At 70.9% G+C, this 111182-nt stretch carries 112 protein-coding genes and 3 tRNA genes (2 of these 115 cut by a window edge); 77 read left to right on the forward strand and 38 right to left on the reverse strand.

The window, feature by feature from the left end; translation table 11 throughout:
• From dnaA to O9K63_RS12415, 5 genes are all read left to right on the forward strand, one after another.
• Positions 1-1108: the 3' portion of a chromosomal replication initiator protein DnaA gene (dnaA, locus tag O9K63_RS12395; protein ID WP_277238273.1), read on the forward strand. It extends 386 nt beyond the left edge of the window; 1108 of the gene's 1494 nt are visible here — the last part of the coding sequence; its start codon lies beyond the left edge, outside the window; the stop codon is at positions 1106-1108.
• A gap of 744 nt (positions 1109-1852) precedes the next feature.
• Complete coding sequence (dnaN, locus tag O9K63_RS12400; protein ID WP_277238275.1) at positions 1853-2992, forward strand: DNA polymerase III subunit beta; 1140 nt, start codon at positions 1853-1855, stop codon at positions 2990-2992.
• A gap of 47 nt (positions 2993-3039) precedes the next feature.
• The gene (gene gnd / locus O9K63_RS12405) at positions 3040-4125 is read left to right on the forward strand and encodes a phosphogluconate dehydrogenase (NAD(+)-dependent, decarboxylating) (protein WP_277238276.1); all 1086 of its coding nucleotides are present in this window, start codon (positions 3040-3042) and stop codon (positions 4123-4125) included.
• Position 4126: 1 nt separating this feature from the next.
• The gene (recF, locus tag O9K63_RS12410) at positions 4127-5335 is read left to right on the forward strand and encodes a DNA replication/repair protein RecF (protein WP_277238277.1); all 1209 of its coding nucleotides are present in this window, start codon (positions 4127-4129) and stop codon (positions 5333-5335) included.
• Positions 5332-5934, forward strand: coding sequence for a DUF721 domain-containing protein (locus tag O9K63_RS12415; RefSeq protein ID WP_277238279.1), 603 nt, complete (start codon positions 5332-5334; stop codon positions 5932-5934). Before recF ends, O9K63_RS12415 begins: the two co-directional genes overlap by 4 nt.
• Positions 5935-5999: 65 nt before the next feature.
• Here O9K63_RS12415 and O9K63_RS12420 read toward each other — a convergent pair whose 3' ends face one another.
• A complete protein-coding gene (locus O9K63_RS12420; protein WP_277238281.1) occupies positions 6000-6860 on the reverse strand; it encodes an alpha/beta fold hydrolase in 861 nt (286 codons plus the stop codon).
• A gap of 249 nt (positions 6861-7109) precedes the next feature.
• On the opposite strand from O9K63_RS12420, the gene O9K63_RS12425 reads away from it, so the two are divergent.
• From O9K63_RS12425 to O9K63_RS12495, 15 genes are all read left to right on the forward strand, one after another.
• On the forward strand, positions 7110-7904 hold the full coding sequence (locus tag O9K63_RS12425; protein WP_277238282.1) for a fumarylacetoacetate hydrolase family protein: 795 nt from the start codon (positions 7110-7112) through the stop codon (positions 7902-7904).
• A 207-nt stretch (positions 7905-8111) separates the two neighbouring features.
• Positions 8112-9284: a sugar ABC transporter substrate-binding protein gene (locus tag O9K63_RS12430; protein ID WP_277238284.1), complete on the forward strand. Its 1173-nt coding sequence runs from the start codon at positions 8112-8114 to the stop codon at positions 9282-9284.
• Positions 9285-9299: 15 nt separating this feature from the next.
• Complete coding sequence (locus O9K63_RS12435; protein ID WP_277238286.1) at positions 9300-10847, forward strand: sugar ABC transporter ATP-binding protein; 1548 nt, start codon at positions 9300-9302, stop codon at positions 10845-10847.
• Positions 10840-11934 carry an ABC transporter permease gene (locus O9K63_RS12440; RefSeq protein ID WP_277238288.1) on the forward strand — a complete coding sequence of 365 codons (1095 nt, stop codon included), beginning with the start codon at positions 10840-10842 and terminating at the stop codon, positions 11932-11934. Before O9K63_RS12435 ends, O9K63_RS12440 begins: the two co-directional genes overlap by 8 nt.
• A gap of 39 nt (positions 11935-11973) precedes the next feature.
• On the forward strand, positions 11974-13155 hold the full coding sequence (locus O9K63_RS12445) for an acyl-CoA dehydrogenase (protein WP_277238290.1): 1182 nt from the start codon (positions 11974-11976) through the stop codon (positions 13153-13155).
• A 148-nt stretch (positions 13156-13303) separates the two neighbouring features.
• A complete protein-coding gene (locus tag O9K63_RS12450) occupies positions 13304-14161 on the forward strand; it encodes an alpha/beta fold hydrolase (RefSeq protein WP_277238292.1) in 858 nt (285 codons plus the stop codon).
• A 40-nt stretch (positions 14162-14201) separates the two neighbouring features.
• Positions 14202-15374: an acyl-CoA dehydrogenase family protein gene (locus tag O9K63_RS12455; protein ID WP_277238293.1), complete on the forward strand. Its 1173-nt coding sequence runs from the start codon at positions 14202-14204 to the stop codon at positions 15372-15374.
• Positions 15375-15415: 41 nt separating this feature from the next.
• The gene (locus O9K63_RS12460; RefSeq protein ID WP_277238294.1) at positions 15416-16351 is read left to right on the forward strand and encodes a VOC family protein; all 936 of its coding nucleotides are present in this window, start codon (positions 15416-15418) and stop codon (positions 16349-16351) included.
• Between the two features lie 5 nt (positions 16352-16356).
• Complete coding sequence (locus O9K63_RS12465; RefSeq protein WP_277238296.1) at positions 16357-17301, forward strand: isocitrate lyase/PEP mutase family protein; 945 nt, start codon at positions 16357-16359, stop codon at positions 17299-17301.
• Entirely contained in the window at positions 17298-18743 is a 1446-nt protein-coding gene (locus tag O9K63_RS12470; RefSeq protein ID WP_277238297.1) for an FAD-dependent oxidoreductase, read from the forward strand. The genes O9K63_RS12465 and O9K63_RS12470 overlap by 4 nt, the downstream gene beginning before the upstream one ends.
• Positions 18740-19540: an SDR family NAD(P)-dependent oxidoreductase gene (locus tag O9K63_RS12475; RefSeq protein ID WP_277238299.1), complete on the forward strand. Its 801-nt coding sequence runs from the start codon at positions 18740-18742 to the stop codon at positions 19538-19540. Before O9K63_RS12470 ends, O9K63_RS12475 begins: the two co-directional genes overlap by 4 nt.
• A 57-nt stretch (positions 19541-19597) precedes the next feature.
• Positions 19598-20194: a cysteine hydrolase family protein gene (locus O9K63_RS12480; protein WP_277238300.1), complete on the forward strand. Its 597-nt coding sequence runs from the start codon at positions 19598-19600 to the stop codon at positions 20192-20194.
• Positions 20191-21648: an FAD-dependent tricarballylate dehydrogenase TcuA gene (gene tcuA, locus O9K63_RS12485; RefSeq protein WP_277238302.1), complete on the forward strand. Its 1458-nt coding sequence runs from the start codon at positions 20191-20193 to the stop codon at positions 21646-21648. Before O9K63_RS12480 ends, tcuA begins: the two co-directional genes overlap by 4 nt.
• Positions 21645-22451 (forward strand): aspartate/glutamate racemase family protein, encoded by an 807-nt coding sequence (locus O9K63_RS12490; protein WP_277238303.1) that lies wholly within the window; start codon positions 21645-21647, stop codon positions 22449-22451. Before tcuA ends, O9K63_RS12490 begins: the two co-directional genes overlap by 4 nt.
• A complete protein-coding gene (locus tag O9K63_RS12495; RefSeq protein ID WP_277238304.1) occupies positions 22451-23800 on the forward strand; it encodes an FAD-dependent oxidoreductase in 1350 nt (449 codons plus the stop codon). Before O9K63_RS12490 ends, O9K63_RS12495 begins: the two co-directional genes overlap by 1 nt.
• Here O9K63_RS12495 and O9K63_RS12500 read toward each other — a convergent pair.
• Positions 23790-25025, reverse strand: a complete 1236-nt coding sequence (locus O9K63_RS12500; protein WP_277238306.1) for a flavin reductase — start codon at positions 25023-25025, stop codon at positions 23790-23792. The genes O9K63_RS12495 and O9K63_RS12500 overlap by 11 nt on opposite strands.
• A 200-nt stretch (positions 25026-25225) precedes the next feature.
• On the opposite strand from O9K63_RS12500, the gene O9K63_RS12505 reads away from it, so the two are divergent.
• The 6 genes from O9K63_RS12505 to O9K63_RS12530 all read left to right on the forward strand — a co-directional run bounded on the left by O9K63_RS12505 (position 25226) and on the right by O9K63_RS12530 (position 29623).
• On the forward strand, positions 25226-25870 hold the full coding sequence (locus O9K63_RS12505) for a TetR/AcrR family transcriptional regulator (protein ID WP_277238307.1): 645 nt from the start codon (positions 25226-25228) through the stop codon (positions 25868-25870).
• Positions 25867-26508, forward strand: coding sequence for a TetR/AcrR family transcriptional regulator (locus O9K63_RS12510; RefSeq protein ID WP_277242320.1), 642 nt, complete (start codon positions 25867-25869; stop codon positions 26506-26508). Before O9K63_RS12505 ends, O9K63_RS12510 begins: the two co-directional genes overlap by 4 nt.
• A gap of 136 nt (positions 26509-26644) precedes the next feature.
• A complete protein-coding gene (locus O9K63_RS12515; protein ID WP_277238309.1) occupies positions 26645-27760 on the forward strand; it encodes a hypothetical protein in 1116 nt (371 codons plus the stop codon).
• A gap of 137 nt (positions 27761-27897) precedes the next feature.
• Positions 27898-28266 (forward strand): 2Fe-2S iron-sulfur cluster-binding protein, encoded by a 369-nt coding sequence (locus O9K63_RS12520; RefSeq protein WP_277238311.1) that lies wholly within the window; start codon positions 27898-27900, stop codon positions 28264-28266.
• Positions 28267-28268: 2 nt separating this feature from the next.
• Positions 28269-29198 carry a catechol 2,3-dioxygenase gene (locus O9K63_RS12525; protein WP_277238313.1) on the forward strand — a complete coding sequence of 310 codons (930 nt, stop codon included), beginning with the start codon at positions 28269-28271 and terminating at the stop codon, positions 29196-29198.
• Positions 29198-29623 carry a GlcG/HbpS family heme-binding protein gene (locus O9K63_RS12530; protein WP_277238315.1) on the forward strand — a complete coding sequence of 142 codons (426 nt, stop codon included), beginning with the start codon at positions 29198-29200 and terminating at the stop codon, positions 29621-29623. Before O9K63_RS12525 ends, O9K63_RS12530 begins: the two co-directional genes overlap by 1 nt.
• 114 nt (positions 29624-29737) lie before the next feature.
• Here O9K63_RS12530 and O9K63_RS12535 read toward each other — a convergent pair whose 3' ends face one another.
• Positions 29738-30691 (reverse strand): AraC family transcriptional regulator, encoded by a 954-nt coding sequence (locus O9K63_RS12535; protein ID WP_277238316.1) that lies wholly within the window; start codon positions 30689-30691, stop codon positions 29738-29740.
• A 291-nt stretch (positions 30692-30982) separates the two neighbouring features.
• On the opposite strand from O9K63_RS12535, the gene O9K63_RS12540 reads away from it, so the two are divergent.
• From O9K63_RS12540 to O9K63_RS12565, 6 genes are all read left to right on the forward strand, one after another.
• A complete protein-coding gene (locus tag O9K63_RS12540) occupies positions 30983-31429 on the forward strand; it encodes a hypothetical protein (protein ID WP_277238318.1) in 447 nt (148 codons plus the stop codon).
• Positions 31430-31465: 36 nt separating this feature from the next.
• Positions 31466-32470: a hypothetical protein gene (locus O9K63_RS12545; RefSeq protein WP_277238320.1), complete on the forward strand. Its 1005-nt coding sequence runs from the start codon at positions 31466-31468 to the stop codon at positions 32468-32470.
• Positions 32471-32483: 13 nt separating this feature from the next.
• Complete coding sequence (locus tag O9K63_RS12550) at positions 32484-32786, forward strand: MmoB/DmpM family protein (RefSeq protein ID WP_277238322.1); 303 nt, start codon at positions 32484-32486, stop codon at positions 32784-32786.
• 142 nt (positions 32787-32928) lie between these two features.
• A complete protein-coding gene (locus tag O9K63_RS12555) occupies positions 32929-34500 on the forward strand; it encodes a YHS domain-containing protein (protein WP_277238323.1) in 1572 nt (523 codons plus the stop codon).
• 1 nt (position 34501) lies between these two features.
• Positions 34502-34828, forward strand: a complete 327-nt coding sequence (locus O9K63_RS12560; protein ID WP_277238325.1) for a phenol hydroxylase subunit P4 — start codon at positions 34502-34504, stop codon at positions 34826-34828.
• 37 nt (positions 34829-34865) lie between these two features.
• On the forward strand, positions 34866-35975 hold the full coding sequence (locus O9K63_RS12565) for an NADH:ubiquinone reductase (Na(+)-transporting) subunit F (protein ID WP_277238327.1): 1110 nt from the start codon (positions 34866-34868) through the stop codon (positions 35973-35975).
• 1 nt (position 35976) lies between these two features.
• Here O9K63_RS12565 and O9K63_RS12570 read toward each other — a convergent pair whose 3' ends face one another.
• Complete coding sequence (locus tag O9K63_RS12570) at positions 35977-36738, reverse strand: IclR family transcriptional regulator (protein ID WP_277238329.1); 762 nt, start codon at positions 36736-36738, stop codon at positions 35977-35979.
• A 65-nt stretch (positions 36739-36803) separates the two neighbouring features.
• Here O9K63_RS12570 and O9K63_RS12575 point away from each other — a divergent pair, with 65 nt between their 5' ends.
• From O9K63_RS12575 to O9K63_RS12650, 16 genes are all read left to right on the forward strand, one after another.
• Positions 36804-37619 (forward strand): IclR family transcriptional regulator, encoded by an 816-nt coding sequence (locus O9K63_RS12575; protein WP_277238331.1) that lies wholly within the window; start codon positions 36804-36806, stop codon positions 37617-37619.
• Between the two features lie 137 nt (positions 37620-37756).
• A complete protein-coding gene (locus O9K63_RS12580; RefSeq protein ID WP_277238332.1) occupies positions 37757-38551 on the forward strand; it encodes a 2-keto-4-pentenoate hydratase in 795 nt (264 codons plus the stop codon).
• A gap of 11 nt (positions 38552-38562) precedes the next feature.
• Complete coding sequence (locus O9K63_RS12585; protein WP_277238333.1) at positions 38563-39540, forward strand: acetaldehyde dehydrogenase (acetylating); 978 nt, start codon at positions 38563-38565, stop codon at positions 39538-39540.
• Positions 39537-40604, forward strand: a complete 1068-nt coding sequence (gene dmpG, locus O9K63_RS12590) for a 4-hydroxy-2-oxovalerate aldolase (RefSeq protein WP_277238334.1) — start codon at positions 39537-39539, stop codon at positions 40602-40604. Before O9K63_RS12585 ends, dmpG begins: the two co-directional genes overlap by 4 nt.
• On the forward strand, positions 40601-41386 hold the full coding sequence (locus tag O9K63_RS12595) for a 2-keto-4-pentenoate hydratase (protein WP_277238335.1): 786 nt from the start codon (positions 40601-40603) through the stop codon (positions 41384-41386). The genes dmpG and O9K63_RS12595 overlap by 4 nt, the downstream gene beginning before the upstream one ends.
• A gap of 1 nt (position 41387) precedes the next feature.
• A complete protein-coding gene (locus O9K63_RS12600; protein ID WP_277238336.1) occupies positions 41388-41615 on the forward strand; it encodes a tautomerase family protein in 228 nt (75 codons plus the stop codon).
• Positions 41612-43066, forward strand: coding sequence for an aldehyde dehydrogenase (locus tag O9K63_RS12605; protein ID WP_277238337.1), 1455 nt, complete (start codon positions 41612-41614; stop codon positions 43064-43066). The genes O9K63_RS12600 and O9K63_RS12605 overlap by 4 nt, the downstream gene beginning before the upstream one ends.
• 134 nt (positions 43067-43200) lie before the next feature.
• The gene (locus tag O9K63_RS12610; RefSeq protein ID WP_277238338.1) at positions 43201-44064 is read left to right on the forward strand and encodes a hypothetical protein; all 864 of its coding nucleotides are present in this window, start codon (positions 43201-43203) and stop codon (positions 44062-44064) included.
• A 2-nt stretch (positions 44065-44066) separates the two neighbouring features.
• Positions 44067-44954 carry a hypothetical protein gene (locus O9K63_RS12615; RefSeq protein ID WP_277238339.1) on the forward strand — a complete coding sequence of 296 codons (888 nt, stop codon included), beginning with the start codon at positions 44067-44069 and terminating at the stop codon, positions 44952-44954.
• 227 nt (positions 44955-45181) lie between these two features.
• Positions 45182-47263 carry a DNA topoisomerase (ATP-hydrolyzing) subunit B gene (gene gyrB / locus O9K63_RS12620; RefSeq protein ID WP_277238340.1) on the forward strand — a complete coding sequence of 694 codons (2082 nt, stop codon included), beginning with the start codon at positions 45182-45184 and terminating at the stop codon, positions 47261-47263.
• Positions 47264-47329: 66 nt separating this feature from the next.
• Positions 47330-49909 carry a DNA gyrase subunit A gene (gene gyrA / locus O9K63_RS12625; protein ID WP_277238341.1) on the forward strand — a complete coding sequence of 860 codons (2580 nt, stop codon included), beginning with the start codon at positions 47330-47332 and terminating at the stop codon, positions 49907-49909.
• Positions 49906-50367, forward strand: coding sequence for a DUF3566 domain-containing protein (locus tag O9K63_RS12630; RefSeq protein WP_277238343.1), 462 nt, complete (start codon positions 49906-49908; stop codon positions 50365-50367). Before gyrA ends, O9K63_RS12630 begins: the two co-directional genes overlap by 4 nt.
• A 73-nt stretch (positions 50368-50440) precedes the next feature.
• Positions 50441-50518, forward strand: a tRNA-Ile gene (locus O9K63_RS12635).
• Between the two features lie 20 nt (positions 50519-50538).
• The gene (locus tag O9K63_RS12640) at positions 50539-50712 is read left to right on the forward strand and encodes a DLW-39 family protein (RefSeq protein WP_277238344.1); all 174 of its coding nucleotides are present in this window, start codon (positions 50539-50541) and stop codon (positions 50710-50712) included.
• Between the two features lie 13 nt (positions 50713-50725).
• Positions 50726-50798, forward strand: a tRNA-Ala gene (locus tag O9K63_RS12645).
• 152 nt (positions 50799-50950) lie between these two features.
• On the forward strand, positions 50951-51784 hold the full coding sequence (locus tag O9K63_RS12650; RefSeq protein WP_277238345.1) for an alpha/beta fold hydrolase: 834 nt from the start codon (positions 50951-50953) through the stop codon (positions 51782-51784).
• A gap of 45 nt (positions 51785-51829) precedes the next feature.
• On the opposite strand, the gene O9K63_RS12655 is transcribed toward O9K63_RS12650, so the two are convergent.
• Both O9K63_RS12655 and O9K63_RS12660 read right to left on the reverse strand, forming a co-directional pair.
• Positions 51830-52186 carry an MmcQ/YjbR family DNA-binding protein gene (locus tag O9K63_RS12655; protein ID WP_277238346.1) on the reverse strand — a complete coding sequence of 119 codons (357 nt, stop codon included), beginning with the start codon at positions 52184-52186 and terminating at the stop codon, positions 51830-51832.
• A gap of 78 nt (positions 52187-52264) precedes the next feature.
• A complete protein-coding gene (locus O9K63_RS12660; protein ID WP_277238348.1) occupies positions 52265-53194 on the reverse strand; it encodes a hypothetical protein in 930 nt (309 codons plus the stop codon).
• Positions 53195-53314: 120 nt separating this feature from the next.
• Here O9K63_RS12660 and O9K63_RS12665 point away from each other — a divergent pair, with 120 nt between their 5' ends.
• Both O9K63_RS12665 and O9K63_RS12670 read left to right on the forward strand, forming a co-directional pair.
• Entirely contained in the window at positions 53315-53836 is a 522-nt protein-coding gene (locus O9K63_RS12665) for a peptidylprolyl isomerase (RefSeq protein ID WP_277238350.1), read from the forward strand.
• A gap of 4 nt (positions 53837-53840) precedes the next feature.
• On the forward strand, positions 53841-54752 hold the full coding sequence (locus tag O9K63_RS12670; RefSeq protein ID WP_277238352.1) for a rhomboid family intramembrane serine protease: 912 nt from the start codon (positions 53841-53843) through the stop codon (positions 54750-54752).
• Positions 54753-54891: 139 nt separating this feature from the next.
• Here O9K63_RS12670 and O9K63_RS12675 read toward each other — a convergent pair whose 3' ends face one another.
• On the reverse strand, positions 54892-55248 hold the full coding sequence (locus tag O9K63_RS12675) for a cell division protein CrgA (protein WP_277238354.1): 357 nt from the start codon (positions 55246-55248) through the stop codon (positions 54892-54894).
• 84 nt (positions 55249-55332) lie between these two features.
• Here O9K63_RS12675 and O9K63_RS12680 point away from each other — a divergent pair, with 84 nt between their 5' ends.
• Both O9K63_RS12680 and O9K63_RS12685 read left to right on the forward strand, forming a co-directional pair.
• Positions 55333-56169: a DUF881 domain-containing protein gene (locus O9K63_RS12680; RefSeq protein ID WP_277238356.1), complete on the forward strand. Its 837-nt coding sequence runs from the start codon at positions 55333-55335 to the stop codon at positions 56167-56169.
• Between the two features lie 16 nt (positions 56170-56185).
• Positions 56186-56842, forward strand: coding sequence for an aminodeoxychorismate/anthranilate synthase component II (locus O9K63_RS12685; RefSeq protein ID WP_277238358.1), 657 nt, complete (start codon positions 56186-56188; stop codon positions 56840-56842).
• 70 nt (positions 56843-56912) lie between these two features.
• Here the strand turns inward: O9K63_RS12685 and pknB are convergent, their stop codons facing one another.
• The 7 genes from pknB to O9K63_RS12720 form a co-directional block, all read right to left on the reverse strand.
• Positions 56913-58805 carry a Stk1 family PASTA domain-containing Ser/Thr kinase gene (gene pknB, locus O9K63_RS12690; RefSeq protein WP_277238360.1) on the reverse strand — a complete coding sequence of 631 codons (1893 nt, stop codon included), beginning with the start codon at positions 58803-58805 and terminating at the stop codon, positions 56913-56915.
• Between the two features lie 46 nt (positions 58806-58851).
• Positions 58852-60306: a peptidoglycan D,D-transpeptidase FtsI family protein gene (locus O9K63_RS12695; RefSeq protein WP_277238362.1), complete on the reverse strand. Its 1455-nt coding sequence runs from the start codon at positions 60304-60306 to the stop codon at positions 58852-58854.
• Positions 60303-61679 carry an FtsW/RodA/SpoVE family cell cycle protein gene (locus tag O9K63_RS12700; protein WP_277238364.1) on the reverse strand — a complete coding sequence of 459 codons (1377 nt, stop codon included), beginning with the start codon at positions 61677-61679 and terminating at the stop codon, positions 60303-60305. The genes O9K63_RS12695 and O9K63_RS12700 overlap by 4 nt, the downstream gene beginning before the upstream one ends.
• A complete protein-coding gene (locus tag O9K63_RS12705) occupies positions 61676-62902 on the reverse strand; it encodes a Stp1/IreP family PP2C-type Ser/Thr phosphatase (RefSeq protein WP_277238366.1) in 1227 nt (408 codons plus the stop codon). Before O9K63_RS12705 ends, O9K63_RS12700 begins: the two co-directional genes overlap by 4 nt.
• Position 62903: 1 nt before the next feature.
• On the reverse strand, positions 62904-63401 hold the full coding sequence (locus O9K63_RS12710; RefSeq protein WP_277238368.1) for an FHA domain-containing protein FhaB/FipA: 498 nt from the start codon (positions 63399-63401) through the stop codon (positions 62904-62906).
• Between the two features lie 27 nt (positions 63402-63428).
• The gene (locus O9K63_RS12715; RefSeq protein WP_277238371.1) at positions 63429-64388 is read right to left on the reverse strand and encodes an FhaA domain-containing protein; all 960 of its coding nucleotides are present in this window, start codon (positions 64386-64388) and stop codon (positions 63429-63431) included.
• Positions 64389-64468: 80 nt separating this feature from the next.
• Positions 64469-64735 carry a monooxygenase family protein gene (locus O9K63_RS12720; RefSeq protein ID WP_277238372.1) on the reverse strand — a complete coding sequence of 89 codons (267 nt, stop codon included), beginning with the start codon at positions 64733-64735 and terminating at the stop codon, positions 64469-64471.
• A gap of 64 nt (positions 64736-64799) precedes the next feature.
• Between O9K63_RS12720 and O9K63_RS12725 the strand changes: the two genes are divergently transcribed.
• The 4 genes from O9K63_RS12725 to O9K63_RS12740 all read left to right on the forward strand — a co-directional run bounded on the left by O9K63_RS12725 (position 64800) and on the right by O9K63_RS12740 (position 68228).
• Complete coding sequence (locus O9K63_RS12725; protein WP_277238374.1) at positions 64800-65018, forward strand: MerR family transcriptional regulator; 219 nt, start codon at positions 64800-64802, stop codon at positions 65016-65018.
• Between the two features lie 146 nt (positions 65019-65164).
• A tRNA-Leu gene (locus O9K63_RS12730) sits at positions 65165-65247 on the forward strand.
• Positions 65248-65562: 315 nt separating this feature from the next.
• Positions 65563-66831 carry a YeeE/YedE family protein gene (locus O9K63_RS12735; protein ID WP_277238376.1) on the forward strand — a complete coding sequence of 423 codons (1269 nt, stop codon included), beginning with the start codon at positions 65563-65565 and terminating at the stop codon, positions 66829-66831.
• Positions 66832-66995: 164 nt separating this feature from the next.
• Positions 66996-68228: a globin domain-containing protein gene (locus tag O9K63_RS12740; protein WP_277238378.1), complete on the forward strand. Its 1233-nt coding sequence runs from the start codon at positions 66996-66998 to the stop codon at positions 68226-68228.
• A 31-nt stretch (positions 68229-68259) separates the two neighbouring features.
• On the opposite strand, the gene O9K63_RS12745 is transcribed toward O9K63_RS12740, so the two are convergent.
• Positions 68260-68691, reverse strand: coding sequence for a DoxX family protein (locus O9K63_RS12745; protein WP_277238380.1), 432 nt, complete (start codon positions 68689-68691; stop codon positions 68260-68262).
• 36 nt (positions 68692-68727) lie between these two features.
• Between O9K63_RS12745 and O9K63_RS12750 the strand changes: the two genes are divergently transcribed.
• Positions 68728-69615 (forward strand): crotonase/enoyl-CoA hydratase family protein, encoded by an 888-nt coding sequence (locus O9K63_RS12750; protein ID WP_277238381.1) that lies wholly within the window; start codon positions 68728-68730, stop codon positions 69613-69615.
• Positions 69616-69646: 31 nt separating this feature from the next.
• On the opposite strand, the gene O9K63_RS12755 is transcribed toward O9K63_RS12750, so the two are convergent.
• A complete protein-coding gene (locus O9K63_RS12755) occupies positions 69647-70195 on the reverse strand; it encodes an NYN domain-containing protein (protein WP_277238382.1) in 549 nt (182 codons plus the stop codon).
• Between the two features lie 28 nt (positions 70196-70223).
• The gene (locus O9K63_RS12760) at positions 70224-70517 is read right to left on the reverse strand and encodes a YrhK family protein (RefSeq protein ID WP_277238383.1); all 294 of its coding nucleotides are present in this window, start codon (positions 70515-70517) and stop codon (positions 70224-70226) included.
• An 83-nt stretch (positions 70518-70600) separates the two neighbouring features.
• Between O9K63_RS12760 and O9K63_RS12765 the strand changes: the two genes are divergently transcribed.
• A complete protein-coding gene (locus O9K63_RS12765; protein WP_277238384.1) occupies positions 70601-70732 on the forward strand; it encodes a hypothetical protein in 132 nt (43 codons plus the stop codon).
• Between the two features lie 9 nt (positions 70733-70741).
• On the opposite strand, the gene O9K63_RS12770 is transcribed toward O9K63_RS12765, so the two are convergent.
• Positions 70742-71329 (reverse strand): TetR/AcrR family transcriptional regulator, encoded by a 588-nt coding sequence (locus tag O9K63_RS12770; RefSeq protein WP_277238385.1) that lies wholly within the window; start codon positions 71327-71329, stop codon positions 70742-70744.
• A gap of 113 nt (positions 71330-71442) precedes the next feature.
• Here O9K63_RS12770 and O9K63_RS12775 point away from each other — a divergent pair, with 113 nt between their 5' ends.
• Genes O9K63_RS12775 through O9K63_RS12790 form a run of 4 tightly spaced genes read left to right on the forward strand, consistent with a single transcriptional unit; the run spans position 71443 to position 76901 of the window.
• Positions 71443-72663: an acetyl-CoA C-acetyltransferase gene (locus tag O9K63_RS12775; protein ID WP_277238386.1), complete on the forward strand. Its 1221-nt coding sequence runs from the start codon at positions 71443-71445 to the stop codon at positions 72661-72663.
• Positions 72664-72702: 39 nt separating this feature from the next.
• Positions 72703-74865, forward strand: coding sequence for a 3-hydroxyacyl-CoA dehydrogenase NAD-binding domain-containing protein (locus O9K63_RS12780; RefSeq protein ID WP_346771027.1), 2163 nt, complete (start codon positions 72703-72705; stop codon positions 74863-74865).
• A gap of 5 nt (positions 74866-74870) precedes the next feature.
• Positions 74871-75710, forward strand: a complete 840-nt coding sequence (locus O9K63_RS12785; RefSeq protein ID WP_277238388.1) for a CoA transferase — start codon at positions 74871-74873, stop codon at positions 75708-75710.
• A 24-nt stretch (positions 75711-75734) separates the two neighbouring features.
• Complete coding sequence (locus O9K63_RS12790) at positions 75735-76901, forward strand: acyl-CoA dehydrogenase family protein (RefSeq protein WP_277238389.1); 1167 nt, start codon at positions 75735-75737, stop codon at positions 76899-76901.
• On the opposite strand, the gene O9K63_RS12795 is transcribed toward O9K63_RS12790, so the two are convergent.
• Both O9K63_RS12795 and O9K63_RS12800 read right to left on the reverse strand, forming a co-directional pair.
• Positions 76870-78174, reverse strand: a complete 1305-nt coding sequence (locus O9K63_RS12795) for an MFS transporter (protein WP_277238390.1) — start codon at positions 78172-78174, stop codon at positions 76870-76872. The genes O9K63_RS12790 and O9K63_RS12795 overlap by 32 nt on opposite strands.
• 1 nt (position 78175) lies before the next feature.
• Complete coding sequence (locus tag O9K63_RS12800; RefSeq protein ID WP_277238391.1) at positions 78176-78769, reverse strand: ArsR/SmtB family transcription factor; 594 nt, start codon at positions 78767-78769, stop codon at positions 78176-78178.
• A gap of 187 nt (positions 78770-78956) precedes the next feature.
• On the opposite strand from O9K63_RS12800, the gene O9K63_RS12805 reads away from it, so the two are divergent.
• From O9K63_RS12805 to O9K63_RS12825, 5 genes are read left to right on the forward strand one after another with little or no spacing between them, the layout of a single operon-like run.
• Positions 78957-81551 (forward strand): circularly permuted type 2 ATP-grasp protein, encoded by a 2595-nt coding sequence (locus tag O9K63_RS12805; RefSeq protein ID WP_277238393.1) that lies wholly within the window; start codon positions 78957-78959, stop codon positions 81549-81551.
• Positions 81548-82564: a transglutaminase family protein gene (locus O9K63_RS12810; protein WP_277238395.1), complete on the forward strand. Its 1017-nt coding sequence runs from the start codon at positions 81548-81550 to the stop codon at positions 82562-82564. Before O9K63_RS12805 ends, O9K63_RS12810 begins: the two co-directional genes overlap by 4 nt.
• Positions 82565-82574: 10 nt before the next feature.
• Positions 82575-83399 (forward strand): patatin-like phospholipase family protein, encoded by an 825-nt coding sequence (locus O9K63_RS12815; RefSeq protein ID WP_277238397.1) that lies wholly within the window; start codon positions 82575-82577, stop codon positions 83397-83399.
• A complete protein-coding gene (locus tag O9K63_RS12820) occupies positions 83396-84424 on the forward strand; it encodes a 1-acyl-sn-glycerol-3-phosphate acyltransferase (RefSeq protein ID WP_277238398.1) in 1029 nt (342 codons plus the stop codon). The genes O9K63_RS12815 and O9K63_RS12820 overlap by 4 nt, the downstream gene beginning before the upstream one ends.
• On the forward strand, positions 84421-85365 hold the full coding sequence (locus tag O9K63_RS12825) for an alpha/beta hydrolase (RefSeq protein ID WP_277238399.1): 945 nt from the start codon (positions 84421-84423) through the stop codon (positions 85363-85365). Before O9K63_RS12820 ends, O9K63_RS12825 begins: the two co-directional genes overlap by 4 nt.
• On the opposite strand, the gene O9K63_RS12830 is transcribed toward O9K63_RS12825, so the two are convergent.
• The 4 genes from O9K63_RS12830 to O9K63_RS12845 form a co-directional block, all read right to left on the reverse strand.
• On the reverse strand, positions 85355-85894 hold the full coding sequence (locus tag O9K63_RS12830; protein ID WP_277238401.1) for a YceI family protein: 540 nt from the start codon (positions 85892-85894) through the stop codon (positions 85355-85357). The two genes, O9K63_RS12825 and O9K63_RS12830, sit on opposite strands and share 11 nt — an antisense overlap.
• Positions 85895-86037: 143 nt before the next feature.
• Positions 86038-86970 (reverse strand): prephenate dehydratase, encoded by a 933-nt coding sequence (pheA, locus tag O9K63_RS12835; RefSeq protein ID WP_277238402.1) that lies wholly within the window; start codon positions 86968-86970, stop codon positions 86038-86040.
• A gap of 25 nt (positions 86971-86995) precedes the next feature.
• Positions 86996-87403, reverse strand: coding sequence for a DUF4446 family protein (locus O9K63_RS12840; RefSeq protein ID WP_277238404.1), 408 nt, complete (start codon positions 87401-87403; stop codon positions 86996-86998).
• 62 nt (positions 87404-87465) lie between these two features.
• A complete protein-coding gene (locus tag O9K63_RS12845) occupies positions 87466-88347 on the reverse strand; it encodes a DUF5926 family protein (RefSeq protein WP_277238406.1) in 882 nt (293 codons plus the stop codon).
• Positions 88348-88429: 82 nt separating this feature from the next.
• On the opposite strand from O9K63_RS12845, the gene O9K63_RS12850 reads away from it, so the two are divergent.
• The 3 genes from O9K63_RS12850 (at position 88430) to O9K63_RS12860 (ending at position 90744) form a co-directional block, all read left to right on the forward strand.
• A complete protein-coding gene (locus O9K63_RS12850) occupies positions 88430-88936 on the forward strand; it encodes an ATP-binding protein (RefSeq protein WP_277238408.1) in 507 nt (168 codons plus the stop codon).
• A gap of 52 nt (positions 88937-88988) precedes the next feature.
• On the forward strand, positions 88989-90071 hold the full coding sequence (rsgA, locus tag O9K63_RS12855) for a ribosome small subunit-dependent GTPase A (protein ID WP_277238409.1): 1083 nt from the start codon (positions 88989-88991) through the stop codon (positions 90069-90071).
• A gap of 73 nt (positions 90072-90144) precedes the next feature.
• Positions 90145-90744, forward strand: a complete 600-nt coding sequence (locus O9K63_RS12860) for a DUF421 domain-containing protein (protein ID WP_277238410.1) — start codon at positions 90145-90147, stop codon at positions 90742-90744.
• A 7-nt stretch (positions 90745-90751) separates the two neighbouring features.
• On the opposite strand, the gene O9K63_RS12865 is transcribed toward O9K63_RS12860, so the two are convergent.
• Positions 90752-91774, reverse strand: a complete 1023-nt coding sequence (locus O9K63_RS12865; protein ID WP_277238412.1) for a pirin family protein — start codon at positions 91772-91774, stop codon at positions 90752-90754.
• A gap of 117 nt (positions 91775-91891) precedes the next feature.
• Between O9K63_RS12865 and O9K63_RS12870 the strand changes: the two genes are divergently transcribed.
• Positions 91892-92806 carry a pseudouridine synthase gene (locus tag O9K63_RS12870; protein ID WP_277238415.1) on the forward strand — a complete coding sequence of 305 codons (915 nt, stop codon included), beginning with the start codon at positions 91892-91894 and terminating at the stop codon, positions 92804-92806.
• 102 nt (positions 92807-92908) lie between these two features.
• Here the strand turns inward: O9K63_RS12870 and O9K63_RS12875 are convergent, their stop codons facing one another.
• The 4 genes from O9K63_RS12875 to O9K63_RS12890 all read right to left on the reverse strand — a co-directional run bounded on the left by O9K63_RS12875 (position 92909) and on the right by O9K63_RS12890 (position 96644).
• Entirely contained in the window at positions 92909-94552 is a 1644-nt protein-coding gene (locus tag O9K63_RS12875) for an MDR family MFS transporter (protein ID WP_346771028.1), read from the reverse strand.
• Positions 94549-95058: a MarR family winged helix-turn-helix transcriptional regulator gene (locus O9K63_RS12880; protein WP_277238417.1), complete on the reverse strand. Its 510-nt coding sequence runs from the start codon at positions 95056-95058 to the stop codon at positions 94549-94551. Before O9K63_RS12880 ends, O9K63_RS12875 begins: the two co-directional genes overlap by 4 nt.
• A gap of 48 nt (positions 95059-95106) precedes the next feature.
• Positions 95107-95790 carry a VOC family protein gene (locus O9K63_RS12885; protein ID WP_277238419.1) on the reverse strand — a complete coding sequence of 228 codons (684 nt, stop codon included), beginning with the start codon at positions 95788-95790 and terminating at the stop codon, positions 95107-95109.
• Between the two features lie 95 nt (positions 95791-95885).
• Positions 95886-96644, reverse strand: coding sequence for an SDR family oxidoreductase (locus O9K63_RS12890; protein WP_277238421.1), 759 nt, complete (start codon positions 96642-96644; stop codon positions 95886-95888).
• 149 nt (positions 96645-96793) lie between these two features.
• Here O9K63_RS12890 and O9K63_RS12895 point away from each other — a divergent pair, with 149 nt between their 5' ends.
• Positions 96794-97261 (forward strand): pyridoxamine 5'-phosphate oxidase family protein, encoded by a 468-nt coding sequence (locus O9K63_RS12895; protein WP_277238424.1) that lies wholly within the window; start codon positions 96794-96796, stop codon positions 97259-97261.
• Entirely contained in the window at positions 97258-97533 is a 276-nt protein-coding gene (locus O9K63_RS12900) for a WhiB family transcriptional regulator (protein ID WP_277238426.1), read from the forward strand. Before O9K63_RS12895 ends, O9K63_RS12900 begins: the two co-directional genes overlap by 4 nt.
• Here the strand turns inward: O9K63_RS12900 and O9K63_RS12905 are convergent.
• The 5 genes from O9K63_RS12905 to O9K63_RS12925 all read right to left on the reverse strand — a co-directional run bounded on the left by O9K63_RS12905 (position 97530) and on the right by O9K63_RS12925 (position 103072).
• Positions 97530-98435: a diacylglycerol/lipid kinase family protein gene (locus tag O9K63_RS12905; protein WP_277238427.1), complete on the reverse strand. Its 906-nt coding sequence runs from the start codon at positions 98433-98435 to the stop codon at positions 97530-97532. The genes O9K63_RS12900 and O9K63_RS12905 overlap by 4 nt on opposite strands.
• On the reverse strand, positions 98436-99695 hold the full coding sequence (locus O9K63_RS12910) for a beta-propeller fold lactonase family protein (RefSeq protein ID WP_277238429.1): 1260 nt from the start codon (positions 99693-99695) through the stop codon (positions 98436-98438).
• A 136-nt stretch (positions 99696-99831) separates the two neighbouring features.
• Entirely contained in the window at positions 99832-101430 is a 1599-nt protein-coding gene (locus O9K63_RS12915) for an ABC transporter permease (RefSeq protein WP_277238431.1), read from the reverse strand.
• The gene (locus O9K63_RS12920; protein ID WP_277238433.1) at positions 101427-102422 is read right to left on the reverse strand and encodes an ABC transporter ATP-binding protein; all 996 of its coding nucleotides are present in this window, start codon (positions 102420-102422) and stop codon (positions 101427-101429) included. The genes O9K63_RS12915 and O9K63_RS12920 overlap by 4 nt, the downstream gene beginning before the upstream one ends.
• Entirely contained in the window at positions 102419-103072 is a 654-nt protein-coding gene (locus O9K63_RS12925) for a TetR/AcrR family transcriptional regulator (protein WP_277238434.1), read from the reverse strand. The genes O9K63_RS12920 and O9K63_RS12925 overlap by 4 nt, the downstream gene beginning before the upstream one ends.
• A 156-nt stretch (positions 103073-103228) precedes the next feature.
• Between O9K63_RS12925 and O9K63_RS12930 the strand changes: the two genes are divergently transcribed.
• Positions 103229-103831, forward strand: a complete 603-nt coding sequence (locus O9K63_RS12930; RefSeq protein ID WP_277238436.1) for a nucleotidyltransferase family protein — start codon at positions 103229-103231, stop codon at positions 103829-103831.
• A 46-nt stretch (positions 103832-103877) separates the two neighbouring features.
• Positions 103878-105383 (forward strand): DHA2 family efflux MFS transporter permease subunit, encoded by a 1506-nt coding sequence (locus O9K63_RS12935; RefSeq protein WP_277238438.1) that lies wholly within the window; start codon positions 103878-103880, stop codon positions 105381-105383.
• Between the two features lie 138 nt (positions 105384-105521).
• Here O9K63_RS12935 and O9K63_RS12940 read toward each other — a convergent pair whose 3' ends face one another.
• Positions 105522-105857, reverse strand: coding sequence for an MGMT family protein (locus tag O9K63_RS12940; RefSeq protein ID WP_277238440.1), 336 nt, complete (start codon positions 105855-105857; stop codon positions 105522-105524).
• Positions 105858-105860: 3 nt separating this feature from the next.
• On the reverse strand, positions 105861-106532 hold the full coding sequence (locus O9K63_RS12945; RefSeq protein WP_277238441.1) for a peptidylprolyl isomerase: 672 nt from the start codon (positions 106530-106532) through the stop codon (positions 105861-105863).
• Between the two features lie 40 nt (positions 106533-106572).
• On the opposite strand from O9K63_RS12945, the gene O9K63_RS12950 reads away from it, so the two are divergent.
• Together O9K63_RS12950 and O9K63_RS12955 are read left to right on the forward strand one after the other, a co-directional pair.
• Complete coding sequence (locus O9K63_RS12950) at positions 106573-107493, forward strand: NAD(P)H-dependent flavin oxidoreductase (RefSeq protein WP_277238443.1); 921 nt, start codon at positions 106573-106575, stop codon at positions 107491-107493.
• A 125-nt stretch (positions 107494-107618) separates the two neighbouring features.
• Positions 107619-109103: a hypothetical protein gene (locus O9K63_RS12955; RefSeq protein ID WP_277238444.1), complete on the forward strand. Its 1485-nt coding sequence runs from the start codon at positions 107619-107621 to the stop codon at positions 109101-109103.
• A 342-nt stretch (positions 109104-109445) separates the two neighbouring features.
• Here the strand turns inward: O9K63_RS12955 and O9K63_RS12960 are convergent, their stop codons facing one another.
• Both O9K63_RS12960 and O9K63_RS12965 read right to left on the reverse strand, forming a co-directional pair.
• On the reverse strand, positions 109446-110087 hold the full coding sequence (locus O9K63_RS12960; protein ID WP_277238446.1) for an FMN reductase: 642 nt from the start codon (positions 110085-110087) through the stop codon (positions 109446-109448).
• Positions 110084-111182, reverse strand: the 3' portion of a protein-coding gene (locus tag O9K63_RS12965) for an LLM class flavin-dependent oxidoreductase (protein WP_277238448.1). The gene runs 71 nt beyond the window's last position; 1099 of the gene's 1170 nt are visible here — the last part of the coding sequence; its start codon lies off the right edge, out of view — the gene reads right to left on this strand; it ends in the stop codon at positions 110084-110086. The genes O9K63_RS12960 and O9K63_RS12965 overlap by 4 nt, the downstream gene beginning before the upstream one ends.

Here is a 111182-nt window from a genome sequence, read left to right on the forward strand (position 1 = left end):
CCTCGTCGACGAGGACCCGGAGCCGCCGACCCCCGTGCGCCCACGGCGCGGCCGGCCCGAGCCGGAGCAGGTCGAGCTGACGCGGTTGAACCCGAAGTACACCTTCGACACCTTCGTCATCGGTGCGAGCAACCGCTTCGCCAACGCCGCCGCCGTCGCCGTCGCCGAGGCGCCCGCCAAGGCGTACAACCCGCTCTTCATCTACGGCGAGTCCGGACTGGGCAAGACGCACCTGCTCCACGCGATCGGGCACTACGCCCGCAGCCTCTACCCGCACGTGAAGGTGCGCTACGTGAACTCCGAGGAGTTCACCAACGACTTCATCAACAGCATCCGCGACGACAAGGCCGCGAACTTCCAGCGGCGCTACCGCGACGTGGACGTCCTGCTCATCGACGACATCCAGTTCCTCCAGGGCAAGATGCAGACGCAGGAGGAGTTCTTCCACACCTTCAACACCCTGCACAACGCCAACAAGCAGGTGGTCATCACCTCCGACGTCGCGCCCAAGCTCCTCTCCGGCTTCGAGGAGCGCATGCGCAGCCGCTTCGAGTGGGGCCTGCTGACGGACGTGCAGCCGCCCGACCTCGAGACGCGGATCGCGATCCTGCGCAAGAAGGCCATCCAGGAGAAGCTCTCCGTCCCCGCCGACGTGCTCGAGTTCATCGCCAGCCGCATCAGCACGAACATCCGCGAGCTCGAGGGCGCCCTCATCCGCGTCACCGCATTCGCCAGCCTGAACCGGCAGCCGGTCGACATCGGCCTGGCCCAGATCGTGCTCAAGGACCTCATCCCCAACGAGCAGTCGAGCGAGATCTCCAGCGCGACGATCATGGCGCAGACGGCCGACTACTTCGGTCTGAACATCGAGGACCTGCAGAGCCCCTCCCGGACCCGCCTGCTCGTCACCGCGCGCCAGATCGCGATGTACCTGTGTCGCGAGCTCACCGACATGTCCCTCCCGCGCATCGGCGAGCAGTTCGGCGGGCGCGACCACACCACCGTCATGCACGCGGAGCGCAAGATCCGTGAGCTGATGGGGGAACGGCGCGCCATCTACAACCAGGTCACCGAGCTGACGAACCGCATCAAGCAGCAGGCCGGCTGAGCGCCCGGGCCATCGCGCCATATACGCGACTCTGTCCTCTGCGCAAGACATGGGGATAGATCCTCATCCGGCGATATCCACAGGCTTCTCCCCACCTGTGTGCGCGTGCCGGACGATCGTGACCTCATCGGGACCCACCGCGTCCGACCCCGGGGCCTCCCCAGCTTGTCCACAGATCCACAGCCTGTGGACAAGCTTGTGGGTACCTGTTCGCTGCCCCGCAGCCGCCAACACGCCCGACGTCGTCCACAACCACTGCCGTCACGACGCGCTGTGTGCGCCATCCGGTCACTTTGGCACCCCGAGCGACGACGCGAAGCCCGCAGATCGACGCTCAGCACGGGATTTCCTGCGGACGGACGTGTGCACAGGGTGTGCAGAACCTGTGTACAACGCGAGCAACCTGGTGATGCGTGGTGTTCGCCCACACCCCGTCGATGGTTGTGCACCTCCCGTCCACAGACCGTCCACATCCGGGATCAGCGCCATCAGCGCGCCGGAGCCGGTTGTCCACGGTGTCCACACCGCCTAAGACAACGATGAGTCCTCTCTCCATCCATTCCCTCCCCCACGCATTGCTGGGACCCCGGCTGTGGACGAGAGCGTCCCGACGAATCACAAGAAGGCCCTCGGTTGCCCCCGAGGCGACCCGACCGCGTAATGTCAGGGAACCCACGTGTTGCGACGTGGTTCCATGTCATCCCGTGACCTCGCGCTCCCGGCGCGTCGAAGGGTAGGTCTGTCGTGAAGTTCCGCGTCGAGCGCGATGTGCTGGCCGAAGCGGTCACCTGGGTGGCCCGAAGCCTGCCGAACCGTCCGCCCGTTCCCGTCCTGGCCGGTGTCCTCATGGAGGCCACCGATGACGGGTCGCTGACCCTGTCCACCTTCGACTACGAGGTCTCCGCGCGGATCACCGTCGCAGCCGAGGTCAGCGAGTCCGGAACCTCCCTCGTGCTCGGCCGACTCCTCGCCGACATCTCCCGCAACCTGCCCGGCAAGCCCGTCGACATCGCCACCGACGGAGCCAAGGTCCAGGTGACCTGCGGCAGCTCGCGCTTCACCCTGCTGCAGATGCCCGCGGACGAGTACCCCACCCTGCCGACCTCCCCGGAGGGCAGCGGCACCGTCGACGGCACGCTCTTCACCCAGGCGGTCCAGCAGGTGCAGATCGCCGCCGACCGCGGTGACACCCTCCCGATCCTCACCGGTGTCCGGGTCGAGATCGAGGGCGAGAGGATGACCCTGCTGGCCACGGACCGGTACCGGCTGGCGATGCGCGAGCTCGTCTGGCAGCCCCGCGCCTCCGACGCCGACCACGTCGCCCTCATCCCGGCACGCACCCTCGCCGAGACCGCCAAGGCCCTCGGCGCGGCCGGGTCGATCGAGGTCTCGCTCGGGGCCGCCACGGCTGGTGGCTCCGCCGGTCTCGTCGGTTTCGAGGCCGGCCAGCGCCACACCACCAGCCGCCTGCTCGACGGCGAGTACCCGAAGGTCTCCAAGATCTTCCCGACGACGAGCGAGACCGAGGCCGTCGTCGGCACCGAGCTGCTCACCGAGGCCGTCAAGCGCGTCGCCCTGGTCACCGAGCGCAACACCCCCGTGCGGCTGCGCTTCGCCGACGGCCAGGTCACCATCGAGGCCGGCACCGGTGACGACGCCCAGGCGTCCGAGGCCATCGAGGCCAGCGTCGAGGGCCCGGAGATCGAGGTCGCCTTCAACCCCGGCTACCTCCTCGACGGCCTCGGCGTGCTCGGCACGACCTTCACCCGCCTGTCCTTCACGGCTCCGCTGAAGCCTGCGATGATGACCGGCCAGGAGTCGCTCGAGGCAGAGATCGACACCACCTACCGCTACGTCCTGCAGCCGGTGCGACTCGCCGGCTGACCCCCTTCGTCCACTGCTCGCCCACCGTCGAAGAAGGAAGGTCCGACATGCAGCTCGGTCTCATCGGTCTCGGCAAGATGGGCGGCAACATGCGAGAGCGTGTGCGCCGCGCCGGTCACGAGGTCATCGGCTACGACACCGATCCCGACGTCAGTGACGTCGAGAGCGTCCAGGCGATGGTCGACAGGCTCGACGCGCCGCGCGTCGTGTGGGTCATGGTGCCGGCGGGCGAGGTGACCCAGGCCGTCGTCTCGGATCTCGCCACCCGCCTCTCCCCCGGTGACCTCGTGATCGACGGCGGCAACTCGCGCTACTCCGACGACGTCCCCAACGCCCAGGAGCTCGCCCGCAACGGCATCGGCTACGTCGACTGCGGAGTCTCCGGCGGCATCTGGGGCCTGGAGAACGGCTACGGGCTGATGTGCGGCGGGGCGAAGGAGGACGTCGAGAAGGCGATGCCGATCTTCGACGCGCTGCGGCCCGAGGGCCCGCGGGACGAGGGCTTCGTCCACGCCGGCGACGTCGGGGCCGGGCACTACGTGAAGATGGTGCACAACGGTATCGAGTACGGCCTGATGCAGGCCTACGCCGAGGGTTACGAGCTGCTGGAGAAGAAGGGCATCGTCACCGACGTCCCGGGTTCCTTCAAGGCGTGGAGCCGTGGCACGGTCGTGCGCTCGTGGCTGCTCGACCTCATGGTCAAGGCGCTCGAGGAGAACCCCGAGATGACCGACGTCAGCGACTTCACCGCCGACTCCGGCGAGGGGCGCTGGACCGTGGAGGAGGGCATCGACAACGCCGTGCCCATGCCGGTCATCTCGGCCGCGCTCTTCGCCCGCTTCGTCTCCCGCCAGCAGGTCAGCCCGGCCATGCAGGCCGTGGCCGCGCTGCGCGGCCAGTTCGGTGGGCACCAGGTCATGACCGTCGCCGAGGGCGAGGCACTGCGGGCCGAGGCGGCGAAGGGGGTCGCCTCCCCCGAGGCCAGCGAGGCCCAGGAGGAGAAGAAGGTCAGCCCGGCGGCCGCACCCACCGAGTCGTCGAAGGGCGACGCCGCGGCGGCCGGCCCCACCTCCGGGACGGAGAGCACCGGTGGAGCGCCCGGACCGACGAGCGGGTCCGGGTCGACCGAGTGACGTGTACGTCCGCCACCTGAGCATCGGCGACTTCCGCAGCTACCCCGCCGCCGAGCTCGCCCTGGAGCCGGGGGTGACCACCCTCGTCGGCCTCAACGGGCAGGGCAAGACCAACCTCGTCGAGGCGATCGGCTACGTGGCCTCGCTCTCCAGCCACCGGGTCGCGACCGACCAGCCGCTCGTGCGCTTCGGCACCGACCGGGCGATCGTGCGGGCCGCCGTCGTGCGGGACGAGCGGGAGAGCCTCGTCGAGCTGGAGATCACGCCCGGCAAGGCCAACCGCGCCAAGCTGAACCGATCCCACCTTCCCCGCACCCGCGACGTCCTCGGCACCCTGCGGACGGTGCTCTTCGCCCCCGAGGACCTCGCCCTGGTCAAGGGCGACCCCGGGGAGCGGCGGCGCTTCCTCGACGATCTGCTCGTCCAGCGCCAGCCCCGCTGGGCCGGAGTGCGCTCGGACTACGACAAGATCGTGCGCCAGCGCGGGGCGCTGCTGAAGTCCGCCGCTTCGCTCCTGGGCTCCAGGCGAGGTCGACGGCGTCGCAGCTCCGCGGCTCCCGAGGGCGTCGACCCCGCGGCCGCGGCCGAGGACGCGCTGCGCACCCTCGAGATCTGGGACGACCACCTGGCCACGGTCGGTGCCCAGCTGCTCTACGCCCGGCTGCGTCTCCTGCGCGACCTCGTGCCGCACCTCCAGGAGGCCTATCGAGAGGTCAGCGCCAACCAGTCCGAGGCCACTGCGGTCTACCGCTCGTCCCTGCACGACGAGGCAGCCGAGGCGATCGCGGCCGGGGAGGTTCCCGAGGTCGACGAGCTGCGCTCGATGATCCTGGAGTCGCTCGCCCGGGTACGCGAGCAGGAGGTCGAGCGGGGGGTCAACCTCGTCGGTCCCCACCGCGACGACCTCGTGCTGGGCCTCGGGCCGATGCCGGCGAAGGGGTACGCCTCCCACGGTGAGTCGTGGTCCTTCGCGCTCGGGTTGCGGCTGGCGGCCTACCACCTGCTGCGCCGGGACCTCGGTGACGACCCGGTGCTGGTCCTCGACGACGTCTTCGCCGAGCTCGACAGCGGCCGGCGCGAGCGCCTGGCCGCGCTCGTCAGCGACTGCGAGCAGGTGCTCATCACCGCCGCGGTCCCCGCGGACGTGCCCGAGTCCCTGGCGGGACGGCGCTACACCGTCTCGCTCGGTGAGGTCGGCGAGGCGACATGAGCGAGGGTGAGGGCGTCCCGTCGGGTGCCGGCGGTGAGCCGAACCCGGACGACGTCCCGGAACCTGTCACGGGGCCCGTCCCGGCCGAGGACGACGAGGTCGAGCCGAGCGTCGAGGACGCCGCCTTGACCGCGCTCGCCCGGGCGCGCGCCATGGCCGCGAAGAAGGGGCTGCGCCCGGGGATGAAGCCCCGGCCCAAGCGGCGCCGGCAGCACCCACAGGCGCCGAAGGGTACCCGTGGGCGTGACCCGATGACCATCGGTGACCAGGTCGACCGCCTCGTCGACAACCGCGGCTGGCAGGTCGACGTCGCGGCCGGCTCGGTCATGGGCCGGTGGGACGAGATCGTCGGGCGGGAGGTGGCCGAGCACTGCCAGCCGGTCAGCTTCGAGGACGGGGTGCTGTCCGTGCGCGCCGACTCGACGGCCTGGGCCACGCAGATCCGCCTGCTGTCCAGCTCCCTGCTCGGGCGCATCACTGACGCCGCCGGCCCCGACGTCGTCCACGAGCTGCGGGTGCACGGGCCGAGCGCGCCCTCCTGGTCCCGTGGCCCCCGTCGCTCCAGCGACGGTCGCGGTCCCCGCGACACCTACGGGTGAGTGGGTGCACGACGACGCCCCCTCCCCACCGGCAGGACCGGAGCGAAGGGGGCGGTCGCTGTCTCTCAGAGCTTGCCCGCGACGAGGCTCTCCAGAAGGAAGATGAAGGTGTCGTGCGCCTCGATCTGCGTCCAGTGACCCGTCCTCGGGATGATGTGCAGTGAGGCGTCCGGGAGGTTCTTTGCCAGCCAGGTGCTGGACTCCACCGGGACGATGATGTCGTCTCGGCCGTGCACGCACAGGACCTTGTGCCCGATGGTGGCCATCTCCTGCGCGGTGAAGCCCGGCTTGGGTGCACCCGGGTCGAACATCGCCGCGTGCGAGCGCTTGATGTCACTGCGCTGGATGTAGGGCATCCGCTCGTCGACGACCTCGTCGACCTTGTCACCGAGCACATCGATGTCGTAGACGAAGGAGGACAGCAACTTCTTCATCGATGCCGGCGTGGGGTCGGCGTAGAAGCCGAAGAGGTGCTGCAGGCCTTCGGTGACCGGCAGGTCGGGTGCGCCGCCGGAGCCCATGAGCAGCATCTTCCCGACGCGGTCACCATCCAGGAGAGCCATCTCCAACGAGATCATCCCGCCCATCGAGTTGCCGACGAGGGTGATCGGGCCGGACACCTCGAGCGCATCCAGCAGCTCGAAGAGGGTGCGCGCCTGGATCGCGTTGAGGGCCTTCATCCCGCGGGGCGGGTCCGTCAGGTGGGTCGAGTCGCCGAAGCCGATCATGTCGGGTGCGATGCAGTAGTAGCGGTCGCCCAGCTCCTCGATGACCGCCTTCCAGTTCGACGTCCCGGTGGCGCCCGGGCCGGAGCCGTGGAGCAGGAGGAGGGGGGTCATGCTCGGGTCCCCGGTGCTGTGCACGCGGTAGGTGACCTCCGCCAGGCGGACGTCCCGGCTCGTGACCTCAGCGTTCTTCGTCGGCATTGACGTGTCCTTCGTTGCGATGGTGGGAGATGCCGTGGTTGACACCGGCATCTCTAGAGTGATTACTACACACTAGGGTGCCCGACGCGGACCTACAAGCCTCCTATCACATGTATGAAGACCGGCTGTCTGTCCTCCATGTGGATGCTTGTGCTGATGTAGTCACTACAGTGAAGGTGGATCCAGATGAGATTGGCGAGTCGTGGTGGGCGCGGGGTGGTCCTGCCGGGCGGTGAAAACGGTCCATTGGTGGCCTGGGACATCGCCGAACTCAGCGCGGGGAGGATCGGTCCGGACCCCATGGACATGTATGCGTCGGTGGACGTCATCCGTGACCTGGTGGCAGCTGCCGATCCGGACGTTGCCACCCCCGTGACGATCGAGGACCTCGATGCGCCCGTCCCTCGGCCGGCGGCGGTCGTGGCGATCGGCCTCAACTACGCCGAGCATGCGCACGAGTCGGGGTTCGAGGCGCCTGCGGAACTGCCCCCTGTCTTCACGAAGTGGCCCAGCTCGATCACCAGCGCCCACGATCAGATCGTCCTTCCCGCAGGATCGGTGGACTGGGAGGTCGAGGTCGTCGCTGTGCTGGGGCGCGCGCTCCATCGCGCAGCGGAAGAGGATGTGGTCGACGCGTTGGCCGGGGTCACCGTGGGTCAGGACCTGTCCGAACGGGACCGACAGCTGAGCGGACCGGCTCCGCAGTTCGGTCTCGCCAAGTCCTTCCCCGGCTTCTCCCCCATCGGGCCGTGGGTGGTCACCCTCGACGACGCTCCTGGCCTGGACGACCTGCACCTGGGGTGCGCCGTGGACGGTGAGGTGGTCCAGGACGGGACCACCGCGCATCTGCTCTACCCGGTGGTCCGAGCAGTCGCGGAGCTGTCCCAGATCCTCACCTTCCAGCCGGGGGACCTCGTCTTCACCGGCACTCCCGACGGAGTGGGGATGGCGCGCCGGCCGCCGCGGTACCTGCAGTCCGGGCAGACGCTCTCGAGCTGGGTCGATGGCGTCGGCCGCATGGAGCACCAACTCGTCACGGAGTAGTGGTCGCCACACCTACCGCCCCATCAGTGAATCGATTATTACAGGGTAGTTCGCTCTGAACTATTGCCAGTACGAGAACCAGTGTGCTTCCCTATACCAACCACTACACGGTAATGCGTCACTGTTGCCGTGCCAGTGACTGGTAGTGACCCATCTGCGTCCAGCAGACCGCCGCGCCAGCGGCATGACACGGCAAAGGAGCCGACCATGTCCCGCACCACCACCACGTCCCTGAGAGGACTGGCCGCTGTGGCCACGCTCTCCCTGACTCTCTCGGCCTGCGGCGCAGGCGAACAGGCCTCGGGGGGTAACGCATCCGCGGACAGTTCCGGCGCGCAGGCCGCTTCCGTCGACGAGGCGAAGGCCCAGGTCGAGGAATGGAGCAAGGAGATCACCGAGTGGCCGGAGGTCACCGAGATCGCCGATCCTGCCGACCTGCGGGGAAAGACGGTCACGATCGTCCCGCTCGGGGACCAGATCCCGGTCATCCACGGTGTGGGCGTGGGTGAGGAGCAGGCCCTGGAGGAGCTGGGGGCGAAGGTGAACGTCTGCGACGGCAAGTTCAACCCGTCGGAGATCGCGGCGTGCTTGAAGACCGCCGGAGACCGGGACGTCGACTACGTCATCACGAACTTCGTCGACTACGACATGGTCCCGGCAGCTATCGATGACCTGACCGCCAAGGGTACGAAGGTCCTGGTCGGGTCGATGCACGAGTCGAAGAACGCCCCCAAGAGCGACAACCTGGCCTTCTACGACGCCACGGAGCGCGTTGCCCTCCTCTACGAAGCGATGGCCACCGACGCCGTCGCCGGCCAGGGCCAGGAGACGCACCCGCTCTTCCTCAAGCTCATGGACTCCTCGACCACCGAGGTCGCCAGCGAGCGGATGATCACGAAGTTCGAGGAGCTGTGCCCCGGTTGCCGGAGCGACTCCGTCGAGTTCACCACCGCCAACCTCGACAAGCTGAGCTCGACCGTCTCGGCGGCCCTCGTCAGCAACCCGGACACCAACGCGATCATCGTTCCCGTCGACACCTTCGTTCCTCCGGCCATCCAGGGCGCCAAGAGCGCCAACAAGATGGACCAGGTCGAGATCTACAGCTCGAGCAGCGACCTCGCCGGCCTCCAGCGAGTGCAGGACGGCACCCAGGCGAGCGACCTCGGGACGCCGGTGATCTTCGAGGGGTGGAAGCACGTCAACGCCCTCATGCAGATGGCCTCCGGTGAGGAGGTCCAGCCGGCCGATGTCCTCGTCACCCGTGCGTTCACTCCGGAGAACGTCGACGACCTGCAGCTCGACCCGAAGACCTACCTCACCGACGACTGGTTCGGCACCGGGTACCGGGACGAGTTCCTTGCCGCATGGGGAGCCGAGTAGGACATGGTCACACTGATGAGGCTGGAGGCCCGGGGGATCACCAAGACCTTCGGTTCCAACAACGTGCTCGAGGACGCCGAGCTGGTCATCCGACCGGGCGAGATCCACGCCCTCATCGGCCAGAACGGCTCGGGCAAGTCGACCCTCGTCAAGGTCCTCACGGGGTACCACGCTCCCGACGAGGGCGGCTCGCTCCGGATCGACAACACGGCACTGGCACTGCCGGTCCAGTGGTCCCAGGCCCAGGCTGCAGGGATCTCCGTGGTCCACCAGGACCTGGGACTGCTGGACCAGCTGTCGGTCGCCGAGAACATCGGTATCGGCGGGTACACGGCCCACCGGATCACCCGGAAGATCGACTGGGCGGCGCAGCGCGCCGTCGCCAACAGCGTCCTTGCCCGCCTCGGTCTCGACGTGGACCCGAGCACGCCGGTCGCCCGGCTCTCCGCCTCGGCGCGGGCGGAGGTCGCCATCGCCCGCGCGCTGCGCGACCAGCAGCCGGGTCAGGGCCTGGTGATCCTCGACGAGGCCACCCGGTCGTTGGCCAGGGAGGAGCTCGCTGCCTTCCACACCCTCCTGCGACGCGTGGTCGCCGATGGCACGAGCGTGCTCATGGTCAGCCACAACCTCGACGAGGTCCTCTCGCTCTCCGACAAGGTGACCGTGCTGCGTGACGGCCGGGTCGCGGGTGCCGGGGTGGCGACCGCAGACCTCGATGAGGCGGAGCTGGCCCGACTGATGCTCGGCAAGAGCGTCGACGCGGCAACCCGCCGCTCGGCCGTCCCCCCGCCCGATGCGCAGGCGATGGTCGTCACCGGCCTCTCCGGTTCCGGCGTGGAGGACCTGGACCTCACCGTGCGCGCCGGTGAGGTCGTCGGTCTCACCGGACTGCCGGGCTCGGGATTCGAGTCGGTTCCCTACCTCATCACCGGTGCACGCGAGGCCTCCGCCGGTGCCATCGACGTCGGCGACCGCCGGCTGCGTGCTGCCGGACTGAGCGTGAGCACGGCCCTGCGCAACGGTATCGCCCTGCTCCCCGAGGGACGGATCCGTGAGGGACTCGCCCTGGAGATGTCGCTCCGCGACAACATCGCCCTGCCCAACCTGAGACGTCGTGGCCGGCCCTGGCACGTGGCACGCGGGTGGCAGGACTCGGACAGCCACCACTACATCGACCTCCTCGACATCACGACCACCGGTCCGCAGGCCCTGGTCAAGGAGCTCTCGGGAGGCAACCAACAGAAGGTCCTCCTCGGCAAGTGGCTCTCCGTCCAGCCCGACTACCTCGTGCTGCACGAGCCCACCCAGGCGGTCGACGTCGGGGCACGTCGGGAGATCCTCACCACGATCGGTGAGGCCGCCGACCGAGGCATCGGAGTGCTCCACGTGAGCATCGAGCCGAGCGACCTCGTCGAGGTCTGTGACCGCATCCTGGTCTTCCACCCCGATCGCCCCCTCGTCGAGCTGCGGACGACTGATCCGGACGAGGTGCTGGACGCGATCTACACGACCGCACCGGACACCTCCCCTGCCACCGCCACCGCTGGAGACACTCATGCCTGAAATCCCGACCCCGACCTCGTCACACTCCCGGGTGACGAGCACGGACGACAGCTCGCACCGCACCATCACCGACAGCGGGCAGCCGGCGGACCCGGCCACCCCGCCGACCCGCACGACGCTGCGCTCGCGCTTCGAGCCCGGCTGGCTGCACGTCCTCACCAGCAGGTATGGCCTGATCGGTGTCTGGGCCGTGATGGTGCTCGTCTACGCGATCCTCATGCCGACATCGTTCTGGAACGTCGGCGCCCTCTCCTCGATCTTCGGCTCGCAGTCGGTGCTGGTCTTCCTCGCCCTCTCGGCGATGACCACCCTCATCGTCGGGGAGTTCGACCTGTCCATCGCCTCGGTCATGGGGATGACGGCGACGACAGTCGCCGTCCTCGGTGGCGTCCACGGATGGCCGATCGGCGCAGCCGTGGCGGCGGCGGTCGTCGTCGCGCTCGTGGCCGGCCTGGCCAACGCCTTCTTCGTGGTCTTCATGGACCTGAGCTCACTCGTGGTCACCCTGGGCATGGCCACCCTCCTGACCGGCCTGACCCAGATGATCTCCGGGTCCAACATCGTCTCGGTGAACTCACGCGGTCTCGCCGCTCTCGTCGGCCACGATGTCCTCGGGCTGCCCCTGAGCTTCTACTACGGCCTCGCGCTCGCGGTGCTCATCGCCTACGTCCTGGGTTGGACACCGCTCGGCCGCGGGATGCTCTTCATCGGGTCGAACCCCGAGGTCGCGCGCTTGGCGGGCATCCGGGTCAACCGCGTGCGGGTCGGCGCCTACCTCGCCGGAGCCCTGATGTCCGGGCTCTCGGGGATCATCCTCGTCGGCAGCGTCGGTGGTGTGGACCCGAGCACCACGATGACCTTCCTGCTGCCGGCCCTGGCCGCCGTCTTCCTCGGAACCGCGGTCGTCCAGCCGGGCCGGTTCAACCCGATCGGCACGATGATCGCCATCTACTTCCTCACGACCGGGATCTTCGGCCTGCAGCTGCTCGGCTTCTCCGGCTGGATCCAGAACGTCTTCTACGGCGGCGGTCTCGTCGTCGCCGTCGCCCTGGCCAAGATCATCCGCTCACGCACGACCACGGCCTGAGCTCCCCCCTTCGTCCCCACCACCCCGACAGAGGACCCGATGAACTCCCCACTGACCCACATCCGTGACCATGCCGCAGAACTGCGGGCGGAAGCCCGCCCCAGCGACGCCCTCGGCCGCCTGACCGACCGGACCGTGGAGATCCTGCGCGCATCGGAAGGGATGAAGATCCTCCACTCGAAGGACCACGGGGGATTCGAGGGGCACCCCAACGACTTCGTCGACTGGGCCATCGAGGTCGGCCGCAACCACCCCTCCGCGGGTTGGGTCGCCGGCGTCGTCGGGATCCATCCCTGGGAGATCGCGATCTGGGGACCGGAGGCCGAGGACGAGGTCTACGGGGCGAAGGGTGAAAGAGCCGACGACTGGGTGTCGTCACCGTATGCGCCCTTCGGCCGGGCGATCCCCGTCGAGGGCGGCTACCGGTTCACCGGCCGGTGGCCGTTCTCGACCGGAAGCGACCACGTCGAGTGGGCGATCCTCGGCGGGATGGTCGCGGACGAGGACGGGCAGCCGACGTCACCACCGACCGTGTGCCACTTCCTGGTCCCGCGCCGCGACTTCGAGATCGTCCCGGACAGCTGGAACGTCATGGGTCTGTCCGGCACCGGGTCCAACGACGTGACCGTCGACGCCTTCGTCCCGGAGCACCGGGTGCTCGTTGCGGACGACGTGCGCGGCAACGTGTACACCGATCGTCATCGTCCGGACAGCCCGTTGTACCGCATGCAGTTCGGTCTGATGTTCCCGCTGGCCATCTCCGCGGGCACCTTCGGGATCGCCCGTGGCGCAGTCGACGCGGCCTACGCACACATCGAGAAGCGCGTCTCCACGCAGGGGACTGCGAGCAAGGCCGACCCCTTCACGATGCAGGCTCTGGCCAGGGCCGAGTCCGACGTCGAGGCAAGCATCGCCCACGTCAAGCTGCTCGTCGGTGACCACTATGACTCGTTGTGCGGTGGTGGCCCCCACATCAGCGTCGAGGACAGGCTGCGATTCCGCATCGACCAGGTGCGCGCCACCGACCGGGCGATCACGGCTGTCGGCGACCTGTACCGGCTCATGGGCTCCAGCGCCATCCAGCAGGCCTCGCCGCTCGAGCCCTACTGGCGGGACCTGCAGGTCGCGGCCTCGCACGTGTGCAACGTCCGGGAGATCTGCTACACGGCGTGGGGAGCGCACCAGTTCGGTGGTGCAGTACCCCCGAGCGCCCTCTACTGAGTCGTCGCACGGCACGCGGGCCGGGGGTTGCCAATAGTCGTTGATGCCCTCTACTCTGTAGCAACCACTACAGCAAAGATGCTTGGTCACCGCATCGACCGCCGCTCCCCGGCGCAGATGCCAAGGCCCCACAGACAAAGGAGTCGTGATGAGTCAGCAGGTCACCGAGGAGAGCACGTCCCGCGAGGTGGAGACTCCTGACTGGACTATCCACTACAACGAGGCGGGTTCGCCAGACGCGCCCGTGGTGGTGTTCCTCCACGGCTCGGGTCCGGGTGCCACCGGCTGGAGCAACTTCAAGACGAACATCGTCGAGCTGAGCAAGGACTTCCGGGTCATCGCACCCGACATGCCGGGTTGGGGCCGCTCGTCTGCCGTCACCCGCGACGAGAACGACCACGCGAAGGCGGCCGTCCAGCTGCTCGACGCGCTCGGCATCGACAAGGCGGCCTTCGTCGGGAACTCGATGGGTGGGATCACCACCCTGCGCCTGGCCACCGAGTACCCCGAGCGGGTCAGCCAGGCCATCACCATGGGTCCGGGCTCGGGCACGGTGCCGATCACCCAGGCCGGTGGCGGTCTCTCCGAGGGCATGAAGGTTCTTCTTGGTGGATACCGTGAGCCGACCGCCGAGTCGATGAAGGCTCTTGTGCAGGTCATGACCTACGACTCGGAGCGGTTCGGCACGGACGAGCTGGCCGAGGAGCGGGCTCGCTCCGCCCGGGCGAACCCCGAGCACCTGAAGAACTACCTGGACGGATTCGCTGCCGGCGGTCCGATCGCCAAGTGGTTCAGCCTCGACGCACTCAAGGACGTCGGCGTGCCCTGCCTCCTCATCCACGGACGCGACGACCGCGTCGTCCACTTCGAGCACTCGTTGCACCTGCTCGCCCGCATCCCCGATTCGCGACTCGTCCTGCTCAATCGCTGCGGCCACTGGGCGCAGGTCGAGCACGCGGACGAGTTCAACCGCCTCGTCCGCGACTTCCTGCTCGCGAACGCCTGACGGCACCCACCCACACCCAGACCACGAAGAGGACTCAACGATGACTTCTCCGATCGAGCACATCCGCAATCACGCCGAGATCCTTCGCAGCGAGGCGCTGCCCAGCGACCAGGCCGGCCAGCTGACCGACGCGACCGTGAAGGTGCTGCGTGACTCGGGCGTCATGCGCCTGTACGCCCCAGCGGAGTACGGCGGCGCCGAAGCACACCCGGTCGAGTTCATGGAGGCCGCCATGGAGGTCGGCCACCACTCCCCCTCGGCCGGTTGGGTCACCGGTGTCGTCGGGGTGCACCCGTGGGAGATCGCCATGATGGACCAGCGCCTCCAGAAGGAGATCTGGGACCAGGACCACGACGTGTGGACGGCCTCCCCGTACGCGCCGTTCGGGGTCGGCACGCCCGTCGACGGCGGCTACCTGTTCACGGGACAGTGGCCCTACTCCACGGGGACCGACGCCTCGGAGTGGGTCATCCTCGGAGGCATGGTCGGCGACGCCGACGGCAAGGCGCTCATGCCGCCCCAGGTGCGCCACTTCGTGATCCCGCGCAAGGACTACGAGATCGTCGAGGACAGCTGGAACGTCATGGGCCTGAAGGGCACCGGCTCCAAGGACGTGCGCATGAAGGACGTCTTCGTGCCCGACTACCGCACGGTCGGGGCCGCGGAGATGAACGCCGGTGACTACGAGTACCGCCAACCCGGCAAGACCCTCTACCGCCTGAAGTTCCCCGTCGTCTTCTCGGCCGCCATCAACTCCGGCACCCAGGGCATCGCCGAGGGGGCACTCAAGGTCTTCCGTGACTACGTGATCGAGCGGGTCACGGCCGACCAGCGGGTGGCCAAGCAGGACCCCGTGCTCATGCACGTCTACGCCGAGGCCGCCGCGGACATCGCCGCCAGCCGCACGGTTCTGCTTAACGAGATGAAGGAGCTCTACGACTTCGTCGACGGTGGCGGAGAGCTGACGATGACCGAGCGCGTCCGGACCCGCCGCAACGGCGTGCGGGCAGTCCGCAGGTCCATCGACGCCATCGACCGGCTGTACAAGATCGCCGGCTCGCAGAGCATCCACGAGCGACTGCCGAACGAGCGCTACTGGCGGGACATGCAGGCGGGCATGACCCACATCTGCAACGTCGACGGTCCCATCTACAACGCCGCGGCCACGCTCGACTTCGGCGGCGAGATCACCAACCCCATGCTCTTCGCCTGACCGCGACAGCGCGCTCTCGAACGACACACAGGAGAACTGCCATGATCACCCGTCTCGCCTATCTCGGAATCACCTCACCCAACCACGCCGACTGGCCGGACCTCGCCCGCACGGTCTGGGGGGCCCAGGTCGTCGACGACGGTCCGGACGGCGCGGTGCGCATCAAGATCGACGACGCCGCGTGGCGGCTGCAGATCCACCCCGGTGAGGAGGACCGCACCGAGTACATCGGCTGGGCGGTCAACTACGAGGAGGACCTCGAGGAGGTCCTGCGCGTGTGCGCCGAGCTCGACATCGAGCACGAGCGCGGCGACGAGGAGCTCGCGGCATCGCGTGCGGTCAACCGCATCGTCGTCTTCACCGACCCGTGGGGGTTCCGGCACGAGGTGACCTGGGGCCAGAGCGCCGTGCCGGGCAGCTTCCTGCCGAGCCGGCCGATCAGCGGCTTCGTCACCGGTGAGCAGGGCCTCGGTCACGTCCTGCTGCTCCTGCCGGACATCGAGGCCGGTCACGAGTTCTTCAGCAACTTCGGTTTCCGTCTCTCGGACAAGATCATCGTCCCCGGACGGCTGAACGCGCGCTTCTACCACTGCAACAAGCGCCACCACAGCCTGGCGCTGGGCCAGGGCCCGGAAGGCGTCGCGGGAGTGAACCACCTGATGATCGAGGTCGGCGACATGGACGACGTCGGGACCGGCTACGAGCTGGCGCAGGAGCACGACGTGCCGATCACCCTGAGCCTGGGCCGGCACACCAACGACAAGCAGTTCAGCTTCTACCACGCGACGCCGAGCAGTTTCCACGTCGAGTACGGCTGGGGTGGTCTCGAGGTCGACGAGGAGGAATGGATCCCGCGCGTCTACGACCGCACCGCCACCTGGGGCCACATCCCGGGTGAGGGGACGCAGCGGGGCCCCGGCCTCATGCACCCCCTCGGGGCAGCCGGTGCCGTGATGCACGACGTGCCGGAGGCCTGAGACCGGTGCCATTTCCCCCCTTCGCCCACGCTGCTGAGCTGACGGGGGTGGCCGCGGACGTCACAGCGCACGACAAGCGGATCGCCCTGCGCTCGGCGATCGCCGGAGGGACGCTCGTCCTCCCCGGCGCCACCGACGCCATGGGCGCCCGCCTCGTCGAGCGCGCCGGCTTCTCCGCCGGCTACCTCACCGGTGCCGGCCTGGCCAATGCGACGTACGGGCTACCCGACATCGGCCTCATCTCACTCGCCGAGGTCGCCGACCACGTCGACCGAGTGGCCAGCGCCGTGCAAATACCCCTCGTCGTCGATGCGGACACCGGCTACGGCAACGCCGTCTCCGCCATGCGCACCGTCCAGAAGCTCGAGCGTGCCGGCGCTGCGGGCATCCAGCTCGAGGACCAGGAGATGCCCAAGCGCTGCGGTCATTTCGACAGCCACGCGCTGATTCCGGGGGAGCACATGGCGGCCAAGATCGTCGCCGCCCGACAGGCTCGCCATGATGAGGCGACGGTGATCGTCGCCCGGACCGATGCCCGCAGCGTCCACGGCATCGACGAGGCGATCCACCGGGCCAAGCTGTACATCGAGGCCGGCGCCGATGTCCTCTTCGTCGAGGCACCGCGCACCAGGGACGAGCTCGAGCTCGTCGGCCGCGAGCTCGCCGGGACGCCGCTGCTCGTCAACGTGGTCGAGGGAGGCAAGACGCCCCAGATGTCGCTGGAGGAGTACGAGCGGCTCGGTTTCACCGTCGTCCTCTTCGCCAACTACCTCATGCGCTCGATGATGGCGGCAGGGCAGGAGGCGCTGGCTCACCTCGCCGAGACCGGCGAGACCGCCTCGCGTGAGGACCGAATGGCGACGTGGCAGGACCGGCAGGAGCTGTTCAACCTGCCCCAGTTCAGCGCTGCGGAGGCCCACTTCGACCGGCTGGGCGAGGCGACGTCATGAGCACCAGGGTCTTCGCCGAGGAGCCGGGGATCACCACGGACGGGCTGCCCGTCGAGCGCGAGCTGCCCGATCGGGTCGGGGTGATCGTCCTCGGCGGTGGCCTCGCGGGGGCAGCCGCGATGCTCGCCGCCGCCGAGGAAGGGCAGTACGCCGTCCTGCTCGAGAAGCTGCCGGTCCTCGGCGGGTCGACGATCCGCTCCGCCGGGCTGAGCGCCTTCGTCGGCACCGACGAGCAGCGCGAGCAGGGCATCGAGGACTCCGAGGAGCTGCTGCGCGAGGACCTCCTGAGGGTCGGCCTGTACCGCAACGACCCCGAGCTCGTCGACGCCTACGTCGAGCACCAGGCCGTGACCTACCGGTGGCTCAAGGACCACGGGGTGGCGTACGGGCACATCCACGCCGCCTCAGGTCAGTCGGTCCCGCGCTCGCACCCGAGCGACACGACCGCCATGCTGCGCAGTCTCTTCACCGCCGCGGGAGCCCTGGGCGCCCGCATCATCACCGACGCCCCCGTGGAACGGCTCGTCGTCGAGGAGGGTCGGGTGATCGGGGTCGTCGTCGATCGGGACGGGCAACGGCACACGATCCGCTGCGACGCCGTCGTCGTCGCGACCGGCGGCTTCGCCCGGGACCGCGAGCTGCTCGACAGGGTCGCCCCCCAGATGGAGCACGCCCTCCTGGCGGGCGGTCCGGGCAACAGTGGTGACGGCATGGTCATGGCCCAGGCCCTGGGCGCCGGCGTGCGCGACCTGCCGTGGATCAAGGGCACCTACGGGATCTACGCCGAGTCGCACCCCGACGAGGACGGCACCGGCATCCTCGCGGTCTACAAGGGCGCGATCATGGTCGACGTCCACGGGCACCGCTTCGTCGACGAGTCGCGTCCGTACAAGGAGCTCGGCGACGCCAGCCTCGCCCGCGAGAACGGCTGGACCTGGCAGGTCTTCGACTCACGCGCCATGGCGCTCGGCAGCGACGAGGTGCCGATCTACGACTTCGCCAACCGTCTCTCCGCCGGGATGCTCGAGGTGGCCGACACGATCGAGGAGCTCGCCGTGCGGCTCGGGACCGACCCGGGAGTGCTCGAGGCGACGGTGGCGGAGTACAACGCCCGTCTCGTCAGCGGTGACCCCGACCCGCTCGGTCGCGAGCACCTCGTCGGCGCCGTCGGGCGTCCCACGCCGATCGACGCCCCTCCCTTCTACGCCCAGCGCTCCGGCACGGTCGTCCTCGCGACCTACTGCGGCCTCACCGTCGACCCGCGGATGCGGGTGCTCGACGTCTACGGGGAGCCGATCGAGCGCCTCTACGCCGCCGGGGAGGTCGTCGGTGGCCTCCACGGGGCCGGCTACATGACGGGTACGAGCATCGGGAAGTCGGCGATCTTCGGCCGGCTCGCCGGCCGGTACGCCGCTCACGAGGAGAGTGAGCTCGAGTGGTGACCACGACCCCGCGCGAAGGGGGGAGCGGCTCCCCCTTCGACATGACCGGGCGGGTGGCCGTCGTCGTCGGCGCCTCCGCGGGTGGCCTCGGCCAGGAGGCGGCGCGTGCCCTCGCCGCCGCCGGTGCGACCGTCGCCGTGGCCAACCTCGCCCCCCTGGGGGACGAGATCGAGAAGGTCCGTGCGTCCCTGCCGGGCTCCGGTCACTCCGCACACGTCGTCGACGTCACCGACGAGAGCTCGGTCCGGGAGCTCGCCGAGCAGGTGCTGGGGCAGCACGGCCGGGTGGACTCGGTGGTCAACGCCGCCGGCATCATGCTGCGCAAGGGCTACGCCGAGACCTCGGTCGAGGAGTTCGAGCGGATCATCAAGGTCAATCTCGTCGGCTGCTGGATCGTGGGCCGGGAGTTCGGCCCCCGCCTGGCGGCGTTGGGCGGCGGGCAGATCGTCAACCTCACGACCGTGTACGCCGAGCGCGTCGGCCCGATCCCGGAGAGCGCCTACTACGCGAGCAAGGCGGGCGTGGTCAACGTGACCCGCTCCCTGGCCAGCGAGCTCGGCCGCGACCGCGTCACCGTCAACGCCCTCGCCCCCGCCGTGTTCTACCCGACGGCGATGACCATGCCCCTGAAGGACGACCCCGACCAGCTGGAGTGGTTCGCGCAGCGCACCATGCTCGGCCGGCTCGGCGACGTCGACGCCGACTTCGCCGGCCCGCTCCTCCTCCTCGCCTCCCCGGCGAGCAGCTACATCACCGGACAGGTGCTCTACATCGACGGCGGCTGGTCCGCCTGGTGAGGCCCTGACCGCCCCCATGCACGCACACCGATACATCCCGAACGAAGGACACACACGATGACTGCTGACCGCACCGCCCTCCTCATGCTCGACTACCAGGTCGCCCTGGGTCAGGAGGGTGATCTCTGCCTGGCCCCGCCGTTGGCGGCCCAGGTCCGTGAGCGTGGCGTCGTCGCGACCGCCTCGCGCGTGCTGGGGGCGGCCCGTGAGGCGGGTGTACCCGTCTTCCACATCCGCCTGGCCTTCGACCCGGCCTACCGGCTGCGGACGAATCTGCTGCCCCGGTTCGACGGGTACCCGACGAACCAGAAGATGAAGATCGGGTCCCCGGAGACGGAGTTCCTGCCCGAGCTGGCTCCGGCCGAGGGGGAGGCCGTCGTCACCAAGGGGTGCGTCGACCCCTTCGTCGGCACCCCGCTGCGTGAGGTCCTCGCCGGGAACGGGATCGATCACGTCGTCCTCGGGGGCATCGCCACCCACCTGGTCGTGGAGTCCGCCGCCCGCCACGCGAGCGACTCCGGCCTGCAGGTGAGCATCGTCGAGGACATGTGCGCCACTCCCGACCCGGCACTGCACGAGCACGCCGTCGCCAAGACCCTGCCCCTCTTCGGCACGGTCACCACGGCCGACGAGGTCGTCGGGAGCTGGGCATGAGCGCGCGCACCCATGACGTGATCGTCGTCGGCTCTGGCATCGCCGGTCTGTCATCGGCGATCAGCGCGCACGAGGCCGGAGCCAGGGTCCTCCTCCTCGACCGGGCCACCGAGAGCGAAGCGGGAGGCAACACCCGGTACACCGAGGCCTACATGCGGATGGCCTCGGTCGACGAACCCGCGGACGGACTCGCTGATGCACTCGTCGACGACTTCATGGGACACCCCGACCCCGGCCTGACCGCGGACCTGACGAAGTCGTGGGAGAAGCGCTCCCCGCTGCTGCGGGCACATCCGATGGTCGACCTGGACTACGTCGAGACCTTCGTGGAGAGCGCCGGCCCGACCCTGCGGTGGCTCGAGGGCCACGGCATGTCCTTCGGTCAGCTGCCGACGCTGTTCCTCACCGTCTCCACGACCCGCCTGGCACCGATAGGCGGGGGGCAGGCGCTCGTGGAGACCCTCAGCCGTCGGGCCAAGGAGCTCGGCATCGACTTCTCCTACGAGAGCACGGTGCGCGAGCTCGTCGTCGACGAGGGTGTCGTGACCGGTGTCGTCGCTGCGACCCCCCAGGGGCGCGTGACGCACAGTGGCACGGTCGTCCTCGCTTGCGGTGGGTACGAGGGCAATGCCGAGATGATGGCCCGCTACCACGGGGACAAGGCGATGACGTGCCGCCCGGTGGCCCGCGGGGGCAACTACAACAAGGGTGAGGGCCTCGAGATGGCCTTGGCCGCGGGCGCGGCGACGGCCGGTAACTTCAGCCTCTTCCACGCCGAGCCGATCGATCCCCGCTCGGGCGACCCGGAGGCGGCGATCATGGCCTTCACCTACGGCGTGCTCGTCAACGTCCACGGCCGGCGCTTCGTGGACGAGGCCCGCGGCCCGATCGACGCCTGGTACGAGCGGACCACCCGCGACATCCAGGCCCAGGACCGGGGCATGGCGTGGATGATCCTCGACGCCGCAGGCCAGGCCGTGCCCAACATCAGGACAGCCATCCGCACCGAGGAGCCGGCGGTCACCGCAGGGACGATCGAGGAGCTGGCGGCTGCCCTCGACCTCGACCCCACCACCCTGGTGGCGACCATGGATGAGTACAACGCAGCCTGCCCCGAGGGCGAGTGGGACGTCACCCGGCCCGACGGCATGGCCACACAGGGCCTGCACCCCGCCAAGAGCAACTGGGCCCGCCCGATCAGCCAAGGACCCTTCGCGGCCTACCCGATCATGGCGGCCAACGTCTTCACCTTCGGCGGGCTCAAGGTCGACGCCTCCTCCCGCGTCATCGACCGCGACGGACGAGCCATCCCCGGCCTGTACGCAGCCGGTGAGATGACCGGTCTGTACTACTCGAACTACGTCGGGTCGACGTCGGTGTTGCGCGGGGCCACCTTCGGCCGGATCGCTGGTGCCGGGGCCGCCGAGAGCCGAAGGGAGTCACTCGCCTCATGAGGATCTGGCACCAGTCCTTCACCGTCCTCGACGATGTGCCCCACTACCGGGACGCGCTGCAGCGCCACCTGTCCGCAGCTGCCGGGTCGGAGCACTCCGTCGACCTGCACGGGATGCGGGCGGGGACCTACCCGAGTGAGTATCCGGGAACCCACATCAAGTACGCCTATCTCTCGGGTCTCCACAAGGACCAGTTCGTCGAGGCGGCGCTGCGGGCGCAGGACGAGGGGTACGACGCCTACTTCATCGCGACGATCCCGGACACGGCCTACGAGGAGGTCCGCTCGCTCGTGGACATCCCGGTCGTGGCCCTGGGGCAGACGAGCGCCCTCATGGCGGCCCAGCTCGGGCGCCGGGTCGGCATCGTCAACTTCATCGCCGAGCTCGAGCCCCAGCTGCGTCGCAACATGGAGGTGTACGGGCTCGACCGGATCGTCGGCCCGATCCACCAGGTGGAGCGGGCGTTCACCGACATCATGGATGCGTATGCCGACCCAGGGCCGCTGACCGAGGCCTTCACGGTCGCGGCCCGCGCCGCCGTCGCGGACGGGGCCGACGTCATCGTCCCGGGCGAGGGGCCCCTCAACGTCTTCCTCGCCGACCAGGGCATCAGCCGGATCGACGACGTGCCGGTCGTCGACTCGATGGGCACCTGCGTGCGGGTCGCGCTCCTGCGCGCAGCTCAGTACCGCGAGCAGGGCCTGGTCGCGTCACGGCGCGGCTTCTTCGGGGAGCAGCCTCCCAGGGGTCTCGTCGACGCGGCCCGCGCCTTCTACGGCCTCGACTCCCCGGCCGACTCGTGATGGAGACCGTCGACGTGGACGTGGCCGTCGCAGGTGGTGGCGCGTGCGGTGTCATGGCGGCATTGCGGACGAGCGAGAATCCTGACCTCGTCGTCGCCGTCTTCGAGAAGAGCACCCGCGAGGGCTGCAACGCCGACGTCTCCTCGGGCAGCCTCGCCGCGGGCGGGACCCGGCTGCAACGGGAGGCAGGGATCGAGGACTCCCCGCAGCAGCACTGCGACGACATCATCGCCAACTCCGGTGACGAGATGCTGCGCCCCCTGGTCAGGGCACTCTGCGAGGTGGCGCCCCGGTACGTGGACTGGATCGGCGACACCCTCGGGTACCCGCTCGAGGTCGGTGTCGACATGCCCCGCAAGGGGATGAGCGTGCCCCGACTGCACGCAGACCCCGAGCGCAGGGGTGGCGGGCCGCTCATGGCCTTCCTGCGGGCCGAGCTGGCCTCTCGCGACAACGTCGCCTTCGTCGACGAGGCGCCCGTGCGCCGCCTGCTGACCGAACCGGACCCCGAGCACCCGCGTCAGCAGCGGGTCATCGGCTTCGTGGCCGAGCAGAACGGCGAGGCCATCGAGGTCCGGGCGACGACGACCGTGGTCGCCACGGACGGTTTCGCCAACAACCCCGACCTCATGCGGCGGTTCGCGTCGGGCCTCGGCACCCCCTTCTACGGCGGGGTGAGCACCTCGACCGGCGACAGCATCGCCTGGCTCGAGCCCCTCGGTGCGCAGTGGACGCACATGGAGGCCTGCCTGCGGCACGGTCAGGTGACCCTGGGCCACGGGACCCGGGTCAACCCTGCCCTGCCCTGGGCAGGTGCCGTCCTGATGAACACCGCGGGTGATCGATTCGTCGACGAGCAGGCCTTCGGCTACTCGGGGCTCGCGGGGCGGATCCAGGCGCAGCCGGGCGAGCGGGCACTCATGGTGTGGGACGAGCAGGCGATGGCGGAGACCATCACCTCGGAGATGATGCGTGACTCCCTGGCCGCCGGCGCGATCCGTGAGGCTGAGGACGTGGCCGACTTGTCCCGGCAGGTTGGCATCCCCTACGAGGCCTTGGCGGAGGCCATGCGTCCGGTGGCGGGTCGTCGCCCCCAGCAGGGACGTCTGCACCACACCTGGCTGACCCACGGGGTCCTGACGACCCAGGGCGGCGCGCTCATCGACCCTCGCTGTCGCGTCGTGCGGATCGACGGTTCGACCGTGAGCGGCTTGCGGGTCGGGGGCGGCAGCGCCGTGGGCACCGCCGGGCCCGACTCGCAGGGCTACTCCTCGGGTGGCGGTCTCATGGCGGCCATGGGAGCCGGATGGATCATCGGCGAGGAGCTCGCGACCGGGGTCACATCATGAACCAGCTGCGGTAGGCCTGCAGCACCTCGCTGCTCTCGCCACCCCGCAGCGAGGTGCTCACCTCGGCGGCCGCCTCCTGGAGCGCGCCGAGCCATCCGCGCACCGTGTGCGCCGACGCGCCCTGCGGTAGCTGCGTCAGGCGCAGGACCATGGCCACCGTGCCGCCCGGGTCGAAGACGGGCACCATGATCGAACCGAGGTCATAGCGGGTGTCCTCGCAGATGTCGATCGGCTCGAAGAAGTCGGACATCTCGGAGAGCACCTCGCGCACCGCACGCTCACGGCTCGGTGTCAGGGGGCCGGAGGCGTACTCCTCGAGCGCCTCGTGCATGCGTGCGTACTGCACCGCACCCACGGCGCCCACCTGGACCACGGAGTAGCCGTCACGTCGAACCGTCTCGAGGCGCCGGCGGTACCTGGCCTGAACCTCCTCGTCCGCCGGGGCCTTGGCGCACCAGGCGTCCTGGACCTCCTGCGAGGCGTGGGCGACGTACACGTCCCCGATGGGGGGAATGAGCGGGATCCGCTCGCCCAGCCGCTCGTAGACCTCGGCCGTCCCGGCATAGGCAGAGTCAGCGGTCGTCATCTCGTCCTCGCTCAGTGCGGTGAGGACGGCGGCTTCGCAGCCGTACCGGTCGGCGAGGCGTCGGATGTGTGGTCTGGCCGTCTCGGCGAGCCGGAGCGCCTCGATGAAGTCGCCGTCGCCGAGCGCGGACAGTCCCTTGGGGTTGAAGCCGCCGTATCCACCCTGGAAGAACAGCAACGGCGTGACCGGCCGGACGATCTCGAGGTCGTCGACGGCGCACAGGGTGATGTAGTGGTCACCCGCGAGGACCTCCTGGTCCAGCCGGCAGTGGATGATGGCCACTGCGTCATCGAGGACGGGGGCACCTGTGGACGAGGGCTGCCAGCCCACGTGATCGAACTTGTCATCCGCCGGAATGGCCATCGTGCGGCACACGTCGGTCTGGTCGTGCGCCAGGACGTTGATGACCAGTGCAGGGCACTCTCGTAGACGGGCATAGGTGCCCGACCCCACGCCGGGCATGAACGAGACGATGGCAGGCTCCAGGGAGACCGAGCTGAAGGTTCCGACGACCATCCCGACCGGATCGCCGTCCGGGTGCACTCCCGTGACCACGACGACCCCCGTCGGGTAGTGGCCGAGGACCTCGCGGAAGGTCGCGGCGTCGAAGCGCCGCTCGAGCTGCTGGTCCTGTGTCATGTGAGCCTCCTCGTTGAGTCCCAGAGCCGGGCTCCCAGTCGGGCAGCCTGTAGCGGATACTACAGCGAGAGTAGCGATGGATCTCTTGTGGATCAAGCGCCGATCACGGCCCAGGCCCGCTGCGGATGCTCGTCCCTGTATGTTGAACTCCAGAACGGTGCACGCACCGTCAGTCGACGAGTTGGTGAGGGGACCGGGTCATGCCGCGCAAGACCGACCGAGTCCACAAGCAGGGTGAGGAGTCTCGTGTTGCGATCCTGCGGGCCACCCTGGAGATCGCCGCATCCTCAGGGTACGACGGGACGACGGTGGCCAAGGTGGTCGAGCAGACCGGACTGCCGGCCAGCTCGATCTACTGGCACTTCGGGAACAAGGACAAGCTGCTGGCAGCCACACTGGAGTACTCCTACCGCCAATGGCGGCCCACGGCGCCGACCTGGGTGCGCAGGGACGAGCCCGAGGACCTGCGCGAGCGACTGGAGCAACGATTCCAGCGGGCTGCCCAGTCGCTCATCGAGACACCCCAGTTCTGGCAGCTCGGCCTGCTGCTGACACTCCAGAAGCGGGTCAAGGAGCCCGAGGCGCGGACCCGGTACCTCGAGGTGCGACGGGACACCGAGGATGCGATGACCCAGTGGTGGACCGAGGTCCTCCTCCCCGAGGCCTTCGACGACGACGAGGACCGTGTCGCTGCCGCCCGGACCATGGCCAGGACGCACATGGTGCTGATGGACGGTCTGTTCGTCCACGTACGGTCGAGCTCGGCCAAGGACGTGCGTCGCCTGACCACCCTCGTCGCCTCCGGGTGGGCCGAGCACCTTCAGCAGATCGGGTGGGTGCGATGAGCACGTCCGAACGATCCACAACGCCCGACGCACGCGAGCCCGGCCTTGCCTCTCGCGACCGGATCCTGATCGCGGCGGCGGAGGTCGCCCGGGAGCGTGGGGTCACCGGAGCGACGGTCGCCGCCATCTGCAAGCGGTCCGGACTGCCGGTGTCGAGCCTCTACTGGCACTTCACCGACAAGGACGCGCTGTTCGCGGAGGTCGTGCGCACCAGTTTTGCGCGCTGGCTCGCCGAGTCACCGGGGTGGACGTCCCGGTCTGATGATGTGCTGGACCATGTCGCGGAACTCCTGCGCACCACCGAGGAGACGCTGCGTCGCAAGCCGAGTTTCATGAACATCGGGATGCAGGTCCTGCTCGAGGACGGGGATGACACCCAGCAGACCCGTCAGGCCTATCTCGACGTGCGGGCCCAGGCGTTGACGATGATGACGGTCTGGCTCGAACGGGCCCTCTCCGACCTCCGCGATCCCCAGCTGGTCCGCGATGTCGCGATCCTGTTCCGCGCGCTCTCGGACGGCCTCGTCGTCGCCGGTGAAGCCTTCGACGACCTGGAAGCGATGCAGATCATCGACCTCTTCGTCCCGATGATCCAGGCCCTTCTGCGTCGGGCGATCGCCAGCGGTAGTCGTCCTTGATGGAGCAGTTGCACCAGCGGTAGTGGTCGTCATTCGCTTTCGCCGTTGACTTGATCGAGCCCTTCTGTAGTGTTCACTACACTGACTTGACCCCCGTCAAGTGGTTCGACGACGCACCACGTAAGGACGACATCCCATGCCCACAGCCCAGTCGGCTCTCACGCGTATCGCCGCCGCCGCGGTGCTCGCCCTGACCGCGTCCACGGTTCCCACGGGGGCCGGCGCGACGCCCTCGCAGGCCACTCCGACCCACGAGCTGACCGGTTTCCTCGCGGGCCCGGAAAGCCCGGAGGACATCGTCGAGGTGCCCGACTCCGAAACGGCGATCGTCAGCGGTCTGTCGGCAGACCCGTTGTCGACGGACAGTGTCGGGCACCTCTATGCCGTTGATGCCGGCACGCACGCGGTCACCGAGATCTGGCCCGGTCGCACGTGGTCCGTGGACTGGGACCGGTCACGGTTCCCCGACTGCGGCGGAGCTCCCGATCCGACGATCGCCTCGCCACACGGGATCAACATCGAGCAGAAGGGAGACGACGTCCACGAGCTGTACGTCGTCAACCACGGCGGGCGTGAGGGCGTGGAGGTCTTCGAGCTCGACCTCAGGGACGGGATCGACCTGACGTGGACCGGGTGCGTGACCCTGCCCGGTGGAACCTTCGCCAACGGTGTGGCTCCCCTGCCCGGCGGCGACGAGTTGGTCGTGACCAACTTCTTCGACCCGACGGAGTCCGACCCCTTCTCGCAGATCTTCAGTGACACGCCGAGCGGCAACCTCATGCGGTGGAGCGCGGAGTCGGGGTGGAGCGTCGTGCCGGAGTCCGCCATGGCGGGCCCCAACGGTGTCGTCGTGACACGGGAGGGCCGCACTGCCTTCGTGGCCGAATGGGGTGGACGCCGGGTCCACCGCATCCCGCTGGACGGAAGTCGGGCGAACGAGCGTTCTGCCGTCGGCAGGACCAGCGTCGATGTGCCCCTCATGCCGGACAATCTCCGACTCTCGCGCGAGGGCGAGGTCCTCGTGACGGGGCAGGACTTCACGACGGCGGAGGTCATCGCCTGTCAGTCGGACGACCTGGCGAACTGTCCGACGGGGCTGGAGGTCCTGGCGGTGGATCCCCGGCGGATGACCACGCACACGATCTACGAGGGCGAGCCGAAGAACTTCCGGGCTCCCACGGTGGCCACCCCCGTCGGGGACGAGGTCTGGGTGGGTGCGGTCAAGGGTGACCGGATGGCCGTCCTCCGCTGACGAGCGCCCCCAGCCCACCACGTTCGACGACGGGACGTTCCGCGGGTGGGAACGGCCGGCGCCGATCCCCCCTTCGTGAGGCAGAGTCGGTCAGACGGGCGCCGTTGCCCGCGCGAACGACCACGAAGGAGTGTTCGATGACGACGATCATCGTGCAGCCATCGGGGACCGAGATCCACGTCGAGCCCGGTGACACCGTGCTGTCCGGCCTGCAGAAGGCCGGGTACGCGTACACGGTGGGCTGCCGTCGCGGCGGCTGCGGGATCTGCAAGATCGACGTCCTCGACGGTGAGTTCTCCTACTGTCGACCCGTGGCCGAGACGGTCATCACCGATGAGGAGCGAGCCGACGGCACCTGCCTGAGCTGCCGCGCCGTCCCCGGTGACGACCTGACCATCCAGATGCGAGACGCATCCCTGCGCCTCGTCAACCCCCTGCTGGGTCAGCTCAACGAGAAGGCGCGCAAGCGCGCCAAGGCTCCCAGCACCCCACCGGAGGAGCAGTAAACATGGGCATCATGCGAATGGGGTACGCCCACGTGCGTGTCACCGACATGACCGAGGCGAAGAACCACTACGCGTCGACCCTGGGTCTGTACGAGACCCTCGAGGACACCTCCCCAGAGGGGAACAAGCGCGTGTTCTACAAGGGCTGGGACGAGTGGGACCACCACTCCGTCGTCCTCGAGGAGGGTGGCGTCGGCGTCGTCAAGTACGGCTGGAAGGTCGAGCACGAGGCCGACATCGACGCGATCGAGAAGAAGGCGCAGACCTTCGGCCTGACGGTCGAGCGGATGTCCAGCGGTGAGAACCCGGAGGTCGGGGACGGGATCCGCTTCACCACGACCAGCGACCACGTCTTCGAGGTCTACCACTCGCAGACCTCCATCGGCACCGAGGTCGGCACGCACAACCCCGACCCCTTCCCGCGCCACCTCGTCGGTGTCGGTGTCCCCGCGCTCGACCACTCGCTCATCACCTGCGAGGACCCGAAGCTGATGGAGAAGCTCCTGATGGAGGTCTTCGGCTTCTACGCGACCGAGCGGGTGCAGACCAGCCTCGACGCGGACCACGACCTCGTGGGCACGTGGCTGACGTCCAACAACCAGATCCACCAGCTGGCCGTCATCGGTGGCCCGCAGGGCAAGCTGCACCACTTCGCCTTCCGCCTGGACGACTGGAGCCAGGTCGGCCACGCGGCGGACATCTTCACCATGGACGACGTCTCGGTCGACGTCACGCCGACCCGCCACGGCATCACCCGGGGGCAGACGACGTACTTCTTCGACCCGAGCGGCAACCGCAACGAGGTCTTCGCCGGTGGCTACCTCGCCTACCCCGACCGGCCGACCAACGTCTGGACCGTGGACCAGCTCGGCCAGGGCATCTTCTACCACGCCCGCGAGCTCAACGAGCGCTTCACGACGGTCCTCACCTGATGGAGCACGTCCGCACGAGCGCCGTCCTGACCCTCGCGGGGGCCAGGGCGGCGCTCGACGCTGCCCTGGCCCATGCGCGGAGCAACGACCTGCGGATGAACGTGGCCGTCGTGGACACCGGCGGTGTGCTGCTGTCCTTCGCGCGGATGGACGGTGCCTTCAGCAACTCCGGACCGATCGCGATCGACAAGGCCCGCACGAGCGTCGGCTTCGGCGGTGCACCGACCGCGGACCTCTACGCCGCGCTCGCCGGCGAGGACGCCGTCATCCGGGGCATCGCCAACCGTCCGGGGGTCGCCGCCTTCGGCGGGGCCGTGCCGATCCGGGTCGATGGTGAGTTGGTCGGCGCGATCGGTGCCTCCGGTGGCTCGGCCGAGCAGGACGCCCAGGTCGCCACCGCCGGCGCCGACGCCGTCGGCGCCTGACCTCGGGGAGGGAGCCCACCCCCTTCGCAGGAGCCTAAGCAGTTGCGAAGGGGGGAGCCTCCCGTGGTGCAGGAGCCTAAGCAGTTGCGAAGGGGGTGGGCGCAGGCGTCCGGGTCAGGAGCTGGCGGCCAGGGTCTGGCTGGGCAGCCGGCCGTACCGGCTCCGGTAGGCGGCCGCGAAGCGGCCCAGGTGGGTCACGCCCCAGCGCACGGCCACGTCGGTGACGCTGCCGCCGCGGCCGTGGACGAGGTCGTCGTGGACGCGCTCGAGACGCACGTCGTGGAGGTAGGCCAGGGGGGTCAGCCCGACGTGCTCGCGGAAGCACTGCTGCAGCCGGCGGACGCTGACACCCGCGACCTCGGCGAGGTCGGCGGGCGCCCACGGGCGCGCGGGATCATGCTCGATGGCGTCCATGACGCGTCGGATGGGCCGCGGACGCATCCCGGTCGGGCAGGTGGCGGAGTCCTCCTCGGGGACGGCCGTGAGCAGCAACCCCGTCACGAGCATGCTGGCGACGGACTCCGCCACCTGCTCCCTGGTGTAGAGACTGCCACCGGCCTGCCGGGCGTTGTCGAAGGTCGTGCGCGCGAGCGTCAGCCAGGCAGCGCCCTCGGCCCCGCGCAGGTCGATCACCCGGGGCAGCTGCACGTGCTTGCGGGCGAAGACCCGCTCGGCCTCCCGGGAGAGGTAGTCGCTGTCGATGCGCAGCCCGAGGACGGCGCGGTCCGCCGGCCACTCGGGCATCCGTGCCGGGGTGTCGGCGGGGAAGACCATCGCCTCGCCGGGAGTGGTGGTGAAGCTGTCGGAGCCGAGACGTGACTCCATGCTGCCCTCGAGCTGGATGTTGATCGCGAATGCGCCCGGGTGCTCGGTGACGATGTCGACCGTCGCGCCGAAGCGCATGTGGGCCAGGCGGCACACGGACAGGTCCACGACCTCCAGTCCGCAGTGCGACGCCGGTCCTCCCGAGCGGGGCTTCATGTCGTGCGGGAAGTAGGCGTCCGCGACGGCGTCGTGCACTCCCTCCCAGTCGTCGAAGGTCGGTGCCGACTGCAGAAGATGCTCCATTGCACTCCCTCAGCGAGTCCGTGATCCACAGCAGCATGCGCAGCCGCCGGAGGTCCGTAGCCCGGCGTTCGCCACAGCGGAACGTCCCCTGACACTACGACCCTTTGCTGACAGTCGTCTCCCGCAGCCACCCCGGCACCACCACCCGGCGCGAAGGGGGTGACCCCCCGGCTGCGGGGCGTCCGGAGCAGTCGTTGCGCTGGCTGGACAGACCTTTCGCCCAGCGGATCGCGGTCCGTCGGCGCGCGACCTACGTTCATCTCCACGCCCCACCGAACCAGGAGAAGTGCAATGACGCCCTTCATGACCCGCGTGGCCGAGTTCGTCGGCACCCCCGCGGACGAGGTCCCGCAGTTGGCCGAGCGCCGCTCGACGCTCCCGGAGACCCGGATCAGCCGTCGGGTGGCCACCGGCACCGGTGCGGACCGGCACGTGGCCCTGCGCTCGCTCGCCGAGCAGTACGTGTGCGAGGCGAACGCCGTGCTCGGCGCCGACCACGACCACCTCGACCTCGTCGACGAGCCCCTGCCCAACGAGCTCGCCTTCACCGTCACCTTCAGGGACCACGGAGCCCGCTGCTCGACGACCTTCGCCGACGGTCGCGCCTTCGGTCGGCTCGTCGGGGACCTCTTCGACGAGGAGGAGGCCCGGGAGCTCGAGGGACCGGACGCGCTGCCGGACCTGCTGGTCCAGCTCATGGAGGCCGGGATGGAGGCCACCCCGACGACCTCCGCCTGACCCCCCTTCGCCCGACCGACCCAAGGAGAACGTCCAGTGCAGTACGAACTCAAGACCCAGGTGATCGAGCCGCAGCGCTCGACCTTCACCCACCTCGTCAACCGCTACGGCGACAAGCCGGCCTCGCGCTACCTCGAGGGCAGCGTCGGTGTGCAGCCGCGGGAGCACTTCCACTACCGGCCGACCTACGACCCCGGCAAGGAGCTCTACGACGAGACCTACAGCGTCTTCCGGCTGAGCGACCCCTACTCCTTCCTCGACCCGCGGCAGTACTACTACGCGCCGTACGTGACCTCGCGCTCGACCCACCACGAGGCCTTCGCGACCTCGCTGCAGTACATCGAGGACCGGGGCCTGCTGGAGCGCCTGCCGCAGGAGTGGAAGGACCTTCTCGGTGAGCTCGTCCTCCCGCTGCGCCACCTCGAGAGCGCCGGGCAGCTGATCCTGTGCGGGATGGCCCGGTTCGGGTACGGGTCGACCGTCACCCAGGCCGCGGCGTTCTCCGGCTTCGACCGGGTGGGCAACGCGCAGATCCTCAGCCGCCTGGGCATCGCGCTCGCCGGCGGGACCGCCGACCTGCTCGCCGAGGCCAAGACGCACTGGCTCGAGGACGAGCCGCTGCAGGGCCTGCGCCGACTGGCCGAGTACACGATCGTCGAGAAGGACTGGGGCATCGCCCTGCTGCACCTCGACGCCGTCGACCAGCTGCTCTACGACCTGCTCTACCGCCACCTGGACGACGAGGCGGTCACCGGTGGTGCACCCGCGTACTCGCTCTTCGCCCAGCACATGTCGAGCTGGTTCGCCGACAACCGCAAGTGGATCGACGCGCTGCACAAGGCCTGGCGCGCGGACGAGGAGCTCGGGGCGACCAACGCCGGGCTGATCGCGCAGCACGGCGAGCTCGCCATGGACCAGGCGCTCGAGGCGGTCACCCCCTTCGCGGCCCGCGTCGACGAGCTGCTGGCCGTCGGTGCCGTGGACCGCGTGACCGCCCGTGCCGCCGAGGTTCGCCAGACGTACGCGGCCGACCAGGCCTGAGGAAGGAAGCGACATGAGCGAGTCAACGCAGACCCCGACCTCGTCCCGGGACGTCGGGATGATCCTGCAGGAGTCCGAGGACAACCGCCCCATCATCGAGGCGATCGAGGAGGACAACCCCGAGTGCAGCATCAGCCACACACCGGGCCTCGTGCGGATCACCGCACCCGGCCGGCTCGTCGTGCTGCAGGAGAGCGTCGAGGAGAAGCTCGGCCGGGAGTGGGAGACCCACGAGTTCCAGATGTCGATCGTCTCCTACTTCGGGAACATCCAGGAGTGGGACGACGACGAGATCGTCATCGCCTGGGACCACTGAGCAGACACCGAGGTCTCGAGGCTCGTCGCAGAGCTCCGCGCACCTCGACCAGCGGGGCCGCCCGGACGCCTCGACCAGCGGGGCCGCGACGCCTCGACCCGATCACGACTGATCCGAACAACGCCGTTCACAGGAGGACGAGATGACTCTCGCACCCGAGCAGAAGAAGACCAAGAAGCCGAAGAAGCTGTCGATGAAGGCCCGCTACGAGGCGCTCACGCGCGGCCTCGACTGGGAGCCCAGCTACGTCGACAAGGACGAGATGTTCCCGCACCTCGACTACGAGGGCATCAAGATCCACGACTGGGCGGCCTGGGAGGACCCCTTCCGCCTGACGATCGACGCCTACTGCAAGTACCAGGCCGAGAAGGACAAGCGCCTCTACGCCGTCCTCGACGGCTTCGCGCAGGGCCAGGGCCACCTCAGCCTCACCGATGCGTCCTACCTCAACGCGATGAAGATCTTCCTCCAGGGCGTGACGCCGCTGGAGTACGCCGCGCACCGCCACTTCGCCTACCTCGCGCGGCACTTCGCCGGCCCGGGCCCGCGCTTCGCGGCCCTGTGCCAGTCGATCGACGAGATCCGGCACATGCAGACCGAGATCCACACCCTGAGCAACTACAACAAGCTCTACTCGGGGATGCACAACTGGCCCGAGCACTTCGACCGCGTCTGGTACCTGTCGGTGCCGAAGAGCTTCTTCGACGACGCGATGTCCTGCGGGCCCTTCGAGTTCCTCATCGCGGTCGGGTTCTCCTTCGAGTACCTGCTGACCAACCTGCTCTTCGTGCCCTTCATGTCCGGGTCCTCGTTCAACGGCGACCTGCCGACGATGACCTTCGGCTTCTCGGCGCAGTCGGACGAGTCGCGGCACATGACCCTGGGCCTGGAGGCGATCAAGTTCCTCCTCGAGCAGGACGAGGACAACGTCGAGCTCGTCCAGGGCTGGATCGACAAGTGGTTCTGGCGCTCCTACCGCGTCACCGCGCTCGTCGCCCAGATGCTCGACTACATGCTTCCGCGCAAGGTGATGAGCTGGAAGGAGTCCTTCGAGCTGTACTTCGAGGAGCAGATGCTCGGTGGCCTCTTCGAGGACCTCGCCTTCTACGGCATCAAGCCCCCGCGCCACGTGGAGGACGCGATCCAGGAGAAGGAGCTGCTCTCCCACCAGGTGTACTGGACCCTCTACCAGTTCTCCTTCGCGGCGGGCTTCACCACGACGATGCCCTCCGAGGAGCACCTGAACTGGCTCTCCGAGTCCTACCCGGACACCTTCGACACGTACTTCCGGCCGCTGTGGGACAAGGAGGCGAAGAACCGCGAGAACGGCGGTCGCCACTTCGCCCCCGGTCTGCCCCAGCTGTGCCAGGTCTGCCAGGTCCCGATGCTCTTCACCGAGCCGGGCGACCCCACGACCTTGTGCCAGCGCGAGTCCGAGTTCGAGGGCGAGATCTACCACACCTGCTCCAACGGGTGTCAGTGGATCTTCGAGCGGGAGCCGGAGAAGTACCGCCAGGCCTGGCTGCCCGTGCACCAGATCCTCGCCGGCAACTGCGGCGGCCCGACCGTCCCGGACGTGCTGGAGTGGTACGGCCTGCAGGACGGCGACGCCGGCGAGTACCTCGGCTCGAGGGACCACCAGAACTGGGTGGCGTGGCAGGGCGAGGCCGCTGCCGACACCGCCGCCCCGAGCGAGACGAAGGCAGGTGCCTGACATGACGATCAAGAGCATCGGGGAGTACGACTTCCCCTCCCGGTCCGCGCAGGAGAACTACGGCGACGACCAGCTGGTCAGCGTCTGGTTCCAGAACACCATGTGGTTCGCCTCCCCGGCGATGTTCCGCGCCCCGCGGGAGATGACGTGGGGTGACTTCAAGGCCCAGATGTTCGTGCCCTTCGCCCAGGAGGACCCGGACTACGACCCGGACGCCCCGCGGACGTGGACCCTGCACGGTTCCCCCTTCGAGCCCGAGGACGGCCAGACGCTGTCCGAGCTCGGCGTCCGCCACAAGGACGTCATCGGCACCCGCGTGGCCGCCTGACCCAGCCCTCCCCCTTCGTCCCGCTCGAGGAGCACCCATGACCAAGTACACGATCACCGTCGAGCCCGTCGGGCGCGAGGTCCAGTGCGACGAGGACCAGACGATCCTCGACGCCTGCCTGCGGGCCGGGGTGTGGTTGCCGCACAGCTGCACCCACGGCACCTGCGCCACCTGCAAGGTCGACAAGCTCGACGGTGAGGTCGACCTGGGTGAGGCGAGCAGCTTCGCCCTCATGGACTTCGAGCGGGACGAGGGGAAGATGCTCACGTGCTGCGCCAAGCCGCGCGAGGACGTGACGCTGGAGGCCGATCTCGACGTCGACGAGGACCTGGAGGTCCACCCGGTCCAGGACTTCACCGGGACCGTCGTCGTCCTCGAGGACATCGCCGAGCAGACCAGGCGCCTCGTCGTCGAGCTCGACCGCGAGATCGGCTTCAATGCCGGTCAGTACATGAAGTTCACCGTCCCCGCCGCCGAGGTCGACGGGGTCGCGGTCGGGGAGGTGGACCGGACCTGGTCGATCGCCTCTCCCCCCGATGAGACGACGCGCCTGGAGTTCCACATCCGCAACGTCGCGGGTGGTCGCGGCACCGACGGCTGGGTCTTCGGCGGTCTGGCGAAGGGGGACCAGGTGCGCCTGTCGGGTCCGTACGGCCGGTTCGTCCTGCGGACGAGCGACGACAAGCACGCGATCCTCGTCGGTGGCGGGACGGGCGTGGCTCCCCTGAAGTCGATGGTCCGCCACGCCCTCGAGGCGGGCGAGTACGAGGGCGACCTCACGCTCTACGCCGGTGGCCGCACCCGGGCGTGGCTCTACGACGTCGACGCCTTCCGTGACCTGGCCGAGGAGTACGAGGCGTTCACGTACCGACCCTGTCTCTCCGACGAGACCCCCGAGGAGGTGGCGGCCTCCGGTGACGACCCGGACGCCTACGCCTACGGCATGGTCACCGACGTCATCGAGGCCGACCACCAGCGGTTGATCGGCTGCCGCGGTTACCTCTGTGGCCCGCCACCGATGGTCGACGCGGCCCTGAAGACGCTGATGAGCCGACGGCTCTTCCCCCGGGACATCTTCCGTGAGGACTTCTTCGACGAGTCGGACAAGAACGACTCCGGGCTGAAGAGTCCCCTGATCAAGCGATGACTCACAGGCCGGCGTCCCGCAGCAGTCGCGAGATCGTGAATGCTGCGGTGCGCACGGCCACCCCCAACCGGTCCAGGTCCATCCGCTGGGTGTGCCCGGTCACCGAGATCGCCGCCCGGATGCGTTTGTCCGCCCCGAAGACGGGGGCGGCCACGCAGGAGATGCCCGGGTGGGACTCCTCGTGGTCGTAGGAGGTGCCCACCGAGCGGATGTTCTGCAGGTCCCGGGCGAGGCCACCCGGGGTGACGATGGTCCGCGGGGTCATCGCCGGCAGGCCGGCCTCGATCCGCTCCTTGACCACCGAGCGCGGCGAGTAGGCGAGCATCGCCTTGCCGACGCCCGTGGCATGGGCGGGCAATCGACCGCCGATGGTCGAGGACAGCGGGAGGCCGCCGTGGACGATGGCGATGTAGACGACGTCGACGCCGTCGAGCGCGGCGAGGTGGACCTGCCGGTCCGTGGCCCGGTGCAGGTCGTCCATCAGCGGGCGGGCCACGTCGGTGAGCGTGCGCGGGAGGGTGACCCGCGAGCCGAGCTCGAAGAGGCGCACCCCCAGGTCAAGCCGGGAGCCCTCGGTGCGCTTGAGGATCCGCTCCTCCACCAGCTGCGCCACGAGGCGGTGCACCGTCCCCTTCGCCAGCCCGGTCGCCGCGGCCAGCTCGCTGATCCCGAGCGGCCCGGGAGCGGCCTCGAGGGCGCTGAGGACCGCGCTCACGCGCCCCACGACGGAGATCGGCGGGCCGTTTCGATCAGCGGAACGCATTCCTTGATCATGCCCGTAATCGGGGCGACAGTACAGACACATCGAGCCAGAGAAGGGCGGCCGAGATGACCACCGCGACTCACGACCCCTCCATCGAGACCGTCAGCGACAGTGCCTGGTGCACGTCGACCCCCCGACGAGGGACGGCCGGCGGGCTGCGCTCCGTCGGGACGGCCCTCGACGTCCTCGAGTGCTTCGCGATGGACAGCACGCTGGGTGTCTCCGACGTCGCACGGCGGCTCGGGGTCGCCAAGTCGACGGCACACCGCGTCCTGACCACGCTGGCCGGCCGCGGGTTCGTCGAGCAGGACGCCAGCGGGTCCTACCGCCTCGGTCTGCACCTCTACGAGCTCGGGATGCTCTCCCACGCCCGCAACGGGCTGCGCCACGTGGCCCTGCCGGTGATGCAGGCCGTTGCGGACCAGACCGGTCACACCGTCAACCTCGGTGTCCCGGACGGGGCCGACGTGGTCTTCGTCGAGCGCATCGAGTCGGTGGACGGCGTGCGGATCCTCGGCCACACCGGTCGTCGCCAGCCCGCCCACTGCACCAGCTCCGGTGTCGTCATCGCCGCCTTCAACCCCGGCGTCGACCGGGAGCGTCGCCACGCGGGGTTCCCCCCGAAGGCGAAGGGGACGATCCGGCGGGTCGAGGACTGGGACCGGGCGCTGACCGACGTGCGCCGCCGTGGCCACGCCGCGCTGCACTCCGGGTCCTTCACCGACGCCAGCTCCGTCGCCGTGCCGATCCGGGTCCACGGCCAGGCCGTCGGCTCCATCTCCGTGCTCGGCCCGACCCCGCTCATCGAGCCCGACATGCGTCGGGTGGTCCCGCTGCTCACGGCAGCCGCCAACCGCATCGCCAAGCAGTACTCCGCCTGACACATCCCGACCCCGCAACTGCCTGGGCAGTTGCGCGCAGACACCCGCAACTGCCTAGGCAGTTGCGAGATCCGCGCTCGTTCCCACCACGGGAACGACCCATGATTCCGACGAAGGGCAGTCCTAGCGTGACGACCATGGAAACGTCCACGACCACCCGGACCGATGCGGCCCGGGTCCTGCTGCAGGCGTATGCCAGCGGCGTCCCCACCGCCCCGCTCACGGCGCAGTTCGACGGGCTGACCGTCGAGGACGCCTATGCGATCCAGCTCGAGCAGGTGGCGAGCTGGACCGCCGCGGGCCGCACGGTCATCGGGCACAAGGTCGGCCTGACCTCCGCCGCGATGCAGAAGCAGCTCGGCGTGGACCAGCCCGACTTCGGCCACCTCATGGACGACTTCGTCCACCTCGAGCACCAGGCGATCCCGCTCGGGGGCTACCTCCAGCCGCGCATCGAGCCGGAGATCGCCTTCGTCCTGCGCAAGCCGCTCACCGGGCCCGGCGTGACCGTCACCCAGGCGATCGACGCCGTCGACTACGTCCTGCCGGCCCTGGAGATCGTCGACAGCCGGGTCGCCGACTGGAAGATCACGCTCGTCGACACCATCGCCGACAACGCGAGCTCCGGCGGCTTCGTCCTCGGCTCCACGCCGACACGGCTGCAGGACGTCGACCTGCGCCTGACCGGGTGCGTCTTCTCCAGCAACTCCCGCATCGTCGGGACCGGGGCCGGCGGCGCCGTCCTCGGGTCCCCGATCACCAGCCTCGTGTGGCTGGCCAACACGGTCGGTGCCCTCGGCACCACCCTCGAGGCCGGTCACGTCATCCTCCCCGGGTCCGTCACCTCGATGGTCCCGGTCGCCGCGGGCGACGTCCTCACCGCGACCTTCGCCGGTCTCGGCAGCGTGACCGCCCGCTTTGCAGACAAGTGAAAGGTGAACCCATGACGCAGCGCACCCAGGGAACGGCCGCGATCGTCGGACCGGGCAACATCGGCACGGACCTGATGTTCAAGCTCATGCGACGCTCGAACGTCCTCCAGCCGCGCTACATGGTCGGGGTCGACCCGTCCAGCGACGGCCTGCGCCGGGCCAAGACCCTCGGCCTCGAGGCCAGCCACGAGGGCGTCGACTGGTTGCTCGCCCAGGACGAGCTGCCCGATGTCGTCTTCGAGTGCACCTCCGCGAAGGCGCACGAGGCCAACGCGCCCAAGTACGCGGAGGCGGGCATCCTCGCCGTCGACCTCACCCCCGCGGCCGTGGGCCCCTACCTCTGCCCGCCGGTCAACCTCGACTTCAACCTCGACGCGCAGAACGTCAACATGATCACCTGCGGCGGGCAGGCGACGACGCCGATCGTCGCCGCGGTCTCCGACGTCGTCGACGTCCCCTACGCCGAGATCGTCGCGTCGATCTCCAGCAAGTCCGCCGGTCCCGGCACCCGGGCCAACATCGACGAGTTCACCGAGACCACGAGTGAGGCGCTCGAGGTCGTCGGTGGCGCCAAGACCGGCAAGGCGATCATCATCCTCAACCCGGTCGAGCCGCCGCTGATGATGCGCAACACCGTCTTCTGCGCCATCCCGCAGGAGGCCGCCGAGGCCGGACCGCTCCACGACCGCGTCCAGGAGTCGATCGCCGCGATGGTCGCGCGCGTGCAGGAGTACGTGCCCGGCTACCACCTGCGTACCGACCCGCAGTTCGACCACGCCCGCGACCTGTGGAACGGCATGGCCCGGGTCACCGTCCCGATCGAGGTCAAGGGGCGCGGGGACTACCTGCCGGAGTACGCCGGCAACCTTGACATCATCACGTCCGCTGCCGCCCGCGTGGGCGACATGATGGTCGCGCACCGCCTGGGGGTCGACTCCGGCTGGGTCGCCTCCGACGCAGCGAAGACCGCCCAGGAGGTTTCCGCATGAGCACCAGCACCAACACCGCCCCCTCGCCCGTGCTCTTCGACGGTGACGTCGACGTGCGGATCACCGACACCACCCTCCGGGACGGGTCGCACGCGCAGTCGCACCAGTTCACCGAGGAGCAGGTCCGCACCACCGTGCGCGCCCTCGACGACGCCGGGGTCCAGGTCATCGAGGTGACCCACGGCGACGGCCTCGGCGGCAGCTCCTTCAACTACGGCTTCTCCGCCGTCGACGAGATGGCCCTGGTCAAGGCGGCCGTCGCCGAGGCGCGGCAGGCCAGGATCGCCGTGCTCATGCTCCCGGGCCTGGGCACCGTCGAGAAGCTGCACGAGGCGCACGAGATGGGCGCCCAGATCGCCCGCATCGCCACGCACAGCACCGAGGCCGACGTCTCGATCCAGCACTTTGGTGCCGCCCGTGACCTCGGCATGGAGACCGTCGGCTTCCTCATGCTCAGCCACATGAACACGCCCGAGGGCCTGGCCAAGCAGGCCCGCATCATGGTCGACGCCGGCTGCCAGTGCGTCTACGTCGTCGACAGCGCCGGCGCCCTCATCCTCGAGGACGTCTCCGACCGCGTCTCGGCGATCATCGCCGAGATCGGCACGGACGCCCAGGTCGGCTACCACGGGCACCAGAACATGTCCTTCGGCGTGGCCAACTCGGTGCTCGCCTACCGGGCCGGGGCCCGCCAGATCGACGGCTCGCTCCGCGCCCTCGGCGCCGGTGCCGGTAACTCGCCCACCGAGGTCCTCGCGACCGCGTTCGAGCGACTCGACATCAAGACGGGTATCGATCTGGGCGCCATCCTCGGTGCGGCCGAGGACGTCGTCACCCCGATCATCCGCCGGATGCCGGTCATGGACCGTTCGTCGATCACCCAGGGCTACGCGGGGGTGTACAGCTCCTTCCTCATCCACGCGGAGCGTGCCGCGGAACGCTACGGCGTCCCGGCCCACGAGATCCTGACCAAGGTCGGCGAGTACGGCTACGTCGGCGGCCAGGAGGACATGATCATCGACGTGGCCATCGAGCTGCGCGACGCCGGGAAGGTGAGCGCATGAGTGCCTGGACCGTCGAGTCCGTGGCGACCGAGCTCCTCGCCTGCGAGGCAGAGCGCCGCGACCGGGTGAAGTTCACCGACGAGTGGCCCGAGCTGGACGTGGCCACCGGCTACGAGATCCAGGACCTCACCCTCCAGCGGCGCCTGGACCGGGGCGAGCACCTCGTCGGCATCAAGCTCGGCCTCACCTCCCGGGCCAAGCAGCAGCGCATGGGGGTGGACACCCCCTTCGTCGCGTGGCTGACCGACGCCATGGTGCTGCCGGCCGGCGACCCGGTCCCCCAGGAGAAGCTGATCCACCCGCGCATCGAGCCGGAGCTCGTCTTCGTCATGGGCGAGCGTCTCGAGGGACCCGGCGTGACCGCCGCCCAGGCGATGGCCGCCGTGGACCAGGTCCTCGGCGGCGCCGAGGTCATCGACAGCCGGTACAAGGACTTCAAGTTCGCCGCCGGTGACGTCATCGCCGACAACGCCAGCTCCGGTGCCTACGTCACCGGGCCCGTCTCCCTTCCCCCGAGCGAGCTCGACCTCTCCCTCGAGGCCGTCCTCGTCGAGGTCGACGGAGAGGTCGTGGACTCGGCGACCGGCGCCGCCGTCCAGGGGCACCCGGGCGAGGCGCTCGCGCTCGCGGCCAACGACCTGGCCAAGCGCGGTCACGCCATCGAGGCCGGCTGGGTCGTCCTCACCGGTGGGATGACCGACGCGCAGTTCGCACCCCCCGGCTCATCGGTCTCCTGCCACTTCACCAACCTCGGCTCGGTCCGCATCCACGGGGGCGAGTGACGTGCCGATCGTCCAGGTCACCCTGACCGAGGGCCGCTCGCCGGAAACCATCCGCTCGATGATCTCCGCCGTGACCCAGGCGATGGTCGACACGGGCGTGGCACCCAAGGACAACGTGCGTGTCCTCGTCAACGAGATCCCCACCGAGCACTTCGCTGCCGGTGACACCACCATCGCCGAGCGGCACGCGGGCCGGACGGCCGACAACGAGAAGGAAGACCAGTCGTGAGCACCCAGTTCTTCGGCCACATCATCGACAACGAAGAGGTCGAGTCGCTCAACGGCGAGCGCTTCGACGTGTGGAACCCCTGGACGCGTGAGGTCTTCGCCCAGGCCGCGGAGGGGGCCGCCGAGGACGCCGACCGCGCGATCGCGAGCGCCCGCCGCGCCTTCGACGAGGGCCCGTGGCCACGGATGACCCGCCCCGAGCGGGCAGCGGCGATCCACCGGCTCGCCGACCTCATGGAGGAGCGGGCCGACGAGCTGGCCACCCTCGACGCGACCAACATGGGCAAGCCGTTCGCCCAGGCCAAGCACGACGTCGGGCGCTCGGTGTGGAACTTCCGCTTCTTCGCCGACCACCAGCGCGACCACAACGGTGAGGTCTACCCGATGCCCTCGGGCCACCACACCTACAGCGAGTTCGGCCCCGCCGGCGTCGTCGCCGCCATCTCCCCGTGGAACTTCCCGCTGATGATGGCCTCGTGGAAGATCGCCCCGGCGATCGCCTGGGGCAACACCTGCATCATCAAGCCGAGCGAGGACACCCCCGCCTCGGTGACGCTGCTCGGCCGCCTCGCCGTCGAGGCCGGGTTCCCGCCCGGTGTGCTCAACGTGCTCAACGGTCACGGCGCCCCGGCGGGCTCCTCCCTCACCGAGGACGACCGTGTCGACCGCGTGACCTTCACCGGGTCCTCCACGACCGGCAAGATGGTCATGGCCTCCGCCGCGACGCACCTCGCACCCGTCTCCCTCGAGCTCGGCGGCAAGGGCGCCAACCTCGTCTTCGACGACGCGGACATCGACAACGCCGTGTACTGGGCCGTGGAGGCGATCTTCCGCAACTCCGGCCAGATCTGCCTGGCGGGCTCGCGCCTGTTCGTCCAGTCCGGCGTCTACGACGAGTTCATGAAGCGCTTCGTCGCCGCCGCCGAGGCCCTGCCGATCGGCGACCCCTTCGACCCGGAGGCGAAGTTCTCCTCGCTCGCGAGCAAGAAGCACTTCGACAAGGTCTCCTCCTACCTCGAGGACGTCGAGGCACAGGGCGGGACGATGGTCACCGGTGGCGTGGACGAGGACGGTCGCTGGCTGGTCAGGCCGACGATCCTCACCGACCTGCCGCTGGACTCCAAGCAGTACTGCGAGGAGATCTTCGGCCCGGTCGTGGTCGTCAACCGCTTCGACACCGAGGCGGAGGCCGTGCACCTGGCCAACGACACCCGGTACGGGCTCAACGCCATGCTCTTCACGGAGAACCTCTCCCGCGCCCACCGGGTCTCCTCGAACCTGCGCGCCGGCACGGTCTGGGTCAACTGCTTCTTCATCCGCGACCTGCGCACGCCCTTCGGCGGCGTCGGTGACTCCGGCGTCGGCCGCGAGGGCGGGGACTTCAGCCGTGAGTTCTTCACCGAGCCCAAGGCGATCGTCATGCAGATCGACCGGACGGTCCCCGGGGCCTGACCGCACCGGGGTCACCCGAGAACCGGTGGCCGGTCCACCCATCGAAACGACGATTGGTGGACCCCCCGGGTCGTTATGGCATCGTGAGTTGCTGCTCTTGCTTCCGAGAGCGCGAGTGCCTATGAGGAGTTCCCATGAGTGGACCGAAGGACGGTCGGCGCGGCGACGCCTTCAACGACTTCTTCGGCGACCCGAGCCCGTCCGGACGCATGGGTCCGGCGGCGGAGCAGCCCCCGGAGAGCGGCCCCGACGAGACCACCCGCATGGACATCGGCGGTGGCGAGGAGACGCCGACCCAGCCGAGCCCCGCGGCCGAGCCGTCCTACGAGCCGACCATTGCGACGGGCGCGGTCCCCGAGAGCTGGTGGGCCTCCGAGCCCGAGCCGAGCACCGCACCGTCGGCCTCGACCTGGGACACCACCTCGGCAGCGGCGCAGCAGGACCAGCGACCCCCGCGCAAGGGGGTCTCCCCCCTCGGCCTCGTGGCCATGCTCGTCGGCGGCGTCCTGCTGGGCGGCCTGGTCGTCGGCGGTGTCGTCATGGCCCTCGGTGGTGACGACGAGCAGCCGGTCGCCCAGCAGACGGTGACCACGACCAGCTCGCCCACGGAGGGCGATGCGAGCGAGTCCTCCGACGAGACCTCGTCGAGCACCTCCAGCTCCTCCTCCCCCTCCTCGTCATCGTCGAGCACGTCGTCGAGCACGTCCTCGAGCAGCTCGTCGAGCTCGACGACGGTCGCGCGCACGGGCGAACCCCCGAGTGGTGTCTCCGAGTGCGCAGGCCCGTCCGGCGGCGTGGCCGTCGGCACCGGTTCGGACGTGACCTCCTGCGGGTTCGCCCTCGCGGTGCGTGACGCCTACGTCGCGGGCGGCTCGAACGGGCCCGCGACCCTGCGCGTGACCTCCCCGGTGACCAACAAGGCGTACACGATGAGCTGCTCGGGTGAGGCGGTCACGCGCTGCACCGGCGGCAACAACGCCGTGGTCGTCCTGTACTGACCGTGCTGCGCCACCTCGCCGGGACCCTCACCGTGGGCCTGGCGATGGCTGCCTGCTCGACGCCGGGTGGGAGCGGCCCGACGTCGTCGACCTCGACGAGCGCCCCGTCGTCGACGACCTCGACGACCTCAACCTCGACCTCGACCTCGACCTCGACGGCGCCGGCCGAGCCGCCGGTGCTGCACCGCGCGCTCGTCGCCGACCTCCAGGAGGTCCTGCGTACCCACGAGGGGGCCGAGGTCTCGGTCGCGCTCGCCCCGGTGGGCTCGCCCGAGCTGACCCGGGTCGTCGGCGAGGCCACGCCGCTCGTGGCCTGGTCGACGATCAAGGTCCCGCTCGCCCTGGCGGTGCTGCGCTCCGACCACGTGGCCCCGGCGGACACCACGGCGGCGCTGACGGCCTCGGACAACGCGGCCGCCCAGCGCCTGTGGGAGGGCCTGGGGTCCGGTGCGAGCGCCTCCGACGCCGTCGAGAGCGAGCTGCGGCGTGGCGGGGACACCCGCACCGAGGTCCCGCCCGAGGTGACCGTCCCCGGCTACTCCGCCTTCGGCCAGTCGACGTGGCGCCTGGCCGACCAGGCCTCGTTCACCGCCGCACTCCCCTGCCTGCGCGGAGCGTCCCCGGTCACCGAGGCGATGGGCAGGGTCATCGGTGGCCAGCGGTGGGGTCTCGGCGGGATCGACGGTGCCCGTCTCAAGGGTGGGTGGGGCCCGACCCCCGAGGGCTACGTCGTGCGCCAGCTCGGCATCGTCCCCGGGGCGAAGGGGGGAACCGCTGCGGCGCTGCAGGTGCGCACCGATAGCCATGCCCAGGGCACGGCGATCATGGACGCGGTCGCCGCGGTGATCGAGCAGCACCGGGATGCTCTGCCCGTGGGGTCGTGCGCCTGAGGGTCCCGTCGGGGCGCTCCCTTCAGGAGCGCCACTCAGAGCGCCTGACGGTGCCGCTTGCGTACCGGGAGTCGTCAACCCACGGGTTCTGCGGTCAGAACGGCCGCCACGGGCCCCTCAGATGCGTCTCCGCGGGCCTCGGAGAGGTAGGATCGGGGGGTTGAGGCCGCGGCGCCGCCCCAGTGGGGACAGCCCGCGGCGATCCGTGCACGCACTCGAGGAGCACCGTGGCAGACGAGCAGTCGCCGTCCGAGATCCAGCCGACGACACCCGACCCCGGTGGACCCGAGTACGACGCGAGTGCCATCACGGTGCTCGAGGGGCTGGAGGCCGTGCGCAAGCGGCCCGGCATGTACATCGGCTCCACCGGTGAGCGCGGTCTGCACCACCTCGTGTGGGAGATCGTCGACAACGCCGTGGACGAGGCGATGGCCGGCTACGCCGACACCATCGACGTCACCCTCATGGAGGACGGCGCGATCCGGGTCAAGGACAACGGCCGCGGTATCCCCACCGACATCCACGAGGCCGAGGGCGTCTCCGCGGTCGAGCTCGTCCTGACCCAGCTGCACGCGGGCGGCAAGTTCGGCGGCGGCGGGTACAAGGTCTCCGGTGGCCTGCACGGCGTCGGCTCATCCGTCGTCAATGCGCTGTCCACCCGCATGGACGTGGCCGTGCGGCAGAAGGGCCACGCCCACCGGATGTCCTTCGAGCACGGGGTGCCGACCGGCCCCCTTCGCCAGGAGGAGGAGACCGACGCCTCCGGCACGACGATCACCTACTGGCCCAACGACGAGATCTTCGAGTCCGTCGACCACGACTTCGAGACGATCCGCGCCCGCTTCCAGCAGATGGCCTTCCTCAACAAGGGTCTGACGATCAACCTCGTCGACGAGCGCATCGAGGAGCCCACGGAGGAGGAGCAGGCCGAGGACCTCGACCGCGTCGACGACGACATCACCGAGGTCGTCGACTCGGAGGAGGCCACGGCGGCGCCGAAGAAGGCCCGCAAGGTCTCCTACCGCTACGACAACGGCCTCGTCGACTACGTGAACCACCTCGTCGGCTCGAAGAAGTCCGAGCCGATCACCAACGAGGTGATCGCGATGGAGAACGAGGACAGCGAGCGTGAGCTCTCCCTCGAGATCGCCATGCAGTGGACGACCGCCTACAGCGAGTCGGTCCACACCTACGCCAACGCGATCAACACCCACGAGGGCGGCACCCACGAGGAGGGCTTCCGCTCCGCACTGACCAAGATGGTCAACGACTTCGCCCGTCGGCAGAACATGCTCAAGGACAAGGACGACAACCTCACCGGTGACGACATCCGCGAGGGACTGACCGCGGTCATCTCGGTCAAGCTCGGCGAGCCGCAGTTCGAGGGCCAGACCAAGACGAAGCTCGGCAACTCCGAGGTCAAGGGCTTCGTCCAGCGGGCGATGACCGACGAGTTCGGCCACTGGCTGGAGACCCACCCCAACGAGGGCAAGGACATCGTCCGCAAGGCGATCCAGGCCTCCGCCGCGCGGATGGCCGCGCGCAAGGCCCGCGAGGCGACCCGCCGCAAGGGTCTGCTCGAGTCCGGTGGCCTGCCCGGCAAGCTGTCCGACTGCCAGACCAAGGACCCGACGGTCTCCGAGGTCTTCATCGTCGAGGGTGACTCCGCCGGCGGCTCGGCCAAGGCCGGCCGCAACCCGGAGAACCAGGCGATCCTGCCGATCCGCGGCAAGATCCTCAACGTCGAGAAGGCCCGGATCGACAAGATCCTCGCCAACCAGGAGGTCCAGGCGCTGATCTCGGCCTTCGGGACGGGCATCGGCGAGGACTTCGACATCACCAAGGCGCGCTACCACAAGATCGTGCTCATGGCCGATGCCGACGTCGACGGCATGCACATCCGCACGCTGCTGCTGACGCTGCTCTTCCGCTTCATGAAGCCGATGATCGAGGCCGGCTACGTCTACCTCGCCCAGCCGCCGCTGTACCGCCTCAAGTGGTCCAACCACGACCACGGCTTCGCCTTCACCGACCGCGAGCGCGACGCGATGATCGCCGAGGGCCAGGCGAAGGGGTGGCGCCTGCCCAAGGAGAACTCCGTCCAGCGCTACAAGGGCCTCGGCGAGATGAACTACCAGGAGCTGTGGGAGACCACGATGGACCCCGAGTCCCGGGTGCTCCTGCAGGTCACCCTCGACGACGCGGCCGCGGCCGACGAGATCTTCTCCGTCCTCATGGGCGAGGACGTGGAGTCCCGGCGCAGCTTCATCCAGAAGAACGCCCGCGACGTGCGCTTCCTCGACATCTGATCCGCCCGCGCGCCACCACCCAGCCTTCGCCCCCCTTCGGCAACGACCCCGAGGTGACCTGACCACATGACCGACATCCCCACCACCGACGAGCAGCACGACCGCACCGAACCGATCGACCTCAACGCGGAGATGCAGCGCAGCTACATCGAGTACGCGATGAGCGTCATCGTCTCCCGGGCGCTGCCGGACGTGCGCGACGGCCTCAAGCCCGTGCACCGGCGCATCGTCTACGCCATGTACGACGGTGGCTACCGCCCCGACCGCGGTTACAACAAGTGCTCGCGCGTCGTCGGTGACGTCATGGGCCAGTACCACCCGCACGGCGACACCGCGATCTACGACGCGATGGTCCGCCTCGTGCAGCCGTGGTCGATGCGCTACCCGCTCATCGACGGGCAGGGCAACTTCGGCTCCGCCGGCAACGACGGTGCCGCCGCCCCCCGGTACACCGAGTGCAAGATGGCGCCGCTGTCGCTGGAGCTGGTGCGCGACATCGACCAGGAGACGGTCGACTTCGTCCCCAACTACGACGGCAAGACGATGCAGCCGGACGTGCTGCCGGCCCGCTTCCCCAACCTGCTGGCCAACGGCTCCGCCGGCATCGCCGTCGGCATGGCCACCCAGATCCCGCCGCACAACCTGCGCGAGGTCGCCGAGGCCGCCCACTGGATGCTCGACCACCACGAGAGCACCCGTGAGGAGGCCCTCGAGGCGATCACGGGGATCATCAAGGGACCGGACTTCCCCAGCGGCGCACTGATCATGGGCACGCGCGGCATCGACGACGCCTACCGCACCGGCCGCGGCTCGATCATCATGCGCGCGGTCGTCGAGGTCGAGGAGATCCAGGGCCGCACCTGCCTCGTGGTCACCGAGCTGCCCTACCAGGTCAACCCGGACACGCTCGCGCAGAAGATCGCCGAGATGACCAAGGAGGGTCGCCTCTCCGGCATCGCCGACATCCGCGACGAGACCTCTGGTCGCACGGGCCAGCGCCTGGTGATCGTGCTCAAGCGCGACGCCGTGGCCAAGGTCGTGCTCAACAACCTCTACAAGCACACCCAGCTGCAGACCACGTTCGGTGCCAACATGCTGGCCCTGGTCGACGGGGTGCCGCGGACCCTGCCGGTCTCCGCCTTCATCCGGCACTGGGTCGAGCACCAGATCGACGTCATCGTCCGGCGCACCGAGTACCGGCTGCGCAAGGACGAGGCCGCGATCCACATCCTGCGCGGCTACCTCAAGGCCCTCGACATGCTCGACGAGGTCATCGCGCTGATCCGCCGCTCGCCGACGGTCGAGGAGGCCCGCGAGGGCCTGATCCAGCTCCTGGACATCGACGAGGTGCAGGCCCGGGCGATCCTCGACCTCCAGCTGCGGCGACTGGCCGCGCTGGAGCGGCAGAAGATCATCGACGAGCACGACGAGATCGAAGCCCGGATCATCGACTACAAGGACATCCTCGCCAAGCCCGAGCGGCAGCGCCAGATCGTGCGCGACGAGCTGACCGAGATCGTCGACCGCTACGGCGACGACCGGCGCAGCCGGATCCTGCCCTACGACGGCGACGTCGCCATGGAGGACCTCATCCCCGAGGAGGACGTGGTCGTCACGATCACCCGGGGCGGCTACGCCAAGCGCACGCGGGTGGACGAGTACCGGGCCCAGAAGCGCGGCGGGAAGGGGGTGCGCGGCGCCACCCTGCGGGGCGAGGACGTCGTGCGCAACTTCTTCACCACGACCTCCCACCACTGGCTGCTCTTCTTCACCAACATGGGCCGGGTCTACCGGATCAAGGCCTACGAGCTCCCCGAGGCGGCGCGTGAGGGCAAGGGCCAGCACGTGGCCAACCTGCTCGCCTTCCAGCCGGAGGAGCAGATCGCGGCCGTCTACGCGATCAAGGACTACGAGGTCGCGCCGTACCTCGTGCTCGCGACCAAGAACGGCCTGGTCAAGAAGACCCGGCTGAGCGAGTACGACTCGCCCCGCACCGGTGGGCTGATCGCGATCAAGCTGCGCGAGGGCGACGAGCTCATCGGCGCCGGCCTGGTCCACGCGGAGGACGACCTGCTGCTCGTCTCGCGCCACGCGCAGTCGGTGCGCTTCCACGCCACGGACGACGTGCTCCGGCCGATGGGCCGCTCGACGAGCGGCGTCACCGGCATGAAGTTCCGCGACGGCGACTCCTTGCTCGCCCTCAACGTCATCCCCGACGGTAGCGACCCCGATGTCTTCGTCGTCTTCGAGAACGGCGTCGCCAAGCGCACCGCGGCCTCCCAGTGGACGGCCAAGGGCCGTGCCGGTCTCGGCGTCCTCGCGGCCAACTCCGGGAAGGGCGGTCAGCTCGTCGGTGCCCTGGTCGTCGACGAGCTCGACGAGGTCATGGTCGTGATGGAGAAGGGCAACATCGTCCGGTCCGCCGTCACCGAGATCAACCGCACCAGCCGCAACACGCAGGGCGTGAACTTCGCCAAGCCTCGCAAGGGCGACGCGATCGTCGCGGTCGCCCGGAATGTCGATCGTGGCGAAGACGCGGAGATCGAGGACGGGGAGGTAGCGTCGGACCCTGACGTGAAGTCCGTCGAGAGCGACTCGGCGGAGACCGGCCAGCAGGGGGACGCCCCCGGAGGTGACGACGAGTGACTTCGCCAGGAGACACCACGACGATGCGGACGTCGTCCGACCCGAACCGTCCCCAGGGCGGCGGTCCCGCTGCCCGACCCGCGCCCCGGGCCGGTCGCCGCGTCCGGCTCATGGTCTCGCGGGTGGACCCCTTCTCGGTCATGAAGGTCGGCTTCCTGGTCTCCGTGGCCATGGGCATCGCCTTCGTGGTGATGACGGCGGTCCTGTGGATGCTCATGGGTGCCATGGGCGTCTTCGACACCGTCAACGAGCTCGCCGGGCAGATCCTCGGCGAGGGCTCGGGCACGGAGTTCGACATCATGGACTTCGTCGGCTTCGGCCGGGTCCTGTCGCTGTCGATCATCGTCGCCGTCATCGACGTCGTGCTCATGACGGCGATCGTGACGCTCGGGGCCTTCCTCTACAACATCGTGGCGAGCCTCGTCGGCGGCATCCACATGACCCTGACGGACGACTGACCGGCTCCGGGACGTCGTTTTGGAATCGGCGTCCGGAGTGAGGTACTGTCGGGCGTCGCACCACGGTGCACGCGGGCCTATAGCTCAGCTCGGTTAGAGCGCTTCCCTGATAAGGAAGAGGTCCCTGGTTCAAGTCCAGGTAGGCCCACCACGGGCGGCGAAGGAGAGATGATGAAGAAGGTTCTCGCCCTCGCCGCCGCTGCCGCAGCCGGGGCGGTGTACGCCCGGCGCAAGGTCGAGCAGCAGCGATCCGAGAAGGACCTGCACGCCGCGACCTCCCGGATGAGGACCCCCACCGCGACGAGCGGTGGGGCGTGGGCGGCCGCGACGGACCGCCCGACCTGATCCACCAGCCCTCGGGGGCGTGGCGCAATTGGTAGCGCACCTGCTTTGCAAGCAGGGGGTTGTCGGTTCGAGTCCGATCGCCTCCACCGAGTAGGACGAAGGCGGTGCCCGGAGGTGCTCACACCTCAGGGCACCGCCTTCGTCGTCCCTGCCCCGCGTTCCGCCCTGCGCACCGGGTGCCCACCCCGCGCGGCGGTCGGCCTACGTTGGCGAGAAAGACACGAGCCAGGAGGCCCCCATGAGCACTGTCGAGACCACCACCAACCCCGAGGTCGCCGAGTCGATCGATGTCAACGGCATCGCGACGAACTACCACGACGTGGGCGAGGGCGACCCCGTCCTGCTGATCCACGGCTCCGGCCCCGGCGTGAGCGCGTACGCCAACTGGCGCGTGGTCCTGCCCGAGCTGTCGCGCACCCACCGCGTCATCGCACCGGACGTCCTCGGCTTCGGCTACACCGAGCGCCCGGAGGGCATCACCTACGACATGGCGACGTGGACCGAGCACCTCGTCGGCCTCATGGACGCCCTGGGCATCGAGAAGGCCGCGGTCGTGGGCAACAGCTTCGGCGGGGCGCTCGCCCTCAACGTCGCGGCACACCACCCGGAGCGCGTGACCAGGCTCGTCCTCATGGGTGCGGTGGGCGTGCCCTTCGAGATCACCGAGGGCCTGGACAAGGTCTGGGGCTTCGAGCCCTCCCTGGAGAACATGGTCGACCTCATGGACGTCTTCGCCTACGACCGCTCGCTCCTGACCGAGGACCTGGCCCGGCTCCGGCTCGAGGCCGCCACCCGCCCGGGCGTGCACGAGGCCTACCGCTCGATGTTCCCGGCGCCGCGGCAGAACTCGGTCGAGGCGATGACGATCCCCGACCAGGACATCCGCGCCATCACGCAGCCGACGCTGATCATCCACGGCCGCGACGACGAGGTCATCCCGCTGAGCAACTCGATGCGCCTCCACGAGCTCATCGAGCAGTCCCAGCTGCACGTCTTCGGCCAGTGCGGTCACTGGGTGCAGATCGAGCACACCAAGGACTTCACCCAGCTCGTCGAGTCCTTCCTCGCCTGACGACACGCAGGTGGGCATCGGCCCTCAGGCCACGGGACGGTGCCCTCAGGCCACGGGACGGTGCTTCCTGGGCAGCTTGGCCACGACCGTCTCGTAGGAGTCCTCGACCGCCTCGAGCAGCTCGTCGAGCGGGATGGCCCCGCCGATGGTCAGGGTGTTCCAGCCGCTGCGGCCGATGTAGGCCATGACCGCGGCATCGTGCGGGTAGCGGGCGAGCCACTCGTCGGCCTCCTCCCGGGTGGCGCCGGCCTTGACACCGACGGACCGGGCGCCGAGGAAGGCGAAGATCCTGCCCTTCGCCGCGGGCCCGACCTTCGCGACGAGGTCGCCCTCCCACGGCTCGTCCGGCCACGCTCCCGGGAGGGGGAGGGCGTGGTCACGGATGGTGTCGGCGGCGGCCACCTGCCCAGCGTGGCACAGCGAAGGGGGCCGGCCCGCTGGTGCGGACCGGCCCCCCTCGCGTGGTGCTGGTGGTGACGCTCAGAGCTTGTCGTCGCGGTCGACCGGGAGGTCGCCGTCGAGGTGCTCCGGCGCGAGGTCGGCGTGCTCCGTGGTGTCCGTGGTCGACGGGACGGACGAGTCGTTGTCCGCCCAGTCCTGGGCCGAGGTCCACGCATCGGTGCCCTCGGCCGACGTGGCCTGCGGGGTCGGGTCGAGCGCCGGGTCGATGGGGGCGGCGTTGGCGGACTCGGCAGCCGGTGCCACGCCGGTGGCGGCGATGCCGCCCGTGACGGACGAGTCGCGGCCGGTGGTCGGCGCCTTGTAGGGGTCACCGGTCGGCACGGCCCACGGGTCCTTCTTCGGGGCCAGCTTCATCTTGGCGGCGACGGCGGCGACGCCACCGGCGAGGACGGCCAGCAGGACCAGCTTGCGCTTGCGGCCCTTCTTCGTGGGCTTGCTGCCCTTGCCCTTGGCGGCCTCGAGGGCGGCCCCGGTGTCGCGCTCGTCGCGCAGCGCCGCCATGACCTCGGGGCCACGCACGACGGCCTCGTCGGCGGCCTTGCGGCCCGCGGCGAGCCCGGCGGCCGCGAGGCTGCCCGCGGTCCCGACGATGCGCTCGCGGGCCTCCGCGAAGTCCTCGCTGGCGTGGTCCGTGGCCTTGCGGGCCTTCTTCTTGTGCTTCTTGAGGTCCTTCGCGGCGGCCTGGCGACGCTTGCCCGCGGTCTTCTTGGCGTCCTTCTTGGCCTGCTCGGCCTCCGCGCGCAGCTCCTCGGCGCGAGCCGTGGCGTTCGCGCGGGCGGTGGCTGCCTGCTCGGCGGCCGCCTCCTTCAGCTCGTGGGCGCGCTCACTGCCGTGCTCGGTCTGCTCTGCGAGCTTGTCGATGATCTCGTGGACCTTGACCGCAGCGGTCTCGGCGGTCTCGTGGGCGCGCACGCGCCCGTCCTCGACCTTGTTGTTCGTCTGGAACACCATTCCTCCTGCGCGATGGACTACACCCCCATCCTGCACCGGATCGCTCGTGGGGGAAACCGAGAGGTCCCGAACGGACCGGGCGGTCCACGTGTCGGACGCGCTGACTACGATGAGGGCATGAAGGCGATTCTGCACACGAACCACGGCGACATCTCCATCGAGCTGTTCCCCAACCAGGCCCCCAAGACGGTCGACAACTTCGCCGGTCTCGCCACCGGTGAGAAGGAGTACACCGACGACGCGGGCCGCTCCAACCCCACGAAGTTCTACGACGGTCTCGGCTTCCACCGGGTCATCCCCGGCTTCATGATCCAGGGCGGGTGCCCGCTGGGACAGGGCGTCGGCGGTCCCGGCTATGCCTTCGACGACGAGATCCACCCCGACCTGACCTTCTCCAAGCCGTACCTGCTCGCCATGGCCAACGCCGGCAAGCGGATGGGCAAGGGCACCAACGGGTCGCAGTTCTTCGTCACCGTCGGTGAGACCCCGTGGCTGAACGGCAAGCACACGATCTTCGGCGAGGTCTCCGACGCCCCGAGCCGCGAGGTGGTCGACTCGATCGCCGCCGTCCCGACCGGTGCGATGGACAAGCCGGCCGAGCCGGTCACCATCGACTCCGTCGAGATCATCCGGGACTGATCCCGTGACCCAGCCGCCCCAGGGCTGGGGAGGAGCCACCGGACCGCGCGACGGTGCCGGTGGCTCCGACGTTCCGGTCTGCCCCCGGCACCCGGACCAGGTCTCCTACATCCGCTGCCAGCGCTGCCGCCGACCGGCCTGCCCGGAGTGCCAGCGCAGCGCCGCGGTGGGTGTCCAGTGCGTGGACTGCCTCCGGGAGCAGGCGAAGGGGGAGCGCCGCCCGGTCACCGTCCTCGGCGGGCGCGCCGGGGCCGACAAGCCCTACCTGACCATGACGATCATCGCGATCTGCGTGCTCGTGTGGATCGGTGAGCAGATCTCCCCGCAGGTGTTCCAGGCGGTCGCCTTCGCGCCGGTGCTCGGCGCGATCGAGCCCTGGCGGTTCATCACCTCGGCCTTCGCCCACAGCCCGAACCAGATCATGCACATCGGCTTCAACATGTTCGCCCTGTGGATCGTCGGCAGCTACCTCGAGCAGATGATGGGCTGGGCGCGCTACCTGGCGATCTACCTCGTGACGGCCGTCGCCGGGACGGTGGCCTGGCTGCTCTTCCAGCCGGTCGCGTGGGGCGTGCCGGGCTCCAACACCCCGCTCGTGGGTGCCTCGGGGGCCGTCTTCGGGCTGTTCGCCGCGGTCATCGTGCTCAACCGCCACCTCGGCCGCGACAGCTCGAGCATGGTCGCCATCGTCGGCATCAACGCCGTCATCGGCTTCATCATCCCCAACGTCGCCTGGGAGGCCCACCTCGGTGGCCTCGTCGCCGGTGGCATCGTCGCCCTGGCGCTGACGTGGGCCCGCACCCGGCGCAGCCCGGTCATCGCCTGGGCCGGGATCCTCGGTGTCCTGGCCGTGGTGCTCGCCCTCGCGGTGGGCAAGTACGCCCTGTCCCCGGGAGCCCCCATGCTCCTCGGCTGAGTGAGTTACACGCGTGTAATTGTCCCCAGATGGGGACAAGCCTGTGGACAACTCCAGTTGTCCACAGGGCTGTGGGGGGACAGCATGCGCGAGGGCCCGCACGTCACACGAGCGGGCCCTCCGTGCGCGGGGAGCGGGGCTACTTCCACCTGGTCGTCATGGCGAACCCGGCGAGGATCAGGCCGAAGCCGACGCCGAGGTTCCACATCCCCCAGCTGGGGACGGGGTACTGCTGCTTGGTGATGTAGAAGGTCACGACCCACAGCCCACCGATGACCATCAGGGCGAGCATCACGGGCACGAACCACGGTGGGTTGCCGACGCGCTGTGCCTTCGCCTTGTGCCGCTGCTTGGCCTCTGCCTCCTCGACCGCGGCGTCGGCCTTGGCCCGCTTGCTCGGGTCGCCGGAGCGCGAGAGCCGGCTGGCCTTCGCCTTCCCGGTGGCCGAGGCCTTGGTCGCCGGGGTGTCCTTCGCGTCATCGGCGGACTTCGCCACTGCGTGCTCCTTCGAGGATGTCAGGTTCGTGGCCTAGCGTAGAGGTCTCCACCGGTGCGACCGAGCGAAGGGGGTGGGACACCCGTGGCCGAGGACGAGACCTCTGCCGGGCAGGAGTCGAGCCCGACCCTGGACGTGGGGCCCCCGACGGATCGTCCCCGGGCGGGACGCCTCCGCGCGTGGCTGACCCACCGTCCCACCGGGTGGTCCGCGCTCGTGCCCGTCATCGCGCTGGGTGCCGGGCTGCTCTTCGCGACCTCCAGCGCCACCGCCCGCGGCACCGACCTGCGGGCGGAGAGCGCCGATCTGCCGGGACTCATCCAGGAGGGCACCCGCGAGAACGAACGGGCCGCGCAGCGGGTCGAGGTCCTGCGTGAGGACATCGAGCGTCTGACGAGCGAGGCGGCTCCCGGGAGCAAGCGGCTGCGCGAGGTCGAGCAGAGGACCACCGCCGTGGCCGACGAGGCGGGTCTGGTGCCGGCCACCGGCGAGGCGGTGACCGTCACCCTCGACGACGCCCACCTCGACGCCGACGAGATCCCTCCCGGCTTCACCGTCAACGACGTGATCGTCCACCAGCAGGACGTCCAGGGCGTCGTCAACGCGCTGTGGCGCGGTGGCGCCGAGGCGATGCAGATCATGGACCAGCGGGTGATCTCCACCAGTGCGGTGCGCTGTGTCGGCAACACCCTGATCCTCCAGGGCCGTGTCTACTCCCCACCCTTCAGGATCACCGCCGTCGGTGACCCGGACGAGCTGCAGGAGGCACTCGACGAGGACCCCGCCGTCGCCGTCTACCGGCAGTACGTCGCCGCCGTCGGTCTCGGCTACGAGGTGACGGTCGACGAGCAGCGCGAGCTGCCCGCCTTCTCGGGCCAGACCGGTCTGGAGTACGCCCGGGCCGTGCCCGACGAGCGGTGAGGTCCATACTGACCGGGTGAGCCAGATCCTCGTCGTCGACAACTACGACAGCTTCGTCTTCACCATCGTCGGGTACCTGCAGCAGCTGGGTGCCGGGACGACGGTGGTACGCAACGACGCCATCTCCCCCGGGGACGCGGCCGACTTCGACGGGGTCCTCGTCTCGCCGGGGCCCGGTACACCGGAGGACGCCGGTGTCTCCATGGCCATGATCGAGTCGTGCGCGGAGCGCGCCCAGCCGATGCTGGGCGTGTGCCTGGGGCACCAGGCCCTCGGGGTCGTGCTCGGGGCGAGCGTGGGACGGGCACCCGAGCTCCTCCACGGCAAGACCAGCCGCGTCCTCCACGACGAGGACGGTGTGCTCGCCGGGCTGCCCTCCCCCTTCACCGCGACGCGCTACCACTCGCTGACGATCGACCCGGCGACGGTCCCGGACGATCTCGTCCCCAACGGCCACACCGAGTCCGGCGTCATCATGGCCGCCCGGCACCGGAGCCTGCCGCTGCACGGGGTCCAGTTCCACCCCGAGTCGGTCCTAACGGAGGGCGGCCACCGCGTCCTCGCCAACTGGCTGGGGATCACCGGCGACTCCGGGGCGGTCGCGCGCAGCGACGGCATGTCACCCCTCGTGCGGGACGTCGAGGGCGTCGCCCGGGTCGTCGCGCAGGGCTGACCTGACCGCTGCGAGCACGCGGTCGGCCCCCGCCGGAGGGCGGGGGCCGACTCGCGTGCACCGGTTGGCCCTACGGGCTCGGCGGCGAGCCCGTGCTGCGGGGGGAGGATCCCGTGTCGGGACCGGTGGGTGAGGAGGTGTCCTCACTGGGGGTCGACGTCTGCGACCCGGTGTCCGTCGACGTGGACGTCGGCTCGGGCTCCTCGGTCGCGGTGGTCTCCGACTCGGTCGGCTCGACGGTCTCGGTCGTGGGGGGTGCCGTGACGGTCGAGGCGGGCTCCTCCGCGATGACGAAGGTGACCTCGGTGCCCTGCTCGACCTTCCCGGCCGCGGGGTTCTGCGAGAGGATCGTGCCGGGTGTCGCCTGGGACTCCTCGGGCTGCTCCACGACCTCGAGGTTGAGGTCGTAGAGCTCGGAGCGCACCTCCGAGATGTCCTGACCGACGTAGTCCTCCAGCTCGACCTGCCCGCTGGCCACGACGAGGTCGACGGTCTCCCCCTTCGATACCGTCTCCGACACCGACGGGGAGACGGAGATGACCTTGTCGGGGCCCTGCGCGGCAGAGTCCTCCTCCGTGACGTCGCCGACCTGCAGACCCGCTCCCTCGAGCGCTTCCGTGGCCTCGGACCTGGTCATCCCGACCACGTTGGGGACACTGACGTCCGCAGGACCCGTGGAGACGGTGAGGGTGATCTCGTCCCCCTCCTGCGCGGTCGAGCCCTCCCGCGGATCCTGCGCGATGACCTGGCCCACGGACTCGTCGCTGGACTCGCTGACGGTGTCCACCTCGAGCCCCAGATCGGTCAGCTCCGCGGTTGCCTCCTCCTCGCTGGTCCCGACGACCCCGGGCACGGTGATCTCGGGCGCGCCCCTGCTGGCGTCCCAGGCGAACCAGCCGAGAAGCAGGAGCGGGATGAGCAGCAGGGCGGCGAAGAGCCAGCCGAGGCGGGAGTTGCGTCGACGCTCGGTCGTGGTCGGGATCGACGCCGTATCGGGGTCGGTGCGCGGGGACGTCGACCCGGCGAGCGAGGCGCCGGCGACGGCCGGCAGGGCCGCAGTGGGGGCCTCGAGCCGGGAGGTCGCCACCGGGCTGACCGGACGGCCGTGGGCGAAGGCCTCCAGGTCCTCGGCCATCGCCTTGGCGTCGGGGTACCGCTCGTCGCGGTCCTTGGTCAGTGCGTGGACGACCACGGCATCCAGCTCGGAGGGGACGTCGGGGTTCACCGACGAGGGGAAGGGGATCTCCGAGTTGACGTGCTGGTAGGTCAGCGAGATGGGCTCGCCCGTGTACGGGGTGCGCCCGGTCAGGAGCTCGAAGAGCAGGCAGCCGGTGGAGTAGACGTCACTGCGCTTGTCGACCGTCTCGCCCCGGGCCTGCTCGGGGGAGATGTACTGCGCGGTGCCGATGACGGCCTGGGTCTGCGTCATCGTCGCCTGGGTGTCGGCGATGGCCCGGGCGATGCCGAAGTCCATGACCTTCACGTCGCCGGCGTGCGTGACCATGACGTTGCCGGGCTTGATGTCGCGGTGGACGATCCCCATGTCGTGGCTGTAGTCGAGGGCCTCGAGGACGTGCTGGACGATCCGCGCGGCCTCGTACGGGTCCAGCATGCCGGACTCGGTGTCGTTGAGCATCTCCCGCAGGGTGAAGCCGTCGACGTACTCCATGACGATGTAGGGGATGTCCAGCTCGGCGCCGCCGGTCTCGCGCAGGTGCTCCTCGCCGGAGTCGTAGACGGCCACGATCGAGCGGTGGTTGAGGCCGGCGACGGACTGCGCCTCACGCCGGAAGCGCGCGAGGAAGGCCGCGTCCCGGGCGTGGTCGGTTCGCAGGATCTTGATCGCGACGGGGCGCCCCAGCCGGGCATCGTGGCCGAGGTGGACCTCGGCCATGCCGCCGCGACCGATGAGTTCCCCGACCTCGTAGCGTCCGCCGAGCAGGCGAGGTGCCGACGTGCTCATGCTGTCTCCCGGGGCTTGCAGATGGCTGGCGTGGTGGTCGTCGTGCTCACTCGAGAGCCGCCTTCATCACGGCGCTGCTGATCGGTCCGGCCACGGCCCCGCCGTAGGCCTCGCTGCCGGCTCGTCCGCCTTCCTCGACGACGACCGCGACGGCGATCTCGGGGTTGTCCGACGGCGCGAAGCCGGTGAACCACGCGTGTGGTGAGGCATCGGGGGCGTGCTCGGCCGTCCCGGTCTTGCCGGCGACGCTGACACCGGGCACCGCTGCCTGGGTCCCCGTGCCGTTCGAGACGACGAGCTCCATCATCTCGGTGAGCTCGTCGGACGTGGAGGAGTCCATGGCCTCGGAGAGCTGCTCCGGGTTCGTCTCGTCGATCGTCGACAGGTCGGAGCCGAGGACCGACTGGATCATGTAGGGCCGCATGACGTCCCCGTCGTTGGCGACGGCTGCGCTGACCATGGCCACCTGCAGCGGCGTGACGCGCACCTCGTACTGACCGATCGCGACCTGTGCCTCCTGCGGGGGGCTGAGGTCCTTCGGGATGGTGGAGGGTGCGACCTCCATCGGGACCTCGAGGTCGTCACCGAAACCGAACTGGCTCGCCTGCTCGCGGATCTTCTCCCCGCCGAGCTCCATGCCGAGCCAGCCGAAGGCGGTGTTGCACGAGTCCTGCATCGCGATGTCGAAGGCGACCTCGTCACCGGGGCCGCAGGCCAGGCCACCGTGGTTGGGCAGACCGACCTCGGTCTGGGGCAGGTCGAGGTTCGCCGGCCCGGGGAGCGTCGAGTCCGCGTCCCACTCGCCGTCCTCGAGGGCGGCAGCGGCGGTGATGATCTTGAAGACCGATCCCGGGGGGTAGAGGTTCCCCTCGATGGTCCGGTTGACGAGGGGGTTGCCCGGGGCGGAGGTGAGCCTCTCCCAGGTCTCCTTCTCGACCTCCGCGTCGTGGCTGACCAGCCCGTTGGGGTCGTAGTCGGGGTGCGAGACCATCGCCAGGATCGCCCCGGTGCGCGGGTCGAGCGCGACGACCGCGCCGCGCTGGTCTCCCAGCGCCTCCTTGGCGGCCCTCTGCACCTCGGGTCGGATCGTCAGCTCGAGGCTGGCGCCCTTGGGCGTGCGGCCGGCGATGGTGCCCGTGATCCGGTCGTAGAAGAGCTTGTCGTCGCGCCCCGAGAGCAGCCCGTCGGCCGCGCCCTCGACCCCGCCGCCGGGGCCGTAGGTGAAGGAGTAGTAGCCGGTGACGTGGCTGTAGGTCTCGGGGTGGGGGTAGACGCGCTGCCACTGGAGGTCGTCCTGGGAGGGCTCGGACGTCGCGATCGGCTGCCCCCCGAGGAGGATCTCCCCACGCTCGCGGGCGTAGTTCTCCAGCTGGGTGCGGCGGTTGCCATCGGCGTTGTTGATCTCCTGGGCGCCCAGCACCTGGATCCAGGTGCTGGAAGCCAGGATCGCCACGAACATCGCGGCGACGAGCATCGACAGGCGACGGATCGGTTGGTTCATCGCGTCTTCACCACCTGGGTGGGCGCGTCCATCGAGGCCGGGTCGAACTCCGGCTCGGGACGGCGTGCGTGGTCACTGATGCGCAGCAGGATGGCGACGAGGGTCCAGTTGGTCAGCAGCGAGGACCCACCGTAGGCGACGAAGGGGAGCGTCAGGCCGGTCAGCGGGATGACCCGCGTGACGCCGCCGATGACGACGAAGACCTGGATCGCCAGGACGAAGGTCAGGCCGGTGGCGAGCAGCTTGCCGAAGCCGTCACGCAGGCCGATGGCCGAGCGCAGCCCGCGCTCGATGAGCAGGGCGTAGAGCAGGATGATGGCGAAGACGCCGATGAGGCCGAGCTCCTCGGCGAGGCTGGTGAAGATGAAGTCCGACTCCGGCAGCGGCGTCAGCCAGGGGCGACCGCGGCCCAGGCCGGTGCCGGAGATCCCACCGGCGGCCATGCCCATGATCCCCGTGGCCAGCTGGCCGCACTGCTCGGCGCCCTCCTGCGAGAACGTGTCGGTCCAGCACAGGATGCGCGTGCGGATGTGGCTGGCGAACTGGTAGGCGATGAAGGCACCGATCGCGGCGAAGCCGAGGCCGAGGACGATCCAGGAGATCCGCTCCGTGGCGACGTAGAGCATGGCGACGAAGAGGCCGAAGAGCAGCAGTGTCGTGCCGAAGTCGTTCTCGAGCACGAGCACGAGGGCGGCCACGACGCAGGCGATGAGCAGCGGCCCGAGGTCACGGGCGCGGGGGAAGGAGATGCCCATGAACTTGCGGCCCGCCAGGGCGAGCATGTCGCGGGTCTGCACGAGGTACCCGGCGAAGAAGATCGCCAGCAGGATCTTCGCCACCTCGGCCGGCTGGAAGGTGAAGAGCCCGAGCTTGATCCAGATGCGGGCACCGTACACGGTGTGACCGAGCGGGGTCAGCGGCATCGCGATGAAGATGAGCGCGAGCAGTCCTGAGGTGTAGGTCAGTCCGCGCAGCGTCCGGTGGTCGCGCAGGGTGACGAGCACGATCAGCGCGATGGCGACGCCGAGGCCCGTCCACAGCACCTGTCGTGAGGCCAGGCCGGACGTGAAGTCCTTGCCCGCGGCGAGGTCGAGGCGGTGGATCATCACCAGGCCGATGCCGTTGAGCAGCGTGACCACGGGCAGGATGATCGGGTCGGCGAAGCTGGCCCGCCAGCGCAGGACGAGGTGCACCCCGAGCGCGATCAGGCCGAGGACTCCGGCGTGGCCGAGCAGGTCCGGCGGGATCTCGCCGTCCTGGGCCACGGTGACGTTGACGTAGGCGAGGACGACGACACCGAGCGCCAGTGCGGTGAGCAGCAGCTCGATGTTGCGGCCACGGGCCGGGGTGATGGTCGTGATCGCTCGACTCATCTGCCGCACGACTCCCCTGCGGCCCGCAGGTCGCTGCACTTCTGTGCCGCGACCCGCAGGCTGTCCAGTCGCTGCTCGGCCTCACTGCGGGAGCTGACGGAGATGGTCTCCTCGACCTCGCTGCGGTAGAAGGAGGGCAGCTCGTGCATCTCGATGTCGGTCTGCTCGACGACGGAGTGCAGCGAGAGCGGCCCGAGGTCCTGGGCGACGCCGCGGTAGAGCGTGACGTTGTCGTCCTGGACGCCGACGAAGTACTGGGTCTGGGTCCAGGCGTACCCCGCGTAGGCGACGGCGCCGAGGAGGAGCACCGCGATGCCCGCCCCGAGGAGGCGACGCACCCACCGGCGGCCGGAGCCGCTCTCCTCGTCCAGCTCCACGCCCTCGTCGTCGGTGCGGGTCAGGGCGGCTGCCCGGGAGGCGGGCGAGTCCTGGGTGCGCTTGCCGGGGCGCCTCAGAGCGGCCGAGCCGACGACCTGCGGCTGGGTGGAGGGTGCGCTGGTGGCGTCGACGACGTCAGCGACGATGACGGTGACGTTGTCGGGGGCGCCGGCACGCAGGGCGAGGGAGACGAGGTCGTCCGCCGCCTGCCCCGGTCGGGAGCCGGCGGTGAGGATCTCCTCGATCGTGTCGAGGGCGACGAAGCCGGACAGTCCGTCGGAGCACAGCATGTACCGGTCGCCCCGTCGGGCCTCGCGGGCGCCGAGGTCCGGCTCGTCGTCGGGGTCGCCGGTGAGGACCCGGGTGACGACGGAGCGCTGGGGGTGGGTGCTCGCCTCCTCCTCGGTGATCCTGCCCTCGTCGATGAGGGTCTGGACGAAGGAGTGGTCCTTCGTCACCTGCGACAGGCGTCCCTCGCGCAGCAGGTAGGCACGGGAGTCACCGATGTGGGCGAGGATCAGCTTGTTGCGCGCCCGCATGAGCGCCGTGACCGTCGTGCCCATGCCCTCGAGCTCGGGGTTGTCGGCGTAGGTGCGCGAGATCTCCTCGTTGGCGGCGGTGATCGCCTTGCCCAGCCGGAGGGAGGCCTCCGCCGCGGTGAGGGAGTCGTGGTCCATCTCGACGAGTTCGGTGATGACGGTCGCGGAGGCGATGTCACCACCGGCGTGGCCGCCCATGCCGTCGGCGACGACGAGCAGGTGGGGGCCGGCGTATCCGGAGTCCTGGTTGTCCTTGCGGACGAGCCCGACGTCGGAGCGAGCGGCGTAGTGGAAGGTCAGCGCCACGTCATTTCCTCAGCTCGATGACGGTGCGCCCGATGCGGATCGAGGTCCCGGTCTCGACGGGGACCGGGTCGCCGACACGGTACTGCCCGAGGAAGGTGCCGTTCGTCGAGCCGAGGTCCTCGACGTACCAGCCGTCCTCGGCCCGGATGATGCGCGCGTGCCGGCCGGAGGCGAACTCGTCGTCGAGGACGAGCGTGCACTCGGGGTTGCGGCCGATGAGCACGCCGGAGTCGCGCAGCGGCAGCGACGTGCCGGTGAGCGGCCCCGTGGTGAGCACGAGGTGGGTGGGTGCGCGCGGGTTGCGCGAGGGGCGGGCCGCACCCGCCGCGGCGCCCGCGCCGCGGCGCCCCTTCGGGGTCTTCTTCGCCGGAGCCGGGCGGCGGTTGACCACCCGGGTGCCGAAGAGATCGGTGCGCAGGACCGAGGCGACCGACAGCACGAACACCCACAGGAGCACGAGCAGGCCGAGACGCAGGACGGTTACCGTCAACTCGCTCACGTCGCTGCTCCGTTCGGGTGGGGGCCGTCAGCGACGGCCGGCATGGAAGGTGGCGTGGGTACGGCCGGCGGTGATCCGGTCACCATCGGCCAGGCGGACGGCATCCGTCGGCTCACCATTGACGAAGGTGCCGTTGGTCGAGCCGAGGTCACGCAGGTGCGTGGCGAATCGGGGGCCGTCCTGGGTGACCCGGACCTCGCAGTGTCGCCGTGAGATGCCCGGGTCGTCGAGGACGACGTCGGCGCTCTCGTCACGACCGAGCACGGTCATGGCGCTGATGAGGGGGTAGCGCTCGCCGGAGATCTCCAGCCAGGGGCGCTCGTCCACGGACACCGGCCGCGGAGGCCGGCTCGGTGGGACGGCGCGCTGGACCGAGGTCGGTGCATCATCGTCCTCCTCGACGGCCGCCCGTGGGCGCGGGGGTGCGGGGGACGAAGGGGGGTTCCCCCGGGCGCGCCCGGACGCGGGCGGCGCGTCCGGCTCGCCGTCGCGCTCCCAGCTGCCGGAGTACTCGTCGTAGCCGTCGTCGGCCACCTCGGGCGCGGTGTGGGCACGCACCTCGGCGCGGTCGACCCGTTGCCGAGCGGTCGCGGGCCGGACCCGGAAGACACCTGTCTCGAGCTCCTCGTCGCGGTCGAAGAGGACCTGGAGGGGGCCGCCGGGTTGGTAGCGCTGGGACTCGGCGTGCTCCTCGGCGGCGGCGACGAGCTCGTCCTCGAGCTCCTCGTCGAACTCCGTCAGCCGGTCGTAGTCGTCGGGAGCGAGCTCGACCGTGAAGAGGTTGGGGACGACGGTGCGTCCACGGCCGAGCACCGTGGCGCGGTCGTCCATGGCCCGGCGCAGGGCGGAGGCGAGCTCGAGCGGCTGGACCTCGGCGCGGAAGGCGCGGGCGAAGACACCGTTGACGGTGCGCTCCAGCTTGCGCTCCATGCGCTCGAACAGGCTCACGTCGCCGATCCTCCCTTCGCTCGGTCTCTGGGTGCACATGCGACCACCGTCGGTGTCCGCATGGACATGGGTGCGCCGATCCTAACGGCGCATCCTGACCGGATGCTGGACCCGGGGTCTCAGGAGGGCGACGATCCGAGACGTTCGCGCGCGCCGCGGCCGCGCCGACCCGCCTCGATCGTCCCGGTGGCCGCGCCGAGTCCGATGAGGGCACCGTTGCCGTAGAGGGTCTCGATGTGGCCGGCCGGCACGTCGAAGGTCTCGTGCCAGATGCCGACCGCCTCCGGGTGCAGCCGGGGTCCTCCGCCTCGCCCCGGGCGGCGGCGGCCGTGGCGCGCTCGAGCTCGGCGAGCATCTGCGGCATCGCCGTGAAGACCGGTCCCCACAGGTCGGGGCGGTGCTTCTTGCGGATGGTCATGCCGATGTTGAAGACGACGACGCCGCCCACCGGTGTTGACGCTCAAGTGCTACCGGCGCGAGGAGCTGCTGCCCCAGGGGCGGGTGATCACCCGCACGAGCGCCGAGTACGACGAGGGGCACGTCGAGCGGGTCCGCCTGGTGCGCGCGCTGACGGCCGTCGGCGGTCTCGACCCGGCCACGACGCGTCGCGTCATCACGGTCGAGCACGTCACCGTGAGCGGCACCGCCACCCGGCCTGCCCCGCGCTGAGGGGCGCGCCGGGGCCCCCGCTGCGGTGCCCGAGCGGACGGGCCGCCGCGCGGCCCGCGGGTGCCGTCGGGCCCGCTTTGGGAATCGGGCAGCTCATGGGGCACAATGAGACGGCTCACGCGCGACGTCGCGGGTGGGACACTCACGCGAGAGTGGCGGAACGGCAGACGCGCTGGCTTCAGGTGCCAGTGTCCGCAAGGGCGTGGGGGTTCAAATCCCCCCTCTCGCACACGAGTCCGCACCAGGACGACCACGACCCCCGACCCACACGGCTCGGGGGTCGTCGACGTCTGTGGGGCGCACGCCGACCGCTCGCCGTGGCCGGCCGACCGCTCGTCGAGGGTGGGTCTCAGGTCGCGAAACGCCGCGGCGAGGACGTGCCGACGACGTCCACACTTGTGCACCGTGGACCAGCTCAGGACGAAGCCGACCTTCCGACTGTGCCTCATCGCGCACTCGGTGGTCGTGATCGACGACAGCCTCTAGGCAGACGGCGCCGACCCGTCAGCCGTCCGTCGTCCCTTCCCACAGATCGAGCATGCCCATGACCACGTCATCCTCCGCCGCCCTCGCTCCCGACGCCGGGGCGCGTCCGTCCGCACCCACCGAGGGGCCACCCGTCGCCACCGGCCCCAACTCGCTCGCCATGACCACGGGGCTCGTCCTCGCCGTCCTCGGGTCGGTGTACCTCGCCACCAACCACGGCGCGAAGCAGACCGTCCTGTTCGTGCTGGGCATCGGCCTGGGCGTGGCCCTGTTCCACGCGCGCTTCGGCTTCACCTCCGCCTGGCGCCAGCTCGTCTCCGTCGGCCAGGGCCGGGGCCTGCGCGCGCACACCGTGCTGCTCGGGACGACGGCCGCCCTCTTCGCCGTCGTGCTGGCCACGGGTGTCGGCTTCGGCGGCGTGACACCACAGCCGAGCGTCGACCCGATCGGGGTCGGCACGATGGTCGGCGCCCTCCTCTTCGGCATCGGCATGCAGCTCGGGGGTGGCTGCGCCTCCGGGGTCCTGTACCACGTCGGCAGCGGGCAGAGCGCGATCGTCATCACCCTCGCGAGCTTCGTCGTCGGCTCCTTCGCGGGCACGTGGCGCATCGACTTCTGGCACGAGACCCTGCCGACCTTCGGCTCCTACTCCCTCTCCGAGGACCTCGGCTACGGCGGTGCCCTGGCGGTCACGCTGCTCGTCCTCGCGGCCATCGCCGGCGCGAGCATCCTCGTCGAGCGGCGTCGCACCCCGCCGCCGGTCGCGCCGGTCCCCACCGCACGTGGCCTGGCCCGGATCGTGCGCGGGTCGTGGCCGATGTGGGTCGGTGGAGTCGTGCTCGCGGCCCTCAGCGCCCTCGTGCTCATGACCAAGGGCAGCGCCTGGGGTGTCACCAGCGCCTTCGCCCTGTGGGGGGCCAAGATCGCCCAGGCGCTCGGCATGCACCCGGAGACCTGGTCCTACTGGCAGGACCCGGGCAACGCCGCGGACCTCAACGGCTCGCTCCTGGACCACGCGACGACCCTGAACGACCTGGGGATCATCGTCGGCGCCGGCCTCGCCGCCGCCGTCGGCGGGCAGTTCGTCGTGCAGCGGCGCATCCCGTGGCGCATCGTGGTCGCCGGCCTCCTCGGCGGCTTCCTCATGGGCTACGGCGCCCGGCTCTCCTTCGGCTGCAACATCGGTGCCTACCTGGCCGGGATCGCCAGCTTCAGCCTCTCCGGCTGGGTGTGGGCGGTCGTCGCCCTCGTCGGCACGTGGGTCGGGCTGCGCGCCCGGCGCCGGCTCGGGCTGGCCACGCCGCGGCCCGGCGACGGCGTCTGCTGACCCGCGGCGGAGCGACCCGCCGGCAATAAACACGATCGATTTGGTGTTTATTCGAAGGGGGGTGCAGACTGCACATTCCCGTTGCAGGAGAGCGGTTCCGACCAGGGGTGGACCGCGGCGACGGAGGTGACGCGAGGGCCGCGCCACAGATGCAGGAGGTAGTCGTGCTGTCAGCCACCGCCGCCGAGACCGTCCGGTCGACGCTGCCGATCATCGGGTCGAAGATCGACGAGATCACACCGATCTTCTACCGGCGGATGTTCGCCGCCCATCCCGAGCTGGAGCGTGACCTGTTCAACCGCGGCAACCAGGCCCAGGGCGACCAGCAGCGGGCCCTCGCCGGCGCGATCGCCGCCTACGCCACCCTCGTCGTCAGCCACGAGCAGCCCGACGTGGACGCGCTCCTGTCCCGGATCGCGCACAAGCACGCCTCGCTCGGCATCGCGCCGGACCAGTACCCGATCGTCCACCAGCACCTCTTCGAGGCCATCGCGCAGGTCCTCGGCGACGCGGCCACCCCCGAGGTCGTCGCGGCCTGGGACGAGGTCTACTGGGACATGGCCCACACGCTCATCCGGATCGAGAAGGGCCTGTACTCCCGCTTCGGCGTGGCCCCGGAGGAGGTGTGGCAGGACCTCGTCGTCATCGGGCGCCGCCAGGAGTCACCCGACACCGTGGCCCTCGTCCTGGCGCGCCGGGACGGTGAGCCGCTGCAGCAGGCGCAGCCCGGCCAGTACATCTCCGTGCAGGTGACCCTGCCCGACGGCGCCCGGCAGATCCGCCAGTACAGCCTCACCCGGGCCCCCGACAGCCGCTCGTGGGGCATCACGGTCAAGGCCGTCCCCGCGGGCGTCGTCGACGGCACCCCCGTCCCCGCCGGCGAGGTGTCGAACTTCCTCCACGACAACGTCTTCGAGGGGGACCTGCTGCACTGCTCGCTCCCCTTCGGCGACCTCGTGCTGGAGGACCGGACCGATCCCCTCCTCCTGGTGTCCGCGGGCATCGGCTGCACCCCGATCATCGGGATGCTCCACCACCTCGCCCGCACCGGCTCCGAGCGGCCGGTGACCGTGGTGCACGCCGACCGGTCCCCGGCCCGGCACGCGCACCGCCAGGAGCTCGCGGAACTGGTCCAGCGCATCCCCGACGCCCGCCTGCACCACTGGTACGAGGACCTGGGCGTGCGGCCCCCGAGCGAGACGGTGCAGCGCGGTCTGATCGACCTCGACGCGGCCCACGTCGACCCGGACGCGCAGGTCTACCTCTGCGGACCCCTGCCCTTCATGGAGCTCGTGCGCGGTCGCCTGGCCGGCCACGGCGTGCCCGAGTCGCACATCCACTACGAGGTCTTCGGGCCGGACACCTGGGTGCCCCACGCGGAGCCGGCCGCGGTCTGAGCGAAGGGGGCCGCCCCGCCCGGCGTCGTGGTCACCGGCCACGGCGGCCGGGCCGGGTCCCCCTTCGCCACTGCTCGATCGCTCGGGTGGACCACAGCGCCCACACGACGAGCACCGGCTGGAAGAACAGCCGGAGCAGCCGCGCGCGGTCGGTGTCGAGGCCGAAGGCGTCCCGGTGCTCGGTCAGCTGTGCGATGTTGCCCGGGAGGACCGCGACGAAGAGGGCCGCGGTGGCCAGCCCCACGACCGCGCGGTGCGGCTGCCGCCAGGCCACGAGCAGGGCCACCCCGACGGCGAGCTCCACCACCCCGGAGAGCAGGACGACCGTGTCCACGTCGAGCGGCACCCAGGGCGGCACCTGTGCCCGGAACTCCCTGCGGGCGAAGGTCAGGTGCCCGGTACCGGTGAACAGGAGGGCGGCGCCGAGCAGGACCTGGGCGAGCGCCCTCGGGGATGTCGTCATCCCCTGACCGTACGCAGATGCGGCAGAGTCCTCCCCATGACGTACACGACGATCCGCCACGACCTCGACGACGGTGTCCTCACCGTCACGCTCGACCGGGCCGACCAGCTCAACTCCTTCACCCCGACGATGGCCGACGAGCTCGAGCGCACCTTCCGGGAGGTCAACGACGACGACGCGGTGCGCGCGGTGATCGTCACCGGCGCCGGGCGCGCCTTCTGCGCGGGGATGGACCTCACCGCCGAGGGCAACGTCTTCGGCCTCGACGAGTCGATGTCCCCCTCCCTGACCGACATGCAGCAGCTCGACGACCCCGCCCTCGTCGCCGGCGTGCGCGACACCGGCGGCCGCGTCACCCTGGCCGTCCACGACTGCCGCAAGCCGGTCATCGCCGCGATCAACGGCGCCGCGGTGGGCATCGGCGCGACGATGACCCTGGCCATGGATGCCCGGCTGGTCTCGACGAAGGCGCGCGTCGGCTTCGTCTTCGGGCGGATCGGGATCGTCCCCGAGGCGGCCTCGTCCTGGTTCCTGCCGCGGATCGTCGGGCTCCCCACCGCCCTCGACCTCGTCCTGTCCGCCGACATCCTCGACGCCGACGCCGCCGTCGCGGCGGGGGTGGCCACCGGGCCGCACGAGCCGGACGACCTCCTGGGTGCTGCCCGGGCGCTCGCCGACCGCTGGACGAAGGGGCGCTCGCCGGTCGCGGTCGCCCTCGCCCGGCAGATGCTGCGCCGCAATGCCGCGACGCAGCACCCCGTGGAGGCGCACCGGATCGACTCCCTGGCCATGTTCGAGACGAGCATCGGTGACGGCAAGGAGGGCGTGGCGGCCTTCCTGGAGAAGCGGGACCCGCAGTACACCAGCCGGGCGTCGCAGATGCCGGGGTTCTACGAGGAGTGGATCGCCCGGGACGGGGGCTGAGCGCGGGGACGCCCGGGCGCCCCCCTTCGCCTCAGATGAACTCGAGCGGGTCGAACTCGTCGATCTCGATGACCCGCACCCGCGGCAGGCGGCTCTTGAAGGCGGAGATGTCGTACTCGAGGTCGAAGAACTCCATGCCGGGCACGTCCCGCAGCCCATTGGCCATGAACTCACCGAACCCGACGATGCCGACGCGGCGGTCCTCGTCCTCGGCGAGGTCCTCCATCTGCGGGGTGAAGTCGTTGTCGTGGCTGACGAGCATGACGTCCGCGTCGCGCTCGAGGAGGGCCTCCGCGGTGCGCTGGATCGCGATGTCGACGACCTTGCCCTCGCCCCGCAGCGGCACCGGCCGATAGCCCATGGCGAGCAGCGCCTGCACGAAGGAGGCGGGCAGGTCACCGGCGACGGCGAGGAAGAACAACCCCTTGACCGGCTGGTCCCAGGCCGCCTCGGTGTACTCGAGGAGCTTGTTCCAGCGTGGGCGCTCCTCGGGCTGGGGGCGACGGCCGAGGACCGAGACCCCGAGCGTCGCGTCGATGTTCTCGCCGTCGACGAGGAGGTAGGTGGTGCGATCGGCCATGGCCAGACCCTATAGCGCGGGAGCCGGCTCAGAAGTCGCGCGCGGCCTCACCCTCGCCACCACCGGCGGACCCGAGGTGGATCCGGCGGACGAGTCGGATGGTCGGTCGCACGACGAAGAGCACCGACCCCACGGTGAAGCACCAGATGGCGGCCGTCTCCGTCGCCTTCCAGAAGAAGAGGATGCTGCCGACGAGGAAGAGCAGCCCCGCGAGGAAGTCGTTGGCGATCGACAGCGCCTCGTACGCGCCGTCGACCCGCAGGTTCGTTGGGCCGAGCGTCACGGAGACGTCCCAGCGCCCGTCCCGGGTCTTCTGCCACATGCGTGTCCTCCTGAGGTCGGGTGCGTATCCTGCTCAGTCCTACCCGCCTACGCTGGCGGGACACCGAGGAAGGGAGATCCGCCATGTGCGTACCGGTGCGGTGCACGAGCTGCGGGAAGACGACCTGGTCGGGCTGCGGGGAGCACGTCGACGAGGTCCGGGCGCAGGTGCGCGCCGAGGACTGGTGCACGTGCGCCGAGGCCACGGCCCACTGACGAAGGGGGTCAACCCCGCCGGTCCTGCATCGTCACCCTGACGGTGGGCACCGGGGAGTCCGCCCCCGCGATCGTCCACATCCGGGCCAGCGTCGGCTGCAGCAGACGGTCGCCCAGCTGACCCACGAGGACGGCGACGGCCTGCTCCTCGACCGGGATGCGGCTGCGCGCGATCCCGTGCTCACGCAGCGTGCGCGTCTGCGCGATCGTCTCCGCGATGAGCTTGCGGGCCAGGCCCACGTCACCCGGGTCCGGGGTGACCACGACCCGCCGCAGGTAGTCGATCGCCTCGGGGTTCGCCTCGAACATGCGGGTCACCGCGTCGTCACGGCCCGCGACGACCTCGGCGGCGGGTCCGTCGAGCGGGACCGAGTCCAGTGCCCGGCGGAAGAGGTCGACGACGTGGTCGTCGACGCACCCGTGCAGCCCCTCCTTGCCGCCGAAGTGGTGCACGACCAGGCCCGGGGCCACGCCCGCGACGCGGGCGACCTCGCGCAGGCTCGTCGCGGCGACTCCGCGCTCGCCGAAGAGCCCGAGGGCGACGGTGAGGATGCGCTCCTTGGCATCGGCGGACGGGCCCGCCACTGGTGGGGTCACGGTGCCTCCCTTCGTCGTTGTCGGGGTCACACCGGGGACTATTGCACAGGTGTTCAGCGCGTGCGTAGGGTGCGAACTGAATCGCCGTCGCGTATCCGAGAAGGAGCCGGTTCATGCCCGAGCAGCCCCAGGCCGTCATCTACGACGCCGTCCGCACGCCCCGAGGGAAGGGCAAGTCGTCCGGCTCCCTCCACGAGGTCAAGCCGATCGACCTGACCGTCGGTCTCCTCGACGCCGTCCGTGAGCGCAACCCCGGCCTCGACGCCGCCCGGATCGACGACCTCGTCATGGGCATCGTCTCCCCGGTCGGCGACCAGGGCGCGGTCCTCCCGCGCATCGCGGCGCTGAAGGCCGGTTACCCCGAGCCGGTCGCGGGCGTGCAGCTCAACCGCTTCTGCGGCTCCGGCCTCGAGGCCATCAACCAGGTCGCGGCCCGCGTCCGCTCCGGCTTCGAGGACCTCTTCCTCGCCGGTGGTGTCGAGTCGATGTCCCGCGTCCCCATGGCCAGCGACGGCGGCGCCTGGGCGATGGACCCGGCGACGAACCTCGAGACCGGCTTCGTCCCGCAGGGCATCGGGGCCGACCTCATCGCCACCCTCGAGGGCTTCGACCGCGCCGAGGTCGACCGCTTCGCCGCGCAGTCGCACGCCCGTGCCGCGGCCGCGTGGGAGAACGGCTGGTTCGACCGGTCCGTCATCCCGGTCCGGGACGCCAACGGCATCACCATCCTCGACCGCGACGAGACCATCCGCCCGGGCACGAGCGCGGAGTCGCTCGGCGGCCTCAAGCCCTCCTTCGCCGCGATCGGCGAGCAGGGCGGCTTCGACCACGTGGCCCTGGAGAAGTACCACTCGACGGACGGGATCAACCACGTCCACCACGCCGGCAACTCCTCCGGCATCGTCGACGGCGCCTCGCTGGTGCTCATCGGCAACGAGAAGGCCGGCCAGGAGATGGGCCTGACCCCCCGCGCCCGCATCATCTCCACGGCCGTCATCGGCTCCGAGCCGACGATCATGCTCACCGGCCCGGCACCGGCCTGCCGCAAGGCCCTCGACCGCGTCGGCATGAGCGCCAAGGACATCGACCTCGTCGAGATCAACGAGGCCTTCGCGGCCGTCGCCCTCAAGCTCATCCGCGACATGGGCTGGACCGAGGAGCAGACCAACGTCAACGGCGGCGCGATCGCGATGGGCCACCCGCTCGGCGCGACCGGGGCGATGATCCTCGGCACCCTCGTCGACGAGCTCGAGCGCCGCGACCTCGAGCGCGGCATCGCCACCCTCTGCATCGGCGGTGGCATGGGCATCGCCACCATCGTCGAGCGCGTCTGAACCAGCGGACAAGGAAGCCAGGAACCAATGAGCGAGAACATGATCCGTTACGAGCGTGACGACGAGGGCATCGTCACCCTGACCATGGACGACCCGGACGCGGGCGCCAACACGATGAACGACACCTACACCCGGTCGATGGCCGAGACCATCGAGCGCCTCGAGGCCGAGCGCGACCAGATCACCGGTGTCGTGCTCACCTCGGCGAAGAAGACCTTCTTCGCCGGCGGCAACCTCTCCGACCTCCAGTCGGTGACGCAGGAGACCGCCGCGGAGTTCTTCGAGGGCATCGAGGGCATCAAGGCCCAGCTGCGTCGCCTCGAGACCCTCGGCCGGCCGGTCGTCGCGGCGATCAACGGCGCCGCCCTCGGCGGTGGCCTGGAGATCGCGCTCGCGACCCACCACCGCATCGCCGTCGACGACCCGAGGATCAAGCTCGGTCTGCCCGAGGTCACCCTCGGCCTGCTCCCCGGCGGCGGTGGCGTCACCCGCCTGGTGCGGATGCTCGGCATCCAGGAGGCGCTCATGGGCTGGCTGCTGCAGGGCCAGCAGCGCACCCCCGCGGCGGCCCTGGCGAAGGGGGTCGTCGACCAGCTCGTCCCCACCCGCGAGGAGCTCGTCCCCGCCGCCAAGGCGTGGATCCGCGAGCACGCGGACGACGAGACCGCGGCCGTGCAGCCGTGGGACGTCAGGGGCCACAAGATCCCCGGCGGCACCCCCAGCACGCCGCGCTTCGCCGCCAACCTCCCGGCCTTCCCGGCGAACCTGCGCAAGACGCTCAAGGGGGCGCCCACGAAGTCGCCCCGCGCGATCATGTCCGCCGCGGTCGAGGGGGCGCAGGTCGACTTCGACACCGCCAGTCGCATCGAGTCGCGCTACATCACCGAGCTCGCCGCCGGTCGCGAGTCGACGGCCATGATCCAGGCCTTCTTCTTCGACCTGCAGGCGATCAGCTCCGGTTCCCTCCGCCCCGAGGGCATCGAGAAGTCCTCGGTCGGCTCGGTGGGCATCCTCGGCGCCGGGATGATGGGCGCCGGCATCGCCTACTCCGCGGCCAGCGCCGGCATCGACGTCGTCCTCAAGGACGTCTCGATCGAGGGCGCGCAGAAGGGCAAGGCCTACTCCGAGAAGATCCTGGCCAAGCAGGTCGAGCGCGGGAAGTTGTCGGAGGATGCGAGCAGCGCCATCTTGGCCCGGATCACCCCCACCGCCGACGCGCAGGACCTCGCGGGCGTCGACGCCGTGATCGAGGCGGTCTTCGAGGACTACGACCTCAAGAAGAAGGTCTTCGCCGAGGTCGAAGCAGTGGTCGGCCCCGACACCCTGCTGTGCTCGAACACCTCGACGCTGCCGATCACGAGCCTGCAGGAGTTCACCTCCCGGCCGAAGGACTTCATCGGCCTGCACTTCTTCTCGCCGGTGGACAAGATGAAGCTCGTCGAGATCATCCGCGGCGAGCAGACCTCCGACGAGGCCACCGCCCGGGCGATCGACATCGTCCAGCAGATCCGCAAGATCCCGATCGTCGTCGGTGACGGCCGCGGCTTCTACACCAGCCGCGTCTTCGGCACGCTGATCCTCGAGGGGGCCACCGCGCTCGCCGAGGGCATCGACCCGCAGACGATCGAGCGCGCGGCGACCCAGGCCGGCTTCCCGGCACCGCCGCTGGCGATGCTCGACGAGGTCTCGCTGACCCTGACCCAGCACATCCGCGCCGAGGCCGACAAGGCCGCTGCCGCGGAGGGCCGGACCGTGGCGAAGGGCCCGGGCGAGGAGCTCATCGACACCATGGTCGAGCTCGGTCGCAAGGGCCGCGCCTCCGGGGCGGGCATGTACGACTACCCGTCCGCGGGACCGAAGGTCCTGTGGCCCGAGCTGCGCGAGCGCTGGGCGAAGGGGACCGAGGTCCCCTTCGTGGACCTGCAGGACCGCTACCTCTTCATCATGGCCCTCGAGACGGCCGGCTGCTTCGAGGACGGCGTCCTCTCCGACACCGTCTCGGCCAACATCGGCGGCATCTTCGGGATCGGCTTCCCCCCGCACACCGGTGGCCCGGCGACCTTCATGACCAACTACGAAGGGGGCCTGGCCGGCTTCGTGGCGCGGGCCAACGAGCTGGCCGACGCGTACGGGGAGCGGTTCCGCCCGAGCGCGTGGCTGACCGAGCGCGCCGCCAAGGGCACCCTCGTCGACGAGGCCTGATCGACGTGGACGCCCCCCTCGCCGGTGTGCGGGTCGTCTCGATCGCCATCAACCTGCCCGGGCCGGCCGCCGTCGCGCGGCTGGCCCGGCAGGGCGCGAGCGTGACGACCGTCCTGCCGCCCTCGGGTGATCCGATGGAGCAGTACGCGAGGCCGTACTTCGAGGAGCTGCACGTCGGGCAGGACGTCGTGCGTATCGACCTGAAGGACCCCGCCGGTCGCGCCGAGGTCGACGAGCTGCTCGCGGGGGCGGACATCTTCCTCACGTCCTCGCGCCCGTCGGCGCTGCGGCGCCTCGGGCTCGACTTCGCGACCGTGCACGAGCGGCACCCGCAGGTCTGCCAGGTCGACATCGTCGGTTATCCGGGCGAGGCGGCGGAGACTCCGGGGCACGACCTGACCTACCAGGCCGGCACCGGCATGGTGCGTGACGGGCGGATGCCGGCCACGCTCGTCGTGGACCTCGCGGGCGCCGAGCGGGCGGCTGCCGAGGGTGCCGCGGCGCTCGTCCAGCGGGCCCGGACCGGGGAGGGCGTGCGCCGTGAGGTCGCCCTGTCCGACCTGGCGCACACGATGTCCCGCCCGGTCGCCCACGGCCTCACCTCCCCCGGGGGCATGCTCGCCGGGGACCTGCCGGTCTACGCCGTCTACGCGGCGGCCGAGGGCCACGTCGCGCTCGCGGCGCTCGAGCCGCATTTCACGCGCTCCCTGCTCGCGGCCCTCGACCTGCCGGCCGAGGAGCTGACCACCCAGCGCCTCGCCGAGGTCTTCGCGGGTCGCACGGCGAGCGAGTGGGAGCAGTGGGCCACCACCCACGACCTGCCGCTCGTCGCCGTGGCCGACTGACCCCCTTCGTCACAGGAGAGACCGATGCCCGACATCCTCCAGCCCCAGCCCTACGTCTCGCCGTGGATGGACGTTGAAGACATCGTCGATGTGACGCAGTTGGCCCGGACCTTCTTCGAGCGGGAGGTCACGCCGAACCTCGAGCGTTTCGCCGAGCAGCACCAGGTCGACGAGGAGACCTGGCTGGCCGCCGGTGCCGCGGGGCTGCTGTGCATCTCCGTCCCCGAGGAGTACGGCGGTGGCGGCGGGTCCTTCGCCCACGAGGCCGCCGTCCTGTGGGAGCAGGGCAAGGCCGGTGACGACGCCCTCGGCTACTCCGTGCACTCCTCGATCGTCGCCCACTACATCCTCGCCTACGGGTCGGAGGAGCAGAAGCAGGCGTGGCTGCCGAGGATGGCCTCCGGCGAGCTCGTCGGGGCCATCGCCATGACCGAGCCGGGCACGGGGTCGGACCTGCAGAACATCCGCACCACCGCCCGGCGCGACGGCGACCACTACGTCGTCAACGGGTCGAAGACCTTCATCACCAACTCCTCCCACGCCGGCCTCGTCGTGATCGTCGCCCGCACCGGTGGTGAGGGCGCCCAGGGCCTGTCGCTGGTCGTGGCCGAGGTCGACGGGCTCGAGGGCTTCGAGCGCGGGCGGGTGCTGCACAAGATCGGCCAGCACGGGCAGGACACCCGCGAGCTCGCCTTCACCGACATGCGGGTCCCGGTGGCCAACCTGCTCGGCGAGGAGGAGGGGCAGGGGTTCTACCAGCTGATGACCCAGCTGCCGCAGGAGCGCCTGGCCATCGCGGTGGGGGCCGTCGCGTCCGCGGAGAAGGCCGTCGACCTCGCCGTGGCGTACACCAAGGAGCGCGAGGCCTTCGGCAAGCCGATCGCCGCCTTCCAGAACACGCGCTTCACGCTCGCCGAGGTGTCGACGGACGTGCTCGCGGCGCGCACCTTCCTCGACCACTGCGTCGGCCTGCACGTCGACGGGCGGCTCGACGCGGCGACCGCCTCCCGGGCGAAGTACTGGACGACGGACGTGCAGTGCGACGTCATCGACCGGTGCCTGCAGCTCTTCGGCGGGTACGGCTACGTGCTCGAGTACCCCATCGCCCGCCTCTACGCCGGCGCCCGGGTGCAGAAGATCTACGGCGGGACGAACGAGATCATGAAGGAGCTGATCTCCCGGACGCTGTGAGCGAGGCGCGGTCCCGCTCGGCGTGGAGGGCTGGCAGGACGCACCAGGCGCCGCCGAGTCCGATGACCCCCGCGAGGACCATGGCCACCTGGATGGACGTGTGGTCCGAGAGCAGCCCCAGCAGCGGGCTGCCCAGGGTGAACGCGGTGAAGGCGACCATGGACGCCATCGACAGCACCGTCGCCCGGTTGTCCGCGCGCGCCTCGCGGTGCAGCAGGGCGTTGTAGACCGGTCCGCCGAAGCCGTGCATCGAGTACGTCAGCAGGTGGGTCACGACGAGGGCGACCGGACCGAGGGCGAGTCCCATGGAGATCGCGCCGAGGCTGGTGAGGACCCGGCCGACGATCGCGGTGCGGGCGACACCGATCCGCAGGCTGAGCCACCCAGACGCCCTGGCGCCCGCGGCGAAGACGACCCAGGCGGCCGCGGCGACCGGCCCGATGATGACGGCGGCCCGGGCCTCGCCGCCGACGAGCTCGGCCATCCGCGCCGGCATGAGTGCCTCGAAGCTGATCATCGACGTCGACCAGAAGAGCTCGACGAGCACGAGGTAGCGCAGCACGCGGTTCTCGCGCAGCATCCGCAGCCCGGACCGGATGACGCCCGGCGCCCGGACGACCGACGCGCGCGCCGCCCCGAAGCCCCGCTGGTCGAGCCGGGCGGGCTCGTGGAGCAGGAGCAGGACGGCGAGGAGGTGGACGACGTTGAGCGCGACGAAGACGAGGATCGGCAGCCACAGGGCCGAGTGGCCCTGGACCGGGTGCCACGCCACGAGCACGGACGAGGCCACGGCACCGGCGCCCATCGACAGGCCCATGGTCGTGCCCATGCGGGAGAGGTCCTGGTCGACGTCGGTGCCCGGGTGGGTCTGGTGGACGGTGTCGACGAACCACGCCTCCAGCGGCCCGGAGTCCAGGGCCCGGAAGACCCCGAGCAGTGCCGCGGCCACGGCGAAGGTCACGAGCGAGTCCGCGACGAGGAAGGCCACCGCGGCCCCGACGTTGACGACCCCCGCGACGACGAGGAGCGGCCGACGGCCCAGGGCGTCCGCGATCCCGGAGGTCGGCAGCTCGAGGAGGAGGACGCAGGCGCCGGTGGCCGCACTGGCCGCGAGCGCCTGGGTCAGGGTCAGCCCGCGCTCGAGCATCCACAGCACGTGGAGCGAGACGACCAGACCGACCGGCAGCCACCGCGTGATGGTCAGCAGGAGCAGGACGCGGCGGGCGGCGTCCGGGGAGAGGTGGGTGGTGGTGTCGAGGCTCGTCCCTCGCACCTCAACCACCGTCCTGTGCGTCCCACGCCGGCTCCTCGGCGTCGACGAAGGTCGACACGACGACGTTGAACCGCCGCTCGCCCTCGCCGACCGGCCCGGGTGGACCGCCGTGCTCCTCGAGGACCTCCCAGATCAGCGACTCGAAGCGGTGCTGGATCTCGCGTGCCTGCTCGGCGGTGACCGCGAGCGCGGCGTCGCTGATCGACGTGACCACACGCCACTCCTGCGGCTCCCCGCCGCGACGCTCGGCGGCGGTCTGCATCCGCTGTGCCTGCTGACCCACGACCATGTGGTGGAAGGCGTCGGTGGCGTCCCTCCCTTCGTCGTCCGGGTCGTCCGGCTCGGGGACGGAGGTCATCTGGCTGACAGCCCGCCACCACCTCTCCCGCTTGGTGCCCATGCCGGGGGCCTCCTCGACGAAACCGTGCTCGGCCAGCTGGCGCAGGTGGTAGCTCGTCGCGCCCGAGTTGAGTCCGAGGCGCCGGGCGATCAAGGTTGCGGTGGCCGGACCGAGCGTGCGCAGCAGGCCCAGGATGCGCATGCGCACCGGGTGGGAGAGTGCCCTGAGCTGGGTGACGGGCAGCGCGGGGTCCATGACGCCCAGCGTAGAACCGCAAAGAGATGTTTGCAAACACTCCTTTGCACACAGCGGAGCCAACGAACTACTGCAGGCAGTAGCACGTATCGTCTGCATCAGCTCGAGCTACTGCTCGCGATACCAGGTACTGCCTGCAGTAGTTCGTGTGCGCCCGGAGGCGACCGCGGGCGTTAGTGTCGAGCCCATGTCCGCTCCGGCCTTCGGCGATCTCCCGAGCCCTCTCGATGAGTACCGCGACGAGGTCACGGTCACCGAGGGGATCGACGAGGTCGTGACCCTCGACGGTGTCCGGGAGGCGGCCGAGCCGCTCGCGGAGGCGATCGCCTCCGCCCGACTGCCCGGGATGCTCGCCGCCCGGGCAGCGAGCCGCCGGTTCGTCGAGGACGAGGGGATCACGTACGGCGCGGGCGCCTCCCCGGACGACGAGGACGTCGCCGACGGCCGCACCGTCCCGACCGAGCCCCGCACGTGGGAGCTCGACCCGCTCCCGCTGACCATCGGCGCCACGGAGTGGGCCAAGCTCGAGCAGGGCGTGCGCCAGCGTGCGGCCCTCCTCGACGGCGTCCTCACCGACCTCACCGGCGAGCAGCGCCTCGTGCGCGACGGCATCCTGCCCGGCACGGCGGTCTACGGCCACGACGGCTGGCTCCCGCAGGCCGACGGCATCCGGCTGCCCGGCCCGCGCCAGCTCGTCATGCCGGCGATGGACCTCGCCCGCGACCGCACCGGCACGTGGCGGGTCTTCGCCGACCGGACGCAGGCCCCGAGCGGTGCCGGTTACGCGATGGCCAACCGCCGCATCATCGCCCGCGTGCTGCCCGACCTGCACCGCAGCGTGGACCTGGCCCGCCTGCGCGGCTTCTTCTACCAGATGCACAAGGCCCTCATGGCCGCCGCGCCGCAGACCGACGACGTCCCGCGCATCGTCATCCTCACGCCGGGCAGCCTCAGCGACGCGGCCTACGACGAGGCCCTGCAGTCGACCGTCCTCGGCGTCCCCGTCGTCGAGTCCGAGGACCTCGTCAGCCGCGACGGTCGGATCTGGATGCGCACGACGAGCGGCCTGTCCCCGGTCGACGTCATCATGCGCCGGGTGGACGGCGGCGCCATCGACCAGCTGGACCTGCGCGGAGACTCCCGCCTCGGACTCCCCGGCATGGTCGAGGCGGCACGGCTGGGGCACGTCTCGCTGGTCAACCCGATCTCCTCGGGCGTGCTGGAGAACCCGGCGCTGATCCCCTACCTCCCGGCGATCTGCCGGTACCTGCTCGACGAGGACCTGATCCTCCAGTCCACCCAGACGTGGTGGGCCGGCGACCCCAGCCACCTCAGCCACGTCGTCACCAACCTCTCCAGCCTCGTCGTCAAGCCCGCCTCCCGCGGGGACGGCACGAACGGCGGCAACGCGGTCTTCGGCTGGGAGATCACCGCGGACGAGCGCGAGGAGCTGGCCCGACGCATCCAGGCCGAGCCGTGGAAGTGGACCGCGCAGGACCCGCTGACGATGTCGACCGCTCCCGTGGTCACCGCCGGCGGGCTCGAGCCGCGCCACGTCGTGCTGCGCACCTTCGCCGTCGCCGACGAGGAGGACTACGCCGTCCTGCCCGGTGGCCTGGGCCGTGTCGCCGTGCGCCCCGACTCCGGCGCCATCTCCAGCCTCACCGGCGCGATGAGCAAGGACGTGTGGGTGCGTGACGACACGCTCGTGGACGAAGGGGAGGGCCTGACCGCCCCGAGTCCGTTCGCCGGGGCGGCGGCGCTGGCCTCCGCGGCACCGCCGCCACGTGTCGCGGCCGACCTGTACTGGATGGGTCGGTACGGCGAGCGGGCCGAGTTCGCCGCCCGCCTGCTGCGGGTGGCCGACAACCTCGTCGACGACCACGCCGCACGCCCCGGCACGACCGGCCACACCGCGATGCTCGCCCTGCTGGAGGCGGTCACCTCCGTCGTGGCCGCCCGTCCCGGCTTCGTCGGCGAGGACGCGTGGGAGCGCCGGAAGGACCCGCTGCCGCACCTGCGCGCCCTCACCCTCGACCCGCGGGTCGTCGGCTCGGTCGCCTTCAGCACCCATCGCGCGGTCATCGCGGCCCAGGCCGTGCGCGAGACCCTCTCGGTCGACACCTGGCTGGTCATGTCGCGGCTCGAGCGCACCCTGCGGCACGCCGCCCCCGAGGACGATCTGCAGGAGCTGCTCATGGGGACCATCGAGGGTCTCCTCGCGCTCGCGGGCATCGGGGTGGAGTCGTTGATCCGCGATCCCACGTGGGCCTTCGCCGACGCGGGCAAGCGGGTCGAGCGCGCCCAGCAGACGACGCGGCTGATCACCTCGGTGCTCGCTGTCGAGCGGGCGCCCGTCGTCGAGGGCACGACGACCGAGGCGGCGCTGCTCGCGGCGGAGTCGGTCATCACCTACCGACGCCGGCTGACCAGCGGTCTCGGCGGGCTCTCCCCGCTCCAGGCCGCCGTCGACCTGCTGCTGCGCGACGGGAGCAACCCGCGCTCGGTGGGGTTCCAGGTCGAGCGGCTCGTCGAGGACCTCGAGCTCCTCGAGGACGAGCTCGTGCTGCCGTGGGTGCGCGAGCTCCGCGACCGCATCGCCGCACTCGACCTCGAGGAGCTCTTCGCCGACGGGCGCCAGCCCCTCTCGCGCGCGCTCACCGGCATCGGTGCCGACCTGCGCCAGGTCCACCGGGCCCTCGACGAGACCTACTTCCAGCGCAAGGCGGAGGGCCGCACGATCCAGTGGTTCCAGTGGAGCAGCGGGGAGGGGTCCTGGTGAGCTCCACACCCGACCGGCCGCCCGCCCCCGAGCCGACGACGACCGGCCCCGGACCGACGATCAGCCCGGAGCACCACACCCGCCGTCGGTACGAGGTGCGCCACCGCACCACCTACACCTACGAGGAGTACGTCACCGACTCCTACGGCCGGGCGATGCTGCGCCCGCGGAGCACGCCCCAGCAGCGCATCATCGAGCACGACGTGGAGATCGTGCCCGAGCCGCACATCCACACCGAGCACGTCGACCACTTCGGCAACTTCTCCAGCTTCTACGAGGTGCGCACCCCGCACACCGTCCTCGAGGTGTCCAAGCGCAGCATCGCGGAGGTCGACTGGCCGGCGCCGGACATGGAGCGGCTCGACTCCTGGACCGTCGCCGAGGTCGCCGCGGCGGTCTCCGAGGGGGAGGGCATCGACCGGGCCGAGGCGGCGCAGTACCTGCTCCCCTCCTCGCTCGTGGACCTCGACCCGGAGGTCATCGCCTACGCGGCGGGGATCCTGCCGCCCGACCGGCCCTTCGGCAGCGCCCTGATGGCCCTCTACTCCGACATCTACCGCGACTTCACCTACGCCAAGGGTGCGACGAGCGTGAAGACGACCCTGCCGGAGCTGCTCCGGGGGCGGGCCGGTGTGTGCCAGGACTTCGCGCACCTGGCCATCGGGTGCCTGCGGGCCGTCGGCATCCCCGCCAGGTACGTCTCCGGGTACATCGAGACCCGCCCTCCGCCCGGCGAGGCCAAGCTCGAGGGCTCCGACGCCTCGCACGCCTGGGCGGCGGCGATGACGCCGGAGGGCGACTGGGTGGACATCGACCCCACGAACAACCACTTCGCCGACTCGCGCTACATCGTCACCGGCTGGGGCCGTGACTTCCGCGACGTCTCCCCGCTGAAGGGCATCATCTTCTCCGAGGGCAGCGGCTCGACGCTGGACGTCGGTGTCGACGTCATCCGGTTGGGCACGGGCGATCCACGGGAGAGCGGCGCGTCGGGTGCCGACGACGGCCAGTAATCTGGCGACCATGCCCACGACCGCCTTCGTCCTCGGTGGAGGGGGCGTTCTCGGGGCCACCCAGGTCGGGATGCTCCAGGCGCTCCTGGCCGCCGACGTCACACCCGACCTCGTCGTCGGGACGAGCATCGGTGCGGTCAACGGCGCCTTCGTCGCGGCGGACCCCACGGCGGAGGGGGTCGCCCGCCTCGAGGAGCTGTGGCGCGACGTCGTCGTCTCCGGCGAGATGGGCGAGAGCCCGGTGCGCCAGGCGGCCCGCTTCGCCAGGTACCGCACCCACGTGATGCGAAGGGGACTGATCCCCGACCTCGTCGAGCGGCACCTCGGCGTGGAGCAGTTCGAGGACCTGGCCGTCCCCTTCCAGTGCGTCGCCGCGGAGATCGAGGGCTCGGCCTCGCGGTGGTTCACCTCCGGGCCGGTCGCCCCGGCGGTCGCCGCCAGCTGCGCGGTCCCGGGGCTCTTCGCCCCCGTGGAGATCGACGGCGCCCACTACTACGACGGCGGCCTCGTGCACTCCATCCCGGTGGGGAGGGCGATCGCGCTCGGCGCCACCGTCGTCCACGTGCTCCAAGTCGGTCGGGTCGAGCAGCCGCTGGCCGTGCCGCGCAACCCGCTGGTCGTCGGGCTCGTCGCCTTCGAGATCGCCCGGCGGCACCGCTTCGTCGAGGAGATCGCCGAGGTCCCCGACGACGTGCGGCTGCACGTGCTGCCCAGCGGTGTCGACCGCACGCCGACGGCCTCGCTCATCGGCCAGGGCTCGGTCGCGAAGGTCGAGGACCGGATGGCCCGCGCCTTCGACGCCACGAGTGCCTACCTGCGGGGGACCACCTCGTGAGGATCAGCTCCCTCCCTTCGCTCCCGGCGCCGCCGTACTGGCTGCGGCTGGTCCTGCAGGGGATCTACCCGCTCGTCGGGATCTTCTTCTCGCTGCTCTTCGTCGCCGTCGCGCCGTTCATGCTCCTGCTGTGGCCGTGGGACCGACGCCTGGCGCTGCTGCGGTGCCTCTTCCTCGCGCTCTACATCATGTGGGAGGACATCGGGCTCGTCGTCGAGTGCTGGTACCTGCGGCTGCGCTCGCCGCGGGGCACCAGCCCGACCTGGGACGAGGACCACCTCACCCTGATCCGCCGGGCGCTGAACAACGTGATCTTCACCGCCGGCAAGGTGGTCGGCTTCACGATCGACGTCGAGGGCGCCATCACGGTCGGCCGCCCGGGCCACCCGCTCGTCGTCATCTCCCGGCACGCCGGCCCGGCGGACTCGCTGGCGATCGCCTGGCTGCTCGCGTCGACCGCCGGCCGGATCCCGCGGATCGTCCTCGCCGACGCGATGCTGTGGGACCCCGGCATCGCGATGGTGCTGCAGCGCCTGGACTCCTACTTCGTCCCCTCGCGCTCCGGCGCCGGCGACGACCGCACCCGCGGGGTCGCGGACCTGGCGTCGACGCTCACGAGCAAGGACGCGATGCTCATCTTCCCCGAGGGACGCAACTGGGCCCCCGACCGCCACGAGGCCCTCGTCGAGCGCCTGCGTGCGCGCGGCGAGCACGAGCGGGCGGACCGGGTCGAGTCGCGCCCGTGGGTGCTCGAGGCCCGCTCGCGCGGTGTCGCGGCCATCCGGGAGAACGCTCCCGAGGCTGACGTCATGGTCGTGGCCCACACGGGCCTGGACATGCTCACCGGGCCGGGACCGGTCATCAGGGCGGTGCCCTTCCGCAACCGGCTGCTCTTCCGCGGGATCACCCACCGCAGCGAGGACGTGCCCACCGAGCCCGGCGAGGTCGCCGAGTGGCTCGATGCCGAGTGGGACGAGCTCAACGCCTGGGTCGGCTCCCACGTCGAGCGGCGCGAGCACCCGTGAGCCGCGCACAGCTGCCACCGACCGTGAGCGCGGAGGCGGCCGCAGCCGCTGCCGCGGCGGACAACCGGCCCCACCGGTGGCCGCTCACCCCGCAGGTCACCCGGTGGCTGCGGACGAAGGGGGCGGCCGAGCAGCTCGCGGGGTTCGAGGCCGACCGCGCCGCCCGGGGCGTGCACGTCACCGAGCGCCCCGACGGCCACCTGCTGATGACGGCGGAGCCCGGTGAGGGCGTCGCCGACGACGCGTGGGTGCTGTGGATCCACGGCGGCGGCTTCTGCTGGGGGTCCGCCCGCGACGGGACGGGGCTGCGGCTGGCCGAGGGGCTGGCCCGGCCGGTCATCTCGGTCGAGTACCCGCTCGCTCCCGAGGCCCGCTTCCCCGTCGCGATCGACGTCTGCGTCGACGCCTACCTCGCCGGGGTGGCGGAGCGCGGCCCACGGGTCCTGCTCGGTGGCGTCTCCGCGGGCGCCAACCTCGCCCTCGGTGTCCTGCAACGTCTCCGGGCCCGGAGTGCGGGGGGTGCGGACGTCCCCCTGCCCCTGGGGCTGGTGGCGCTGACCCCCTTCGGCGACCTCGCGGGCGAGGGCGACTCCTACCGCGTCAACGAGGGCCGCGACGCCTGGATCCGGTGGCGCGGCCAGCAGGAGCGCTTCGCCCGGGCCTACGCCGGGCGGGCCCACCCGCGCGACCCGCTCCTGTCACCCGTGCACGCGGACTGGACCGGTGGGGCGCTGCCCGAGGCCTTCATCTCCTCCGGCACGCGTGACCTCTTCCTCTCCGACGCCGCGCGGATCCACACGAGGTGGCGGGCGGCGGGCGGAGCGGCCGAGCTCGACGTCGCCGAGGGGCTGTGGCACTCCTACCACTCGGACGCGCGGCTGCCGGAGTCGCAGGCGCTGATGGAGCGGTTGCTCGGGTGGTGCGAGGACGTCACCGCCTGACCGGCCCCCGGACAGCCACGACATCGAGCTCCAGGTCGAGGAAGCGTCCCACCATGCCCCTGCCGTTGGTGATCCCGAAGGCAAAGCGGTCCAGACGCGAGGCCCCGGCGTGGATGTGGATGGTCTCGCCCTCGGACTCGATCGAGTGCACGGTGACCTCGACGGGCACGGTGTGCGCGTGGGCGGTGACGGTCCCCTCGACCAGTAGGCGATCGCCGACGCGGCGAACCGCGCTCGAGGAGAAGACGATGTCGGGATGGGTCGCAACCTGGAGGAAGTTCTCCGTCACATCTCGATCCCGACGGGCGTTGTCCGAGGTGAAACTGGCGGCGTCGATCGTGGCGTGCACTCGGCAGCCCGTCTCGGACTCGGCGACGCGGATCTCGCCGCCGGTGACGTTGAGCTCGGCACTCACCGTGCCCAGGCCGAACATGTGCTTGCCTGCGTAGGTCGCCACCGAACGCGTGGCATCGATCTCGTACGTCCCCGCGGTGACCTCGGTCAGGTCCGCGGTGCCTGTGTGGTCCATGAGTGCTCCTCGATGGGGCACGGCGGGCTGGACGGGGCACTGGGGGGACCACTCGGCGGACCGCGCGAGGCTCGATCTGATCGAGCCGACATCAGTTCAATGCTACGCCGGGCACGGGCTCTGGTCACCCCCTGTGCATGCGTCTATCCCCCGAGGGCCCGCAACCGCTCCAGCCACCGACGCGCGTCCCGGAAGGCCTCGTCCGTGGTGATCGGGTCGACGGTGATCTCGGCGCCGGCGGCCGCCGGGTAGGAGCCGAGGAAGCGCAGGTCCGCGCACACCCGGTGCAGGCTCATCAGGGCCGCGCCGACCCGCTCGTCCTGCACGTGCCCCTCGAAGTCGATCGAGAAGCAGTAGGAGCCCATGGAGTCCTTCGTGGGGCGTGACTCCAGGCGGGTCATGTTGATGCCGCGCACGGCGAACTGCTCGAGCAGCTCCAGCAGGCCACCCGCGCGGTCGGTGCGCTGGTAGAGCACGACGGTCGTCTTGTCCTTGCCGGTGGGACCGGGCTGCCACTCCGGGCGGGAGACGATGACGAAGCGGGTGACCGCGGTCGTCATGTCGCCGATGTCGTGGGCGAGGACCTCGAGCCCGAACCGCTCGGCGGCGACCGTGGCGCACACGGCGGCCTGGTAGCCGACCTCGCCGGGGTGCTCGGCGAGGTCCTTGGCCGCGGAGGCGGTCGAGAGCGTGGGGACGTAGACCGCGTGCGGGACCGTGTGGTCGGCCCAGCCGCGCACCTGCGCCCACGCGTGGCTGTGGGTCCCGATGGCCGTGACGTCCTGCAGCCGTGTCCCCGGCCGGGCGCACGCGACGAAGGTGATCGGCACGAGCACCTCGCCGACGACGACGAGCGGGTCTCCGGAGGCGAGGGCGTCGAGCGTCGCGGAGACGCCGCCCTCGACGGAGTTCTCGATGGGCACGACGGCGGCGTCGACGTCGCCGGCGCGCAGCTGCTCCAGCGCGGTGTCGACGGAGCCGCACGGCACCTGCTCGGCGTCCTCGGTGGGCCCCCACATCATCAGCGCCTGCTGGGTGAAGGTGCCCTCGGGGCCGAGGTAGGCGTAGCGGGTCATGGCGTCTCCAGTGGGAAGGGGGAGGTCAGGCGTCGACGGAGCCGGTGCGGGCCGCGGCGAGCGCCTGGCGCTCCTCGGGGGTGAGGGTCGCGTCGGCGTCGCCACCGACCACGCCCTTGGCGTAGGTGCGGGACTCCCCGCGCCCGTGGATGCTGCTGACGACCAGGCCGTCGCCGGTGTCGTCGATGATCGCGGCGGAGAAGGACAGCCGCCCGCCCATGTCGCCGAAGGCGTCGTAGCGCACGACCGCCACGTGCCGCAGCGCCTGGGCGATGTCGTGGCGAAGGGAGGCCAGGTCGCCCTCCCCGACGGGGGAGCGGTGCTCGAGCTCGACCACCCGATCGCTCAGCGCGCGCAGGCGCAGCAGTGCCAGGGTCGCGACGACCAGGGCGACGACGAGCCCGCACAGCAGGGCGATCTCGACCACGGTCATGCGGTCACCCTAGCGACGCGGGGGGAGGGATTCGCAGGAGCCCAAGCAGTTGCGCAAGGGGCTCAGCGCAGGGTCACCTGGCGGGAGAGCAGGCCGTTGCGCGCCCTGCGCTCGTCGGGGGTGAGGTCCTCGGTGGCGGCGAGCGCCGTCGCGTACCGGCCGGCGAAGTCGGTGACGGCGTCCTCGTGGTCGGCCGCCTCCGTGTCGGCCGGGACCTCCCAGACCGGCACGAGCAGGCCGCCGGCGCGGAAGGCGCCGAGGAGGCGACGGTCCTCGCCGAGGTGGGACTCCCCCTTCGCGTGGAGGCGGGCCAGGGCCGTGGTGGCCGCGTCCTCGTCGTCCGGGAGGACGTGCCGGATGTAGGTGCGCTCCCCGATCCGGCACCAGTAGGTGGCCGGGGCCGAGGTGATCGGTGTCGTCGGGACGACGCTCTCGTTGGCGCGCTCGAGCGACTCGGCGGCCTCGCCGGTGACCTCCTGGCCGTCCAGCCAGAAGTCGAACCCCTCGTGCACCGTGACGTCGAAGTCGGCCTCGGTGTCGAGGAGGTCCTGCAGCCGCGGCGTCTCGGCGGTGGCACGGGGGAGCCGGGTGATCGGCGCGCCCGGCTCGCTCTCGAGGGCGGTGAGGAGCGCCTGCGCCAGGTCGCGGCTCGGGTCCCCGCTGGTGGAGCCGGACTGGCTGGCGACGAGGATGCTGCCGTCGTCACGCCGCAGCGCGGGCCAGGCCATCGGCAGCACCGTGGCGAGGGTGACCGTCTCCGGTGCGCCCTCGGGGACCGCCTCGGCCCTGAGGGTGAGGGTGGCCGTGGCCGCCGGGAGGATCTCGTAGGCGGCGACCCAGTCGGCCTCGCCGGGCAGCCCCGCGAAGGGGCGTGCGATGTGGGGCGCAGGGGCGACCTTGGTCTTGCCCTGCGCCTCCTTCTTGCGTCGCGAAGCCTTTCCCATGCCGGTCAGCGTAGGCCGTCGGTGCGTGGCGAGTTGGGCCGGACCGCCCTCACGGGGACAATGAGGTGATCGGGGAGGAAACGTGATCGGTGAGGAAGGGAGCCCGACGGTGGGCCAGGCAGGCACGACAGCGTCGTCCGCGAGCGGTCTCGACAGCTTCGGAGGGGAGATCGGGCGCGGCCAGGCCCGCACGATCCGGGCCCGCTGGGAGCTGCAGACCGTGACCCGGATCCGTCAGGCCGTGGCACTCGACCTGGCGGCGCGCGGGGTGGACGAGGAGATCGTCGGCGAGGCCGAGCTCGTCACCACGGAGCTCGTGACCAACTCACTGCGTCATGCCACCCCGCTCGCGGACCGCACCGTGCGCATCCACTGGAAGGCGCGGGGCAACAGCGTCGAGATCGAGGTCAGCGACGGCGGGTCGGACACCCAGCCGGTGCCCGCGGCACGTGCGGTGTGGGCCACCTCCGGTCGTGGCCTGCGGATCGTGCGCAGCATCGCCCACGAGTGGGGTGTGCAGCGCGACGAGAAGCAGACGACCGTCTGGGCCGCCCTCGGCGGCCCCTCCCGCCGCCGCGTGGGGCACTGAGGCGGACGGAAAATCAGTGGCCCCGTGAGGGCCCGGGTGCCACTGTCGGTGGATGAACATCACGACCACCGACCTGACGTCCATCGGCTGGGACGACGCCTGTGCTGCCGCCTTCGAGGAGGTGGCGGGGGACTTCGTCCTGGTGCCGGGACGGGTCGGCCGCGTCGACCGCGGCCGGGTCACCGTCCACACCGCGGACGGCCCGCTGACCGCGCTGGTGCGTCTGCCCGCCGGGAGCCTGCTCGAGGAGCAGCCGACGACCGGTGACTGGGTGGGCCTGGAGCGGCGTGACGACGGGGACGTGGTGCGCACCGTCCTTCCCCGCCGTAGTGCGATCGTGCGGCGCGTCGCGGGGGAGCGCTGCGACGCGCAGGTGCTGGCCGCCAACCTCGACCACGTCCTCGTCGCCGTGCCCTTCGAGACCCGACTGAGGCTGTCGGCCATCGAGCGCTACCTCGTCATCGCCTGGGAGTCGGGGGCGCAGCCCCTCGTCGTGTTGACGAAGGCCGACCTCGCCTACGACCCGGACGCCGCCCGCGCCGAGGTCGAGGCCGCCGCCCCCGGGGTCACCGTGCTCGTCGCCTCGGCCGAGACCGGCGAGGGCATCGACCGCGTCGCCGAAGTGCTCGCGCGCGGGACCACCGCCCTCGTCGGGCAGTCCGGCGCCGGCAAGTCGACGCTCGTCAACGTCCTCGCCGGCCGAGAGGTCCAGGCGGTCACCGACACCCGCCAGGACGGCAAGGGACGACACACCACGACGGCCCGGGAGCTCGTCCCGCTCGCCGGTGGCGGGGTCCTCGTCGACACACCCGGGCTGCGGTCGATCGGCCTGCACGAGGACGGCGAAGGGGTGGCCCGCGCCTTCCCGGACGTCGAGGAGCTGATCTCGGCCTGCCGGTTCAACGACTGCTCGCACGAGTGCGAGCCCGGGTGCGCCGTGCGGGCGGCCCTCGCCGACGGTCGCCTGGAGGAGCGCCGGTGGGCCAGCTGGCAGAAGCTGCAGCGGGAGGCGGAGTGGATCGCCATGCGGTCCGACCCGGCCGCACGGGCCAGGGCCCGCAAGCGGTGGGCGGCCACGGGGCGCGCCGGGAAGGCGCGCGCGGCCCTCAAGCGGGGGCAGGACCCCTTCGCCTGACGAGCCGGATCACCGCGGTGCGGGACGTCCGCGCGGGCGGGCGCCGCCCGGACCTCGGTACCATGCGAGTGCCATGCCCCTTGCCCTCCCCGCCGCCGACTCGTCCGTGATCGACTGGGGGGAGGTCGGCCACCGCCTCGGCACCGACCCGACGCAGGCCCTGGCCGTCGCGCTCTCCGCGGTGGGGATCTACCTCGCCTTCCTCGTCCTCGTGCGGATCTTCGGGGTGCGGGTGCTCACGGGGATGGGCACCTTCGACGTCGTCGTGGTCATCACCGTCGGTGCCGTGGCGGGTCGGGTCATCCTCGGGCACCCGCCGACGCTGGCCGCCGGGGTCATCGGCCTGGCGTGCCTCTTCGCGATGGAGGCGGGCTTCGGTGAGCTCCGCCGCACGGTCCGGGGGGCCCGGTGGGTCAACTCGGGACCGGTGCTGCTCATGGCCGGGGCGGAGGCGCTCGAGCGCAACATGCGCTTCGCCCACGTCACCGACCGCGAGCTCAACGCCGCACTGCGGCAGGCGGGGGTGCGCCATCCACGCGAGGTCGCCTGCGTCGTCTTCGAGTCCACTGGGCGGATCAGCGTGCTGCGCCGCGGCATCCCCCTGGACCCCGCGCTCGTGGCATGGGTCAGGGACGCCGACCGCATCCCGCGGGAGTTCTTCGACGACGTGTAGCGAGGGCTCAGAGCACGTCGTGCCCGGGGCGACCGCCCCTGGCCATGGCCTCGGCGACCTCGAGGGCGGGACGCACCCGCGGTGCCTTGGGGATGACGCCGAGGCGACCGGCCTGGAAGTCCTCGACGGCCGTGATCAGCTCCTCGCGGGTGTTCATGACGAAGGGGCCGTAGGCGGCGACGGGCTCGCGGATCGGCCGACCACCGAGGAGCACCACCTCGAGGGAGGGGCTGCGGGAGTCCTGCCGGTCGTCGGCCGCGATCTCGAGGGCGCCGCCGGCGCCGAAGACGGCCAGCTGGCCCTCGCGGATCGGACGCCGCTCGGGGCCGACGAGGCCGCGACCGGAGAGCACGTAGGCCAGGCCGTTGAAGTCCTCGCGCCACGGCACGTGCATGCGCGCCCCCGGCGCGATCGTCGTGTGGATCATCGAGATCGGGGTCGTCGTGATGCCCGGGCCCTCGTGGCCGTCGAGCTCGCCGGCGATGACCCGGATCAGCGCGCCGCCGTCGTGGCTGGAGAGCAGGCCGACCTCGCCGGAGCGGATGTCCTGGTACTTCGGGTCGGTCATCTTCTGGTGGCTGGGGAGGTTGACCCACAGCTGGAGACCGTGGAAGACGCCGCCGCTGACGACGAGCTCCTCCGGCGGGGCCTCGATGTGCAGCAGGCCGGAGCCGGCCGTCATCCACTGCGTGTCGCCGTTGGTGATCAGCCCGCCACCGCCGTGGGTGTCCTCGTGGGCGAAGGTCCCGTCGATGATGTAGGTGACCGTCTCGAAGCCGCGGTGCGGGTGCCAGCTGGTGCCGCGGGCCTCGCCGGGCGCGTACTCCACCTCACCCATCTGGTCCATGTGGATGAAGGGGTCCAGGCGCGCCGAGTCGACGCCGGCGAAGGCGCGACGGACGGGGAAGCCCTCGCCCTCGTGGCCTTGGGGTGCGGTCGTCACGGACAGCACGGGGCGCGAGACCGTCTCGGGCAGCGGCTGGTTCACCCGGGGCAGGGTGAGGATGTTCTCGACGGTCACGGCGGGCATGGTGCGCTCCTTCGGTGGGTGGGTCACCATGTCCAACAGTAGTTGAAAATCAAACATTCCGCGAGGGTCGGCGGGGGTCGGGGCGTGGTCGGTGCTCGAGCGTCTAGTCTCGCGACCGTGCCCCCACGTTCACCGCTCGCCGCGCGCCACGGACTCAGCGCGGCGTGGGTGCGCACGCCGGATCGGGATGCCCTGCGACCGCCCCGGTGGCCGACGATGTCGGCCTGGCTGCGGGAGAAGATCCCCGACGAGGTCGACGTGGACGGGATGCTTGCCGACGCGCGATTCGTGTACGACGACGGTCGTGCCGTCCTGCCCGGCGACGAGTACCGACCGCACACCTTCGTGTGGTTCCACCGGGACCTGCGCGAGGAGGTCGAGGTGCCCGGTGAGCTGAGCGTCCTCCATCGCGACGAGCGACTCGTCGTCGTGGACAAGCCGCCCTTCCTCTCGACGATCCCGCGCGGTCGGCACGTCCGGCAGAGCGTCGTGGTCCGACTGCGCGACGAGCTGGGCCTGCCGGAGCTCTCCCCGCTGCACCGGCTGGACCGGGTGACCTCGGGCGTGCTCATGCTGGCGACAGAGCGCCGGTGGCGGGGGCCGTACCAGACGATGTTCGAGCAGCAGCGGGTCCGGAAGACCTATCTGGCGCTGGCGCCGTGGCGCGATGGTCTGGCGCTGCCCGTCACCGTCCGCAACCACATCCGCAAGACGCGCGGGGAATGGCAGGCCCGGGTGGTGCCGGACGCGCCGGTCAACGCCGTGACCGATGTCGCGGTCGAGGCGCGTGTCGGTGACCTGGCCGTCTACCGGTTGACGCCGCACACCGGGCGCACCCACCAGCTACGGCTCCACCTCCACGGTCTCGGCATCCCGATCGTGGACGATCCGCTCTACCCGGAGGTGCTGGACGTCTCGCTCGACGACTTCTCCCGGCCGCTCCAGCTGCTCGCCAGCACGGTGGAGTTCGTGGACCCGGTCGACGCCGGCGAGCGGCGGTTCGTCAGCGCACGGGAGCTGCCGCTCGAGTGAGGTGGCCGGGCGACTTGTGCCTTACCTCATCCCATGGGACGTCCCGCCACATGAGGTAGGGCACAAGCGGCGCGAAGGGAGGTGGCCACCTCCGCGCGACGGTCACCCCTGCGGGCTCGACCCGACGGATGTCGGCATCCGTGACCCGGCGCTGCGGCGGGCCGCCTCGGGTGACTCAGCGGCGTAGGCGTCGATCTCGTCCTGGCCGGCGTCCTCGACCGGGTGGTCGTGGGTCGTCTCGCGCAACGGCGCGTGCGGGATGAAGAAGGTCGCGATGAAGACGACCGCGAGGACCGGCAGCCCGAGCATGAAGGCGCTCCCGAGCTGCTCCGCCAGGCCCCAGCGCACGGCCTCCGCGACCCCCGGCGGGACGTTCGCCAGGGCGTCCGGGTCGAGCACCGAGCCCGCGTCCATCTGGCTGGCGGCCCCCCTCGGCGTCCCGGCAGGCAGGTGATCGGCGATGCTGCGGCCCAGCCCCGTGGCCATGACGGTGCCGTAGATCGCGATGCCCACGGTCGAGCCGACGTTGCGGAAGAACTGGGTCGAGGCGGTCGCGGTGCCCATGTCGGCGCGGGTGACGACGTTCTGCACGACGAGGGTGTACTGCTGCATGGCCATCCCGAGGCCGACCCCGATGACGACCATCGCCACGGTCAGCTGCGTCGCGGTGGCCGTGTGGTCCAGCCGGGTGAGCAGGAGGACGCCGCCGGCCATGATCGCGATGCCGGTGAGCATGAACGGGCGGTAGTGGCCGGTCCTGGTGATGGCCAGCCCGGTGAGGATGCCGCAGATGATGAATCCGAGCATGAGCGGCATGAGGATCAGGCCGGAGTCGGTCGCGTTCACCCCGACCACGCCCTGCGCGTAGACCGGGATGTAGATGATCGAGCCGAACATGACGATGGCGATGCCGAAGGAGGCGATCAGGCTCAGGGCGATCGTGCGGTCGGCGAGGAGACGCAGCGGCAGCAGGGGCTCGACGGCGCGCAGCTCGATGGCCACGAAGGCGATGGTCGAGACGAGGCTCAGGCCGAACAGGCCCAGCGAGGTGCTCGACCCCCAGGCCCAGGAGGTGCCGCCGGAGCTGACGGCGATCAGCAGCGCGACCAGTGCCGTGGACAGCGTGGCGATGCCCGGGTAGTCGATGACCGCCCTGCGCGGCTCGTGCGGCAGGTGGAGGAACCTGACGATGAAGGTCAGCGCGAGGAGCCCGATGGGCAGGGTGACGAAGAACAGCCAGCGCCAGCCGAGGTGGTCGGTGATCAGCCCGCCGGCGAGCGGCCCGGCGACCGAGGTGACGCCGAAGACTGCGCCCATCAGGCCCTGGTACTTGCCGCGCTGCCGCGGCGGGATGATGTCGCCGATGATGGTCTGCGACAGCGGCATCAGCGTCCCCATGCCCAGCCCCTGGATCCCGCGGGCGACCACGAGCATCCAGAAGCTCTGTGCGAAGCCGGCGAAGACCGTCCCGGCCATGAAGACGATGATCCCGCCGATGTAGAACTCCCGGCGGCCGAAGAGGTCGGAGAGCTTGCCGACGATCGGGACGGTCACCGCGGAGACGAGCATCGCGGCGGTCGCGACCCAGCTGTAGTGGCTCATGCCGCCGAGCTCGGCGACGATCCGGGGGAGGGCCGGGCCGACGATCGTCTGGCTGATCGACGCGACGAGCATGCCCAGCATCAGGCCGATGAAGACCCGCTGGTGCTCGCGGCTCATCCGGTACGGGGTGGGGGCGGTGCTCACGCGGAGGTCCTTCCGGTGGTGTGGGGCGAAGGGAGGTGGCCGGCGGACCGGGCGTCGACGGCCAGGTCCTCGCTCAGGCGGGTGAGCAGGCGATCGAGGTCGACGAGGTCGCCGTGCGGCCAGTCGGTGAGGAGCGCGCCGAGCAGGTCGGTGCGAGCGGTGCGCTCGTCGGTCAGGGCGGCCCGGCCCGCCGGGGTCAGCCGCACCGTGGAGGCGCGACCGTCGCTGGGGTCGGCGAGCCGCTCGACGTGGCCCTGCGTGACCAGCTGACCCAGTCGGCGGCTGACGGTGGAGGCGTCCTGGCCCTGGACCTCGGCGAGGTGGGAGGTGCGCATCCCCCACTCCTGGTGGCAGTGCTCGAGGGTGGCGAGCAGGGCGTAGTCGGTGCGCGACATCGCCTGCGGATCGAGCGTCTGGCGCCGGGCGATCAGCCGGGCGAACTGCCCGAAGACCTGTCCGAGGGTCTCCTGGAGGTGGAGCCCGACGGCCGAAGTAGTTGTGTGCACCTACCAACTATATATCTGCATGACGCAGACATACAACTGCATGTTCCCCTACGGGCGTGGGGCGGTGGCGACCAGCAGGGTGGGCACGGCCAGGGCGGGGTCGCGCACCGTCGTCACGCGGGTGCCCGGCTTGCGGCCCTCCCGCGCCTCGGAGAGCTCAACGCCGGCGGCCGCCAGTCGCGCCCTCGTCGCCTCGAGGTCGGCCACCCGCCAGGCCACGCCGCCGAAGGTGTCCGGTCCCTCCGGCGGGTCGCTCGGCACGATGACCTCGACCACCGCGTCACCGCAGCGGAAGAACAGCCCGCGGAAGCCGTGCCCGGTGTCCCGGTCCAACCGCAGCTCGAGCCCCAGCCGGGCCCCGAAGTCCGCCACCGCCCGCTCCGCGTCGCCGGTGACCACGACGACGTGGTCGACGACGACGTGGTCACCGGGGGCGGAGTCCCCGACGGCCTCCTCCGCGCGCGGTGCGGGTCCGCCCCCTTCGTCCCGCGGGGTGGGGGCCAGTCGCCACACGGTCCCGCCGAGGTCGAATCCGGCCGCGTCCCCGGCCAGCCCCCTTCGCCGGAGCAGGCGCTCGGTCGCGTCCACGTCGTCGACACCGAGCGTGACCGCCGCGAGCCCGGGCTCCCCGGCGACCACCTCGACGAGGACGCCGGCCGGCCCGAGGCGGCGCCAGGCCTCCTCGGTGGCGGCGACGTCGGGTGCGGTGACGGTCAGGCCGATGATCTCCATCCGGCCATCATGACCCGACCGGCTGACGGCGGGTCGATGTACCAGCGAGCCTCTGGACACGCGCTGATACATCGACCCGGCGGAGGACGCCCGCGTCAGAGCAGCTTGCGCACGACCTTCAGCGGGAGCACCTGCATCGCGGCGCCGACGGCCACCCACGGCTTGGCGGGGACGTAGGCCCTGGGCTTGCGGGCCTCGATCGCCTCGACCATCGCGCGCACGCCCACGTCGGTGTCGACCATGAACTTCGTCTTCTGCTCGACCTTCTCGTTCATCTCCGAGCGGATGTAGCCCGGGTAGAGCACCGAGACATCGATGTCGAGCTCGGGCTTGCCGAGCATCTCGGAGCGGATGCCCTCGCCCAGCGAGGCGACGAAGGCCTTGGTCGCGCCGTAGGTCGTCATCGACTTGGGCATGCCACGCAGCGCCGTGATCGAGGCGATGAGCACGAGGTGTCCGGCCTGCTGCTCGCGGAAGATCGCCATCGCCGCCTCGGTCTGCGCGGCGGCGCCGAGCACGTTGGTGGTGATCGTCTCGCGGTTGGCGTAGTGGCTGCCCTTCCCGTACGGGGCGCCCTTGCCCAGGCCGGCGTTGACGACCACGCGGTCGAGGCGGCCGAAGTCCCCCTTCGCCCGCTCGAAGACCGCGGAGACGTCCTCGTCGCGGGTGACGTCGAGGGCGTAGGTCTCGACCCGGCGCTGCGGGTGGGCGGCGGTGATCTCGGCCTTGAGCGCATCGAGGCGGTCGGTCCGGCGGGCGGTGAGCGCGAGGTCGTGACCGAGCGCGGCGAACTGGCGGGCCATCTCGGCGCCGAGGCCGGAGCTGGCGCCGGTGATCAGGGTCGTGAAGGTCATGGCCCGACGGTATCGCGCGGGTGCCGGGGGTTCGTTGCCGCTCAGTGGCCGGCCAGCCCTATTATTCACGACCGGAGCCGTGTAAATTGGGGCGGACCATCCTTCGAGAGGACCACTTCGCCAGGAGTGCAGCAGCCAGGAGGCCCACCATGACAACCACCGAGCAGCCACGGCGGGATGCCGCCGCCACGGACCACCGCGGGCTGGGGGTGCTGGCCCACCAGGACTGCCTGCGCCGGATCGCGTCGACACCGATCGGCCGGATCGCCTTCCACGACGCCGGGGAGACGGTCATCCTCCCGGTCAACCACGTCGTCGACGGCGGCAGCATCGCCTTCCGCGCCAGGTGGGACTCGTCGCTGGCGTCCGCGGTCAACCAGACATCCGTCGCGTTCGAGGTCGACGAGTTCGACGCACTCGAGGGCACCGGGTGGAGCGTGCTGGTCAAGGGCGTCGCGAGCACCGTCTACGACGAGGAGGCCAGCGAGCGCTTCGAGAAGCTGCTCGGCGACCAGTGGGACGAGCAGCCGGAGGGGACGTTCTGGACCTCCATCCGCCCCGACGAGATCAGCGGGCGCGAGATGCGGGTCAGCCGTCGGGAGTGCGGCTGCTGTTGAACCCCTTCACCCGGCGGGCTGAGGAGACCCGGCACTGGCGCCACGACGCCGCGTGCTTCGGCGAGGACCTGGACCTGTTCTTCCCGGTCGGCGTCGCGGGCCCGGCGGTGTGGCAGGTCGGTCAGGCCAAGGCGATCTGCGAGGACTGCCCCGTGCGGGCGCAGTGCCTCGAGTACGCCCTGCGGTCCGGGCAGGACCACGGGATCTGGGGCGGTCTGACCCCGCAGGAGCGCCGCGAGCTGCGCCGCGCCGACGACGCCCGCGGGGCCTAGGGCAGCGGCCCGGTCGGCGCGGAGGTGCGCACCGACAGGGCGTGGTGGACGCAGCGCACGTGCATCCGCCGGGCGGGCCCGATGACGTCCCCGTCGAGCTGGACGTGCAGCGGTGTCGCGCTGGTGACCGTCAGCTCGCGCGAGGGCCGGGTCCGCAGCCCGGAGACGTCGCGCTGCCAGCCCCACCCCTTCGCGGCCACACCGACCCACTGGACCGGCCAGCGCACGATCACCTCGAGCACGTCCAGGAGCCCGTCGTCGACGAGGCCGCCCGGCACCAGCACGCCGGCGCGCACGCGCGTGCAGTTCGCGGCCAGGACGCTCCAGGCGAGGACGTCCCGCTCCGGCTCGTCGTCGTGGCGCACCGTCACCGGTACCGGTCGGCGCATGGCCGACACCGCGGCGGGGGCCAGGTAGGCCGGCCAGCCGATGCGGTCCTTCAGCCGGGGCCGGGTCGCCGCGACGGTCGCCGCGTCGTGACCCATCCCCGCCAGGACGACGAAGGGATGGTCCTCCGCCTCGTCGTCGATGCGGGCGAGACCGAGGTCGACGGGTCGGGGAGTGCCGGTCACCGCGACGTGCGCGGCCGCCTCGATCCCGCTCGGCAGGTCGAGGTTGTGCGCGAGGAGGTTGGCCGTCCCGGTCGGCACGACACCCAGCTGCGTGCCCGTCCCCGCCAGGGCGTGCGCCACCGCGCGCACGGTGCCGTCACCCCCGGCGACGACGACCAGCTCGGCCCCGGCCGCGAGCGCGCTCTCGGCCTGGGCGCGGCCGGTCTCCGCGCGGGTGGTCAGGTGCACCGCCGGGGTGGGCCAGCCGGCCGACTCCGCCTGCGTGGTGACCGCCTCGAGCGCCCGCTCCCATCCCCCCTTCGCCGGGTTGATGATGAGGGCGGAGCGCACTCAGCCGGCCGTACGCGAGTCGTCGAAGACGATGATCGAGCCGCCGTAGTTGGCGACCCAGACCCGCTCCTTGGTCGGCTCGTAGGTGACGCCGATCGGGTGCGGGTCCGTCTTCACGGTCTGCACGACCTCGAAGTCCTCGGTGAGGACCTTGCTCATCGTGGCGTCCGAGTAGTTGACGACGTACAGGGCGCCGCCGTCCGGGCTCATCGCCATCGAGCGCGGCTGGTTGCCGACCTCGACGACGCGGGTGACCTCACCCGTGGCGGTGTCGACCTCGCTGACGGTGCCGTCGTTGTTGTTCGTGACGTAGAGGTGCGTGCCGTCCGGGGAGAGCACGAGGTGGCGTGGCCCGTCGCCGGTGACGGTGAAGTCGCCGTCGACCGCGCCCGAGGCCAGGTCGACCGCGACGGTGCGGTCGTCGCCCATGAGCGCGACGTAGGCCGTGGAGCTGTCCGGGGAGACCTCGATGCCGCGCGGGTTGTCGCCGCCGAGCGGGATGGTCGAGGTGACATCGCCCTGCTCGACGTCGATGACGCTGAGGTCCATCGAGCACCAGTTGGACACGAGGACCCGGGAGCCGTCGGGGGTGGCGGCGACGTACTTCGGCACCGCACCGACCTCGATGACGTCGACGATCTCCAGGGACGAGGTGTCGATCTTGTAGAGGTAGCTGTTGGAGATGCCCTCGGGGCCCTCGCACGCGTCCTTGCCCTCGGGCAGGAAGCCCTCGCCGTACATCGAGTAGTTGCTCACCCACGCGGTCTCGCCGTCGGGGGAGAAGGCCATCTCGACCGGGGAGCCCTGGCTCGTCCCCGGGTGGCCCTCGATCCCGAAGCCGGCGAGATCGACCGAGTCACCGATCGTCTTCTGCAGCGAGCCGTCGGCGGTGAAGACACTGACGGTGTGCGTGTACATCATGTTCTGGGCGAAGACCTGGCCCTTCTTCGACGCGACGACCGACTTCGGCGTCATCTCACCGGTGAGGCGCTGGACGCGCACGAGGTCGGACTCGGCCGGGTCGGCCTTCTTGCCCTGCGCGGCGTCCGGGGAGTCCTCCGGAGCAGGTGACTCGACCTCGGCCGGGGCGGTGGCCTCGGGCTCGGCCGTCGCACTCGCCCTCGTCGGCGAGGCCTCGGCGGAGCCGTCGTCGCTGAGCAGCTTGCCGATGACCAGCACGAGGATGAGGACGGCGACGAGGAGGACGGCGATGACGGCGCGCCGCCGCCGGACGTAGACCGGGTCGTTCTTGATCTTCACGGAGGGCACCTCGTTGTGGACAGCGTCACCGCAGAATCTAGGCCATGCGTGGCCGTCGTCATGGAGGCGCACCGTGCCCGCCCGGACGGGGACGGGTGTGCGGCCGGGCCGATCCCCCGCGGAGTCGGCGGCGGACTCAGCCGCGCGGGACGTCCCGGCGGGTGAAGCCGAGGACCCCGAGAGCGAGGAGGAGCAGTCCACCGACGCCCGCGACGAGCGACCCCACGACGTCGACGTCCCCCGCCGGCACGTTGCCGACGAGGCCGAAGGGCGACCACTCGATGAGCGACTGCGGCAGGTCGAGCCCCGGGCCCATGTAGGACAGGACGGCGGCCACCGCGAAGGCCGCCCAGACCGCCGGCTGCACCCGCGGCAGCCAGCCGAAGAGCACCACCGAGAGTCCGGCGAAGAGCAGGACCACCGGGAGGTGCGTGGCACCCGCGCCCACGAGGGTGCCGACCCACGAGGAGTCCTCGAGGGAGGCCGCGGTCGTGACGGCGAGCGTCACGGCGCCGACACCGCCGACGACGAGCGTGCCGACGGCGACCACGAGCAGGTGCGGCACCAGCCAGACGACGCGACCGCGGGCCTCGCTCAGCTGCAGCTCGAGGCGCCCGGACGTCTCCTCCTTGCGCAGCGAGCCGAGGGACTGAAGAACGTAGCCGACGACGAGCATCGCGAGCATGAGGACGAACATCGCGGCCATCGCCTCCACGAGTGCCTCGCCGCCGCCGGCGATGAACTGGGCCAGCTCCGGGTTGTTCGCGAAGGCGTCCATGACCGTCTGGGTCAGCCCGCCGTAGGTGCCCATGAGGATCGCGACGAGCAGTGCCCACCCGAGCGTGGCGCCTCGGTGCTCCCGCACGGCGAGCCCGACCGGGGTGCGCAGCCACGGTGTCGCCCGGTGGGGGCCGGTCCGGGCGGCGAGGAGCGACCCGCCGACGTCGCGCCCGGCGGACAGGCGCAGGGCGAGGGCCAGCAGGACGAGGGTCGTCGCGGCGGCGAGGACGAAGGGGGTTCCCTGCGGCCGGCCGAAGGGCGCCACCTCGTCGTACCAGCCGTGCGGCGAGAGCCACACCAGCCACGTCCCGTCGACCGCGCCGATACCGCGGAGGATGTAGGAGGCCAGCGCGATCGCGAGGCCGGCGCCCCACACCGAGCGCTGGTGGCCGAAGACCTGCGCGAGGACCGCCGTCATCGCGACGAAGACGGCCCCGAAGGCCAGGACGGCCAGACCGTAGAGGAGGGACCCGAGGGTGTCTGCACCCGCGGCGACGAAGGTCACCGCGGTCAGGGCGCTGAGGGCCACCAGGGCCGCGAGGCCGAGGAGGACCGCGGCGACGAGTGGGGCCTGCCGACCCATCCGCGAGGCCAGCAGGAGCTCGAGGCGGCCCGCCTCCTCCTCCCGTCGCGTCCCGCGACCGGTGAGGGAGATCGCCAGCACCGGGAGGGCGAAGGCGACGACGAAGCCGAGCTCGTTCACCAGGACCCCGCCGATGGTGTCCAGGCCGGCGACGTCGCCGTTGAGCATCCGCAGCGCGGGGGTGTCGGTCGAGGCGGCGTAGGTCTGCAGCTCGGCCGGGGTCTCGTAGAGGCTGGTGATCGAGACCGCCGTGAGCGCGACGATGGCGTAGAGGCCGAGCACCCAGGCGGCCAGGGCCTTCCACCCGGTGCGCCACTGGACGCCCAGGTTGGTGCCGACCCCCGAGACGTGGGTCCAGGTCGAGGCGCTCATCGGACCGGCTCCCCTTCGGTGGTCGGGCCGCCGGCGTGGTCACCCAGACGCGGTGGGGTGCCCTGCGTGGCGGGCTCGTCCGCGGACGTGTCGCGGTACAGCTCGAGGAAGACGTCGTCGAGGCTCGGCGGGGTGATCGTCAGGGTGTGCACCCCGGCGGCGTGGACCCGGCCGACGACGTCGGCGATCTGCGTCGCGTCGACGTGGCAGCGGATCTCCGGACGCCCCTCGGAGGTGCTCGTCACCAGACCGGTGACGGCGGGGACCGGGCCGAGGTCGAGCGGCCGGTCGGTCACGGCGTGGACCTGGCTGCTCGTGCTGCGACGCAGCTCGGCGAGCGTCCCGGTCGTCACGGTCCGTCCCGACCGGATGATGGTCACCCGGTCGGCGAGGGCCTCGACCTCCCCGAGGATGTGGCTCGACAGGAGCACGGTCGTGCCGTCGGCGACGCGCTCGCGCACGGTCTCCTGGAAGACCTGCTCCATGAGCGGGTCGAGGCCGGAGGTCGGCTCGTCGAGGAGGAGCAGGTCGACGTCGGCGGCGAGCGCGGCGATGAGCGAGACCTTCTGCTTGTTGCCGCTGGAGTAGTCGCGGGTGCGCTTGCGGGTGTCGAGGTCGAAGCGCTCGACCAGCTCGCCCCGACGACGCTCGTCGATGCCGCCGTGGGCGCGGCCGAGGATGTCGATGCACTGCCCGCCGGTCAGGCCCGGCCACAGGATGACGTCGGCGGGCACGTAGGCGAGGCGCCGGTGCAGCTCGACCGCGTCGTGCCACGGGTCGCCGCCGAGGACGGTGACGGTGCCGCTGTCGGCGCGGGTGAGGCCGAGCAGCACGCGGATGGTCGTGGACTTGCCGGACCCGTTGGGGCCGAGGAAGCCGTGCACCTCCCCGCGGGTGACGTCGAGGTCGAGCCCGTCGAGGGCGTGGGTGCTGCCGTACGCCTTGTGCAGGTCCGCAGCGTGGACGATCTGGTCGAGCGGGGTGGTGCTCATGGTCGCTCCTTCGACGAAGGGGGTTGGGCCCCGATCGTGGTGTCTGTCCCTGTATCCGGTGTGGGCAAGATTGCGGCATAGACGCGCATCGCCTCGTCGGCCCACCGCGCGAGACCGTCGCCGTGGAGTGGGTCGTAGCCGAGGACCTGCTGCCAGTGGTCGGCGAGGAGGAGGGTGCCGAGGTCGGCGGACATCGCCAGTGCCGCGCGGGTCTGCGGGTCGGGTCCCGCGAGGAGCACGCCGGCGTCGTCCCAGGCGCGGAAGATCTCGACCGTGCGTCGGTGCCACGCGGCGAGCAGTTCGGTGGCGAGCGGGTCGCCGGTCATCATCAGTCGGCGCAGGTAGCGGATGACGGGAGAACCCTCGGGGAGGGCCTCCTGGAGCACCTCGGCGATCGAGGACCACTCGCCGGTCAGTCCGCTGTCGCTCGAGAGGTCGAAGAGCTCGTCCATCCGGTCGCGGACGTGCTCCACGACCGCCTCGCGCAGCCCGGCCTTGGACCCGAAGTGGTGCACGACGAGCGCCGCGGACACGTCGGCGCGCTCGGCGATCTGCCGCATCGTCACCGCGTCCTCGCCGTGCTCGGCGAAGAGCTCGAGCGCTGCATCCCGCACCCGCGCCCGGGCCGTCCGGTCGTCCACTGAACTCATGTTCAGCAGACTAAACGTTGGTTCAGTCCGCGGTCAAGGGGATACGAACTTCTGCAGGCCGCAGTACGTATCGTCTGCAGTAGTTCGAGGTACTGCACGCGATACGGGGTACTGCCTGCAGTAGTTCGTATCCGGGGGCGACCTACGCTGGCGCCCATGGCGAACGTGAGCGGGCTCGTCCTCGCGGCGGGGGCGGGGCGCCGGATGGGGATGCCCAAGGCGCTCAAGACCGACCCGGACGGCACCTCGTGGCTCGCCCGGGCCGTCGACGTGCTCCGTGACGGCGGGTGCGCGGACGTCACCGTCGTCCTCGGCGCCTGCGGGGGCCGGGCTGCCGAGCTCGTCCCCGACGTGCCGCACCTGCTCTGCGCCGACTGGGACGAGGGGATCGGCGCCTCGCTCGCCCACGGCCTGCGCCATCTGACCGCCCGCCCGGACGTCGACGCCGTGCTCGTCCACCTCGTCGACCTGCCCGACGTCGCTGCGGACGTCCCCCGCCGTCTCCTGGCGAAGGGGGCCGCCCCGGCCGATCTGCGCCGCGCCGTCTACGACGGCGTCCCCGGCCACCCGGCGCTCATCGGCCGGGACCACTGGGCGCCCCTGCTCGCACGGCTCGTCGGCGACCGCGGTGCCGGCGCCTACCTGCGGGCTCAGCACGCACACGAGGTCGAGTGCGGCGACCTCGCCACCGGACACGACGTCGACACCCCGGTCGTCGACACCCCCGACACCCCCGACGCCCCCGACGCCCGGGACTGACCGGCGGTGGCGGGGGACCCCCCTTCGCCCGGCTACCGTCGTGCCCATGACGGACAGCACGGTGCGCACGGCACCGGAGCCGCTGCCGGACAACCCGTGGCCCGCGCTGTGGGCGCTGGTCATCGGCTTCTTCATGATCCTCGTCGACGTCTCGATCGTCTCGATCGCGACGCCGGCGCTGATGTCGTCCTTCGAGGCGGGGATCGAGCCGGTGCTGTGGGTGACGAGCGCCTACCTGCTCGCCTACGCGGTACCGCTGCTGATCACCGGGCGCTTCGGCGACCGCTACGGGCCCAAGCGCGTCTACCTCGTCGGCCTGACCGTCTTCACCCTCGCCTCGCTCGCCTGCGGGCTCAGCCCGACGATCCACTGGCTCGTCGGCGCGCGGGTCGTGCAGGGCCTGGGCGCCTCGCTGATGACCCCGCAGACGATGGCCGTGATCACCCGGACCTTCCCACCGGATCGCCGGGGGTCGGCCATGGCCCTGTGGGGCGCCACCGCGGGCGTCGCCTTCCTCGTCGGCCCGCTGCTCGGTGGCCTGCTCCTCGACACGCTGGGGTGGGAGTGGATCTTCTTCATCAACGTCCCCGTCGGTGTCATCGGCCTGGTCATGGCCGTGCGCCTCGTGCCCTCCCTGCGCACCCACGCGCACGCGATGGACTGGGTCGGGGTCGTGCTCTCCGCGGTCGGGCTCTTCCTGGTGATCTTCGGGCTGCAGGAGGGCGAGGGCCACGACTGGGGCAGCATCGTCGGACCGGTCACCGTCCCGGTGCTCATCGGCGCCGGGGTCCTCGTGCTCGCCGTCTTCATCGGCTGGCAGGCGCGCGGGCCGGAGGAGCCGCTCGTGCCGCTCACCCTCTTCACCGACCGCAACTTCTCCCTGTCGAACGTCGCCATCACGATGATGAGCCTGGCCGTCACCGCGATGATGTTCCCGCTCCTCGTCTGGCTGCAGACGGTGCGCGGGTTCACACCGACCGGCGCGGCCGTGGTCATCGCACCGCAGGCGATCGCCTCGATCGTGCTCGCGCGCCGGGTCGGCCACCTCGTCGACCGGATCCACCCGCGGGTGCTGCCCACGCTCGGGCTCGGCGGCTTCGCGGTCACCCTCTTCGTCCTCGCCGCCCTGATGACACCGGACTCCCCGCTGTGGGCGGTCCTCGTCGCCGTCGCCTTCATCGGCATCACCGGAGCCTGCGTCTGGGGCCCGCTCGCGACGACCGCCAACCGCAACCTCCCGCTGCACCAGGCCGGCGCGGGAGCGGGGATCTACAACGCGACCCGGCAGGTCGGGGCGGTCATCGGCTCGGCGGCCATCGCCGCGGTCATGTCGGCCCGGATCGCCGTGCACCTGGGTCCGGGAGCCGCGGAGCAGTTCGCCGGCGGGGCCGAGGGCGCGGCGGCGAAGGGGGGCTCCGGCCTCCCACCGCAGGTCGCCGAGTCCCTGTCGGTCGCCTTCGCCGAGTCGATGCTGCTGCCCGCGGGTGTCCTCGTCATCGGCGCCCTCGCCGCCGTGGCCCTGGAGCAGATGCGCCACACCCGCCCGAGGTGAGGGAGAGCGAACGGCGGGACGGGGTGGGCCGACTCAGGCCACCGTCCGCACTTCGGGCCGAGGTGACATGGATACGGAAGTCGTGCGGACGGTGCGCCAAGGCCCGCCGCGTTCCGTCGTCCGCGGCACCACGGGACCTCAGCGCAGGTCGGCAACCGCTTCGCCGTGCGCCCGCGCGAGCTCCTCGAGGTCGACGCGCTGCTCGGCGATCCGGCAGCCCAGGCCGTTCGGCTTGATCGGGATGTCCTCGTCGCGCCAGTGGTCGAAGGCCTTCTGCCGCTTGTGCTTCGGTGGGTCACCGGCGGCGTTGACCACCCGCCACCAGGCGACGCCGCTGCCGTACTCGCGCAGGATCGTGCCGACGTGCCGCGGCCCGGTGCCGACGAGGGCGGCGATGTCGCCGTATGAGATGACGCGTCCGGACGGGACGAGCTCGACCGCACGCAGCACCTTCTCCACCAGGACCTCGTCCACGGCTCACTCCTCGGTGATCGTCACGCTCTCGATGGTGTGGACGGTCTCCGGTGGGCCCTCGCCGGTCGAGCCGTCCGCCTCGATCGTCTCGACGACGTCCATCCCGTCCGTGACCGTGCCGAAGAGGCTGTAGTTCGGCGGCAGGCCCACGCCCGCCTCGCCGGTGACGATGAAGAACTGCGAGCCGTTGGTGTCCGGGCCGGCGTTGGCCATCGCGACCGACCCGACCTCGTACTCACCGGCCTCGGGCAGCTCGTCGTCGAACTGGTAGCCCGGCCCGCCGCTGCCGTCACCGGAGGGGTCGCCGCCCTGGGCCATGAAGTCCTGGATGACGCGGTGGAAGGTCAGCCCGTCGTAGTAGTGGTAGCGCGCCAGGACGACGAAGTTGTTGACCGTCCTCGGGGCCTTCCCCTCGAGCAGGTCGACCTCGATGTCGCCGGCGTCGGTGGTCAGCGTCGCCGTGTAGTCCGTCGACTCGTCGATGCACATCGGCGGCGCCTGCTCGAACTGCGTGACCCGCTCCGCGCTGCCGTCGGCCGGCGGGCACTCGGTGGCGCCAGTGCTGCTGCCACCGCCACCGCCGCCGGTGCCGCCGCCGTCCTCGTTCCCGGACCCGCTGCACCCGGTGAGGACGAGGGCGGCAGCAGCGACGAGGGGGAGCAGGCGAGGGGTCATGGGGTGAGTGTAGGAGGGGGCCCGGGCGCATCATGGGGGCATGAGCGCCTTCACCGACACCTTCGGCATCGCCACCCCGATCGTCCTGGCACCCATGGCCGGCGTCGCCGGGGGCCGCCTCGCCCACGCGGTCTCCAGCGCCGGTGGGCTCGGGATGATCGGCACCCGCGGCAGCTCCTCGCCCGACTGGATCCGTGAGCAGGCGGCGATCGCGGGGGAGGGGGCCACCCCCTTCGGCATCGGGGTGATGGCCTGGGTGCCGCACCTGCGCACCCAGCTCGAGACGATCCTCGCGCTCGAGGGTGACTCCCGGCCGGCGCTGGTGTCGCTCTCCTTCGGTGGGCTCGAGGAGCCGACCCGGGTGCTGCGGGAGGCCGGGTTCGCCGTGGCCTGCCAGGTCGGCAACGCCGCGGACCTCGCCGCGGCCGCGGCAGCCGGCGCGGACGTCGTCGTGGCCCGTGGGGGCGAAGGGGGCGGACACGGCCGCAACGAGATGGCCACCGAGGAGATCCTCGCGCTCGCGCTGCAGGAGACCGACCGGCCGGTCCTCGCGGCCGGCGGCATCGCGGACGCGGCCGACGTCTCCCGGGTGATGGGCGCGGGGGCGTCCGGGGCGTGGTGCGGCACGGCCTTCCTCACCTGCCGTGAGGCGGACAGCCCGCACGCGGCGCGGACCGCGATCGGCAGGGCGGCGTACACGAGGTACTCCCGCGTCCACGATGTCGCCCAGGGCCTGGACTGGCCGCGGGAGTTCGGTGGCCGGGCGGTGGCGACGGACTTCGTCGAGGCCTGGGCCGGGCGCGAGGACGAGATGACGCAGGAGGCCCGCGCCGAGCACGCCACGGGCATGGCGGAGGGGGACACCGCGTACACGCCGCTCTACGCCGGCGTCCGCGTCGACCGGCTCGGCGCGGAGGTCGACGCGGCCGACGTGGTCTCCGCCCTGACCCCGCGGCCCTGACCGTTCTCGCACCGGAGTTCGCAGGAGCCCAAGCAGTTGCGGGAGGTGTTCGCAGGAGCCCAAGCAGCTGCGGTGGCCCGTGGTGAAACTTGCTCCCGTGTGAGCGCTGACACAAGGATGGGGCCATGAGCGACGAGACCTCCGCGGGTGTCCACTTCCCGGCCGACGACCAGGGCAGACGGTCCACGACCACGACGACGAGGGGGGTCCTCGCCGACTCCGTGCGCGGCGTCGACGCGGCCTTGGCCGAGCGCATCGACGGCTCCCGCGAGTGGCGCAAGGACTATGTCGACCTCGTCCACGCGGTGACCGCCGCCAGCGCCGGCTCCGCCGACCGCGCCGCGCGGATCGCCACCGACGGCCTGGCCTCGATGCGTCGCCGGATGGTCCTCGTCGACGGGTCCACCGAGGTGCCCCTCGACGAGGCGAGGCCGACGATGCCCGCCGGTGCGGCCCCCTTCGGCACCGAGACCGTGCGCGGCACCGCCGCCCCGGAGACCACCCTGCGGGTCCCGCTCGACGGTCGGGTGCTCAAGGGCGAGGAGCTGCGCGGGCAGCTGGCGTCCTGGGTCGACCGGCAGATCGTCGAGCCCTCCTTCGCCACTGCGGTGGGGGAGGTCATCGACCACCCGGAGTGGCTGACGCTGCCCGGCCGGCGGGTGCTGCTCGTCGGGGCCGGCGCGGAGATGGGGCCGCTGGAGTCGCTCCTGTCCTGGGGTGCCGACGTCATGGCGATCGACCTGCCCCGCAGCCGTGCCTGGCGGCACAAGAAGGGCCTGGCCACCCGTGGCGCCGGCACGCTGACCTTCCCCGTGGACGGGTCCGGTGACTCCGGCGCCGACGTCGTCCACCAGCCCGGGCAGGTGCTCGAGTGGATCCGGCGCGAGCGGGGTGATGACCCCCTCGCCGTCGGGATGCACGCCTACGCCGACTCCGGGGTGCACGTGCGCGTCAGTGCCGCGATGGACCTGCTCATGGACGAGCTGACCGCCGACGACGCCGAGACCGCGCTCGGGTGGCTGGCCACGCCGACCGACGCCTTCGTCGTGCCGTCGGAGGTCGTCGAGGCCGCCCGTGCCCGCTGGGACTCGCGGGGCCTGACCATCGCGTCCGCCCAGGCGCCTCTGCGAGCCCTGGGCCGGGGCAGGCTCTTCGCCCCCGCCTACCGGGACGCCCACGAGGGGCAGCCGGGGATCGCGGACGTGCTCGTGCCGCAGCAGGGACCGAACTACGCGATCGCCAAGCGGCTGCAGCGGTGGCGCGGGGTGGCCGCCGAGGGCGCGGGGCAGCGGGTCTCCTTCAACGTCGCACCGGCCACGTGGACGCGCTCGGTGACGAAGAACCCGGTGCTCGGTGCGGCGTACCGCGGGGCGCACCACTTCGGGGTCGAGGTCTTCCGCCCGGAGACGGTCCGGCCGCTCATGGCGGCGCTGCTCGTGCGCGACCTCGTGCGGGAGGCGCCGGTGCGCGCGCACCCCGAGGAGCTCTTCAGCGAGGCCGCGGCCCACGGCGGGCTGTGGCGCGTGGGCTACGAGCCGAAGGCGGTGCTTGGTGTCGCGGCCGTCGCAGGTCTGCCCGGGTCCTTCGCACGACGCCTGCGGCGGAGCTGAGCCGGCTCCTGCGGGCGGGCCCGCCGCAGCCCGACATGGATGTAGCCCCGTGCGCCGGCGACCGCCTGGGTGGCGGGCCGGCCCACAGGGCTACATCCGACGTGTGTCGGACCCACCACCCCAGGGTCGGTGGCGGGGCCAACTGCGAACGACGACGACGTAGGAGGAACAGGTAAACCTTCGTCGCGTGCTCTGCCAGGAAGTCTGCCCCGCTCGGCTGGGATCACCCTGAGTGCCGTCTGCGGATCCCCTCCACGACCCGCACCCGGGGCGGGGTTGGCCCCGGGCCACGACCACCCGGGCCGCGCCCTCCGGGGGCCGTGCAGCGAACCCGGTCGGGGCTCAGCCCCCGTCGTGCCCGCGCAGCAGCTCGGAGAAGTCGGTGACCGGCCCGAGGGGCTCGACGTCCTCCTCGCCCGTGGGCGCGAAGCCGGCGACCCCGGTGCGCTCGGCGACGACGAGGGTGGCCAGCTCGCCGGCGGCACGGTGCACGCGGCGCTCGAGGCCGATGTCACCGCCGAAGTCCTCGGTGGCGGCGAAGACCGCGGTCGGCACGACGACCGCCCGCAGGTACGCGAAGAGCGGACGCATCGCGTGCTCGAGCACGAGGCTGTGCCGGGGGCTGCCGGCCGTCGCCGCGAGGAGCACCGGCTTGCCGGTGAGCGAGTCCGGGTCGAGCAGGTCGACGAAGGTCTTGAACAGCCCGGAGTAGCTGGCCGTGAAGACCGGCGTGACCGCGATAATCCCGTCCGCGGCGGCGATCTTCTTCCTCGCGTCGACCATGCCGGGCGTCGGCCGGTTGCCGGAGACGAGGGTCTGCGCCATCTCGACGGCGAGCTCGCGCAGCTCGATCGTCTCGACCTGCGCCGACTCGCCCCGCCCGCCGACCGCCGCACGGGTGGCGTCGGCGAGCTGGTCGGCGAGCAGGCGGGTGCTGGAGGGCTCGGAGAGCCCGGCGCTGATGACGAGGAGGCTGCGGCTCATCGGGCGCCCGCCTTCGCCTGCTCGCGCTCGGCCTTCTCCTCCTCGCGGGCGATGGCGACCGGAGACGAGACGACCCGGCGGTGCGGGCCGTCCGGGCCCTGCGCGACGAGCGATGCGTGCGTCGGCGGCTCGCTGGGCACGTGCTCGGGGCGGCGGCGCTCGAACTCCGCGCGCAGCACCGGGACGACCTCCGCGCCGAGCATCTCGACCTGCTCCAGGACCATCTCGAGCGGCAGGCCCGCGTGGTCCATGAGGAAGAGCTGGCGCTGGTAGTCACCGACGGAGTCGGCGAAGGACAGGGTGCGCTCGATGACCATCTCGGGGGTGCCGACGGTCAGCGGGGTCTGCGCGGTGAAGTCCTCCAGCGACGGCCCGTGCCCGTAGACCGGCGCGTTGTCGAAGTAGGGGCGGAAGCGGCGCTTGGCCTCGGCCTCGGTCCCGGCCATGAAGGCCTGGCCGCCGAGCCCGACGATCGCCTGGTCGGCGGAGCCGTGCCCGTAGTGCTCGAAGCGACGGCGGTACAGGTCCACCATCTGGGCGGTGTGCTCCATGTTCCAGAAGATGTTGTTGTGGAAGAACCCGTCGCCGTAGAAGGCGGCCTGCTCGGCGATCTCCGTGGAGCGGATCGAGCCGTGCCACACGAAGGGCGGGGTGTCGTCCAACGGGAAGGGCGAGGTGGTGAACCCCTGCAGGGGCGTGCGGAACTGGCCCTTCCAGGTGACGTTCTTCTCCCGCCACAGGCGGCGGAGCAGGTGGTAGTTCTCGATCGCCAGCGGGATGCCCTGGCGGATGTCCTTGCCGAACCACGGGTACACCGGGCCGGTGTTGCCGCGGCCCATCATCAGGTCGATCCGCCCGCCCGACAGGTGCTGCAGGAAGGAGTAGTCCTCGGCGATGCGCACCGGGTCCGTCGTCGTGATGAGCGTGGTCGCGGTCGAGAGCTTCAGGTGCTGCGTCTGCGCGGCGATGAAGGCCAGGTGCGTGGTGGGCGCGGACGGCACGAAGGGCGGGTTGTGGTGCTCACCGGTGGCGAAGACGTCGAGCCCGACCTCCTCGGCCTTCAGCGCGATCTGCGTCATGGCGGAGATGCGCTCG

The organism is Janibacter cremeus (genome assembly GCF_029395675.1).
In the GTDB taxonomy this organism is placed as follows: Bacteria; Actinomycetota; Actinomycetes; order Actinomycetales; family Dermatophilaceae; genus Janibacter; species Janibacter cremeus_A.

Bases quoted from the DNA above. Each gene is read 5' to 3' on its own strand.
- gnd (WP_277238276.1), top strand. From the start codon at position 3,040: ATGCAGCTCGGTCTCATCGGTCTCGGCAAGATGGGCGGCAACATGCGA.
- O9K63_RS12415 (WP_277238279.1), top strand. From the start codon at position 5,332: ATGAGCGAGGGTGAGGGCGTCCCGTCGGGTGCCGGCGGTGAGCCGAAC.
- O9K63_RS12420 (WP_277238281.1), bottom strand. From the start codon at position 6,860: ATGCCGACGAAGAACGCTGAGGTCACGAGCCGGGACGTCCGCCTGGCG.
- O9K63_RS12430 (WP_277238284.1), top strand. From the start codon at position 8,112: ATGTCCCGCACCACCACCACGTCCCTGAGAGGACTGGCCGCTGTGGCC.
- O9K63_RS12435 (WP_277238286.1), top strand. From the start codon at position 9,300: ATGAGGCTGGAGGCCCGGGGGATCACCAAGACCTTCGGTTCCAACAAC.
- O9K63_RS12440 (WP_277238288.1), top strand. From the start codon at position 10,840: ATGCCTGAAATCCCGACCCCGACCTCGTCACACTCCCGGGTGACGAGC.
- O9K63_RS12445 (WP_277238290.1), top strand. From the start codon at position 11,974: ATGAACTCCCCACTGACCCACATCCGTGACCATGCCGCAGAACTGCGG.
- O9K63_RS12450 (WP_277238292.1), top strand. From the start codon at position 13,304: ATGAGTCAGCAGGTCACCGAGGAGAGCACGTCCCGCGAGGTGGAGACT.
- O9K63_RS12455 (WP_277238293.1), top strand. From the start codon at position 14,202: ATGACTTCTCCGATCGAGCACATCCGCAATCACGCCGAGATCCTTCGC.
- O9K63_RS12460 (WP_277238294.1), top strand. From the start codon at position 15,416: ATGATCACCCGTCTCGCCTATCTCGGAATCACCTCACCCAACCACGCC.
- O9K63_RS12470 (WP_277238297.1), top strand. From the start codon at position 17,298: ATGAGCACCAGGGTCTTCGCCGAGGAGCCGGGGATCACCACGGACGGG.
- O9K63_RS12480 (WP_277238300.1), top strand. From the start codon at position 19,598: ATGACTGCTGACCGCACCGCCCTCCTCATGCTCGACTACCAGGTCGCC.
- tcuA (WP_277238302.1), top strand. From the start codon at position 20,191: ATGAGCGCGCGCACCCATGACGTGATCGTCGTCGGCTCTGGCATCGCC.
- O9K63_RS12490 (WP_277238303.1), top strand. From the start codon at position 21,645: ATGAGGATCTGGCACCAGTCCTTCACCGTCCTCGACGATGTGCCCCAC.
- O9K63_RS12495 (WP_277238304.1), top strand. From the start codon at position 22,451: ATGGAGACCGTCGACGTGGACGTGGCCGTCGCAGGTGGTGGCGCGTGC.
- O9K63_RS12500 (WP_277238306.1), bottom strand. From the start codon at position 25,025: ATGACACAGGACCAGCAGCTCGAGCGGCGCTTCGACGCCGCGACCTTC.
- O9K63_RS12505 (WP_277238307.1), top strand. From the start codon at position 25,226: ATGCCGCGCAAGACCGACCGAGTCCACAAGCAGGGTGAGGAGTCTCGT.
- O9K63_RS12510 (WP_277242320.1), top strand. From the start codon at position 25,867: ATGAGCACGTCCGAACGATCCACAACGCCCGACGCACGCGAGCCCGGC.
- O9K63_RS12515 (WP_277238309.1), top strand. From the start codon at position 26,645: ATGCCCACAGCCCAGTCGGCTCTCACGCGTATCGCCGCCGCCGCGGTG.
- O9K63_RS12520 (WP_277238311.1), top strand. From the start codon at position 27,898: ATGACGACGATCATCGTGCAGCCATCGGGGACCGAGATCCACGTCGAG.
- O9K63_RS12525 (WP_277238313.1), top strand. From the start codon at position 28,269: ATGGGCATCATGCGAATGGGGTACGCCCACGTGCGTGTCACCGACATG.
- O9K63_RS12530 (WP_277238315.1), top strand. From the start codon at position 29,198: ATGGAGCACGTCCGCACGAGCGCCGTCCTGACCCTCGCGGGGGCCAGG.
- O9K63_RS12535 (WP_277238316.1), bottom strand. From the start codon at position 30,691: ATGGAGCATCTTCTGCAGTCGGCACCGACCTTCGACGACTGGGAGGGA.
- O9K63_RS12540 (WP_277238318.1), top strand. From the start codon at position 30,983: ATGACGCCCTTCATGACCCGCGTGGCCGAGTTCGTCGGCACCCCCGCG.
- O9K63_RS12550 (WP_277238322.1), top strand. From the start codon at position 32,484: ATGAGCGAGTCAACGCAGACCCCGACCTCGTCCCGGGACGTCGGGATG.
- O9K63_RS12555 (WP_277238323.1), top strand. From the start codon at position 32,929: ATGACTCTCGCACCCGAGCAGAAGAAGACCAAGAAGCCGAAGAAGCTG.
- O9K63_RS12560 (WP_277238325.1), top strand. From the start codon at position 34,502: ATGACGATCAAGAGCATCGGGGAGTACGACTTCCCCTCCCGGTCCGCG.
- O9K63_RS12565 (WP_277238327.1), top strand. From the start codon at position 34,866: ATGACCAAGTACACGATCACCGTCGAGCCCGTCGGGCGCGAGGTCCAG.
- O9K63_RS12570 (WP_277238329.1), bottom strand. From the start codon at position 36,738: ATGCGTTCCGCTGATCGAAACGGCCCGCCGATCTCCGTCGTGGGGCGC.
- O9K63_RS12575 (WP_277238331.1), top strand. From the start codon at position 36,804: ATGACCACCGCGACTCACGACCCCTCCATCGAGACCGTCAGCGACAGT.
- O9K63_RS12580 (WP_277238332.1), top strand. From the start codon at position 37,757: ATGGAAACGTCCACGACCACCCGGACCGATGCGGCCCGGGTCCTGCTG.
- O9K63_RS12585 (WP_277238333.1), top strand. From the start codon at position 38,563: ATGACGCAGCGCACCCAGGGAACGGCCGCGATCGTCGGACCGGGCAAC.
- dmpG (WP_277238334.1), top strand. From the start codon at position 39,537: ATGAGCACCAGCACCAACACCGCCCCCTCGCCCGTGCTCTTCGACGGT.
- O9K63_RS12595 (WP_277238335.1), top strand. From the start codon at position 40,601: ATGAGTGCCTGGACCGTCGAGTCCGTGGCGACCGAGCTCCTCGCCTGC.
- O9K63_RS12610 (WP_277238338.1), top strand. From the start codon at position 43,201: ATGAGTGGACCGAAGGACGGTCGGCGCGGCGACGCCTTCAACGACTTC.
- gyrA (WP_277238341.1), top strand. From the start codon at position 47,330: ATGACCGACATCCCCACCACCGACGAGCAGCACGACCGCACCGAACCG.
- O9K63_RS12640 (WP_277238344.1), top strand. From the start codon at position 50,539: ATGAAGAAGGTTCTCGCCCTCGCCGCCGCTGCCGCAGCCGGGGCGGTG.
- O9K63_RS12650 (WP_277238345.1), top strand. From the start codon at position 50,951: ATGAGCACTGTCGAGACCACCACCAACCCCGAGGTCGCCGAGTCGATC.
- O9K63_RS12665 (WP_277238350.1), top strand. From the start codon at position 53,315: ATGAAGGCGATTCTGCACACGAACCACGGCGACATCTCCATCGAGCTG.
- pknB (WP_277238360.1), bottom strand. From the start codon at position 58,805: ATGAGCACGTCGGCACCTCGCCTGCTCGGCGGACGCTACGAGGTCGGG.
- O9K63_RS12695 (WP_277238362.1), bottom strand. From the start codon at position 60,306: ATGAACCAACCGATCCGTCGCCTGTCGATGCTCGTCGCCGCGATGTTC.
- O9K63_RS12700 (WP_277238364.1), bottom strand. From the start codon at position 61,679: ATGAGTCGAGCGATCACGACCATCACCCCGGCCCGTGGCCGCAACATC.
- O9K63_RS12715 (WP_277238371.1), bottom strand. From the start codon at position 64,388: ATGTGCACCCAGAGACCGAGCGAAGGGAGGATCGGCGACGTGAGCCTG.
- O9K63_RS12735 (WP_277238376.1), top strand. From the start codon at position 65,563: ATGACCACGTCATCCTCCGCCGCCCTCGCTCCCGACGCCGGGGCGCGT.
- O9K63_RS12745 (WP_277238380.1), bottom strand. From the start codon at position 68,691: ATGACGACATCCCCGAGGGCGCTCGCCCAGGTCCTGCTCGGCGCCGCC.
- O9K63_RS12750 (WP_277238381.1), top strand. From the start codon at position 68,728: ATGACGTACACGACGATCCGCCACGACCTCGACGACGGTGTCCTCACC.
- O9K63_RS12755 (WP_277238382.1), bottom strand. From the start codon at position 70,195: ATGGCCGATCGCACCACCTACCTCCTCGTCGACGGCGAGAACATCGAC.
- O9K63_RS12760 (WP_277238383.1), bottom strand. From the start codon at position 70,517: ATGTGGCAGAAGACCCGGGACGGGCGCTGGGACGTCTCCGTGACGCTC.
- O9K63_RS12765 (WP_277238384.1), top strand. From the start codon at position 70,601: ATGTGCGTACCGGTGCGGTGCACGAGCTGCGGGAAGACGACCTGGTCG.
- O9K63_RS12775 (WP_277238386.1), top strand. From the start codon at position 71,443: ATGCCCGAGCAGCCCCAGGCCGTCATCTACGACGCCGTCCGCACGCCC.
- O9K63_RS12780 (WP_346771027.1), top strand. From the start codon at position 72,703: ATGATCCGTTACGAGCGTGACGACGAGGGCATCGTCACCCTGACCATG.
- O9K63_RS12790 (WP_277238389.1), top strand. From the start codon at position 75,735: ATGCCCGACATCCTCCAGCCCCAGCCCTACGTCTCGCCGTGGATGGAC.
- O9K63_RS12800 (WP_277238391.1), bottom strand. From the start codon at position 78,769: ATGGACCCCGCGCTGCCCGTCACCCAGCTCAGGGCACTCTCCCACCCG.
- O9K63_RS12805 (WP_277238393.1), top strand. From the start codon at position 78,957: ATGTCCGCTCCGGCCTTCGGCGATCTCCCGAGCCCTCTCGATGAGTAC.
- O9K63_RS12815 (WP_277238397.1), top strand. From the start codon at position 82,575: ATGCCCACGACCGCCTTCGTCCTCGGTGGAGGGGGCGTTCTCGGGGCC.
- O9K63_RS12830 (WP_277238401.1), bottom strand. From the start codon at position 85,894: ATGGACCACACAGGCACCGCGGACCTGACCGAGGTCACCGCGGGGACG.
- pheA (WP_277238402.1), bottom strand. From the start codon at position 86,970: ATGACCCGCTACGCCTACCTCGGCCCCGAGGGCACCTTCACCCAGCAG.
- O9K63_RS12840 (WP_277238404.1), bottom strand. From the start codon at position 87,403: ATGACCGTGGTCGAGATCGCCCTGCTGTGCGGGCTCGTCGTCGCCCTG.
- O9K63_RS12845 (WP_277238406.1), bottom strand. From the start codon at position 88,347: ATGGGAAAGGCTTCGCGACGCAAGAAGGAGGCGCAGGGCAAGACCAAG.
- rsgA (WP_277238409.1), top strand. From the start codon at position 88,989: ATGAACATCACGACCACCGACCTGACGTCCATCGGCTGGGACGACGCC.
- O9K63_RS12860 (WP_277238410.1), top strand. From the start codon at position 90,145: ATGCCCCTTGCCCTCCCCGCCGCCGACTCGTCCGTGATCGACTGGGGG.
- O9K63_RS12865 (WP_277238412.1), bottom strand. From the start codon at position 91,774: ATGCCCGCCGTGACCGTCGAGAACATCCTCACCCTGCCCCGGGTGAAC.
- O9K63_RS12885 (WP_277238419.1), bottom strand. From the start codon at position 95,790: ATGGAGATCATCGGCCTGACCGTCACCGCACCCGACGTCGCCGCCACC.
- O9K63_RS12890 (WP_277238421.1), bottom strand. From the start codon at position 96,644: ATGACCTTCACGACCCTGATCACCGGCGCCAGCTCCGGCCTCGGCGCC.
- O9K63_RS12895 (WP_277238424.1), top strand. From the start codon at position 96,794: ATGACAACCACCGAGCAGCCACGGCGGGATGCCGCCGCCACGGACCAC.
- O9K63_RS12915 (WP_277238431.1), bottom strand. From the start codon at position 101,430: ATGAGCGCCTCGACCTGGACCCACGTCTCGGGGGTCGGCACCAACCTG.
- O9K63_RS12920 (WP_277238433.1), bottom strand. From the start codon at position 102,422: ATGAGCACCACCCCGCTCGACCAGATCGTCCACGCTGCGGACCTGCAC.
- O9K63_RS12925 (WP_277238434.1), bottom strand. From the start codon at position 103,072: ATGAGTTCAGTGGACGACCGGACGGCCCGGGCGCGGGTGCGGGATGCA.
- O9K63_RS12930 (WP_277238436.1), top strand. From the start codon at position 103,229: ATGGCGAACGTGAGCGGGCTCGTCCTCGCGGCGGGGGCGGGGCGCCGG.
- O9K63_RS12935 (WP_277238438.1), top strand. From the start codon at position 103,878: ATGACGGACAGCACGGTGCGCACGGCACCGGAGCCGCTGCCGGACAAC.
- O9K63_RS12945 (WP_277238441.1), bottom strand. From the start codon at position 106,532: ATGACCCCTCGCCTGCTCCCCCTCGTCGCTGCTGCCGCCCTCGTCCTC.
- O9K63_RS12950 (WP_277238443.1), top strand. From the start codon at position 106,573: ATGAGCGCCTTCACCGACACCTTCGGCATCGCCACCCCGATCGTCCTG.
- O9K63_RS12955 (WP_277238444.1), top strand. From the start codon at position 107,619: ATGAGCGACGAGACCTCCGCGGGTGTCCACTTCCCGGCCGACGACCAG.
- O9K63_RS12960 (WP_277238446.1), bottom strand. From the start codon at position 110,087: ATGAGCCGCAGCCTCCTCGTCATCAGCGCCGGGCTCTCCGAGCCCTCC.